General features: G+C 74.6%; 112 protein-coding genes, 2 tRNA genes and 1 pseudogene (2 of these 115 running past the window's edge). 56 read left to right on the forward strand and 59 right to left on the reverse strand.

The annotated features are described in order from the left end of the window. From thrC to DQ244_RS01955, 4 genes are all read left to right on the forward strand, one after another. A protein-coding gene (gene thrC / locus DQ244_RS01940; RefSeq protein WP_199580104.1) for a threonine synthase crosses the window boundary here: on the forward strand, window positions 1–429 show its 3' portion. 873 nt of this gene lie to the left of the window's left edge; only the last 429 of its 1302 coding nucleotides appear in the window; its start codon lies off the left edge, out of view; the stop codon is at window positions 427–429. Between the two features lie 196 nt (window positions 430–625). Then, window positions 626–826 carry a cold-shock protein gene (locus DQ244_RS01945; RefSeq protein ID WP_113809790.1) on the forward strand — a complete coding sequence of 67 codons (201 nt, stop codon included), beginning with the start codon at window positions 626–628 and terminating at the stop codon, window positions 824–826. 282 nt (window positions 827–1108) lie between these two features. Beyond that, on the forward strand, window positions 1109–2743 hold the full coding sequence (gene groL / locus DQ244_RS01950; RefSeq protein WP_113809791.1) for a chaperonin GroEL: 1635 nt from the start codon (window positions 1109–1111) through the stop codon (window positions 2741–2743). Window positions 2744–2944: 201 nt separating this feature from the next. Further along, a complete protein-coding gene (locus tag DQ244_RS01955) occupies window positions 2945–3739 on the forward strand; it encodes a DUF72 domain-containing protein (protein WP_113809792.1) in 795 nt (264 codons plus the stop codon). Between the two features lies 1 nt (window position 3740). Here DQ244_RS01955 and DQ244_RS01960 read toward each other — a convergent pair whose 3' ends face one another. The 3 genes from DQ244_RS01960 to DQ244_RS19265 all read right to left on the reverse strand — a co-directional run bounded on the left by DQ244_RS01960 (window position 3741) and on the right by DQ244_RS19265 (window position 5827). After that, window positions 3741–4370 (reverse strand): hypothetical protein, encoded by a 630-nt coding sequence (locus DQ244_RS01960; RefSeq protein WP_113809793.1) that lies wholly within the window; start codon window positions 4368–4370, stop codon window positions 3741–3743. A 102-nt stretch (window positions 4371–4472) separates the two neighbouring features. Beyond that, complete coding sequence (locus tag DQ244_RS01965) at window positions 4473–5468, reverse strand: Gfo/Idh/MocA family protein (protein WP_113809794.1); 996 nt, start codon at window positions 5466–5468, stop codon at window positions 4473–4475. Beyond that, on the reverse strand, window positions 5465–5827 hold the full coding sequence (locus DQ244_RS19265; protein WP_158544447.1) for a VOC family protein: 363 nt from the start codon (window positions 5825–5827) through the stop codon (window positions 5465–5467). Before DQ244_RS19265 ends, DQ244_RS01965 begins: the two co-directional genes overlap by 4 nt. Window positions 5828–5845: 18 nt before the next feature. On the opposite strand from DQ244_RS19265, the gene DQ244_RS01975 reads away from it, so the two are divergent. Further along, on the forward strand, window positions 5846–6121 hold the full coding sequence (locus DQ244_RS01975) for a DUF4031 domain-containing protein (protein ID WP_113809795.1): 276 nt from the start codon (window positions 5846–5848) through the stop codon (window positions 6119–6121). Here DQ244_RS01975 and DQ244_RS01980 read toward each other — a convergent pair. Further along, window positions 6063–6719: an HD domain-containing protein gene (locus tag DQ244_RS01980; RefSeq protein ID WP_113809796.1), complete on the reverse strand. Its 657-nt coding sequence runs from the start codon at window positions 6717–6719 to the stop codon at window positions 6063–6065. The two genes, DQ244_RS01975 and DQ244_RS01980, sit on opposite strands and share 59 nt — an antisense overlap. Continuing rightward, window positions 6716–7987, reverse strand: coding sequence for an ArgE/DapE family deacylase (locus tag DQ244_RS01985; protein WP_113809797.1), 1272 nt, complete (start codon window positions 7985–7987; stop codon window positions 6716–6718). Before DQ244_RS01985 ends, DQ244_RS01980 begins: the two co-directional genes overlap by 4 nt. A gap of 41 nt (window positions 7988–8028) precedes the next feature. On the opposite strand from DQ244_RS01985, the gene DQ244_RS01990 reads away from it, so the two are divergent. Continuing rightward, window positions 8029–8757 carry a phospholipid scramblase-related protein gene (locus DQ244_RS01990; protein WP_113809798.1) on the forward strand — a complete coding sequence of 243 codons (729 nt, stop codon included), beginning with the start codon at window positions 8029–8031 and terminating at the stop codon, window positions 8755–8757. 318 nt (window positions 8758–9075) lie between these two features. Further along, window positions 9076–10374: an MFS transporter gene (locus DQ244_RS01995; RefSeq protein WP_113809799.1), complete on the forward strand. Its 1299-nt coding sequence runs from the start codon at window positions 9076–9078 to the stop codon at window positions 10372–10374. 60 nt (window positions 10375–10434) lie between these two features. On the opposite strand, the gene DQ244_RS02000 is transcribed toward DQ244_RS01995, so the two are convergent. Continuing rightward, the gene (locus tag DQ244_RS02000) at window positions 10435–10680 is read right to left on the reverse strand and encodes a DUF6458 family protein (protein WP_199580105.1); all 246 of its coding nucleotides are present in this window, start codon (window positions 10678–10680) and stop codon (window positions 10435–10437) included. A 252-nt stretch (window positions 10681–10932) separates the two neighbouring features. Here DQ244_RS02000 and DQ244_RS20035 point away from each other — a divergent pair, with 252 nt between their 5' ends. From DQ244_RS20035 to DQ244_RS02010, 3 genes are all read left to right on the forward strand, one after another. Further along, window positions 10933–11067 carry a hypothetical protein gene (locus DQ244_RS20035; RefSeq protein ID WP_255411578.1) on the forward strand — a complete coding sequence of 45 codons (135 nt, stop codon included), beginning with the start codon at window positions 10933–10935 and terminating at the stop codon, window positions 11065–11067. Between the two features lie 62 nt (window positions 11068–11129). After that, window positions 11130–14114, forward strand: coding sequence for a helix-turn-helix transcriptional regulator (locus tag DQ244_RS20115; RefSeq protein WP_113809800.1), 2985 nt, complete (start codon window positions 11130–11132; stop codon window positions 14112–14114). Between the two features lie 4 nt (window positions 14115–14118). Next, the gene (locus tag DQ244_RS02010) at window positions 14119–14370 is read left to right on the forward strand and encodes a hypothetical protein (protein ID WP_113809801.1); all 252 of its coding nucleotides are present in this window, start codon (window positions 14119–14121) and stop codon (window positions 14368–14370) included. Between the two features lie 8 nt (window positions 14371–14378). Here DQ244_RS02010 and DQ244_RS02015 read toward each other — a convergent pair whose 3' ends face one another. The 4 genes from DQ244_RS02015 to DQ244_RS02030 all read right to left on the reverse strand — a co-directional run bounded on the left by DQ244_RS02015 (window position 14379) and on the right by DQ244_RS02030 (window position 20473). Then, window positions 14379–16157 carry a DEAD/DEAH box helicase gene (locus tag DQ244_RS02015; RefSeq protein ID WP_113810584.1) on the reverse strand — a complete coding sequence of 593 codons (1779 nt, stop codon included), beginning with the start codon at window positions 16155–16157 and terminating at the stop codon, window positions 14379–14381. Between the two features lie 219 nt (window positions 16158–16376). Next, window positions 16377–18167 carry a DUF3592 domain-containing protein gene (locus DQ244_RS02020; RefSeq protein ID WP_113809802.1) on the reverse strand — a complete coding sequence of 597 codons (1791 nt, stop codon included), beginning with the start codon at window positions 18165–18167 and terminating at the stop codon, window positions 16377–16379. A 66-nt stretch (window positions 18168–18233) separates the two neighbouring features. After that, window positions 18234–19919 (reverse strand): DNA repair helicase XPB, encoded by a 1686-nt coding sequence (locus DQ244_RS02025; protein ID WP_113809803.1) that lies wholly within the window; start codon window positions 19917–19919, stop codon window positions 18234–18236. A 98-nt stretch (window positions 19920–20017) separates the two neighbouring features. Beyond that, window positions 20018–20473, reverse strand: a complete 456-nt coding sequence (locus tag DQ244_RS02030; protein WP_199580106.1) for a PaaI family thioesterase — start codon at window positions 20471–20473, stop codon at window positions 20018–20020. A 39-nt stretch (window positions 20474–20512) separates the two neighbouring features. Between DQ244_RS02030 and DQ244_RS02035 the strand changes: the two genes are divergently transcribed. After that, a complete protein-coding gene (locus DQ244_RS02035) occupies window positions 20513–21013 on the forward strand; it encodes a DUF1648 domain-containing protein (RefSeq protein ID WP_113809805.1) in 501 nt (166 codons plus the stop codon). Here the strand turns inward: DQ244_RS02035 and DQ244_RS02040 are convergent. Together DQ244_RS02040 and DQ244_RS02045 are read right to left on the reverse strand one after the other, a co-directional pair. Continuing rightward, on the reverse strand, window positions 20955–21296 hold the full coding sequence (locus tag DQ244_RS02040; protein ID WP_113809806.1) for a DUF1905 domain-containing protein: 342 nt from the start codon (window positions 21294–21296) through the stop codon (window positions 20955–20957). The two genes, DQ244_RS02035 and DQ244_RS02040, sit on opposite strands and share 59 nt — an antisense overlap. A 49-nt stretch (window positions 21297–21345) precedes the next feature. Then, complete coding sequence (locus tag DQ244_RS02045; RefSeq protein WP_113809807.1) at window positions 21346–23601, reverse strand: helicase C-terminal domain-containing protein; 2256 nt, start codon at window positions 23599–23601, stop codon at window positions 21346–21348. 53 nt (window positions 23602–23654) lie between these two features. Here DQ244_RS02045 and DQ244_RS02050 point away from each other — a divergent pair, with 53 nt between their 5' ends. After that, window positions 23655–24167 (forward strand): hypothetical protein, encoded by a 513-nt coding sequence (locus tag DQ244_RS02050; protein ID WP_113809808.1) that lies wholly within the window; start codon window positions 23655–23657, stop codon window positions 24165–24167. A 116-nt stretch (window positions 24168–24283) separates the two neighbouring features. Next, window positions 24284–24511 (forward strand): hypothetical protein, encoded by a 228-nt coding sequence (locus tag DQ244_RS02055; protein WP_113809809.1) that lies wholly within the window; start codon window positions 24284–24286, stop codon window positions 24509–24511. Window positions 24512–24567: 56 nt separating this feature from the next. Here the strand turns inward: DQ244_RS02055 and DQ244_RS02060 are convergent, their stop codons facing one another. Together DQ244_RS02060 and DQ244_RS02065 are read right to left on the reverse strand one after the other, a co-directional pair. Further along, the gene (locus DQ244_RS02060; RefSeq protein WP_113809810.1) at window positions 24568–24897 is read right to left on the reverse strand and encodes a hypothetical protein; all 330 of its coding nucleotides are present in this window, start codon (window positions 24895–24897) and stop codon (window positions 24568–24570) included. Between the two features lie 48 nt (window positions 24898–24945). Continuing rightward, window positions 24946–25713, reverse strand: a complete 768-nt coding sequence (locus DQ244_RS02065; RefSeq protein ID WP_113810585.1) for an endonuclease/exonuclease/phosphatase family protein — start codon at window positions 25711–25713, stop codon at window positions 24946–24948. 78 nt (window positions 25714–25791) lie between these two features. Between DQ244_RS02065 and DQ244_RS02070 the strand changes: the two genes are divergently transcribed. Both DQ244_RS02070 and DQ244_RS19785 read left to right on the forward strand, forming a co-directional pair. After that, window positions 25792–26358: a nucleotidyltransferase family protein gene (locus tag DQ244_RS02070; protein ID WP_113809811.1), complete on the forward strand. Its 567-nt coding sequence runs from the start codon at window positions 25792–25794 to the stop codon at window positions 26356–26358. 189 nt (window positions 26359–26547) lie between these two features. Then, window positions 26548–26730 (forward strand): annotated as a pseudogene (locus DQ244_RS19785) (cold-shock protein); the annotation flags it as partial. 217 nt (window positions 26731–26947) lie between these two features. On the opposite strand, the gene DQ244_RS02080 reads toward DQ244_RS19785, so the two are convergent. Next, the gene (locus tag DQ244_RS02080) at window positions 26948–27397 is read right to left on the reverse strand and encodes a DUF2771 domain-containing protein (RefSeq protein ID WP_233491110.1); all 450 of its coding nucleotides are present in this window, start codon (window positions 27395–27397) and stop codon (window positions 26948–26950) included. Then, window positions 27394–28965, reverse strand: coding sequence for an MFS transporter (locus tag DQ244_RS02085; protein ID WP_113809813.1), 1572 nt, complete (start codon window positions 28963–28965; stop codon window positions 27394–27396). The genes DQ244_RS02080 and DQ244_RS02085 overlap by 4 nt, the downstream gene beginning before the upstream one ends. Window positions 28966–29063: 98 nt before the next feature. Here DQ244_RS02085 and DQ244_RS02090 point away from each other — a divergent pair, with 98 nt between their 5' ends. Next, window positions 29064–29873: a DUF3027 domain-containing protein gene (locus DQ244_RS02090; RefSeq protein ID WP_113809814.1), complete on the forward strand. Its 810-nt coding sequence runs from the start codon at window positions 29064–29066 to the stop codon at window positions 29871–29873. A 13-nt stretch (window positions 29874–29886) separates the two neighbouring features. On the opposite strand, the gene DQ244_RS02095 is transcribed toward DQ244_RS02090, so the two are convergent. After that, window positions 29887–31131: an HNH endonuclease signature motif containing protein gene (locus DQ244_RS02095; protein WP_113809815.1), complete on the reverse strand. Its 1245-nt coding sequence runs from the start codon at window positions 31129–31131 to the stop codon at window positions 29887–29889. A 102-nt stretch (window positions 31132–31233) separates the two neighbouring features. Further along, complete coding sequence (locus DQ244_RS02100) at window positions 31234–31467, reverse strand: DUF2530 domain-containing protein (protein WP_113809816.1); 234 nt, start codon at window positions 31465–31467, stop codon at window positions 31234–31236. 106 nt (window positions 31468–31573) lie between these two features. On the opposite strand from DQ244_RS02100, the gene DQ244_RS02105 reads away from it, so the two are divergent. Genes DQ244_RS02105 through thpR form a run of 5 tightly spaced genes read left to right on the forward strand, consistent with a single transcriptional unit; the run spans window position 31574 to window position 35969 of the window. Next, window positions 31574–33136: an NCS2 family permease gene (locus DQ244_RS02105; protein WP_113809817.1), complete on the forward strand. Its 1563-nt coding sequence runs from the start codon at window positions 31574–31576 to the stop codon at window positions 33134–33136. A 27-nt stretch (window positions 33137–33163) separates the two neighbouring features. Beyond that, window positions 33164–33601, forward strand: coding sequence for a MarR family winged helix-turn-helix transcriptional regulator (locus DQ244_RS02110; protein WP_113810587.1), 438 nt, complete (start codon window positions 33164–33166; stop codon window positions 33599–33601). Then, window positions 33598–34977, forward strand: coding sequence for an MFS transporter (locus DQ244_RS02115; RefSeq protein WP_233491111.1), 1380 nt, complete (start codon window positions 33598–33600; stop codon window positions 34975–34977). Before DQ244_RS02110 ends, DQ244_RS02115 begins: the two co-directional genes overlap by 4 nt. A 51-nt stretch (window positions 34978–35028) precedes the next feature. Next, on the forward strand, window positions 35029–35415 hold the full coding sequence (locus DQ244_RS19525) for a hypothetical protein (protein WP_199580255.1): 387 nt from the start codon (window positions 35029–35031) through the stop codon (window positions 35413–35415). A gap of 11 nt (window positions 35416–35426) precedes the next feature. Beyond that, complete coding sequence (gene thpR / locus DQ244_RS02120) at window positions 35427–35969, forward strand: RNA 2',3'-cyclic phosphodiesterase (protein ID WP_304556776.1); 543 nt, start codon at window positions 35427–35429, stop codon at window positions 35967–35969. 24 nt (window positions 35970–35993) lie between these two features. Here thpR and DQ244_RS02125 read toward each other — a convergent pair whose 3' ends face one another. Beyond that, on the reverse strand, window positions 35994–36962 hold the full coding sequence (locus DQ244_RS02125; RefSeq protein ID WP_113809819.1) for an aldo/keto reductase: 969 nt from the start codon (window positions 36960–36962) through the stop codon (window positions 35994–35996). 28 nt (window positions 36963–36990) lie between these two features. Between DQ244_RS02125 and DQ244_RS02130 the strand changes: the two genes are divergently transcribed. Both DQ244_RS02130 and DQ244_RS02135 read left to right on the forward strand, forming a co-directional pair. Continuing rightward, complete coding sequence (locus DQ244_RS02130; RefSeq protein ID WP_113809820.1) at window positions 36991–37812, forward strand: acyl-CoA thioesterase II; 822 nt, start codon at window positions 36991–36993, stop codon at window positions 37810–37812. Beyond that, the gene (locus tag DQ244_RS02135; protein ID WP_113809821.1) at window positions 37809–39359 is read left to right on the forward strand and encodes an APC family permease; all 1551 of its coding nucleotides are present in this window, start codon (window positions 37809–37811) and stop codon (window positions 39357–39359) included. The genes DQ244_RS02130 and DQ244_RS02135 overlap by 4 nt, the downstream gene beginning before the upstream one ends. 6 nt (window positions 39360–39365) lie before the next feature. On the opposite strand, the gene DQ244_RS02140 is transcribed toward DQ244_RS02135, so the two are convergent. The 5 genes from DQ244_RS02140 to DQ244_RS02160 all read right to left on the reverse strand — a co-directional run bounded on the left by DQ244_RS02140 (window position 39366) and on the right by DQ244_RS02160 (window position 44663). After that, window positions 39366–40073 carry a TetR family transcriptional regulator gene (locus DQ244_RS02140; RefSeq protein WP_199580108.1) on the reverse strand — a complete coding sequence of 236 codons (708 nt, stop codon included), beginning with the start codon at window positions 40071–40073 and terminating at the stop codon, window positions 39366–39368. After that, on the reverse strand, window positions 39989–40762 hold the full coding sequence (locus tag DQ244_RS02145) for an ABC transporter permease (RefSeq protein WP_199580109.1): 774 nt from the start codon (window positions 40760–40762) through the stop codon (window positions 39989–39991). Before DQ244_RS02145 ends, DQ244_RS02140 begins: the two co-directional genes overlap by 85 nt. Next, complete coding sequence (locus DQ244_RS02150) at window positions 40759–41481, reverse strand: ABC transporter ATP-binding protein (protein WP_113809822.1); 723 nt, start codon at window positions 41479–41481, stop codon at window positions 40759–40761. Before DQ244_RS02150 ends, DQ244_RS02145 begins: the two co-directional genes overlap by 4 nt. Before the next feature lie 62 nt (window positions 41482–41543). Next, entirely contained in the window at window positions 41544–42524 is a 981-nt protein-coding gene (locus DQ244_RS02155; RefSeq protein WP_233491113.1) for an NAD(P)/FAD-dependent oxidoreductase, read from the reverse strand. 42 nt (window positions 42525–42566) lie between these two features. Beyond that, a complete protein-coding gene (locus DQ244_RS02160) occupies window positions 42567–44663 on the reverse strand; it encodes a bifunctional diguanylate cyclase/phosphodiesterase (protein WP_113809823.1) in 2097 nt (698 codons plus the stop codon). Between the two features lie 84 nt (window positions 44664–44747). Between DQ244_RS02160 and DQ244_RS02165 the strand changes: the two genes are divergently transcribed. Further along, window positions 44748–45554 (forward strand): RNA methyltransferase, encoded by an 807-nt coding sequence (locus tag DQ244_RS02165; RefSeq protein WP_113809824.1) that lies wholly within the window; start codon window positions 44748–44750, stop codon window positions 45552–45554. Between the two features lies 1 nt (window position 45555). Here the strand turns inward: DQ244_RS02165 and DQ244_RS02170 are convergent, their stop codons facing one another. Beyond that, window positions 45556–46029 carry a general stress protein gene (locus tag DQ244_RS02170; RefSeq protein ID WP_113809825.1) on the reverse strand — a complete coding sequence of 158 codons (474 nt, stop codon included), beginning with the start codon at window positions 46027–46029 and terminating at the stop codon, window positions 45556–45558. Between the two features lie 38 nt (window positions 46030–46067). After that, window positions 46068–46961: a septation protein SepH gene (sepH, locus tag DQ244_RS02175; RefSeq protein ID WP_113809826.1), complete on the reverse strand. Its 894-nt coding sequence runs from the start codon at window positions 46959–46961 to the stop codon at window positions 46068–46070. A gap of 234 nt (window positions 46962–47195) precedes the next feature. Here sepH and DQ244_RS02180 point away from each other — a divergent pair, with 234 nt between their 5' ends. Next, window positions 47196–49124, forward strand: coding sequence for a prolyl oligopeptidase family serine peptidase (locus DQ244_RS02180; protein ID WP_113809827.1), 1929 nt, complete (start codon window positions 47196–47198; stop codon window positions 49122–49124). After that, window positions 49121–50596, forward strand: a complete 1476-nt coding sequence (locus tag DQ244_RS02185) for a circularly permuted type 2 ATP-grasp protein (RefSeq protein WP_113809828.1) — start codon at window positions 49121–49123, stop codon at window positions 50594–50596. The genes DQ244_RS02180 and DQ244_RS02185 overlap by 4 nt, the downstream gene beginning before the upstream one ends. A gap of 7 nt (window positions 50597–50603) precedes the next feature. Here DQ244_RS02185 and DQ244_RS02190 read toward each other — a convergent pair whose 3' ends face one another. From DQ244_RS02190 to DQ244_RS02200, 3 genes are all read right to left on the reverse strand, one after another. Next, window positions 50604–53156 (reverse strand): ATP-binding protein, encoded by a 2553-nt coding sequence (locus tag DQ244_RS02190; protein ID WP_233491114.1) that lies wholly within the window; start codon window positions 53154–53156, stop codon window positions 50604–50606. A gap of 184 nt (window positions 53157–53340) precedes the next feature. Further along, window positions 53341–54453 carry a phosphoserine transaminase gene (serC, locus tag DQ244_RS02195; RefSeq protein ID WP_113809830.1) on the reverse strand — a complete coding sequence of 371 codons (1113 nt, stop codon included), beginning with the start codon at window positions 54451–54453 and terminating at the stop codon, window positions 53341–53343. 99 nt (window positions 54454–54552) lie between these two features. Then, on the reverse strand, window positions 54553–55677 hold the full coding sequence (locus DQ244_RS02200; protein ID WP_113809831.1) for a citrate synthase 2: 1125 nt from the start codon (window positions 55675–55677) through the stop codon (window positions 54553–54555). Between the two features lie 125 nt (window positions 55678–55802). On the opposite strand from DQ244_RS02200, the gene pdxH reads away from it, so the two are divergent. Together pdxH and DQ244_RS02215 are read left to right on the forward strand one after the other, a co-directional pair. After that, window positions 55803–56459, forward strand: a complete 657-nt coding sequence (pdxH, locus tag DQ244_RS02205; protein WP_233491115.1) for a pyridoxamine 5'-phosphate oxidase — start codon at window positions 55803–55805, stop codon at window positions 56457–56459. Between the two features lie 76 nt (window positions 56460–56535). Then, window positions 56536–57882 carry an MFS transporter gene (locus DQ244_RS02215; protein WP_113809832.1) on the forward strand — a complete coding sequence of 449 codons (1347 nt, stop codon included), beginning with the start codon at window positions 56536–56538 and terminating at the stop codon, window positions 57880–57882. 61 nt (window positions 57883–57943) lie between these two features. Here DQ244_RS02215 and DQ244_RS02220 read toward each other — a convergent pair whose 3' ends face one another. Further along, window positions 57944–58612: a UdgX family uracil-DNA binding protein gene (locus tag DQ244_RS02220; protein WP_113809833.1), complete on the reverse strand. Its 669-nt coding sequence runs from the start codon at window positions 58610–58612 to the stop codon at window positions 57944–57946. Between the two features lie 60 nt (window positions 58613–58672). Between DQ244_RS02220 and DQ244_RS02225 the strand changes: the two genes are divergently transcribed. From DQ244_RS02225 to DQ244_RS02255, 7 genes are all read left to right on the forward strand, one after another. Continuing rightward, window positions 58673–59128, forward strand: a complete 456-nt coding sequence (locus tag DQ244_RS02225) for a GNAT family N-acetyltransferase (protein ID WP_233491116.1) — start codon at window positions 58673–58675, stop codon at window positions 59126–59128. Between the two features lie 46 nt (window positions 59129–59174). Beyond that, window positions 59175–60089: an ABC transporter ATP-binding protein gene (locus DQ244_RS02230; protein ID WP_113809835.1), complete on the forward strand. Its 915-nt coding sequence runs from the start codon at window positions 59175–59177 to the stop codon at window positions 60087–60089. Window positions 60090–60199: 110 nt separating this feature from the next. Next, window positions 60200–61351 (forward strand): ABC transporter permease, encoded by a 1152-nt coding sequence (locus DQ244_RS02235; protein ID WP_233491117.1) that lies wholly within the window; start codon window positions 60200–60202, stop codon window positions 61349–61351. Window positions 61352–61383: 32 nt separating this feature from the next. Beyond that, the gene (locus DQ244_RS02240; RefSeq protein WP_113809837.1) at window positions 61384–62364 is read left to right on the forward strand and encodes a TIGR03557 family F420-dependent LLM class oxidoreductase; all 981 of its coding nucleotides are present in this window, start codon (window positions 61384–61386) and stop codon (window positions 62362–62364) included. A gap of 115 nt (window positions 62365–62479) precedes the next feature. Then, window positions 62480–63340, forward strand: a complete 861-nt coding sequence (locus DQ244_RS02245) for a tetratricopeptide repeat protein (RefSeq protein ID WP_113809838.1) — start codon at window positions 62480–62482, stop codon at window positions 63338–63340. Between the two features lie 141 nt (window positions 63341–63481). Then, window positions 63482–66286 carry a phosphoenolpyruvate carboxylase gene (gene ppc / locus DQ244_RS02250; protein WP_113809839.1) on the forward strand — a complete coding sequence of 935 codons (2805 nt, stop codon included), beginning with the start codon at window positions 63482–63484 and terminating at the stop codon, window positions 66284–66286. Next, complete coding sequence (locus DQ244_RS02255; protein ID WP_113809840.1) at window positions 66279–67385, forward strand: inositol monophosphatase family protein; 1107 nt, start codon at window positions 66279–66281, stop codon at window positions 67383–67385. The genes ppc and DQ244_RS02255 overlap by 8 nt, the downstream gene beginning before the upstream one ends. On the opposite strand, the gene DQ244_RS02260 is transcribed toward DQ244_RS02255, so the two are convergent. Continuing rightward, entirely contained in the window at window positions 67382–68782 is a 1401-nt protein-coding gene (locus tag DQ244_RS02260) for an NADP oxidoreductase (protein ID WP_113809841.1), read from the reverse strand. The genes DQ244_RS02255 and DQ244_RS02260 overlap by 4 nt on opposite strands. A gap of 83 nt (window positions 68783–68865) precedes the next feature. On the opposite strand from DQ244_RS02260, the gene DQ244_RS02265 reads away from it, so the two are divergent. Next, on the forward strand, window positions 68866–69174 hold the full coding sequence (locus DQ244_RS02265; protein WP_113809842.1) for a putative quinol monooxygenase: 309 nt from the start codon (window positions 68866–68868) through the stop codon (window positions 69172–69174). Here the strand turns inward: DQ244_RS02265 and DQ244_RS02270 are convergent. Genes DQ244_RS02270 through DQ244_RS02280 form a run of 3 tightly spaced genes read right to left on the reverse strand, consistent with a single transcriptional unit; the run spans window position 69171 to window position 71213 of the window. Then, the gene (locus DQ244_RS02270) at window positions 69171–70004 is read right to left on the reverse strand and encodes a hypothetical protein (RefSeq protein WP_113809843.1); all 834 of its coding nucleotides are present in this window, start codon (window positions 70002–70004) and stop codon (window positions 69171–69173) included. The genes DQ244_RS02265 and DQ244_RS02270 overlap by 4 nt on opposite strands. A 42-nt stretch (window positions 70005–70046) precedes the next feature. Continuing rightward, window positions 70047–70856, reverse strand: coding sequence for an Fpg/Nei family DNA glycosylase (locus DQ244_RS02275; protein ID WP_113809844.1), 810 nt, complete (start codon window positions 70854–70856; stop codon window positions 70047–70049). A gap of 36 nt (window positions 70857–70892) precedes the next feature. Further along, the gene (locus DQ244_RS02280) at window positions 70893–71213 is read right to left on the reverse strand and encodes a GNAT family N-acetyltransferase (RefSeq protein ID WP_113809845.1); all 321 of its coding nucleotides are present in this window, start codon (window positions 71211–71213) and stop codon (window positions 70893–70895) included. 188 nt (window positions 71214–71401) lie between these two features. Here DQ244_RS02280 and DQ244_RS02285 point away from each other — a divergent pair. Together DQ244_RS02285 and DQ244_RS02290 are read left to right on the forward strand one after the other, a co-directional pair. Beyond that, a tRNA-Arg gene (locus tag DQ244_RS02285) sits at window positions 71402–71477 on the forward strand. 130 nt (window positions 71478–71607) lie between these two features. Next, window positions 71608–73071 carry an MFS transporter gene (locus DQ244_RS02290; protein WP_199580110.1) on the forward strand — a complete coding sequence of 488 codons (1464 nt, stop codon included), beginning with the start codon at window positions 71608–71610 and terminating at the stop codon, window positions 73069–73071. A 7-nt stretch (window positions 73072–73078) separates the two neighbouring features. Here the strand turns inward: DQ244_RS02290 and DQ244_RS02295 are convergent, their stop codons facing one another. Beyond that, window positions 73079–73528: a DUF5313 family protein gene (locus DQ244_RS02295; RefSeq protein ID WP_113809847.1), complete on the reverse strand. Its 450-nt coding sequence runs from the start codon at window positions 73526–73528 to the stop codon at window positions 73079–73081. Window positions 73529–73751: 223 nt separating this feature from the next. Here DQ244_RS02295 and DQ244_RS02300 point away from each other — a divergent pair, with 223 nt between their 5' ends. Genes DQ244_RS02300 through DQ244_RS02315 form a run of 4 tightly spaced genes read left to right on the forward strand, consistent with a single transcriptional unit; the run spans window position 73752 to window position 76832 of the window. Next, window positions 73752–75137 (forward strand): hemolysin family protein, encoded by a 1386-nt coding sequence (locus DQ244_RS02300; protein ID WP_113809848.1) that lies wholly within the window; start codon window positions 73752–73754, stop codon window positions 75135–75137. Further along, complete coding sequence (locus DQ244_RS02305) at window positions 75134–76168, forward strand: hemolysin family protein (RefSeq protein WP_113809849.1); 1035 nt, start codon at window positions 75134–75136, stop codon at window positions 76166–76168. The genes DQ244_RS02300 and DQ244_RS02305 overlap by 4 nt, the downstream gene beginning before the upstream one ends. A gap of 47 nt (window positions 76169–76215) precedes the next feature. Next, entirely contained in the window at window positions 76216–76386 is a 171-nt protein-coding gene (locus DQ244_RS02310; protein WP_113809850.1) for a CsbD family protein, read from the forward strand. 23 nt (window positions 76387–76409) lie between these two features. Next, the gene (locus DQ244_RS02315) at window positions 76410–76832 is read left to right on the forward strand and encodes a VOC family protein (protein WP_233491118.1); all 423 of its coding nucleotides are present in this window, start codon (window positions 76410–76412) and stop codon (window positions 76830–76832) included. A 2-nt stretch (window positions 76833–76834) separates the two neighbouring features. On the opposite strand, the gene DQ244_RS02320 is transcribed toward DQ244_RS02315, so the two are convergent. Genes DQ244_RS02320 through DQ244_RS02345 form a run of 6 tightly spaced genes read right to left on the reverse strand, consistent with a single transcriptional unit; the run spans window position 76835 to window position 81428 of the window. Beyond that, window positions 76835–77377 (reverse strand): hypothetical protein, encoded by a 543-nt coding sequence (locus DQ244_RS02320; RefSeq protein WP_147251450.1) that lies wholly within the window; start codon window positions 77375–77377, stop codon window positions 76835–76837. Next, on the reverse strand, window positions 77374–77952 hold the full coding sequence (locus tag DQ244_RS02325) for a hypothetical protein (RefSeq protein ID WP_113809852.1): 579 nt from the start codon (window positions 77950–77952) through the stop codon (window positions 77374–77376). The genes DQ244_RS02320 and DQ244_RS02325 overlap by 4 nt, the downstream gene beginning before the upstream one ends. Continuing rightward, on the reverse strand, window positions 77949–78512 hold the full coding sequence (locus DQ244_RS02330; protein ID WP_113809853.1) for a hypothetical protein: 564 nt from the start codon (window positions 78510–78512) through the stop codon (window positions 77949–77951). The genes DQ244_RS02325 and DQ244_RS02330 overlap by 4 nt, the downstream gene beginning before the upstream one ends. Next, window positions 78509–79708: a hypothetical protein gene (locus tag DQ244_RS02335; protein WP_113809854.1), complete on the reverse strand. Its 1200-nt coding sequence runs from the start codon at window positions 79706–79708 to the stop codon at window positions 78509–78511. The genes DQ244_RS02330 and DQ244_RS02335 overlap by 4 nt, the downstream gene beginning before the upstream one ends. Then, a complete protein-coding gene (locus tag DQ244_RS19270; RefSeq protein ID WP_158544448.1) occupies window positions 79705–81117 on the reverse strand; it encodes a hypothetical protein in 1413 nt (470 codons plus the stop codon). Before DQ244_RS19270 ends, DQ244_RS02335 begins: the two co-directional genes overlap by 4 nt. Window positions 81118–81143: 26 nt before the next feature. Next, on the reverse strand, window positions 81144–81428 hold the full coding sequence (locus tag DQ244_RS02345; protein ID WP_113809855.1) for a hypothetical protein: 285 nt from the start codon (window positions 81426–81428) through the stop codon (window positions 81144–81146). A gap of 135 nt (window positions 81429–81563) precedes the next feature. Between DQ244_RS02345 and DQ244_RS02350 the strand changes: the two genes are divergently transcribed. From DQ244_RS02350 to DQ244_RS02360, 3 genes are read left to right on the forward strand one after another with little or no spacing between them, the layout of a single operon-like run. Continuing rightward, entirely contained in the window at window positions 81564–82421 is an 858-nt protein-coding gene (locus tag DQ244_RS02350; RefSeq protein WP_199580111.1) for an NAD-dependent protein deacetylase, read from the forward strand. After that, window positions 82418–82717, forward strand: a complete 300-nt coding sequence (locus DQ244_RS02355; RefSeq protein ID WP_113809856.1) for a biopolymer transporter Tol — start codon at window positions 82418–82420, stop codon at window positions 82715–82717. The genes DQ244_RS02350 and DQ244_RS02355 overlap by 4 nt, the downstream gene beginning before the upstream one ends. Before the next feature lie 31 nt (window positions 82718–82748). After that, complete coding sequence (locus DQ244_RS02360; protein WP_113809857.1) at window positions 82749–83663, forward strand: MSMEG_6728 family protein; 915 nt, start codon at window positions 82749–82751, stop codon at window positions 83661–83663. Here DQ244_RS02360 and DQ244_RS02365 read toward each other — a convergent pair. Next, window positions 83660–84073 (reverse strand): PaaI family thioesterase, encoded by a 414-nt coding sequence (locus tag DQ244_RS02365; protein ID WP_233491119.1) that lies wholly within the window; start codon window positions 84071–84073, stop codon window positions 83660–83662. The two genes, DQ244_RS02360 and DQ244_RS02365, sit on opposite strands and share 4 nt — an antisense overlap. Next, window positions 84070–84429 carry a VOC family protein gene (locus DQ244_RS02370; protein WP_113809858.1) on the reverse strand — a complete coding sequence of 120 codons (360 nt, stop codon included), beginning with the start codon at window positions 84427–84429 and terminating at the stop codon, window positions 84070–84072. Before DQ244_RS02370 ends, DQ244_RS02365 begins: the two co-directional genes overlap by 4 nt. Window positions 84430–84546: 117 nt before the next feature. Between DQ244_RS02370 and DQ244_RS02375 the strand changes: the two genes are divergently transcribed. Beyond that, complete coding sequence (locus DQ244_RS02375) at window positions 84547–85251, forward strand: YbaK/EbsC family protein (RefSeq protein ID WP_113809859.1); 705 nt, start codon at window positions 84547–84549, stop codon at window positions 85249–85251. Between the two features lie 69 nt (window positions 85252–85320). Here the strand turns inward: DQ244_RS02375 and mscL are convergent, their stop codons facing one another. The 4 genes from mscL to DQ244_RS02395 all read right to left on the reverse strand — a co-directional run bounded on the left by mscL (window position 85321) and on the right by DQ244_RS02395 (window position 87463). Next, on the reverse strand, window positions 85321–85731 hold the full coding sequence (gene mscL / locus DQ244_RS02380) for a large conductance mechanosensitive channel protein MscL (RefSeq protein WP_147251451.1): 411 nt from the start codon (window positions 85729–85731) through the stop codon (window positions 85321–85323). A 41-nt stretch (window positions 85732–85772) separates the two neighbouring features. Continuing rightward, window positions 85773–86396 carry a Flp pilus assembly protein CpaB gene (cpaB, locus tag DQ244_RS02385; RefSeq protein ID WP_113809860.1) on the reverse strand — a complete coding sequence of 208 codons (624 nt, stop codon included), beginning with the start codon at window positions 86394–86396 and terminating at the stop codon, window positions 85773–85775. Between the two features lie 81 nt (window positions 86397–86477). Next, window positions 86478–86810 (reverse strand): FmdB family zinc ribbon protein, encoded by a 333-nt coding sequence (locus DQ244_RS02390; RefSeq protein WP_233491120.1) that lies wholly within the window; start codon window positions 86808–86810, stop codon window positions 86478–86480. Window positions 86811–86953: 143 nt separating this feature from the next. Further along, a complete protein-coding gene (locus DQ244_RS02395; protein ID WP_199580112.1) occupies window positions 86954–87463 on the reverse strand; it encodes a MarR family winged helix-turn-helix transcriptional regulator in 510 nt (169 codons plus the stop codon). Window positions 87464–87559: 96 nt separating this feature from the next. On the opposite strand from DQ244_RS02395, the gene DQ244_RS02400 reads away from it, so the two are divergent. Then, on the forward strand, window positions 87560–88477 hold the full coding sequence (locus DQ244_RS02400) for a dioxygenase (RefSeq protein ID WP_113809863.1): 918 nt from the start codon (window positions 87560–87562) through the stop codon (window positions 88475–88477). Window positions 88478–88510: 33 nt separating this feature from the next. Here the strand turns inward: DQ244_RS02400 and DQ244_RS02405 are convergent, their stop codons facing one another. The 3 genes from DQ244_RS02405 to DQ244_RS02415 form a co-directional block, all read right to left on the reverse strand. Next, window positions 88511–90889, reverse strand: coding sequence for an excinuclease ABC subunit UvrA (locus tag DQ244_RS02405; RefSeq protein WP_113809864.1), 2379 nt, complete (start codon window positions 90887–90889; stop codon window positions 88511–88513). Between the two features lie 69 nt (window positions 90890–90958). Beyond that, the gene (locus DQ244_RS02410) at window positions 90959–92083 is read right to left on the reverse strand and encodes a glycosyltransferase family 87 protein (RefSeq protein WP_158544449.1); all 1125 of its coding nucleotides are present in this window, start codon (window positions 92081–92083) and stop codon (window positions 90959–90961) included. Between the two features lie 224 nt (window positions 92084–92307). Next, the gene (locus DQ244_RS02415) at window positions 92308–93324 is read right to left on the reverse strand and encodes a hypothetical protein (protein WP_113809866.1); all 1017 of its coding nucleotides are present in this window, start codon (window positions 93322–93324) and stop codon (window positions 92308–92310) included. Between the two features lie 164 nt (window positions 93325–93488). Here DQ244_RS02415 and DQ244_RS02420 point away from each other — a divergent pair, with 164 nt between their 5' ends. Then, a complete protein-coding gene (locus tag DQ244_RS02420) occupies window positions 93489–93935 on the forward strand; it encodes a GtrA family protein (RefSeq protein ID WP_147251452.1) in 447 nt (148 codons plus the stop codon). 22 nt (window positions 93936–93957) lie between these two features. Here DQ244_RS02420 and DQ244_RS02425 read toward each other — a convergent pair whose 3' ends face one another. Further along, complete coding sequence (locus tag DQ244_RS02425; protein WP_113809868.1) at window positions 93958–95070, reverse strand: phosphatase PAP2 family protein; 1113 nt, start codon at window positions 95068–95070, stop codon at window positions 93958–93960. Between the two features lie 166 nt (window positions 95071–95236). Here DQ244_RS02425 and DQ244_RS19275 point away from each other — a divergent pair, with 166 nt between their 5' ends. Next, window positions 95237–96661, forward strand: coding sequence for a hypothetical protein (locus DQ244_RS19275; protein ID WP_158544450.1), 1425 nt, complete (start codon window positions 95237–95239; stop codon window positions 96659–96661). A gap of 10 nt (window positions 96662–96671) precedes the next feature. On the opposite strand, the gene DQ244_RS02435 is transcribed toward DQ244_RS19275, so the two are convergent. Beyond that, entirely contained in the window at window positions 96672–98198 is a 1527-nt protein-coding gene (locus DQ244_RS02435) for a hypothetical protein (protein WP_113809869.1), read from the reverse strand. Between the two features lie 46 nt (window positions 98199–98244). On the opposite strand from DQ244_RS02435, the gene DQ244_RS02440 reads away from it, so the two are divergent. Beyond that, on the forward strand, window positions 98245–98616 hold the full coding sequence (locus tag DQ244_RS02440; RefSeq protein ID WP_113809870.1) for a DUF2784 domain-containing protein: 372 nt from the start codon (window positions 98245–98247) through the stop codon (window positions 98614–98616). A 20-nt stretch (window positions 98617–98636) separates the two neighbouring features. Here the strand turns inward: DQ244_RS02440 and DQ244_RS02445 are convergent, their stop codons facing one another. From DQ244_RS02445 to DQ244_RS02455, 3 genes are read right to left on the reverse strand one after another with little or no spacing between them, the layout of a single operon-like run. Beyond that, a complete protein-coding gene (locus tag DQ244_RS02445; protein WP_113809871.1) occupies window positions 98637–100175 on the reverse strand; it encodes a carboxyl transferase domain-containing protein in 1539 nt (512 codons plus the stop codon). Next, on the reverse strand, window positions 100172–101371 hold the full coding sequence (locus DQ244_RS02450; RefSeq protein ID WP_113809872.1) for a CaiB/BaiF CoA-transferase family protein: 1200 nt from the start codon (window positions 101369–101371) through the stop codon (window positions 100172–100174). The genes DQ244_RS02445 and DQ244_RS02450 overlap by 4 nt, the downstream gene beginning before the upstream one ends. Window positions 101372–101385: 14 nt before the next feature. Further along, window positions 101386–102723, reverse strand: coding sequence for an SLC13 family permease (locus tag DQ244_RS02455; RefSeq protein WP_113809873.1), 1338 nt, complete (start codon window positions 102721–102723; stop codon window positions 101386–101388). A 113-nt stretch (window positions 102724–102836) separates the two neighbouring features. On the opposite strand from DQ244_RS02455, the gene galU reads away from it, so the two are divergent. From galU to DQ244_RS02480, 5 genes are all read left to right on the forward strand, one after another. Then, complete coding sequence (gene galU, locus DQ244_RS02460) at window positions 102837–103757, forward strand: UTP--glucose-1-phosphate uridylyltransferase GalU (protein ID WP_113809874.1); 921 nt, start codon at window positions 102837–102839, stop codon at window positions 103755–103757. A 64-nt stretch (window positions 103758–103821) separates the two neighbouring features. After that, window positions 103822–105249, forward strand: coding sequence for a gephyrin-like molybdotransferase Glp (glp, locus tag DQ244_RS02465; RefSeq protein WP_199580113.1), 1428 nt, complete (start codon window positions 103822–103824; stop codon window positions 105247–105249). A gap of 10 nt (window positions 105250–105259) precedes the next feature. Then, window positions 105260–105892, forward strand: coding sequence for a GNAT family N-acetyltransferase (locus DQ244_RS02470; RefSeq protein WP_199580114.1), 633 nt, complete (start codon window positions 105260–105262; stop codon window positions 105890–105892). Between the two features lie 192 nt (window positions 105893–106084). Continuing rightward, window positions 106085–106780, forward strand: a complete 696-nt coding sequence (locus DQ244_RS02475) for a hypothetical protein (protein ID WP_233491121.1) — start codon at window positions 106085–106087, stop codon at window positions 106778–106780. Between the two features lie 66 nt (window positions 106781–106846). Next, window positions 106847–106920 (forward strand) — tRNA-Ala (locus DQ244_RS02480). Between the two features lie 58 nt (window positions 106921–106978). Here the strand turns inward: DQ244_RS02480 and DQ244_RS02485 are convergent. Together DQ244_RS02485 and DQ244_RS02490 are read right to left on the reverse strand one after the other, a co-directional pair. Further along, entirely contained in the window at window positions 106979–107761 is a 783-nt protein-coding gene (locus DQ244_RS02485; protein WP_113809876.1) for an enoyl-CoA hydratase/isomerase family protein, read from the reverse strand. A gap of 55 nt (window positions 107762–107816) precedes the next feature. Then, a complete protein-coding gene (locus tag DQ244_RS02490) occupies window positions 107817–109328 on the reverse strand; it encodes a dolichyl-phosphate-mannose--protein mannosyltransferase (RefSeq protein ID WP_113809877.1) in 1512 nt (503 codons plus the stop codon). Between the two features lie 53 nt (window positions 109329–109381). Between DQ244_RS02490 and rsmI the strand changes: the two genes are divergently transcribed. Further along, window positions 109382–110221 carry a 16S rRNA (cytidine(1402)-2'-O)-methyltransferase gene (rsmI, locus tag DQ244_RS02495; protein ID WP_113809878.1) on the forward strand — a complete coding sequence of 280 codons (840 nt, stop codon included), beginning with the start codon at window positions 109382–109384 and terminating at the stop codon, window positions 110219–110221. Between the two features lie 54 nt (window positions 110222–110275). Here rsmI and DQ244_RS02500 read toward each other — a convergent pair whose 3' ends face one another. Continuing rightward, on the reverse strand, window positions 110276–111163 hold the full coding sequence (locus DQ244_RS02500) for an endonuclease domain-containing protein (protein WP_113809879.1): 888 nt from the start codon (window positions 111161–111163) through the stop codon (window positions 110276–110278). A 132-nt stretch (window positions 111164–111295) separates the two neighbouring features. Next, a protein-coding gene (gene corA / locus DQ244_RS02505) for a magnesium/cobalt transporter CorA (protein WP_113809880.1) crosses the window boundary here: on the reverse strand, window positions 111296–111367 show its final stretch. The gene runs 1050 nt beyond the window's last position; only the last 72 of its 1122 coding nucleotides appear in the window; its start codon lies off the right edge, out of view; its stop codon occupies window positions 111296–111298.

Here is a 111367-nt window from a genome sequence, read left to right on the forward strand (position 1 = left end):
GCCCAGTCCGCCGGCTGCGACCCGATCGCGACCGCCTTCGACAACGGCTGGGACGTCGTCAAGCCGGTGAAGCCCACGGGCATCGCCAAGTCGTTGAACATCGGCAACCCGGCCGACGGCCCGTACGCGCTCGACGCGATCCGGCGCACCGGTGGCTCGGTCGCCCGCGTCGGTGACGACGAGATCGTCCAGGGCATCCGCGACCTGGCGCGCACCACCGGCGTCTTCGCCGAGACCGCCGGCGGCGTGACCGTCGCGGTGCTGCGGAAGCTGGTCGAGGGCGGGCAGCTCGACCCGGCCAAGGAGACCGTCGTCCTCAACACCGGCGAGGGCCTCAAGACCCTCGACCCGCTGGAGCCGGTCGTCGGCCCCACGCACCGGGTCGAGCCGTCGCTGAAGTCCGCGCGGGCCGCCGGCCTGATCGGCTGACGCGCGGCCCGGGCGGGTAGGGCGACACGTCGCCCGATCCGGGTATCGATCCGGCGAAGTTGTGGTTCCACCAGGCCTTTCCTGCTGTACCTTCGCGCGCGGTTCCAGTTCCATGTTCGTGTTCGACGGGCGGAAGAGCTAGGCCCGGTTCCCCGATCCAGAGGAACCGTCCGTACGCACGAACGTGGGAGCACACGTGGCACAGGGCACCGTGAAGTGGTTCAACGCCGAGAAGGGCTTCGGCTTCATCGCCGTCGACGGCGGGCAGGACGTCTTCGTCCACTACTCGGCCATCCAGATGGACGGCTACAAGTCCCTCGACGAGGGGCAGCGGGTCGAGTTCGAGGTCGTCCAGGGCTCGAAGGGCCCGCAGGCCGACGCCGTCCGCGGCGCCTGAGGACCACCCAGCAGTTCACCGGAGGCCCGGTTCCCCGCTCGGGGAGCCGGGCCTCCGCGCGTCCGGGGGCACCCGGCCGGGCGGTGGTGACCACCCCGTTCTTGCACTCGCCGGGGTCGAGTGCCAGACTCGTTTCTGGCACTCGGGGCTCCCGAGTGCCAATCAGGTCGGAACGGTGAGGCACCGGCGCGCGGACGCAAGGGAGTCCGCGTCACCCCGGTGTCGTCCGTCGCGGGCACCACCCCGGCCGTGCAGCGATCAATGCATGGAGGACATCACCACATGGCCAAGATGATCGCCTTCGAGGAAGAGGCGCGCCGCGGCCTCGAGCGGGGCATGAACACCCTCGCCGACGCCGTCAAGGTGACCCTCGGTCCCAAGGGCCGGAACGTCGTGCTGGAGAAGAAGTGGGGCGCCCCCACGATCACCAACGACGGCGTGAGCATCGCCAAGGAGATCGAGCTCGAGGACCCGTGGGAGAAGATCGGGGCCGAGCTCGTCAAGGAGGTCGCGAAGAAGACCGACGACGTCGCGGGTGACGGCACCACCACCGCCACCGTGCTCGCCCAGGCGCTCGTGCGCGAGGGTCTGCGCAACGTCGCCGCCGGCGCCAACCCGATGGCCCTGAAGAAGGGCATCGAGAAGGCCGTCGCCTCGGTCAGCGAGTACCTGCTCTCGACCGCCAAGGACGTCGAGACCAAGGAGCAGATCGCCGCCACCGCCTCGATCTCCGCCGCTGACCCCGCCATCGGTGAGCTCATCGCCGAGGCCATGGACAAGGTCGGCAAGGAAGGTGTCATCACCGTCGAGGAGAGCAACACCTTCGGCCTCGAGCTCGAGCTCACCGAGGGCATGCGCTTCGACAAGGGCTACATCTCGCCCTACTTCGTGACCGACGCCGAGCGCATGGAGGCCGTCCTCGACGACCCGTACGTGCTCGTCGTGAACTCGAAGATCAGCTCGGTCAAGGACCTGCTCCCGCTGCTGGAGAAGGTCATGCAGGGCGGCAAGTCCCTGGCGATCATCGCCGAGGACGTCGAGGGCGAGGCCCTCGCGACCCTGGTCGTGAACAAGATCCGTGGCACCTTCAAGTCCGTCGCCGTCAAGGCCCCGGGCTTCGGTGACCGCCGCAAGGCCATGCTCGGCGACATCGCCATCCTCACCGGTGGCCAGGTCATCAGCGAGGAGGTCGGCCTCAAGCTCGAGAGCGCCGGCGTCGAGCTGCTGGGCCGCGCCCGCAAGGTCGTCGTCACCAAGGACGAGACCACGATCGTCGAGGGCTCCGGCGACGCCGACCAGATCCAGGGTCGCGTCAACCAGATCCGCGCCGAGATCGAGAAGTCGGACTCCGACTACGACCGCGAGAAGCTGCAGGAGCGCCTGGCCAAGCTGGCCGGTGGCGTCGCCGTCATCAAGGCGGGTGCCGCGACCGAGGTCGAGCTCAAGGAGCGCAAGCACCGCATCGAGGACGCGGTGCGCAACGCCAAGGCCGCCGTCGAGGAGGGCATCGTCGCCGGTGGTGGCGTCGCTCTCGCGCAGGCCACGGCCGTCGCGTTCGAGAAGCTCGAGCTCGAGGGTGACGAGGCGACCGGTGCCAACATCGTGCGCGTCGCGCTCGAGGCCCCGCTGAAGCAGATCGCCGTCAACGCCGGCCTCGAGGGCGGCGTCGTGGCGGAGAAGGTCCGCAACTCCGAGACCGGGCACGGCCTCAACGCCGCCACCGGCGAGTACGTGGACCTGGTCGCGGCCGGGATCATCGACCCCGCCAAGGTGACCCGCTCCGCGCTGCAGAACGCCGCCTCCATCGCGGCGCTCTTCCTCACCACCGAGGCCGTCATCGCCGACAAGCCGGAGAAGGCCTCCGCGGCCGCTGCCGGCGGCGGCGACATGGGCGGCATGGGCGGCATGGACTTCTGAGTCCGTCCTACCCGTAGCACCAGCACTGCCCGACAGGGGCGGTCCGCTTCCGAGCGGGCCGCCCCTGTCGGCTTTTCCGGCGCTGACGCGACCTTGCCGGCGTCCTCCCGACGTTGCCGGTCCGATCTCGTCGGCGACGTCGGGAAAGAGCCGGCAGAGCGGGGGTGCGTCAGCGGCGGACGGGCCGGGTAGGCGGACCCGGTGGCCGTGATCATCGGGACCTCGGGATGGCAGTACCGCGACTGGCGCGGCGCCTTCTACCCGCAGAAGCTCCCGCAGCGGCTGTGGCTGGAGCACTACGTCGAGCACTTCGCGACCGTGGAGAGCAACAACGCCTTCTACCGGCTGCCCGAGCGCGAGACGTTCGTCAAGTGGAAGGACCGCACTCCCGACGACTTCCGGTGGGCGGTGAAGGCCAGCCGGTTCCTCACCCACATCAAGCGGCTGCGCGAACCGGAGGAGCCGGTGGCCCGGCTGATGGGTCGCGCGGAGGGGCTGGAGACCAAGCTCGACACGATCCTGCTGCAGCTGCCCCCGACGCTGAAGGCGGACGCCGACCTGCTGCGCGACTGCCTGGCGCAGTTCCCCGGCGGCACGCGCGTGGCGGTCGAGCCGCGGCACGAGTCGTGGTGGACCGACGACATCCGGGCGCTGCTGGAGCGCTACGGCGCCGCGCTGTGCTGGGCCGACCGGGACGAGCAGCCGGTCGCTCCGCTGTGGCGCACCGCCGACTGGGGCTACCTGCGCTTCCACCACGGCTTCGAGCAGTGGGGCTACCGCGCCGAGACGCTGCAGCTGTGGGCCGACCGGATCGCCACCACCTACGGCGACGAGGACGTGCTCGTCTACTTCAACAACGACCCCGGCTGCGCCGCGGTGATCGACGCGGTCCGGTTCGCCGAGGCGGTCCGCCGGGCCGGGGGGACGCCGACCCGCGTGCCCACGGCCGACCAGGCGACCGGTGCCGCCTGGCCGGCCGCGGCGCAGCCCGGGTAGGTCAGTTCTTCTTGCCGGAGCCCTGGCCGGGGTGGCCGGCGGCGTCCTCGGCGGCGTCGGCGGCGTCGTCAGCGGCGTCCTCGGCGGCGTCGCGGGCGGCCTCCTCGGCGTCGCGGGCAGCGCGCTCGGCGTCCCGTGCCGCCTTCTCCTGCTCCCTGGCGGCGTCGCGGGCGGCCTTGTCGGCGTCGTGCTGCTGCTGGCGGGCCAGGTTGGCCTGCAGCGTCGCCTGCGCGTTCTCGTTCGCGTGCTCGAGGGCGTTCTCCAGGCCGTGCTGCTTGCCCTGGTCCGCCGTGCCGTCGTCGTCGGCGGGCTCCTCGGTCACGACGTCCTCGGTGGTGTCGTCCCCGGTCGTGTCCTCGGGGGCGTCGTCGTCGGCGACCTCGTCGACCGGGTCCTCGATCTCGACGACGTCGTCCGCGGGGGTCTCGTCCCCGGACGACGGCAGGTCGAAGGGGGTGACCGTCTCCACGGCGCCGGCCACGGTGTCCTGCACCGGGTCGGGCAGCGCGCCGGCGGCTCCGGCACCCGTCACGCTCGCCGCGGCGATGCCCAGGCCGGCAGCGGCCTTCGCCACGGTGCTCGCACCGGCGATCTTGGCGGCCGCGACGGCCAGCCCCTCGAGAAGTGCCATGGGACGAGTGCTCCTCCGAACGCGTGCCGCGGAGTGCGGCTCCTCCTGTCGTCTTCGGCAGGGAGGGGCGTCGGCTACAGCGGATTCACCCGCCCGGGCTCATCAGAGGACGCCGACCGCCTCGGTGTGCCGCACCCCGAGCTGCTCGGCCGCCTGGCCGAGCACGTCCTGCACCGCGAGGGTGTCGGCCAGCGGCATGACCGCGCTCTCCGTCCGGCCCGCGCGCAGGCACTCGGTGACCTCGATCAGCTCGTGCGCGTACCCGGCGCCGGTCTGCGGCCGGGTGATCTCCTCCGGCTCCGCACCGGTGCGGTGCAGCACGATCGTCCGCGGGTGGTGGAAGCGGGGGAGGACGTCGATCCAGCCCGTCGTCCCGACGACCCGTGCCGCGCCGGGCAGCGCGTACCGCAGCGACGTCGTGAGCGCAGCGTTCCGGCCGTCGTCGTAGCCGAGCAGGATCGCGGCCTCCGCGTCGGCCCCCGAGGGGAACAGCGACCCGGTGGCGACGACGCGGTCCGGCGTCCCCAGGAGCATCTGCGCGAAGGAGACGACGTAGACGCCGAGGTCCAGCAGCGCGCCACCGCCCAGCTCGAGGGCGAAGAGCCGGTCGGCCGGGTCGTACTCGCGGGCGACGCCGAGATCGGCCTGCACCGAGCGCACCTCGCCGATGGCGCCGTCGGCGATCAGCTCCCGCATCGCGACGACGGCGGGCTGGAAGCGGGTCCACATCGCCTCCATCACGAAGGTGCCGGTCTCCCGCGCCAGGTCGACCACCTCGGTCGCCCCGGCGGTCGTCGCGGTGAACGACTTCTCCACCAGCAGCGCCTTGCCGGCCCGCAGCGCGGCCATCGCGATCGCGTGGTGCTGGGGGTGCGGCGTGGCGAGGTAGAGGACGTCGACGTCGGGGTCCTCGACGATCGACGCGTACGAGCCGTGGGCGCGCTCCAGGCCGTGCCGCTCGGCGAAGGCGTCGGCCCGCTGCTGCGACCGCGAGGCGACGGCGACCGGCCGCGCGTCCGGGGTGACGCCGAAGTCCGGCATCACGCTCTCGGCGATGCGTCCCGGCCCGACGATGCCCCAGCGGATCTCCCCAGTCACGCCCCAGACGGTAGCGGTGAGCCGAATCGGAGCAGGTTGCCGTCCGGGTCGATGTGCCAGCCCTCGCGCAGTCCGTAGTCGGTGTCCACCGGTGCGCCGGTCCGGTCGATCGCGGCCCACTCGGCGAAGAGGGCGTCGGCATCGGGCACGTGCAGGTAGGCCCCGCCCGGCGAGAGCGCCGGGTCCATGTGCTCGACGAGCTCGAGATGGATCTCCACGCCCGCGCGCGCGGCGAAGCCGTACCCGTCGTCGTGCCGGCTGACGGCGCACCCGAGCGCCGCGTAGTGGTCGAGGGCGCGCTGCAGGTCGGTGGTGCGGAAGATCGGCGAGATCCGGACCCGCGGGTGCTCGTGCGCCATGGCGGGCAGACTGGCACGGTGGTCGTGCTGATCGACAGTCCCGTGTGGCCGTGGCGGGGGCGGAAGTGGTCGCACCTGGTCAGCGACGTCTCCTACGCGGAGCTGCACGCCTTCGTCGAGACCGAGCTCGGCATCCCGCGCCGGGCGTTCCAGGGCGATCACTACGACGTCCCCGAGGACCTGTACGACATCGCCGTCGCGGCCGGTGCCGAGCCGGTCGGCGCGCGGGAGCTGCTCAGCCGTCTGCGAGCGGCCGGTCTGCGTCGGAAGAAGCGCGCGACCGGAGCAGGCTGAGCTCGGCGGCCAGGTTCGCCCGCGCCCGCGGCTCCCAGTCGGCGACCGCCGGCAGCCGGTAGAGCCGGGGGAGCGCGAGCAGCTGCTCCAGGACGGCGATCCGCCCGGCGGTGAACACCTCGTCGGAGAGATGCCCGTACTCGGCGCGGACGGCAGAGGCGTAGACGGCGTAGGCATCCGGCGGTCCCGCGAGCACCGCCAGATCGGCGTCGCAGAGCACCGCGCCGTTCGCGTCGTCGTCCTCCGGGTCGTGGGTGGCGGTGAGCAGCACCAGGCGCACGACCTCCTCGACCCGGTCGTCGGGCACCAGCCCGCGCAGCCCGGCGCGGGCGCGGGCGGCGCTGACCTCCTCGTTGTCCGAGCGCTGCGGGTCGTAGACGACGTCGTGGTACCAGGCGGCCAGCAGGACGGCGTCGCGGTCGGGAGCGTCGGTGGCCAGCTCCCCGGCCACGCCCAGGACGGCGGCCAGGTGCGCCAGGTCGTGGTACCGGCGGTGCGGCTCGCTCCAGGCGGCGACGAGGGCGGCCCACTCGGTGCGGGAGGTGGGGGAGTCGCCGGCCAGCGCCGCCCAGGCGTCGAAGCCGACCAGCGTGCTCACCGGACCCCGCAGGTGCGCACGGCCAGCAGCGCCAGCGCCCGGGCGGCGGTGACCAGCTCGGCGACCGGCACCCGTTCCAGCGGGCCGTGCGCCAGCTCCAGGTCGCCCGGGCCGTAGTGCAGCGTCGGGATGCCCGCGGCGGAGTAGAGACGCAGGTCCGTGCCCGCGGTGAGCGCCCGCTCCGCCGGATCGGGACCGCCGGCGTCCACCACGGCGGTGCGCACCGCGGGCAGCAGCGGGTGCCCGGCCGGGAGTTCCCCGCTGGCGAAGGCGCCGCCGGTCCAGGTCAGCCGCGCCGGGTGCTCGGACAACCAGGGGTGCCCGGCGCAGAGCTCGGCGAGGCGGGCCTCCAGCGCGGCTCGGGCCACCTCCACCGGCTCGCCGAGCCGCACCCCGTAGCGGCCCTCGGCGACCAGCCGGTCGGGCACCGAGCTCGCCCAGTCGCCGGCCTCCAGCCGGCCGATCGAGAGGCCGTAGGGGAAGGGGGCGTCCCCGAAGCGCGGATCGGCGTCCCGCTGCCGCTCGGCCTCGAACGCCCGCAGGCCCTCGTGCAGGGAGCCGAACAGCTCGATCGCGCTCACCCCGCGGTGGCGCAGCGCGCCGTGCGCGGCCAGGCCCGACACCTCCAGCCGGAAGGTGAGCGCCCCCGCGTGCGCGGTCATCACCGACTGCGCCGTCGGCTCGGGGATGACGCAGACGTCACCGGTGTGCCCCCGGCGCAGGGTGGCCCACGCGCCCAGCCCGCCGTCCTCCTCGCCGACCACCGCGTGCAGCGCCAGCGGCCGGGCCAGTCGCACGCCCGCCGTCCCCAGTGCCCGGACGGCGGTGAGCGCGGCGACGACGCCTGCCTTCATGTCGCAGGTCCCGCGGCCGTGCACCGCGCCGTCGGCGATCCGCGGGACGAACGGGTCGGCGGGCCAGAGCGACCGGTCCCCGGGCGGGACGACGTCGGTGTGGCCGGAGAGCACCAGTGCCGGCGTTCCGTCCTCGGCGCCCGGCACGGTGCCGACGACGCCCCAGGCCTCGGTGCGGTCGACCTCCTGGCCGGGGGCGTCGGCGGCCGTGGCGGCCGCGGCGAGGTCGATGGACCAGCGGTCGACCGCGCAGCCGAGCTCCTCGAGCCGGTCGGCGACCAGGTGCTGGGCCTCGCTCTCGGCCGGCGTGCCGCCCACCGACGGGACGGCGACGAGCTCGCAGAGCCGGGTCACCGCCCACTGCTCGTCGACGGCGGACAGCACCCTCGCCTCGACGGCGGACAGCTCGGCCATGCGCCGGAGTCTGGCACGCGCCGGGCGCTAGCTTGGCGGCCGTGAGCCACCCCCCGCCGCCGCCCGGCTGGTACCCCGATCCGGCCGGGGCCCCGGCCGCCCGCTGGTGGGACGGGCAGGTCTGGACCGAGCACGTGCAGCAGCAGGCCGGCCCGCCGCCGGCCCCCGGCGGCACGTCCCTCTACGACCAGCCGGTGCTCGTCGTCTCGCAGAAGACCAAGCTCGTCGAGCTCACGAACGAGTACGCGGTGTTCGACGGCCAGGGGCGGCAGATCGGCGCGGTCGTCCAGGTGGGCCAGTCGGCGGCGAAGAAGGCGGTGCGGCTGCTCTCCAGCCTCGACCAGTTCCTCACCCACCACCTCGAGGTGCGCGACGCCCGCGGCCCGGTCCTCGTGCTCACCCGCCCGGCCAAGTTCGTGAGGTCGCGGGTCCTCGTGCAGCGACCCGACGGCGCCCCGCTGGGCGAGATCGTGCAGGCCAACGTCTTCGGGAAGATCCGCTTCGACCTGCTGGCCGGCGGCCAGGTGGTGGGCAGCATCCAGGCGGAGAACTGGCGGGCCTGGGACTTCGCCGTCCTGGACGCCGCGGGCACCGAGGTCGCCCGGATCACGAAGACCTGGGAGGGGCTGGTCCGCACGCTGTTCACCACGGCCGACCGCTACGTCGTCCTCGTGCACTTCCGGCTGCCGGAACCGCTGGCGAGCATGGTGATCGCCTCCGCGCTGACCGTGGACACCGCCCTGAAGCAGGACCAGCGCGGTCTCAACTGAGCTCGGAGTGAGCCTCGGCACGACGACAGACCGGTGTCCCGCGGCGTACTGTGGGCCGTGTCCGGGCCGGGTGCATCGTGCCCCCGGGTGCCATTTGGTTATCGCCTTCACGGACTACCGCCCCGACCTCGGTCGGGGGCCTGGAGCCGTGTTGTGCTCTCCGCCGCGAGGCGGCCGTCATCCGGTCCGGACCTCGCTCCTCGCAGAGCCCCCGCCCCTCCGGGCGGGGGCTCTCGCGCGTCCGCCCGCCGAGGTGCCGCTCAGGGGTGACGGGCCTAGCGTGAGGCCGGTCACGACCGCACGACCGAGGGGGGCACCATGGCGGGCGCGGTACGGCACGAGCAGACGGCGGAGGAGGAGCACAAGCTCCCGGTCAAGACGCTGGTCTCCGCCAGCATCGGCAACGCGGTCGAGTGGTTCGACTGGACGGTCTACGCGACCTTCGTCGTCTTCTTCGCGGGGCAGTTCTTCCCCTCGGAGAACGAGGCGCTGGCCCTGATCGGCGCGACGTCGACCTACGCGCTGGCCTTCTTCTTCCGGCCGCTGGGCGGGCTGCTGCTCGGCCGGTTCGCCGACCTCAAGGGCCGCAAGGCCGGGATGCTGCTGACGATCCTGCTGATGGCCGGCGGATCGATGGTCATCGCGCTCCTGCCGACCTACGAGCAGGTCGGCTGGTTCGCACCGATCCTGCTGCTGCTCGCCCGCATCGCGCAGGGCATGTCGCTGGGCGGCGAGGTCTCCAACGCCTCGGCGTACCTCGGCGAGATCGCGCCGCCGGCCCACCGCGGCCGCTACTCGGCGTTCTTCTACATCTCCACGGGCTCCGCGCTGCTGGCAGCCTCGCTGCTGGGCGTGCTGCTGACGACGGTCCTCACCGACGACCAGCTCCAGTCCTACGGCTGGCGGATCGCGTTCTTCATCGGTGGCCTGCTCGGGTTCATCGGCATGTGGTTGCGCCGCTCGCTGGTGGAGACCGAGCAGTTCGAGGAGAACGCGGAGAAGGCGCGGGCCACCAAGAACCCGCTGCTGCAGACGATCAAGCACCACCCCCGGGCCGTCCTCCAGCTCTGCGCGTTCACGCTGCTCTCGACGCTGTCGTACTACACGTTCTTCAGCGCGCTGACGCCGTTCGCGATCAGCTTCCGCGACGCGGACAAGACCGACGTCTTCATCGCGCTGTCGATCGGCACGGCGCTGTTCGTGGCGCTCTGCTACCCGTTCGGCAAGCTCTCCGACCGCATCGGGCGCAAGCCCCAGCTGCTCATCTGGTCGGGGGCGATGGCGGTGCTCATCGTGCCGCTGTCGTTCCTGGTGCAGGACAACCTGGCCTCGCTGATCGTCGTCTTCTGCGTGGGGCTGGGGCTCTACGCCCTGATGGCCTCGATCGCGCCGGCGATCATGAGCGAGCTGTTCCCGACCGAGCTCCGGGCCACCGGCATCGGTGCCTGGTACAACCTCACGGTCGCGGTCTTCGGCGGCACCGCACCGCTGGTCATCACCGCGCTGTCCGACGCCGGTCGCCCGCTCGTGTTCTTCATCTACGTGGCCGTGGCCGCCGCGGTGGCGTTCGGCGTGATCCTCACGCTGAAGGAGACCAAGGGGACCGAGCTCACCTGAGACGACGCAGGGCCCCCGTCGACGCTGACGGGGGCCCTGCGTCGTGCCGAGCGGGTGCGCTCAGTAGGTCTCCTCCGTGGTGCTGCGGCGGACCGGAGCACCGGCGGGGTCGCCGTAGGCGTCCGTGCGGGTCACGCGCCGCTGGCGCGGGCCCCACACGGCCAGCTCGAGCACGATGCCCAGCGCACCGACGATCATGAGGATCCAGCCGACCACCTGGAGGTCGACGCCGCTCACGTCGACGCGCAGGGCGAAGGTCAGGATGGCGCCCAGCGCGAGCAGGACGATGGCAGTTCCGAGCCGCATTGCGAACTCCCTTCCTCGCGGTCCCGCTGCCCGGGGGCACGTCGGACCGGCGGCGGTCGCCGCGGGCCGAACCGTGCCCCGCCGGTCGCGCCGGGAACCTGGCTCAGGGGGCGGTGTCCCCCGAAAGGGGTGCGTCTGAGGCCCCTCAGGGCGACGAGGGCGCCCAGGACTGCCCGGTCGACCGATGCCGGCCCCCACCCCTCAGGCCGAACGTCTCCCTCGTACCCGGCACCACGACGAGAGGGAGCGGTCATGTCGCCCTACCACTACAGCAGCCCCGCGCTCGACGCCGAGCTCACCTACCGGCGCGAGCAGCTGCAGCAGCTCAGCCGGAGCGGCCGCGGCACGCAGCGCCCGCGGATCCGCCTGCGCCGGCGTTCGCGCTGAGCGCACCGGGGCGGGTGTCCGGCGACGCGGGGTCGTCGCAGGTCCGTGCCACGATCCCACCCGTGACGCGATGGGACGAGGGGCCGCTCGTCGGCCGGGCCGAGGAGCTCGGCCGTCTGCTCGCGCACGTCGAGCGGGTGGCTGCCGGGCGGGCGTCGGCAGCACTGCTCGCCGGGGACGCCGGGGTCGGCAAGACCCGGCTGCTCGACGAGCTGAGCCGTCGCGCGACCGAGCGCGGCGTGCGGGTCCTCACCGGGCACTGCGTCGACCTGGGCGACGTCGGCCTGCCTTACCTGCCCTTCGTCGACCTGCTGCGCCCCGTCGGCGCCGACCCCCAGCTGGCGCCGACCGCGGCGGCGGACCCGGCGCTGGCGGCCCTGCTCGCCGGCCGGCCCGTGGCCGCCCCGGCCGTCCAGGTGCTGCCGGAGGGCCGGGACCTGAGCCGGCCGCTGCCGCACCGCGCCGCGCCCCAGCCGGTCGACGACGGTCGCCTCCAGCTGTTCGAGTCCGTGGCGGCGCTGCTCTGCGAGCTGGCGTCGACGGCCCCGCTGCTGCTCGTGCTCGAGGACGTGCACTGGGCCGACCGGTCCAGCCGCGACCTGCTGCGCTACCTCCTGGCCCGGCTGGTCGACGCGCCGGTGGCCGTCGTCGCCTCCTACCGCTCCGACGACCTGCACCGCCGCCACCCGCTGCGCCCGCTGCTGGCCGAGCTGGTGCGTCTGCCCGGTGTCGAGCGCATCGAGGTCGCGCCCCTGCCCGACGCCGCGGTGGGGGAGCTGGTCCGCGGTCTCGCCGGGAGCGTCTCCGATCGGGTCGTCGAGGACGTCGTGGCGCGCGCCGAGGGCAACGCCTTCTACGCCGAGGAGCTGCTCGCCGCCGGCCTGCACGGCGAGGCGCTGCCGCTGGGGCTGACCGACGTCCTGCTGGCCCGGGTCGAGCAGCGCTCCCCGGCCGCGCAGCAGGTGCTGCGCATCGCGGCCGTCGCCGGGCGCCGGGTGCGCCACGAGCTGGTGGCGGCCGTGGGCGAGCTGACCGGCGGCGAGCTGGACGAGGCGCTGACCGAGGTGGTGCACCACCACCTGCTGGTCGTCTCCGAGGACGGGCGCTACCGCTTCCGGCACGCCCTGCTGCGCGAGGCCGTCCTGGCCGACCTGCTGCCGGGCGAGCGGGTGCGGTTGCACGCGGCGATCGCCGCGCACCTGACCGCCGAGCCCGGAGCCGGCACGGCGGCCGAACGGGCGCACCACGCCCGCGAGAGCAACGACCTCCCCGGTGCTCTGAGCGCCTCGCTCGAGGCGGCCGAGGCGGCCTGCTGCGTCGGTGCTCCGGCCGAGCAGCTGCAGCACCTGGAGGGGGCGCTGGCGCTCTGGCCGGCGGTGCCCGACGCCGCCGACCGTGCCGGCCGCGGTCAGGTCGCGCTCCTGCTGGAGACGGCGGCCGCGGCGCGGATGGTGGGGGAGCTGCACCGCGCCGTGGCGCTCCTCCGGGCTGCGCTGGAGCTCCTGGGTCCCGACGGCGACGCCGTGGCCCGGGCGCAGGTGCACTACACGCTCGCGCAGGCCATGGTGCGGGTCGAGGACGTGGCCGGCGCCCACCGCGAGAGCTCGGCGGCGATGGCGCTGGTGGCCGCGCAGCCGCCGTCGAAGGTGCGCACCTGGGCCGCGGCGACGCATGCGCGGATGAGCTACTCGGTCGGCGCGATGGAGGAGGCCGAGGCCGCCGCCGAGGAGGCCCTCGCCGCGGCAGATGCGCTGGGCTTCGACGGCGCCTGGTCCGACATCGCGGTCACGCAGGTGCGGGCACGCCCGGGCGCCGATCCGGTCGAGGTGCGGGCCCGGCTCGCCGAGGCGCTGACCCGGGCGCGCCGGTCGGGGAACGCCGAGGTCGAGATCCGGGTGCTCTACAACCTGGCCACGGTGGCCTTCGAGGCCGGGCGCATCGAGGAGTCGCTGGGCTGGACGCGGCGCGGCACCAGGCGCGCGCACGAGCTGGGGGCCGACTGGTCGTACTACGCGGCGGAGCTGCGGCACCTGCAGGTGACGGCGCTCTACATGACCGGCGACTGGGACGGCAGCCTCGCCGAGGCCGACCTGCTGGCCCGCGTGCCGGAGATGGCCGCCCACGTGCGGGCCGACGGTCTGCTCGTGCTGGTGGGCCGCGGCGATCCCGCCGCGCGGCAGCGGGTCGAGTGGGCGCGGGGCCTCCTCCCGCGACTGCGCGCGCACATCCTGCTCGACCTGGTCACGGCCGCTTCGGAGATCGACCTGGCCGCGTGGGAGGGCGACGCGCAGGCGGCCCTCGACGTCGCGCTCGCCGCCTGCGAACGGCTGCGGCAGGAGTGGGAGGACGACCACCTCGGCGTGCTGCGCCTGGTGGGCACGGCGCTCGCCGCGCTGGCCGACGCCGCGGACGCGGCGCGCCGGGGCGGCGACACGCCGGGTGCGGAGCGGTGGGTGCACGCCGGGGAGGGGCTCGTCGGCACCGCTCGGGAGGCGGTGGAGGTCTACCGGCGCGGCTACGGCGACACGATGGGCGTCGAGGCGACGGCCTGGCAGGCGCGGGTCGCGGCCGAGGCGGCCCGGCTCCGGGGGGAGGCCGCGCCGGAGCTGTGGCGCACGGCGGTCGAGGCGTTCGGCTTCGGGCACGTGTACGAGCAGGCCCGGTCACGGCTGCGGCTGGCCGCGGCGCTGCTGAGCGTCAACGATCGCGCAGGCGCGGCGGAGCAGGCCCGGCTGGCCCACGAGGTCGCCGTCCGGCTGGGGGCGCGGCCGTTGCGGGAGGCCGTGGAGGCGCTGGTGCGGCGGGGCCGGCTGGACGTCGGGGGAGTGCGGGCGGTCGACCCGTCGGCGGTGCTCACCCCGCGCGAGCAGTCGGTGCTGGCTCTCCTGGCGCAGGGGCGCACCAACCGGCAGATCGGCGCGGAGCTCTTCATCAGCGAGAAGACCGCGAGCGTGCACGTGAGCAACATCCTGGCCAAGCTCGGCGCGAACGGCCGCACCGAGGCCGTCGCCATCGCGGCCCAGCGGGGCCTGCTCGTGGAGAGCTGATCCGATGGGCGTCTACGGCTGGTACGACCTCTCGTGGAAGGAACGGCGCACGGTGCTCCGCCTGGCGCGGCGGGGTGAGCGGCATCCCGACCCGCGGATCGCCCGCGTCGCGGAGGAGTGGGCCCGCGAGACGCTCGAGCCGGGCGCCTTCTTGTCGGGCCTCTTCGCTCTGTTCGGGGACGACGGGTTCGGGCAGCGCCGAGGCGCGAAGCGGATCCTCCGAGTATCCGCCGGACGGCGACCGGGGACGCGGTAACGCTCCGCTCAGAGCATCGTGCGGAGGCGCTCCCGGCGGGCACGCAGCACGTCCACCGACGCCGACGCCGACGGCGGCCCGGGTACCGACTGCCGCAGCTGCGTGTGCACGACGGCCTGCGGCTGCGCGGTGCGCGCCGCGACCCGGTTGACCAGCCGGTTGATCTCCCGGCGCAGCTCGGCGGCATCCCGCCACGAGCGGCCGGCGTCGTCCTCGTCGGGGTGGTCCTCGACGACCATGAAGTCGTCGGCGTCCGCCCGGTGGCTCGCGGCGATGCGCAGCCGCAGCTCGTCGTCCCGCTTGGCCAGCAGCTCCGCCGTCTGCGCGGGGGTGAGCAGGCCCGGGATGCCCAGGAACTCCTCGTCCTCCTCGCCGACGACCACCGCCGGTCCGGTGCCCTCGCCGGTGTGCGCGGTCCCGCTGTGCAGCACGTGCGCGAAGCGGGCGTCGGCCTCCAGGGCCTCCCACTGCTTCATCTCGCCCTCCCGCGGCTCGCGCGGGGGCAGGTCGAGCGCCCCGAGCTCCTCGTCGGGCTGCGACTTCGGCGGCGGCATGACGTGGTTGCGCTGCTCCTCCATCGAGGCGGCCAGCGAGAGCAGCGGGCGCACGGCGGGGAGGAACACGGTGGCCGACTCGTGCGGCGACCGGGAGCGGACCACGCGGCCGACGGCCTGGGCGAAGAACAGCGGCGTCCGGTAGGAGGTCATCCAGGCCAGGACGGCGGCGCGCGGGACGTCGACGCCCTCGGAGATCATGCGGACGCAGACGGCGATGCGCGCGGACCCGGTGGCGAAGCGCTCGATCTTCTTCGACGCCTTGGGGTCGTCGGAGAGGATCAGCTCGGCGGCCTTGCCGGTGACCCGGCGGACGATCTTCGCGTAGGCGCGGGCGTCGTCCTGGTCGCTGGCGAGGATCAGGCCGGCGGCGTCGGGCATGCCGCCTTCCTCGCGCAGGTGCGTGATCCGGTCGTCCATCGCGGCGATGACGTGCGGCACCCACTGGCCCTTGGGATCGAGCGCGGTGCGCCAGGCCTGCATCTCGACCGACTTCGTGCCGGCCTCCGACAGCGAGGCGGCGACGACCTCGCCGGCGGAGTTCCGCCAGCGCGAGGTGCCGGTGTAGGCGGCGAAGACGACGGGACGGACGACGTTGTCGGCCAGCGCCTCCTTGTAGCCGTAGGTGTAGTCGGCGCGGCTGACCAGACCACCGGCCTCGCCCTCGAAGGTGTCCTCCTCGTACCGGACGAAGGGGATGCGCTCGTCGGGCTTCGTGCGGAACGGGGTCCCGGTCAGGCAGAGCCGGCGGGCGGCCATGCCGTAGGCCTCCTCGACCGCCTCGCCCCAGGAGAGGCCGTCACCGGCGTGGTGCACCTCGTCCAGGATCACCAGCGACTTGACGGCGGTGGCGCGGGCCGCGTGCAGCATCGGCTTGCCGGCGACCTGCGCGTAGGTGGTCACGTAGCCCTGGGTGCCGGCGCGGACCGGTCCGACGGCGTTGGTCAGGTTCGGGTCGAGCACGATGCCCATCGCGTCGGCGGCCTCGGCCCACTGCAGGCGCAGGTGGTCGGTGGGGGCGACGACGACGACGCGGGCGACCTCGCGGCGGGACAGCAGCCGGGCGGCCAGCGTCAGCGCGAACGTCGTCTTCCCGGCGCCGGGCGTAGCGGTGACGAGGAAGTCCTTGGGGGACTGCTCCTCGTACTGGCCGAGCGCGGCCTGCTGCCATGCGCGGAGCGGACGGCTGGTGGTCTGCGGGCTCGTGGCTTCCGCTCGCAATGCACTCCCCATGACGGGGTCCATCTTCACCGGCGGAGGGGCAACACGCCCAACCGGTCCCCTGCCGCGTGCCCGGGCGGTGACGACGTATAGGAGCCAAGCGCAGGTCGCTGACCTGCGCTTTCCCGCCGTCAAGAGGTGGCGCCTGTGGGGATCCTCATGCCGTGGGGGACCGGCTCGTCACCCCGCCGGTCACGCAGATCCCATCGGCCCCGCGCGCCCGCCGGCAGCTCAGCGGACCGGCTCGCCCGCCTCGCCGTCGTCCCCGTCGGGGCCTGCCGCGAACCGGGCGAAGCTGCCGGCGCTGTCGAGGAGGAGCAGCAGGGACGACGCGTCGGGCAGCGTGGCGGGTCCGGCGGGCAGCAGCGCTCCCCGTCCCGCCACCTCGAGGACCACGAGCTCCCCGTCGGCGAGCCGTCCACGGGCGGTGAGCGCCACCTTCGGCCCGCCGGCGAAGGCCGCCGCCGTGCCCTGCGGGAGCGGCGTCACCAACGGCACGGCGAGGAAGCGGGCAGGGCTGACCACCGGGTCGCAGACGAGCGCGACCGGGTCGCCCTGCGCATCGGCGGTCAGCAGGCCGACGGCGGGGCGAGGGTCCTGGGTGCGGATGCGCTGCACCGCGCGCACCCTGGTCAGCATCTGCCGGCAGCGCAGGCCGGCCCAGGCCGCCGCCAGCAGCACGCCGACGACGCCGGCCGCAGCACCCAGGCCGAGGCTGTCGTCGGAACCCGTCAGGCGGGCCTGTCCCGGATCGTCCACGGCGTACTCGACCGTCACCGTCTCGCCGGCGTCGGGCAACCGGCCCGTCGCCACGTCCGCGAGGTGGACCGATCCGCCGGGAGCCAGGTAGCGCACCTGCACGTCGTCGGGCAACGGGCCCGTCCCCTCGACGGGGTCGGCCTCGGTCACCGTGCCGGTGGCGGTCCCCGTCGTGCCGGTCGCCAGCACGTACCACCGGTACGGCCAGGGAGCGGTGACCGCGAGCACCAGGAGGAGCACGGCGACCGGCGCGAGCAGGCGGAGGCCGACGTGGCGTGGAGCCACCGGGCTGCCTGCGCCCAGGGGCCGGCGGAGCTCCTCCCACCCGTCCTCCGCCACCTGGCGCAGCGCGTGGGGCGCCAGGCGGGCGACGAGGGAGCTCGGCTGCTCGTCGCGGGCCGGCACCAGCTCGTCCTCGGACAGCGCCGGCAGCTCCCGGTCCACCGGGAGGCGGAGCACCGGCTCGGGTGCCTCGTCGGGCCGCAGCCGCCGTCGGCGGTCGCGGACCAGGCGCCAGGCTCCTGGCGCGGCGAACAGCCCACCGAACAGGGGCACCATGATCACGGTCATCTCGGGGTCCACGGCGGCGTCGGTGAACGGCGGCGCCATGGCCCAGACCGCGAGGGCCGACCCGGCCGGTTCGCCGTCGCAGTCGACCTCGGACTCGTGCGTCCGGCCGTCGCGGGTCCAGCTGACGTCGCAGGAGTCGTACTCGGGGTGCACGTCGGTCACGGTCGCGGTGACCGTCTCCCCGCCCAGGACGAGGTAGGTCCAGGTGAGGACCCATGCCGCGGCGAGGGCGATGGTCGCCATCGCCCACCTGCTCCGCTGCCACCGGTCCACCCCGGGGGCCACGGGCGCCGGGGGGCCGTCCGCCTCTGCCAGCAGGGTGACGAGCGTGGCGGCGTCGTCCTGCTGCAGCGCCAGCCGGAGGGCCGTCCGCGGGGGAACGGAGAGGCGCAGCTCGACGTCGTCCCCGAAGCCACCGCGCGGATCGGTGCGGACCGCGAGGAGCCGCGCGCCGGTCAGGTCGACCGCGACGTCATCGCGCCGGTCGTGCCAGGTGGCCTGGGCACCGGAGAACCGCAACCGGCCCGCTCGGAGCGGCGCCGAACCCACCCCCAGCCGAGCGCGGCAGGTGGCCGCGGCGCCCTCGGAGAGCCTGGCCCGCCGCTTCCTGGCCCGGGCCATGCGCACCACCCCGATCCCGAGGCCGAGCACGGCGGCCGCCAGGACGGTGAGCAGCGGGGGCAGCAGATCCACGGCGCGGTTATCGGCACCCGGGGGTGCGGGATCAAGATCGACCCGCAGCACCGTGCGCCGGGACGCTCAGTCGGCGGGCTCGTCCACCCAGTCCGGGCCGTTGACCTCGCCCGGTCCGGCCAGGTCGGCGGCGTCGACGATCGTGTACGCGTAACCCTGCTCGGCGAGGAACCGCTGCCGGTGGGCGGCGTACTCGCTGTCCAGGGTGTCGCGGCTGACCACGGTGTAGAAGTGCGCCTGCCGGCCGTCGGCCTTGGGGCGGAGCACCCGGCCGAGCCGCTGCGCCTCCTCCTGGCGCGACCCGAACGTGCCCGACACCTGCACGGCGACGGCGGCCTCGGGCAGGTCGATGGAGAAGTTCGCGACCTTGGAGACGACGAGCGTCTTGATCTCGCCGGTGCGGAACGCGTCGAACAGCCGCTCGCGCTCCTTGTTCGTCGTCGAGCCCTGGATGACCGGGGCGTCGAGCGCGGCACCGAGCTCCTCGAGCTGGTCGAGGTAGGCCCCGATGACGAGCTTCTGCTCGTCGGGGTGGCGCTCGAGCACGCGGCGGATCACCGGCAGCTTCGAGTGCGCGGTGGCCGCGATCCGGTACCGCTCCTCGGGCTCGGCGACGGCGTAGGTCATGCGCTCCTCGTCGTCGAGCGCGACCCGCACCTCGACGCACTCGGCCGGCGCGATGTAGCCCTGCGCCTCGATGTCCTTCCACGGCGCGTCGTAGCGCTTCGGCCCGATGAGGGAGAAGACGTCGTCCTCCCGGCCGTCCTCGCGCACCAGGGTGGCGGTGAGGCCGAGCCGGCGGCGGGACTGCAGGTCGGCGGTGAGCCGGAAGATCGGCGCGGGCAGCAGGTGCACCTCGTCGTAGACGATCAGGCCCCAGTCCTGCGCGTCGAACAGGTCCAGGTGCCGGTACTCGCCCTTCCGGCGGGTGGTGATCACCTGGTAGGTCGCGATGGTGACCGGGCGGATCTCCTTGCGCTCGCCGGAGTACTCGCCGATCTCGTCCTCGGTCAGCGTGGTGCGGGCGATGAGCTCGCGCTTCCACTGGCGGCCGGAGACGGTGTTGGTGACCAGGATCAACGTGGTCGCCTTGGCCTCGGCCATCGCCGCGGCGCCCACGAGCGTCTTGCCCGCGCCGCAGGGGAGGACGACGACGCCCGAGCCGCCGGCCCAGAAGCCCTCGACGGCCTCCTGCTGGTAGTCGCGCAGCTTCCAGTCCGCCTGCTCCAGGAAGATCGGGTGCGCCTGCCCGTCGACGTAGCCGGCGAGGTCCTCGGCCGGCCAGCCGATCTTCAGCAGCGCCTGCTTGAGCCGGCCGCGCTCCGAGGGGTGGACGACGACCGAGTCGCCGTCGATGCGGGCGCCCAGCATCGGGGCGACCTTCTTCGACCGGACGACCTCCTCCAGCACCGCGCGGTCGGTGCTGGTCAGCACCAGCCCGTGCACCGGGTTGTTGGCCAGGGTGAGCCGGCCGAAGCGGTCCATCGTGTCGGCGACGTCGACCAGCAGCGCGTGCGGTACCGGGTAGCGGGAGTAGCGGACCAGCGCGTCGACGACCTGCTCGGCGTCGTGGCCGGCGGCGCGGGCGTTCCACAGCGCGAGCGGCGTGACCCGGTAGGTGTGCACGTGCTCGGGGGAGCGCTCCAGCTCCGCGAACGGCGCGATCGCCGCGCGGCACTCACGGGCCAGCGGGTGGTCGACCTCGAGGAGCAGGGTCTTGTCCGACTGCACGATCAGGGGGCCGTCGCTCAAGGCGGAGGATCCTTCGTTCGGGGATGACGAGGCGGCAGGGCACGCGCCGGACTGTCCACGGTAACGCCGCGGGACGACGTCCCCTTCCCTCGCGCGGATCAGGTGCGGGGGCGCCAGCGCTTCCAGAGCGCCGTCGCCGCGGCCCGCGGCTTGCCGTCCCAGCGCAGCTGCACGTCCACGGTCATCTGCGCCTCGGAGGCGGCGCTGACCACCGCGAGCAGCGACACGGGCTCGGCCAGCGGCGCCGGCCGCAGGAACCGGACGTCGAGGCCGGCGGTGACGTAGGCCAGGTCGGCCCCGGGGAGGGGCGCGATGCCGCGCACCTCGGCCTCGTGCATCACGGCGGCGGCGCTGTGGCAGTCGAGCAGCGCGGAGATGATCCCGCCGTTGAGGTAGCCCAGGCCGTTGTCGTGCTCCGGCCACGGGGTGAACTGCGCGGTCACGCCGTCGTCCCCGGGGAAGCTGCGCAGCCGCAGGCCGCGCTCGTTGGCCGGCCCGCAGCCGAAGCAGGTGAGCTGCGGGGCGAGCCGTTCCTGGATGCTCGGTGACGTCACGCGGGGCAGCATGCCCGAGCCCGTCGCTAGATTCCGGGCATGACCAGCGCGTCGAGGTGGTTCGCCGGGGCGGTCGCCCTGTTCGCCGCGGCCTGGGGCTGGGCATTCGTCCGGCTCCCGGAGCGCGTGCCGACCCACTTCGGTGCCGGCGGCGAGGCCGATGCGTGGAGCAGCCGGTCCGCCGCGCTCTGGACCTTCGCCGCGCTCGGGCTGGGTACCGCGGCCCTGTTCGCGGGCCTGGTGCGGTTCCTCGAGCGGATCGGCGTCGAGCACCTCACCATCCCGAACCCCGAGCACTGGAAGCAGCCGGAGCACCTCGGCCGGCTGCGACGGCTGCTGGCCGAGGACATGTGGTGGCTCGGGGCGGCGACGCTCGTGCTGCTGGCCGTCGTCCAGGTGCTCGTCGTGCGCGCGGCCGGGATGGACGACCCCGACCTCGGCCCGGAGGGCCCGGTGCTGATCGGCCTCTACGCCGCCGTCGTCATCGCCCGGACCGTGTGGGTGGTCCGCCGCCGGTACGCGGTGCCGGGTCCAGCGTGACGACCAGCTGCACCTGCACCCGGTCCCCGGCCCGGAGCCCCTCGGCGGTCCGCACCGGCTTCTTGACCGGCAGCACGTAGGAGCGGGTCCTCGCCTCCGGGAACAGCGACGTCTGCCACGTCGTGCCCCCGATCGTGGCGGTCACCCGCACCGAGCCGAACCCGGCGCGGGCACCGGCGCCGACCTCGCGGACGTCGTCGGCCAGCTCCGGCGGCAAGGTGACGAAGTGCCACGCCATCGACCCGTCGTGCTCCCACAGGACGGCGGAGAACGTCTCGGTCACGCCGGCACCGTAGGCCGGCCTGCCGACAGGACCAGCCCGCCGGCGGCGCTCAACCGGTGGCGCCGTCCTCCTCGACCAGGGCCACCGAGGTGATCCGGTGCACCGCGAAGGTGCGGTTCTCCCCGCGGCGCTCGTCGTAGCCCTGCAGGAACCCGCCGACGAGCGACACCGGCTGCACCACCCGCTGGCTGCCGCTGCCCTGGGCGTCGACGTAGCCCAGCCACACCGGCACGCCCTCGCGGACGGCCTTCGACAGCAGCTCCAGCGTCGACGCCGTCGTCACCCCGGGGACCTGGCGCACCGCCTCCCCGCGGCGGGCGGCCAGCGCGGCGTCACCGGCGCGCACCTCCCGCACCACGGCGGCCCGCTCGTCGGTGGTCAGCGGACGGGCGGCGGGGGAGGGCTCGGTCCCGATCCGCCGGCCGGCGGCGCGCGGCCGGGCCGGCGGCCGGGTGAGGACGGCGCCGCCCGGGTTCTCCCCGGCCGGCGCGTAACCCGCCTCGCGCAGCACGGTCAGCACCTCGTCGGCACCCAGGCCGCTGACCAGCACCCCGGGCGCGAGCCGGCGCAGCTCGGCGGGAGTGGTCCGCCGGTCGCTGAGCACCTGGGAGAGCAGCCCGTGGTCGTCGGAGCGCACGTAGGACTCGATCGACCCCACCCGCAGCCGGCCGTGCTGCCGGGCGACGTCGTCGACCAGGTAGTCGAGGGCCTGCGGCACCGGCGTGCGCGAGGCCTTGGCGAAGAAGTCGTGCAGGTCCGACGCCGACCAGCCGACGTCCAGCGCCCGGCGCACGCTCGCCTCCGAGACCCGGAACACCGTCGCGCCGCCGGAGGACTCGACGTCGGCGACGACGGACAGGGTGTCGGACAGCTCGGCGACCAGCGGGCCGGGCGCGATCAGGGAGAGGTCGGGCTGGGCGAGCACGTGGTCGACCGGCGCGGGCAGCAGCCCCCGCACGCCGTCGGCGGCGCCGTCCTCCCCGGACGCCAGCAGGCCGCGCCCGCCGGTGGAGAGCGCGCCGGAGACCAGCACGCCGAGCCGGGCCGCCTCGGCCAGCATGTCCGGGACCGGCGCCAGGCGGTCCGCCCGACGGGGGGTGCGCCAGCGCAGCAGCGCGGTGAGCTCGTCGGGCGCGAGGCCGCAGCCGGCGGGCAGCTCGGCGAGCACCGCCAGCGCCGAGCGGCGGATGGCCGGCGCGGTGTGCCGCACCAGGTCGGGGGACAGGGCGTTGGCCGACTTCCCGGCGACGTCCCGCACGCCGACCAGCGAGGGCAGCCGGACGCCGTCCAGCCAGCCGCTCACGAGCACGGCCCAGCGGTCGGCGAGGTCCTGCTCCCGCCAGACGTCGTAGGCGCGGGTGGGCAGCCACTCGTCGCGGTGCGGGCCACCGACGTCGAGCAGCCCGCCGACGAAGGCGAGCTCCATCAGCCAGGCGGCGTCGGGCTCGGTCACCTTGAGCGCCTTCGCCACCCGCTTCTGGTCGCGCACGCCCACGCCGCCGCTGCGCAGCAGCCCGGCGGGCTCCTCCTCGAGCAGCGTCAGCAGCTCCGCGACGCGGCCGACCGACTCCAGGGCGGCGCCCGCGGCCTGCCGGTCCACGACCTCCGGGTCCCGGCGGGCCGGCGCGGGCTCCGGGCGGGTCCGCGGCGGCCCGTAGGGCTGGTCGCCGCGCAGCAGGACGCCGATCTCGCGGGGGAGCTCGACGTTCAGCGCGTCGATCCGGGCGAGCAGGCCGCGCTGCAGCAGCCGCCGCGCGGGGGAGGCCGCGCCGTTGCCCGGGACGTCGGGCAGGTGGCCCACCGGGCGGTCGCCGGCCAACCGCTCCAGCACGCCGCGCTCCTCGGGCGCGAGCTCGCCCAGCGCCGCCGGGAGGTCGGCGGGCAGCTGCAGGCGCAGGTCGAGGGCGCGGCGGCCCAGGCCGGCGGGGTGGCGGACCGAGCGGCGCACCGGGTCCGGGGCGTGCAGGACGTCGTCACCCCACAGCAGCGCCCGGGTGGTCAGGATCTCGACCGCGGCGGTGAGCACCTCGTCGGGCACCTCGGGGAGTGCCGCGACCAGCTCGTCGGGCGCCACGCCGTCGGTGGGGGCGAGCAGCACGACGTCGAGCACCTGGAGGGTCGCGGCGTCGAGCTCGTCGAGCGCGCGGTCCACCGAGACCGGCACCGCCAGGCGGCTGGCCAGGGCGACGACGTCGGAGGGGGCGGGGCGGGCGACGTCGGGCCGGGCCGCCAGCAACGCGCTCAACTGCTCGTCGCTGCGGGTGCGCAACCAGGCGGCGAGCGTCGCAGGGGCTTCCGTGGACATCCGCTCCACGCTACGTCGCCGCACGCGGCGGTGCGGTGCGCCAGCATGGGCGGATGCACCCCGCGAGTGAGAACCCCGCGACCCGCACCGCCCTGGCCGCCCACCAGGTGGGGGCGCTGCGCTGGCTGGGCGGTGGCGTCATCGCCGTCGTCCTCGGGGTCCTGCTCGGGGTGGCCGCCGTGTCGGTGGCCGGTGACGGGGGCGGGCGGCTGCCCGGCGCGGGCGTCGGCGTCCTCGCGCTCGTGCTGGCCGGAGCCGCCGCCGTCGTCGTCGGGGCCGGAGCCCTGCTGCGCACCCGCCGGTGGCGGCAGCGGCTGGCCGGGACGTCCTGGCGGACCGGCACGCTGCGGGTGGCCGGGCCCGCGGTCCTCTCCTTCGAGCCCTCCGGCGGCGAGGACGAGGTGCACCTGCGGCTGCTGAGCACCGCGGTCTGGCGGACCCGGGCGGTGCAGGCGCTGGACGGGGCGACCGTGCAGGCGGCCCCGCTCGGCGGCGCGGAGTGGCTGCTGACCCCCGAGGACGCGGCGACGGTCTACGGCGCGCGCACGGTCCCCCGGCGCGGCTGATCGCGATCCCGTCTCCTCCGCACGGGGCGGTGGCGTGCGGGAGCCGGGACCGACGCGCGAAGATGGACGGCGACAGCGCACCGCTCGGTGCGCACGGCACAGCACACGGAGGCGTCATGGCCAAGCGCAACGAGAAGCACGCGCACCTGGTGGAGCCCACCTGGGGCGAGTCCGAGGACGGCGGCCCGCCGCTGACCGAGCTCTCCGCGTCGGTGGCCGGCCCCCTGTCGCCGTTCGGCCAGGACCACGCCTTCCCGCTGCCGGCAGAGCACCTGCTCTACGCGCACCCCACCGACAAGCCCAACCGCGCCGGTGTGCAGCTGCCGGAGAACCGCAGGCGCTGAGGCGCCCCCTCCGGGGAGCGGTCGTCGGCGGCCCGTCCGCGGCCGCCGACGACGCCTCAGGCGTCGGCCTTCTTGGACGACCCCTCGGGCGCGAGCCGGACGATGAGCTTGGAGAGCAGGCTCCCCACCACGACCCAGATCAGCGCGGCCAGACCGGCGTTGATCGCCTCGGCGATCTTCGGGTCCGACGGCGTGAAGAGGTCCCGGGTGAACCAGCCGAAGGAGTCCCGCCAGCTCGCGGCGAAGGACACGAGGCCGTTCTCCGGGTTGGCCTCGAACAGCACGAACAGCGCGTGGACCACGATCACCCCGGCGATGACGGCGCACGCCACCCGGACGATGGTGGCGACGAGCGACAGGATGCGGGCTGTTCCGCTGGCGGCCATGCGGGAATGATGGCGTGACCGGCGCCACCGCGCGACCCGTCGGAGCACTCAGCCCGCGTCGACCTCGACCACGAGCGCCCGGTGGTCCGACAGCGGCAACCGCACGGCCTCCGCGGGCCCCGCGGCCCGCAGCTTCCCGCGGACCAGCACGTGGTCCAGCTGCCGCGTGGGACGCGGCGCGGGGAAGGTGACCGCCGAGGCGATCGGCTCCAGCCCGCTGTGCCGGGCGGCCGCCTTGCGCTGCATGTTCAGGTCGCCCATGAGCACCAGCGGCTCCGGCGTCCCCTCCAGCGAGCGGACCAGCGTGCGCAGCTGACGGCCGTTCCACCGCGGGACGAACGTCAGGTGGGTGTTGCAGACGGTGAACTGCCCGAACGGCCCGTCCAGCACGGCGGCGACGGCGACCCGCGGCTCGTCGTGGAGCAGGAAGGGCCGGCGGCTGTCCGGCGACCACAGCGGCACCCGCGCGTTCAGCGGGGCCAGGCGCACCACCCGCCAGGAGACGACGGGGTAGCGCGACAGCAGCGAGATCCCGTAGCTCGCCGACCCGGGCTGCTCCTCGCCGGTCGCGGCCATCCAGGTGCCGCCCGGGGTCCCGGAGATCGCCGCGACGAACTGGGAGTGCTCCGCGCCCATCGCCTCGGCCGCGACCGCGGTCAGATCCGCACCCATGGACCGCGGCTGGTCCCGGTCGACCTCCTGCAGGCCCAGCACGTCGGCGTCCAGGCTCTTCACCGCCGCGGCCAGCCGGTCGACGTCGACCCGGCCGTCGTCCAGCGAACGCCCGTGCAGGATGTTGAAGGTCGCGATGCGCACGACCACCCTGTGCCCCGCCGACCACCGGATCTACCCCGCACCGCGCGTGCGGACGGTGCGACCGGGTAGCGAGCCCCCGTGCAGCCCTCTCCCCGTGACCAGGTGCGTGACCTGCTCAAGCGCACCGCCGTGGCGCTCAAGCAGGGCGAGGTGCCCTTCGCGCTCTGCGGCGGGTACGCCGCCTGGGTCCGCGGCGCCCCCGAGCCCGAGCACGACGCCGACTTCCTCGTGCCCGCGGCCGAGGCCGAGCGCGCCGCCAAGGCCCTGGCCGACGCCGGCCTGCAGGTCGTCGACCCGGCGGAGGACTGGCTGCTCAAGGTGGTGCGCGACGACGTGTTCATCGACGTGCTGTGGCGCACCTGCGGCCGACCCACGGAGATCGACCTGGTCGAGCGGGCCGAGGTGCTGCCGGTCCTGTCGGTGCACATGCCGGTGCTCGACCCGACCGACATCCTCGTCACCAAGCTGATGGCCCTGGACGAGCACTACTGCAACTTCTCCCGGATGCTGCCGGTCGCCCGGGCGCTGCGGGAGCAGGTCGACTGGGTCCAGGTGGCGCGCGACGTGGCGACCAACGACTTCGCCGTCGTCTTCCTGCAGCTGCTGGGCCGGCTGGACATCGTGCCGGCCGCGGAGGTCAGCTGAGGACGACGACGCCCGCGGTCAGCGCGGTCGGAGGCGTCCGGGGTGACGGGCGCGGGGTCGGGGTAGGGACGCGCCCGAAAAGGCAGGTCCGGGCGGGAGGCGCAGGCGGTTAACCTGTGCACCGTGCGGTTCCGAGCCGCCGTCGTCACCGGCCGCAGGCCGCGTCATCGAGGAACTGAGGGATCCACCGTGCCCACCGGCAGAGTGAAGTGGTTCAACGCGGAGAAGGGCTTCGGCTTCCTCTCCCGCGAGGACGGGCCCGACGTCTTCGTGCACAAGGACGCGCTCCCGGCCGGCACGGACCTCAAGCCCGGCCAGCGGGTGGAGTTCGGCATCGTCGCCGGCCGCCGGGGCGACCAGGCGCTGCAGGTCCGGCTGCTCGACCCGCTGCCGTCGGTGTCGGCGTCGGTCGCGGCCGCCGGCCGGAAGAAGCCCGACGAGCTGGTCCCGATCATCGAGGACCTGATCAAGCTGCTCGACGACGTCTCCGAGGGGCTGCGCCACGGCCGGCACCCCGAGCGCGGTCACGCCCGCAAGGTCGCCACCGTGCTGCGCGCCGTCGCGGGAGACCTCGAGGGGTAGGGCCGGCTCAGCCGCCGGCGCGGAGGAATCCGACCGGCCAGGCGCCGGTCCACTCGCCGCAGTCGCCGCCCTTGTCCTCGACGACCACGAGGTAGAAGGCCGGCGGGACGACGTCGGAGGAGTTGATCTCGGCGAACGTCTCCGTGCCCTCGGGCACGTCGACCTCGCCGATCACCTCCTGCAGCTGGTCGTCGAACACCTGGACCTGCCAGCCGCGCTCCGCGACGGACTCGGGCACGGTGAGCGAGATGGTCGTGTCGGGGGAGACCTCGACGATCGGCGGCGTGACCTCGTACCGCTGCGGGTCGCCGCCGAGGCAGAACTGGGTGGCGCGGGCGGCGACGTCCTGGCTCCCGGCCTGCGCGCGCACCTCGCCGGGCCCCTCGGGCTCCCCGGCGCAGCCGGCCAGGGAACCGGCGAGACCGAGGGCGAGCAGGACGGGCGCGGGTCTTCTCACGACCACGACGGTCCCACCGGCGCGGTCGGTGGCTCCGCGGACCCCGTCGTCGGCGCGACCGAGCGGCCGCGGTACAGCGTCCAGAGCACCAGCCCGACGGCGACGGCGAGCAGCGCCGCGGCGACGGTGAAGCCCAGCCAGCCGGTCGGGGGGAGTGCGATGCCCAGCGCGCCGCCGACCACCCAGGCCAGCTGCAGCATCGTCTCCGAGCGCGCGAACGCCGAGGCCCGCAGCCGGTCGGGCACCTCGCGCTGGATGATCGCGTCCAGCGAGACCTTGCCGATGGCGTTGGCGACGGCGGAGATGCCGGCGACCAGCACGGCCATCCAGAAGCCGTAGAAGATCGCGGCGAGGACGGTGACGACGGTGGCCGCGGTGGCGGAGTAGAGCACCAGCGTGTCGGGTGCGGCGGAGTGCAGCCGCGAGCCGACCGCGGTGCCGGCGAAGCTGCCGATCCCCGCCGCGGCGGCCAGCGCGCCGAGCGCGAGCGTCGCCTCCCAGCCGTCGGCGAAGGTCGCCTGCACCAGGAACGCCGAGAAGATGGTGAGGAAGCCGCCCAGCCCGCGCAGGGCCGCGTTGGCCCGGAGCGCGAGGACGACGTGCGGGCTCACCTGCCGCCGCTTGCCGGGCACCCGGATCTCGGCGGTGCTGAGGACGTCGGCCGGCTCCTCGCCGGTGGGCACGTCCACGTGCCGCGGCAGCCGGAGGGCGAGCACCCCGCCGGTGACGAACACCGCGGCGGTGGCCCACAGCTCCCAGTCGAAGCCGACGGTCGCGGCGATCCCGGCAGCGAGCGCCCCCGCGACGCCGGCGGTGGCCAGCCCGAAGACCGACAGCCGGGCGTTGGCCGAGGTGAGCGACATCGCGCCGGGCAGGACGCGGGGGACCACCGCCGCGCGCAGCACGTTGTGCGCCTTGGACAGCACCAGCACGCCGAGCGCCGCCGGGTAGAGCCACAGGTCGTCGAAGTGCGCGGCCATCACCAGCGCCAGCGCGGCGCGGCCGAGGTGGCAGGCGGCGATGGCCCACCGGCGACCGCGCTGCAGCCGGTCCAGCGCGGGGCCGATGACCGGGGCGACGACGGCGAAGGGGGCCATCGTCACCAGCAGGTAGAGGGCGACGTTGCCGCGCTGGGCGTCGGTGGTCGCGGCGAAGAACAGCGTGCCGGCCAGCGAGACGGCGATCATCGCGTCGCCGGCCATGTGCAGGGCGTTGACCCAGAGCAGCTGGGTGAGCCCGCTCTCCCCGGCGCCGTCGGCCCGGCTGGCGGCGCGGACCCGACGGGCGGCGGCCACGGTGAGCTGCCGGCTGCGGGCGGCGGCCACGCGGGTGACGGTGACCTTCGGGCCACCCGGCAGCGGAGGCGCGGCGACGGGATCCGGTGTCGGGATCGCCGTGGTGGGCCGGTCGTCGCCCGGCGGCTGGGCGGCCGCCGACGGCATCGGCCGGGTCTGCGGCCGCGGGACGCCGAGCGGCGTCGTGTCCGCCCGCTCGGGTCCAGAGGCCGACCGGCGTCCGCCCAGCCGTGACCGCCGGGGCGCACCGGGCGGACGGCGAGAGGCGGACACGGGTCCATGGTGCCGCACCTGCCTGGGTGGCAGGTCCGGGCGCCGTGTCCCACCGGGAAGGACGCCGATGTCCCGTCGCCACCCCCGCGTCCGCCACAATGGGGGGCGTGTCCGAGTCCCCCGCCGCCGCCAGGCCCGCATCCGCCGTGGACTCCCCGCTGACCGCCGCGGTCGAGCCGGCCCGCGAGGCCGCCGTCGAGACGGCCGGCGACGCCACCCTCGTGGGCGAGCACCTCGGCGCCGCGCCGGAGCCCACCGCCGGTCCCGAGCTGGGCGAGGTGGTCACCCACACGTTCGCCAGCACGCTGCCCGGCTACGTCGGCTGGCACTGGGCGGTCACCCTCGCCCGCGTTCCCGGCGCCGACCGGATCACCGTCGACGAGGTGGTCCTACTACCCGGTGACCAGGCGATCCTGGCGCCGGCCTGGGTGCCGTGGCACGAGCGGCTGCGCCCCGGCGACCTGTCGGTCGGCGACGTGCTGCCCTCCACCGAGGACGACATCCGGCTGGCTCCCGCCTACACGGTGGACGACGACTCGGCCGAGGACCCCGAGGGGCGGGTCGTCGCCTCGGAGCTCGGCCTGGGCCGTGAGCGCGTGATGTCCCGCGACGGCCGGTCCGACGTCGTCGGCCGCTGGACGGCGGGGGAGTTCGGACCGTCCGCGCCCATGGCGCGGCAGGCGCCCGGCCCGTGCGCGACCTGCGGCTTCTACCTCCCGCTGGCGGGGTCGCTGCGTCAGGTGCTGGGGGCGTGCGGCAACGCGTACGCACCCGCCGACGGCCGCGTGGTCACCGCCGACTACGGCTGCGGCGCGCACAGCCAGGCGACGCTGGTCCCCACCGACGACACCGAGGTGGTCAACTCCGCGCGCTACGACACCTCGGACTTCGACGTCCTCACCGACTGACCGCGCCCCCGCGTCAGCCGGCGCGGGTGGTCACCGGTCCGGCGGTGATGCGGGGCAGCACGAGGATCTCTGATCCGTCCGGTCGCCAGGTGTGCCATCGGCCGTCGGGTGTTCGCTCGATCCGGAACCCGTGGTGCACCTTCGTGTGGTGGCGTTCGCAGAGCAGCGCCGCGTTGTCGAGGCAGGTCTCGCCGCCGTCTGCCCAGTGGATGACGTGGTGGACGTCGCACCAGTGGGCGGGGGCATCGCAGCCGGCGAAGATGCAGTGCCCGTCGCGGACCTCGACCGCCCGGCGCAGGTGGTGGGTGAACAGCCGGTGGGAGCGCCCCAGTTCCAGCGGTTGACCTTCCGGACCGACGACGATGCGGGTGACGGTGCCGTCGCAGGACAACCACCGGGCGCGGGCCGCGGAGATGGTGGCGCCGAAGCCGAGCTTCGCGGCACCGGGGCCGGTCTCGGGGTTGATCAGGTCCTCGATGGGGACGGTCACGATCACGTGCGGCTTCTGGCTGCGCAGGACCGGCAGGGTGCCTGCGGCGAGCTGGTTGTCGCAGAGCTGGACGAGGGCGTCGGCCTGCTGCTGGGCGCGGGTACGGGTGTCACCGGCCGGACGAGAGGCCTGGACGATCGACTCCAGCGCCGCCTGGAACTTCTCCCCACCGACCGCATCGAGATCTCCGCGGAAGGACAGGCTGCCGTCGGAGTGCTTCGACAGCGTGAGCGAGCGCCGGTCGGTCGGGTCGGGCTCGGACCCGTCGGGGTCGAGGCGGTCCAGGTAGTGGGCGACGGCCTTGCGCAGTTCGGGGTGGAACCGGGTGCGGGCGACGTCGGTGAGGAGCTGGTCGATCTCGGCGAGGTCCACGCCCTGGTCCTGGGCGGCTGCCACGTTCTCCGGTGCCGCCACCGGCGCGATGGCGGCGACCGCTTCGGCACCGATCGCCCCTGAGGCAAATGCCGACGCCATCGCCGGCAGCGCTTCCAGCGTCCGCCCCGTGGTGACCAGCGTGTTCGCCGCTGACGCCGAGAACCGGGTGTGCCCGCGTAGCCACGCCTTCATCGAGGCCTTGCCATCGACCTCGGCCGCCCCGGCCAGCTCGCACTGCCGCGTCGTCCTCGCCAGTTCGGCCGCCAATCGGTTCGCCGCGACGATCAGCTGCGCCTCCCGCTCCAACAACTGCGGCCCGAACATGCCCTCCAGCCGCTCGGCGGACAGCTCGTCGAGAGCCGCCTCAAGAGCCGCTGGGCTGGTCGAACACATGTACGAATCTTAGCCGACTATCACCGGATCGGCAGCATGAATCCCCAGCTCAGAGGCTTGCCCACAGATGTTCCGGGAGCCGTTGCGCAGCCCCCGGCCGCATCACGTCCGGTCGCGGGAGCGCGAGCGCGACTGGCCCTGCAGCCGCATGATCCACAGGCCCAGCAGGGCGAGCACCAGCGCGGCGACGCAGGTCCAGGTCCACATGCGGTCCACCCGGTCGCCCAGGAACAGCAGGACGACCAGCGCCACCGCCCACACCGCCATCCCGGCGAGGACGACACGGGCGGTGTCGACCTGCAGCGGGGGTGGGGCCTGCTTCCAGGGACCGGGCACAGGGGAACCCTAGATTGCGGGTGGGTCACAGGCGGACCTGACCGCCCGCGGCGTGTGGAAGGCTGTCGCCGCTCGTTGGTCGTCCGCACCGCCCCGGAGAGTCCGCATGCCCCAGAAGTCCAGCAACCCCGGCGGTGCCGGCGCCTCGAGCGCCCCCGTCGCCGACGGCGGCACCCCGGCCGACGTGTCGGCCGGCGTCGCCACCCCGCGCCGCAGCGAGGGGCCGCGGACCAAGCCGAAGAACGGGCTGGACCGGTACTTCGAGATCAGCGCCCGTCGCTCGACGATGAGCCGCGAGCTCCGCGGCGGGGTCACGACCTTCTTCACGATGGCCTACATCGTGGTGCTCAACCCGATCATCCTGACCAGCATCGCGGGCCCCGACGGCACGCCGGGTGCCGACGTCGAGGGCACGGTGCTCCCGTTCGGCTCCATCGCCGCGGTGACGGCCCTGCTCGCCGGCCTGCTGACGATCCTCATGGGCGTGGTCGGCCGCTACCCGTTCGCGCTCGCCACCGGCCTGGGCATCAACGCGCTGGTCGCCGTCTTCGCCGCCACGCAGCTGTCCTGGCCCGAGGTCATGGGCCTCGTCGTCCTCGAGGGCCTGCTGATCACCGTCCTGGTGCTCACCGGCTTCCGCAGGGCCGTGTTCGAGGCGATCCCGGCCCAGCTGAAGACGGCGATCGCCGTCGGCATCGGCTTCTTCCTCGCCATCATCGGGCTGGCCGACGCGGGCGTCATCCGGCCCGGCAACCCGCTGATCAGCTTCGGCGTCGGGGGCCAGCTGGCCGGCTGGCCGATGCTCGTCTTCGTCATCGGCCTGCTGCTCAGCAGCCTGCTGGTCGTCCGCAAGGTCAAGGGCGCCCTGCTCATCGGCATCGTGGCGACGACGGTGGTGGCGATCATCGTCGAGGCGATCGCGGAGGTCGGTCCCCGCTTCGGTCCCGACGGCGAGAACGAGCGCGGCTGGGCGCTGCAGGTGCCCGCTCTGCCCGACGACGTCGTCGGCAGCCCGGACTTCTCGCTGCTGGGCAACTTCTCGCTCTTCGGCGGCTTCGAGCGGATCGGCATCGTCGCCGCCCTGCTCATCGTCTTCTCGATCATGATCGCCGACTTCTTCGACACCGTCGGCACGGTGACCGCCGTCGGCGCCGAGGGCGGCATGCTCGACGAGAAGCGCAACCTGCCGAAGTCCCAGCCGGTCCTGCTGGTCGACTCGCTGGCCGCGGCCGCGGGTGGCGCGGGCAGCATCTCGTCGAACACGACCTACATCGAGAGCACCGCCGGGGTGGCCGACGGCGCCCGCACCGGGCTGGCCAGCGTCGTCACCGGCCTGCTGTTCCTGGTCGCGGTGTTCTTCACCCCGCTGGTCGCCGTCGTCCCCTCCGAGGCGGCCGCTCCTGCGCTGGTCATCGTCGGCGCGCTGATGATCAGCCAGATCAGGCACCTCGCCTGGGACGACATGTCGCTGGTCATCCCGGCCTTCCTGACCATCGCCCTCATGCCGTTCACGTACTCGATCACCAACGGCATCGGCGCCGGTGTCGTCAGCTTCGTGCTGCTGCGCGTGGCGGTCGGACGGCGCCGCGAGATCCACCCGCTGATGTGGGTCGTGGCCGTGATGTTCCTGGTGTACTTCGCGCTGGAGCCGCTGCAGCAGCTCTTCTGACCCGACTACTGAGTTAGGCTAATGATCGTGGGCCGCACGACGCTCGACACGGCCGCGCTCTCGCACGAGCTGCGGCTGGCCGTCATGCGGTTCTCCCGGCGGCTGCGCAACCAGCGGGTGGACACCTCGGTCACGCTCACCCACCTCGCGGCGCTGTCGACGCTCAAGCGGCACGGGCCGATGAGCCCGGGGGAGCTGGCGGCCCACGAGCGTGTGCAGCCGCCGTCGATGACCCGGGTCGTGGTCGCGCTGGAGAGCAAGGGCCTGGTCACGCGCACCCCGCACCCGACCGACGGTCGGCAGGTCGTCATCGAGCTGACGCCCGCGGCCGAGGAGATGCTCTCGGCCGAGGCGCGGGCGCGCGAGGCGTGGCTGGCCGGCCGGCTGCAGGAGCTCACCGCGGAGGAGCGCACCGTGCTGCGCGAGGCCGCCGAGATCATGGACAAGCTGGCCAGTGGTGGGTGACCTGCACGAGCACTGACCAGCAGACGGCGTCCGGGAACGGCATGTTCCGGGCGCTCCGGGTGCGCAACTACCGCCGCTACGCCTCCGCCAACCTGCTCAGCCTGACCGGCACCTGGATGCAGCGCATCGGCCAGGACTGGCTGGTCCTGCAGCTGTCCGACGACAGCGGCATCGCCCTCGGCCTGATCACGGCGCTGCAGTTCGGCCCCTCGCTGCTCCTCAGCATGTACGGCGGCGTGCTGGCCGATCGCTATCCCAAGCGCCGCCTGCTGCTGATCACCCAGGTGCTGATGGGGCTCCTCTCGCTGGTCCTGGGCATCCTGGTGGCCACCGGAGCGGTCGCCCTCTGGCACGTGTTCGTGCTGGCCGGGAGCCTGGGCGCGGTCTCCGCCGTCGACGCGCCCGTGCGCCAGGCGTTCGTCTCGGAGATGGTCGGCCCGGCGCTGCTCGCCAACGCCGTGAGCCTGAACTCGACCATCTTCAACGGGGCGCGGCTGATCGGTCCCTCGCTCGCGGGCCTGCTGATCGCGGCGGCCGGCGGTGACACCGCACCGGCGTTCTTCCTCAACGCGGTGAGCTTCGCCTTCACGATCACCGCCCTGGCCGGGATGCGCGCCGACGAGCTGGAGCCGAGCAAGCCGGTCGCGCGCGGGCGCGGGCAGCTGCGGGAGGGGCTGGCCTACACCTGGGCCCACCCGGATCTGGTGCTCGCGATGACCCTGGCCTTCGTGATCGGCACCTTCGGCTTCAACTACCAGGTCACCATCGCGCTGATGGCCCGCGAGACCTTCGACCTGGGCGCCGAGGCGTTCGGGCTGCTCTCCACGGCCTTCGCCGTCGGCTCGCTGTCCGGAGCGCTGCTCTCCACCCGGCGCAGCGTCCGGCCGCGGCAGCGCTTCCTGGTCGGCTCCGCGGTGGTGTTCGGGCTGCTGACCGTCGTCTCCGGGCTGATGCCCACCTACCTGAGCTTCGCCCTGCTGCTGGTGCCGACCGGCGCGGCCGCGCTCGTGTTCAGCGTGGCCAACAACAGCTTCGTGCAGCTCGGCGTCGACCCGCAGATGCGCGGCCGGGTGATGGCGCTCTACTTCATGTGCTTCATGGGCGGCACCCCGGTCGGGGCCCCGCTCGTGGGGTGGATCTCCGAGCACCTCGGTGCGCCGTGGGGGCTGATCCTCGGCGGGGCGGTCTGCGTCGTCGCCGGGCTCGGTGCGGCCGCGTTCCTCGCCCGGCACCGCCCCGTCGCGCTGCGGCTGCAGCGCTCACCGCTGCGCGTCCGGCTGCGGGTGGGTGCCCGCCGGGACGTGGTGCCGGCACCGGAGCTGCGCGCGGCGCAGGAGCAGATCGCCGGGAAGGCGCCGGGCCAGCAGTCGGTCTGAGCCGCGGGTACCGTCGCCTCCGCCGGTTCCCACACCCGCCCAGGGGGCGCCATGGCCACCGCGCTGGTCGAGCTCGGAGCGCTGCTGGCCGCCTTCGCCGGCATCGTGGCCGGGGCGGGGCCTGCCGCCCGCCGGCTGTCCGCGTGGTCGGCCCGCCGCCGCGCCGTGCGGCACCCCGTGCCCACCAGCCGCCCGCTCGAGGACGTCGCCGCCGACCTGCGCCGGCTCGGGCGCTCGGTGGCGTTCGCCCCCGCCGGGGCACCGATGGCCCGGCGCCGCGCGGTGCAGGCGGCCTACGACGACGTGCTGATCGAGGCCGCCGCGATCCTCGGCGTGCCCACCCGGCTCGCGGTCGTACCCGAGGGGCGCCCCCGCGACGTCGAGCGGCTCCGGGTGGTCGCCGCCCTGCGCGCCGCCGGGCTCCAGGTGCCGGCCTGAGCACCCGCCGGCTGTTCTTCGCGGTCGTCCCGCCCGAGGAGGCGCGGCAGCACCTGGGCGAGGCGCTGACCCCGCTGCGCGACCTGCCCGGCGCTCCGCGGTGGGGCAGGCGGGAGCGCTGGCACCTGACGCTGCTCTTCCTCGCCGAGGTGCCCGAGGAGCTCGTGCCCGAGCTGGTCGCCGCGGCCGGACCGGCCGTGTCCGCGGCACCGCCGATGGTCCTGCGGCTGGCCGGCAGCGGGCGGTTCGGCTCGGCCCGCCGCCCCCAGGTCGCCTGGGCCGGCATCGACGGCGACGTCGCCCCGCTGGACGAGCTGGCCGGCCGGCTGGCCCGGGCCGCGCGGGAGTTCGGGCTGCCGGGGGAGAACCGTGCCTTCCAGCCGCACCTGACCCTCGGCCGCTGGAAGCCCGGGCGCCCCGCCGACGCCACGCTGACCGACCGGCTCGCCGGCTACCGCGGACCCGCGTGGCCGGTGACGGAGGTGCAGCTGCTGGAGAGCCGGCTGGGCGGCAGGGCCCCCTACGAGGTCGTGACCTCCTGGCCCGTCACCTAGGGCCAAAATGGCCATCTTGGCCCCTCACCAGGCGTACTCCACGGGTGCGGGCCGGTAGCCGGGGAAGATCTCGTCGAGCCGGGTCAGCGTGGCGTCGTCCAGCTCGATCTCCAGCGCCCGGAAGCCGCCCTCGAGCTGCTCCATCGTGCGCGGCCCGACGATCGGCGCGGTCACGGCCGGCTGGTGCAGCAGCCAGGCCAGCCCGACGTCGGCCGGCGCGTGCCCGAGCTCCCGGCACAGCGCCTCCCAGGCCTCCAGCGCCGTCCGGTGCTGCTCCACCCGCTTCTGCTGCCGGTCCTCGGTGCGCCGGGTGCCCTCTCCCTTCTCCAGGACGCCGGCGAGCAGGCCGCCGGCCAGCGGGCTCCACGGCAGGATGCCGACGCCGGAGTGCTGCGCGGCGGGGAGCACCTCCAGCTCCACGTGCCGGGTGAGCAGGTTGTAGTGCGACTGCTCGCTGACCAGCCCGGTGAAGTTGCGCCGGGCGGCGACCGCGTTGCCCTCGACGATCTGCCAGGCGGCGTGGTTGGAGGACCCGACGTAGAGCACCTTGCCCTGGGCCACGAGCGTCTCGCAGGCCTGCCAGATCTCGTCCCACGGCGTCTCGAGGTCGACGTGGTGGAACTGGTACAGGTCGATCCAGTCGGTGCCCATGCGGCGCAGCGATCCCTCGCAGGCGCGGACGATGTTGCGGGCCGACAGGAAGGTGTCGTTGGGCCAGTCCGACATCCCGCCGTAGACCTTGGTGGCCAGCACGGTCTTGTCCCGGCGGTCGCCGCCCTGGGCGAACCAGCTGCCGAGGACCTCCTCGGTGCGCCCCTTGCCGGCGTCGAAGCCGTAGACGTTCGCCGTGTCGAAGAAGTTCACGCCGTCGGCCAGCGCCCGGTCCATGATCGCGTGCGAGTCGGCCTCCTCGGTCTTCCAGCCGAAGTTCATGGTCCCCAGGCAGAGCCGGGAGACGGTCAGGCCGCTGCTTCCGAGGTGCGTGTACTCCATGGAATCCCACCCTGGCACCCTGTGCGCCGTGCCGCAGAACGATCAGCAGAGCGCCTTCGACCTCGCCACCGCCGTCCGCCGTGCCGAGGGGCCGGCGCTGCTGGCCGACCTCGACCCCACCTGGGACGTCGGCAACGGCATCCTCAACGGCGGTTACCTGCTCTCGGTGGCCGGACGCGCCGCGGTGCTGGAGAGCCCGCACGAGCACCCGGTCGCGATGTCGGCCAGCTACCTGCGCGCCGGTGCCGGCGGCCCCGCGACGCTCGAGGTGACGCCGGGCCCGGCCGGGCGCACCCTCGCGCACTCGCTGGTCACGCTCGCCGACGACGGCGGCCCGCTCATCACCGTGCAGGCGACGACGGCGACGCTCACCGACGCGGCGTCGGAGTACTCGGTGCCGATGCCCGAGGTGCCCGGCCCGGACGAGTGCCTCGACATGGCGGCCAACGCGCACCTCGCCGCGGTGCCGATCACGCTGCCCGGCATCACCCAGCACGTGCACAGCCGGCTCGACCCGGCGACGGCTATGTGGGCGCTCGGGCAGCCCTCGGAGGAGCCGGTGCTGCGCGCCTGGGTGCGGCTGGCCGACGGGCGCCCGGCGGACCCGGTGTCGCTGCTGCTGTTCGCCGACGTCCTGCCGCCGACCAGCTTCGCCACCGGCAAGATGGGCTGGGCGCCGACGGTGCAGCTGCAGGTGCTCGTGCGGGGGCTGCCCGCGCCGGGCTGGTGCCTGGTCGAGGCCCGGGCGAGCGAGATCGCCGGCGGCTGGACCGACGAGGACTACCGGATCTGGGACTCCACCGGCCGCCTGGTCGCGCAGAGCCGGCAGCTCGCCCGGACCGCCCGATGAGCGCCGGAGTGGTCCCGGACCGTCAGCACGAGGGCGATCCCCTCGCCGGCTTCGGGTACCGCCAGCAGCTGGACCGCAGCCTCGGCCGGTTCGCCAGCTTCGCGGCCGGCGTCAGCTACATCTCGATCCTCACCGGCACGTTCCAGCTCTTCTACTTCGGCTTCGGCGCCGGGGGGCCGGCCTACGTCTGGTCCTGGCCGATGGTCTTCGTCGGCCAGCTCATGGTCGCGCTGTGCTTCGCCGAGCTGGCGGCGCGCTACCCCGTCGCGGGCTCGCTCTACAACTGGACGAAGCGCCTGGGCAACCGCACCACCGCCTGGATGGCCGGCTGGATGATGCTGACGGCGTCGATCGTGACGCTGTCGGCGACCGTGCTGGCCTACCAGATCACGCTGCCGCAGCTCTGGTCCGGCTTCCAGGTCGTCGGCGACGGCACCGGCCCGTACGACTACGCGGTCAACGCCGTGATCCTGGGCAGCGCGCTGATCGTCTTCACCACGCTGGTGAACGTCTTCGGCGTGAAGCTCATGGCGCGGATCAACAGCACCGGCGTGTTCATCGAGCTCGTCGCCGCGGTGCTCATCATCGTGCTGCTCGCGGTCAACGCGAACCGCGGACCCGACGTCGTCCTCGACACGGCGGGTGCGGGGCAGGGCCAGGACCTGGGCTACCTGGGGGCCTTCCTGATCGCGGCCCTGGCGTCGGGCTACGTGATGTACGGGTTCGACACCGCCAGCTCCCTGGGGGAGGAGACCGTCGACGCCCGCAGGACCGCGCCCCGGGCGATCATCCGGGCCATCACCGCCTCGTTCGTCCTCGGTGGCCTGATCCTGCTGTTCGGCCTCATGGCGGCCGAGGACATCCGGGACCCGCAGCTCTCCTCGAGCACCGGCGGGCTGCAGCACGTGCTGCTGCAGGCGGCGGGCAGCGGCATCGGCCGGATCTTCCTGCTGGCGATCGTCGTCGCGATCACCGTCTGCTGCCTGGCGGTGCACACGGCCACGATCCGCATGATGTTCGGGATGGCCCGGGACAACAACCTGCCCGGCTCGTCGCGGCTGGCCAGGGTGCACCCGCGGTTCAAGACCCCCGTCGTGCCCGCCGTCGTCATCGGGCTGTTCTCGATCGGCATCCTGCTGATCAACATCCGGCAGCCGCAGATCTTCACGGTCATCACGAGCATCGCCGTCGTGATGATCTACCTGGCCTACCTGCTGGTCACGGTGCCGATGCTGATCAGCCGGCTCCGCGGCCGCTGGCCCGCACCCGAGGAGAGCGCCGGGCGCGCGCACTTCTCGCTCGGCCGCTGGGGGCTGCCGGTCAACGTGCTGGCGGTGCTCTGGGGCGCCGGGATGGCGATCAACCTCGGCTGGCCGCGGCGGGAGGTCTACAACGCCACCGAGCCCTACCACTGGTACCTGCAGTGGGGCGCGGCCCTCTTCATCGGCGCGATCGCGCTCGTCGGCCTGGCGTACTACCGGCTGCGCCAGCGGCACCGCACCGGCGTCCTGCCCGACCACGCAGCGGCCGTCCCCGCCGAGGCGTGACCGGGGTCAGCCCGCCGACGGCGGCCGGACGTCGCCGGTGAGGTAGCGCTGCACCGTGGGCCCGATGTGCGCGACGAGCCACTCCGGCGTCGCCGTGGCGAGCGGGTCGACCTGCAGCACGTAGCGGCCCATGACCAGGCCGATGAGCTGGGAGGCCACGAGGGCGCCGCGCGCCTCCCGCTCGGGTGCCGGCAGGTCGAGGGTGCCGACGACGCGGCGCAGCACCTGGGTGACCAGGAACTCGCGCAGCAGCTTCGCCGTCCACTCGTTGCCCACGGCCGACCGCACCAGCGCCAGCGCCGCCGGCTGCATCGGGCCGTCCCACACCCGCAGCAGCAACCGCACGACGTTGCGGCCGAGGTCGTCGGGACCCCCGGCCAGCACCTCCGGGAGCAGCTCCGCGGGGTCGGCGGGGGCCTGGATCGCGGCCAGGAACAGCTTGTCCTTGCTGCCGAAGTAGTGGTGGACCAGCGCCGGGTCCACGCCGGCGGCGGTGGCGATCGAGCGGATCGTGGCGCCGTCGAACCCGCGCTCGGCGAACGTCTCGCGGGCAGCGGTCAGGACGGCGTCCCGGGTGTCCGGGCTCCCGGGACGCCGCCCGGTCCGCCGTCGCGGCTGCTCGGCAGTGCTCAGTCGGTCCTCCTCCGCAGGGTCGCCGCCGCCAGCGCGAGGGCGAGCGGGGCGGCGCCGGCGACGACGCCGACGTCGGTCCACATCGTGCCCGTCGCCTCCGCCGAGCGCCCGACCTCCCGCAGGGCGTCGACCGCGTAGGTCAGGGGGAGCGCGTCGCTGATCGCCTGCAGCCAGCCGGCCATCTGCTCGCGCGGCACGAGCAGTCCGCACAGGAAGAACTGCGGCAGCACGATCACCGGCATGAACTGGACGGCCTGGAACTCGCTGCGGGCGAAGGCGCTGGCCAGCAGCCCCAGCGCGACGCCCAGCACCGCGTCGACGACGGCGATGAGCACCACCAGCCAGACCGATCCCGCGACGTCCAGGTCGTACAGCGTGGTGGCCACCGTGACCGTGACGACCGCCTGCAGGGCCGCCGCGAGCCCGAAGGCGAGGCCGTAGCCGAGCAGCAGGTCCAGCCGGGACAGCGGGGTGGTGAGCAGCCGCTCGAGCGTGCCGGAGGTGCGCTCCCGCAGCATCGCGATGCTGGTGACCAGGAACATCACGACGAAGGGGAAGACGCCGAGCATCGTCAGGCCGACCCGGTCGAAGGTGCCGGGCTGACCGGGGACCGCGGGCAGGTCCTCCCACAGCAGGTGCAGCAGCCCCAGCAGCAGGCTCGGCAGCACGAGCAGCATCGCGACGGTGCGGTGGTCGTGCCGGAGCTGGCGCAGCACCCGCACCGCCGTCGTGGTGGTCAGCCGCGGGCTCAGGTGCGTCGTGGTGCTCATCGGACCGCCTCCCGCCCGGACGCGCGGACGACGTTCAGGAACGCCTCCTCGAGGTCGTCGGACCGGCCGTCGGCGCGCAGCTCCGCCGGCGTGGTGTCGGCCAGCAGGGCGCCCTCGCGCAGGAGCAGCAGCCGGTCGCACCGCGCGGCCTCGTCCATCACGTGGCTGGACACGAGCAGCGTCGTCCCGGCGCGGGCCAGGGCGTGGAACCGTTCCCAGAGCTCCACCCGCAGCACCGGGTCCAGTCCCACGGTCGGCTCGTCGAGCACCAGCACCTCCGGCTCGCCGACCAGGGCGCAGGCGAGGGAGGCGCGGCCGCGCTGGCCGCCGGAGAGGTCGCCGACCAGCCGGCCCGCGGCGTCGCCCAGGCCCACGTCGGCGACGGCCGCGTCGGCCTCGCGGGAGCTCCTCCCGTACAAGGCCGCGAAGTAGCGGGCGTTCTCCCGGACGGTGAGGTCGGCGTAGACGCTGGGCGCCTGCGTCACGTAGCCCACGCGGTGCCGCAGACCGGGGGAGCCGGCCGGGGCGCCGAGGACGGTCACCGAGCCCGAGGTCACCCGCTGCACGCCGACGACGGCCCGCATCAGCGTGCTCTTGCCGCTACCGCTCGGTCCCAGGAGCCCCGTCACCTGGCCGGCGGGGACGGTGAAGGTCAGCCCCGGGAGCACCCGGCGCCTCCCGCGATCGACGACGAGATCGGTGACGGCGACGGCGTCCATGACGCGCTCCTCGCAACTCAACGGGCGATGAACTCAACGCTAGGTGAGTTCGTCGCCCGCCGTCAACGGGGTCGTTGGTCCCGGACCGCCTCGGCCAGGGCCCGGCCGAGCGCGGCGCCGGATGCCCAGGCGCTCTCCACCCGCGACGGGGCGTGCCACCCGTCGCCGCACAGGCCGATGCCGTCGACCAGCCCGAACTGCTCCTCGCGCGGCGCCGCTGGCTTGGCGAAGGACCAGCGGTGCACCGCCGTCCATCCGGGGTCGGCGTCGATGCCGAGCACCGACCGGACGGCGTCCACCACCGCGGGGACGGCGGCGTCCGGATCGTCCAGGTGCCGCGCCGCCACCTCGGGCGTCGTGTGGGCCACGAGCACCGGTGCGCCGTCGCCCCGCCGGTCGCCGTCGTCGGCGATCCACTCCAGCACGGGCGAGTCGTGCACGAAGGCACCGTGCAGGTCGGCCGGCCACCGGCGCCCGGACCAGCCGAGGACGACGGCCAGCACCGGGCGCCACTGCTCGGCGGCGGCCTCGCGGGCCAGGGCGCTCGCCGAGTCGAGCAGGCGGGCGGCCTGGGGGCCGGGCATGGCCAGCGCCACCGCGGGCACGGGGATGCCGTCCACGACCGGCCCCGGTGCCACCTCGCGCACGGCGACCGAGGAGGAGACCGGCAGGCCGGTCGCGAGGTCCTCGACGAGGCTGCGCAGCCCGGCGGGTGCTCCGTAGCGCAGCGGGCCGGTGGTCGTCCGCCGGAGACCGTCCGGCCCTGCGACGGCGAAGGTGGCCGTCCAGGGCCGGGCGAGGCCCCGGTCGACCCAGTCGGCGACCACGGCGGCGAAGGGCGTGCCGGCACGGGCGGTGAGGTAGGAGGCGCCGAGGTCGACCGGGCGGTCGTGCATCGAGCGCGAGCTCATCCGGCCGCCGGGCCGGCGTCCCCTGTCGAGCACGCGGACGTCGATGCCGCCCGCGGCCACGGCTCGGGCGCAGGAGATCCCGGCGATGCCGGCCCCCACCACGGTCACGGGGGCGTCCACCGGGTCGGTCACCGCTCGATACTGCGGGCTCGCACCGCTGCGCGCCCGCTCGGGTCAGCGTCCGGCGGCGACCGCTCGCGCGTGCTGCCCGGTGAGCCAGCCGGTGAGCTCGTCGGCTGGCAGCGGGCGGCTGAACAGGTAGCCCTGCGCGACGTCGCACCGCAGGTCGGCGAGCGCTTCGGCCGTGGCCGGGTCCTCGACGCCCTCGGCGACCACCGTGAGGCCCAGCTCCCGCCCGAGGTCGACGACGGAGCGCACGAGTGCGGCGTCGCCGGCCGACCCGGTCATCTCGGCGATGTAGCTGCGGTCGATCTTCAGCTCGTCCACCGGCAGCAGCTTCAGGTGGCCCATCGACGAGTAGCCGGTGCCGAAGTCGTCGATGGACAGCCGCACACCGGCGGCGTGCAGCCGCTCGAGCACGAGCTGGGCGGCCTCCGGCTCGGCGAGCAGGGCGCTCTCGGTCAGCTCCAGCCGCAGGAGCCCGGCCGGCACCCCGTGGTCCGCCAGCCGGCTGAGCACGCGGTCGGGGAGCCCGGGCAGGTGGACCGATCGCGCGGAGAGGTTCACCGCGACCGGGACGACGAGCCCCTGGTCGGCCCACGCGCGGGCCTGGGCCAGCGCGAGGTCCAGCACCCGGTCGGTGAGCGGCTCGATCAGGCCGGTCCGCTCGACGGCGGGCAGGAACTCGGCGGGGGAGAGCAGGCCGCGGTCGGCGTGCACCCAGCGCACCAGTGCCTCGACGCCCACGACCGAGCCGGTCTCCAGCGACACCTGCGGCTGGTAGTGCAGCACGAGGTGCCCCTCGGCCAGCGCGCGGCGGAACTCGGTGAGCAGCACCAGCCGGCTGCGGTCGTGGCCGTCCGCGGCCGGGTCGTAGACCTCGACGCCGCTCTGCCGCTCCTTGGCGGTGTACATGGCGATGTCGGCCCGGCGCAGGAGCGCGTCGATGTCGGTCGGGCCGTCGTCGGACACCGCGACGCCGAGGCTCGCGTCGACGTCGAGCACCAGACCGTCGACCAGGAACGGCTCGCCCAGGGCGGCACGGATCCGCTCGGCCACCGCCCGCGCCCCGGTCGGGCACATCTCGGGCAGCACCAGCAGGAACTCGTCACCACCGAGCCGGGCGACCAGATCGACGTCGCGGACCAGCGGGCGCAGCCGCGGCCCCACCTGGGCGAGCAGGCGGTCGCCGTAGCCGTGGCCGAGCGTGTCGTTGACCTCCTTGAACCGGTCGAGGTCCAGGAGCACCACCGCCACCTGGTCCTCGCCCCGCCGTGCGTCCAGCAGCTCGGTGCCGTGGGCCAGCGCGGCGGCCCGGTTGGGCAGCGAGGTCAGCTCGTCGTGGGTGGCCTGGTGGGTGAGCTGCCGCTGCAGCTCCATGCGCTCGGTGACGTCGCGGGCGGTCAGCAGGACCGCGCCGATCACCGGGTCGGCCCGGCGGTCGGAGCTGGTGACCTCCAGGTACCGCCAGCCGCCGTCGCGGTGCCGGACGCGCAGGACGAGGACCTGCGGCAGCCCGTCGGAGGAGAGGTCGAACCCGGTACCGCCCTCGCCCACGAGCAGCGGCAGGTCGTCGGAGTGGATGAGGTGCTGGGGAGGAGCGCCGAGGAGGTCCTCGGCCGGCCACCCGAGCAGGTCGCGCACCGAGTCCGAGACGAACGAGATCTCCCCGGTGGGGTCGATCAGCAGGATGACGTCACTGGTGGAGTGCACGACCGAGCGGAAGCGGCGTTCCCGGTCGAGTGCGGCGAGCATCGCGTTGAACGCGGACGCCGTGCGGGCCAGGTCGTCGGGAGCGCCGACCGGGAGCGTCAGGTCGGCCCGGGGCAGGGGTGCCGAGGAGCCGGCCGCCAGCGACGAGCCCACGGTCTCGGCCACGTCGGTCAGGCGGGTGGCCAGCAGCCGCAGCCGGGTGCCGATCACCCGGCGGGTGAGCAGCCAGTTGGCGCCGCCCAGCACCAGTCCGGCGCCGAGGCAGGCGATGCGGAACGCAGGCGCGCGGGTGTACTCGGCCGGCACCTGCAGCAGCTCGGCGAAGTACGGGAAGACGGCGCCGACGCACACGCCGAGCGCGGCCATGCCGCAGGCCAGCCTGGTGAAGACGCCCCACCCGGCTCCGACCTCCGGGACCCGCGCCCGCTCTCCTGGCATGGCGGGGGCATCGGCACTCCGGGCCGCGCGCTTGAACGACCGGCCCCCGCCGGAGGGGGAGCGGGGCCCCGGCACAATTCCGGCGTGCCCGTCCCCGTCGTCATCACCGACCCCGCCGACCCGCGGGTCGCCGACTTCCGCGACCTCAAGGCCGGCGACCGGCCGGAGGGGGCGCCGCGGGGGAGCGGGCCGGTGATCGTCGAGGGCGTGTCCGCCGTGGAGCGGCTGCTCGCCTCGCCCTACCGGGTGCGGGCGGTCTTCGGCGTGCCCGGCCGGGTCGCCGCGCTGGACCTGCCCGACGACGTGCCGGCCTACGAGGCGGACAAGTGGGTGCTGTCGGAGGTGATCGGCTTCCGGCTCACCCGGGGCGTGATCGCGTCGGCCGACCGGCGGCCGCCCGTCGAGCTCGACGAGCTGCTGACCGGACCGGATCCCGCGGCACCGCGCCGGCTCGCCGTGCTCGAGGGGCTCAACGACGCGGAGAACCTGGGCTCGATCGCGCGCTCGGCGCTCGCGCTGGGCATCGACGGGCTGCTGCTCGACCCGCGCTGCGCGGACCCGTTCTACCGGCGGTCGGTCCGCGTCTCGATGGGGCACGTCCTGGCGCTGCCCGTCGCCGTCCTGCCCGACTGGCCGGCCGACCTCGGCCGGTTGCACGACGCCGGGTACACGACCGTGGCGCTCACCCCGGCCCCCGACGCGGTCGACCTCGGCGACGTCGACCCGGTCGCCCACCCGCGCACCGCGGTGCTCCTCGGCGCGGAGGGCCCGGGGCTCACCCCCGAGGCCCAGCGGGCGGCCACCGTGCGGGCCCGCATCCCGATGCGGCCCGGGGTGGACTCGCTCGGGGTGGCCGCGGCGGCGGCCGTCGCCTTCGCGACGCTGCGCTAGGTCAGCCGCGCAGGGAGAAGCGGGCGAGGATCGCGCGGGCCTCCTCGGCGTGCGCCGGCTGGCACATCACGTCGTACCGGCTGGCGGTGATGGTGCTGGTGCTCGTGAAGTCGCGCTTGCCCCGCGTAGCGGCGTAGCCCATGCCACCGAACGCCGCCCCGAAGGCCAGACCGATCAGCAGACCGGTGAGCACCGAGCCGAGCCAGTTGCCGCCGTCCTCGGCGAAGATGCCGAGCAGCAGGCCGACGAACAGACCCCACCACGCGCCGCCGGCCGCCCCGGCGGCCAGCGCCCGGCCCATCGTGAGCCGGCCGGTCACCTTCTCGATCATCCGCAGGTCGGTGCCGATGATCGTCACGTGCTCGACGGCGAACTTCTCGTCGGAGAGGTGGTCGACCGCGGCCTGCGCCTGCTCGTAGCTGTCGTAGGACCCGACCTGGACGCCCCCGAGGGGCATCGACACCGAAGCGCTCATACCCGGTCAACTACCGGGGGAGGCGCGCTGTTCCGGGCTCAGCGGTTGCGGCGGACCCCGAAGACGATGTCCTCCCACGCGGGGATCCGGGCGCGGGGGTCCTCGTCGCCGTCCTCACCGGTGCGGCCGAGGACCACGGTGTCGTGCTCCGCGACCTCGTCGAGGAGGGCGGCCATGTCGTCGTCCTCGGGGGAGCCGTCGGGGGCGTGCACGTCGCGGACGTGCTCCTCCTGGTCCGGGTCGACCCGTGCGGGGGCCTCGGGCTCCGGCTCGGGCTCGGGCTCGGGCACCACGGACACCGGGCGGCTGCGGGGCGCCGGCGCCACCTCGGGGACCACCCGCACGAGCCGGGTGCCCTCCGCGAAGTCGGTGGTCGCGGCGTCGATCGGGGTCACCGTGCGGGTGGGGAGGTCGAAGCGCCAGCGGGTGGTGCCGGACTTCTCACCGGCCCGCCACGCGCCGGTGGCGACCCAGCTGCCGTCGTCACCGCGGAAGGCGTCCCACCGGACGGCCTCGATGTCGGTGCCGATCAGCCGCAGCCGTTCGACCATGAACTGCTGCAGGGCGACACCCGGCCCGCCGTCGGAGAGCCGGACACGGGCCTCGCGGGCCTGGTCGGCCACCCGCTCGCGCTCCTGGATCACCGGGTGGGCGAACCGCATGATCCGCTCGACCCGGGCGCCCGAGGAGGCGGCCACCTGCTCGGGGGTCTCGCCCGCGCGGATGCGCTGCTGGATCACCCGCGGGGGGAGCTCGGTGCCGCTGTCGACGTCGATCTGGATCAGCCGGCGGGCGTCGCCCCGGGCGGCCGCGCGGACGCGGTCGTCGATGGGGAGCGCGAACTTCTCGCCGTCGGAGCCGTCCGGGCCGTCCGCCACCAGGACCAGGCTCTGGCCGTCCTCGGAGAGGGCCACGAGGCGCAGCGTGCGCATGGGCGACCTCCTACCAGCCGACGGGGGACCCGGGAGGGAGCCCGGTCCCCGAGGTTATCCGGGCGCGGCGGGCGCCGCCCGCAGGCGACCCGGCGTGGCGCGCTCCGGGACGGAGCCGGGATCCCTCCGGTGGGGGGTGCGGACGAGGTGTTCGCACGCCGATGACAGGCGTGACACATGTTCGCAACGAGCTCCCCGCAGAGTGGGGCTCCGAGCCCGAGCCGAGGAGGCGCGATGGCCAGCCCGGTGACCTCCCGGCGCACGGCCGTGCCCGCAGGGCTCACGACCGGGTCGCCGCGGGGCGCGATGCCGGCACTCGAGGCCCTCGTCCCGCCCGAGACGCTGCCCGCGTCCGTCCGCGCCGCCGTCGCCGCGATCGCCGGGGCCGCCGGTGCCTGGTGCCCGGCGCCGTCCCCGGACGGCGCGCGCATCGCCTACGTCTCCGACCGCTCCGGCTTGCCGAGGCTGGAGCTGGCCGACCTCGACGGCACCGCCGCACCCGCGGTCCTGTCCGAGCCGGGGGAGGAGGTCATCTCCGTCTCCTGGTCGCCCGACGGCGCCTGGCTGACCTACCTGGTGAGCCCGGGCGGGTCCATCTGCGCCGAGCTGCACGCGGTCCGGCCCGACGGGACCGGGCACCGGGTGCTCGCCGGCGCCGATCCGCGGGCCACCGTCTTCGCCGGCGTCTGGGCCGGTCTGCGCCACTACGCCTGCTCGATCGCGCCGGGCTCCGGGCCGGACGCCGACGTCGTGCTCGTCGACGTCGTCAGCGGCGAGCTGCGCACCCTCGCCTCCGGCGGCTTCCTGTCGGTCACGGCCGTCTCGCCCGACCACCGCACCGTGCTCGCCCGCCGGGGCCCGCGGGCCTTCCGGCACGTCGTCGTCATCGACGTCGCCACCGGCCTGCAGCGCCGGGCCGTGCGGCTCGACCAGCCCGGTGGGATCGCGTCGGAGGACGGGCGGTTCTCCGACGACGGCCGATCGGTGTACCTCCGTGCCTCGCTGCCCGGTCCGCCGTTCACCGACCGCGCCGCTCTCGTGGAGGTGCCGGTGGACGCCGACGGCGTGCCCTCGCCCGGCCGCCGGGTCCTCCACCGCCCCGAGGCCGACCTCGACGGCTACGCGGTCCGCTCCGACGGCACGGTCCTCGCGCTGTGGAACGTCGAGGGCACCAGCGAGCTCTGCGTGCACGACCTCGCCGACGGCGGGCTGCTGCGCACCGTGCCGCTCCCGGGCTCGGTGCTGACCGGCTGGGCCCTGCTGCCCGGCCAGGACGCGATCGTCGCCGAGCTCAGCGGCCCGCGGTCCCCCCGGGGGCTGTGGCGGCTCCCGTTCGACGCGCGGCGCGCGCCGGAGCTGCTGAGCTGCACCCCCGGGCGGCCCGACCCCGCGCTGCTGGTGGAGCCCGTGCTGCACGAGTACGTCGCGCCCGACGGCCTGCGCCTCTCCGGGTGGCTGTACACGCCGCCCGGGCGCGGCGGTCCCAACCGCACGGTGGTCAGCTTCCACGGCGGCCCCGAGGGGCAGACGCGCCCCGACTGGTCGCCGATCACCCAGTCCATGGTCGCGGCCGGCCTCACCGTCTTCGCGCCCAACGTGCGCGGATCCGGCGGCTTCGGCCGCGCGTTCATGACCGCGGACGACGGGGCCGCGCGCGAGGCGTCGTTCGACGACGTCCGCACCACCGTCGACGAGCTGGTCACCGCCGGCATCGCGGCGCCCGGCCGGGTCGGCGCGCACGGCTGGTCCTACGGCGGCTACCTGACCCTGGTGGCGTTGACCCGGTGGCCGGAGCTGTTCGCCGCGGGCGCCTCGCTCGCCGGGATGAGCGACCTGCGCACCTTCTTCGCCGGCACCGAGCCGTGGATGGCCGCGGCGTCGGTGACCGAGTACGGCGACCCCGTGACCGACCGGGACCTGCTGGCTTCGATCTCCCCGATGACCACCCTGGACCGGCTCGCTGCACCGGTGCTGCTGGCCCACGGGGACCGCGACACCAACGTGCCGGTCGCCGAGTCGGTGCAGGCGCACCAGGCGCTGCAGGCACGCGGTGCGTGCAGCGATCTGCTGCTCTTCGCCGGTGAGGGGCACGCCATCGTGGGCCGCGAGGCGCTGGTCGACCTGGGCCAGCGGCTGGCCGCCTGGTTCGATCGCTGGCTGTGAGCGGAGAACTCTTCGCCGGTTACCCCCCTGTCCGCACCGACGAGGCCGTCGGTCCGGAGGGCCGGCTGCGCAGCGGGTGGGTGGAGCTGGCGGCTGCCCTGGAGACGGTGGGCCGCGACCGGCTGGTGCTGGCCGCGGACGACCTGGCCGCCCGCCGCCGCGCGCTCGGGGTCAGCGTCTCGCTGTGGGTGGACGGCCGGCAGGAGCTGCGGCCGGTGCCCATGGACCCGGTCCCGCGGCTGGTCGGCGCGTCGACCTGGGCGACCCTGTCGGCCGGGGTGGCCCAGCGGCACCGCGCCCTCGACGCGTTCCTCGCCGACGCCTACCGGCCCGCCGGGCGGCGTCGCGGTGACACCGACCGCGCCGCGGAGATCGTGCGCGCCGGCGTCCTGCCCGACTGGGCCGTGGCGCACAGCCCCGGCCGGGACCCGGACGCCGTCGCCATGGCCTGGCCCGGTCAGCGCCGGGCGGCGGTCGCCGGCACCGACGTCGTCCGCACGCCCGACGGGCGCTGGGTGGTGGCCAAGGACAACCTGCGGGTGCCCTCGGGCATCGGGTACGCGCTGGCCAACCGGGACAGCGCCCGCACGGCCGCACCGGAGCTGTTCCCGCACGTCGGCCGGCCGGTGGTCGACCCGGCGGACGCCGTTCCGCTGCTGGCCGCCGCGCTCGCCGCCGCCGCGCCCCCGGCGTGCTCCGGACCGGCGCGCGTCGCCGTCCTGACCCAGGGGGAGACCGACGGCGCGTGGTTCGAGCACCAGGTGCTCGCCGCGGCCCTCGACGTGCCGCTCGTGCGCGCCGGGGACCTGCACCCCCGGGGCGACGGCGGGCTCGAGGCCGTCATCGACGGCGAGCGGGTGCCCGTCGACGTCCTCTACCGGCGCTTCGACGACTCCTCGCTCGGCGCCTACCGGACCGGTGCCAACCTGCCGCTGGACGTCGCGCTCACCGAGGCGGTGCGGGCCGGCCGCCTGGGCCTGGCCAACGTGCCGGGCAACGGGGTTGCCGACGACGCCGCGGGCTACGCCTGGGTGCCGGCGATGATCCGGTTCTACCTGGGCGAGGAGCCGCTGCTGGACTCCGCGGAGACCTGGGTGCTGGCCGACCCGGCCGCATGGGCCGCGGTGCGCGGCCGCCTCGCCGGTCTCGACGTCGAGGAGGTCGCCGGGTACGGCGGCCGCCGCGTCGTGCACGGGCCGGCCTGCTCGCGCGCCGAGCTCGAGGCGCTCCGGGCGGAGATCACCGCGGCGCCGCACCGCTTCGTCGCGCGCGAGCCGCTGGAGCCCTCGACCGCGCCGACCCTGGTGGACGGCGAGCTGCGTCCGCGGCCGGTCGACCTGCGGATCTTCTCCGTGTCCGGCCCGACGACGACCACGCTGCCCCTGGCGCTGACCCGGGTGGCACCGGACGACGGCCCGGCGCGGCCCGGGGTGCCCGGCGGCGGCAGCAAGGACACCTGGCTGCTGCGCTGAGCCGCGGTCAGGTACCGGAGCGCCGGCGCAGCCGGGGTGAGCTGATCCGCACCAGCGTCCCCTCGGGGCTGGGCGTCGCGGTGACGTCCGCGAAGGCGCTCATGAGGGTCGAGCCCCGGCCTCGATCCATGCTCGGCACCCGTTCGCGCCACTGGCCGTGGTCGCGGACGGTGATCTCCACCAGGTCGTCACCGACCCGGGCGGCGACCTCGATCACCGGCTCCGACGGGTCCTGGGCGTGCTCGACGGCGTTGCTCGCCGCCTCGCAGGCGGCCAGCAGCAGGTCGTAGGCCTGGTCGTCGTCCACGCCGGCCACGTGCAGCAGCGCCCGGAGCCGGCGGCGGACCACCGGGATGGACGCGGGGTCCGACGGCAGCTGCCACTGCGCACGGTGCTCGCCCTCGCCGACGACCGGCGCGACGGCTGCCGCGGGCTTCTCCGGTGCCGGTGCCGGGGCCACGGCCACCGGAGCGGTGGGCGGCACCACCGGGGGAGCGGCGACCGGCGCCGGCTCGGCCGGGGCGGGGGTGCGGCCCGCGGCCCGGTCCAGGGAGATGCGCACCCGCGCGAGCAGCTCGGCGGCCTGGAACGGCTTGGCGAGGTAGTCGTCGGCGCCGGCCTCCAGGCCCTCCACCGAGGCCTCCTGGCCGGCCCGCGCGGTCAGCATGATGACCGGGATGGCCCGGGTGGCCGGGTCCGCGCGCAGGGCGCGCAGCAGCTCGAAGCCGTCGATCCGCGGCATCATCATGTCGGTCAGCACCAGGTCCGGGCGCCGCTCGGCGACCGCCGCGAGCGCCTCCTCGCCGTTGGCCGTCGTCCGCACCGACCAGTGCGGGCCCAGCAGCCGGGCGAGGTAGGCGCGCATGTCGGCGTTGTCGTCGACGACGAGCACGCCCGCTGCGCCGGCGAACTCGCCGTGCGGCCGGGTGGTGTCGTCCTCCCAGCTCGCCGCCTCGCCGCGGGCGGCCTCGGAGGGCGTGGCGCCCGGTGCGGCCGGCTCGGCGTCGGGGGTGCCGTAGGGGAGCGTGATGGTGAACGTGCTGCCCTGGCCGGGTTCGCTGACCACCGCGGCCGTGCCGCCGTGCAGCGCGGCCAGCTCCTGCACCATGGCCAGGCCGATGCCCGAGCCCTCGCGGGTGCGCGCCGCGGCGCCGGTCACCCGGTGGAAGCGTTGGAACAGGTGCGGCAGCTCCGCGGCGATGATGCCGACGCCGGTGTCGGTGACGGCGAGGGCGAACCCGTCGGCGTCCGCGCGCAGGGTGACGTCGATACCGCCGACGAAGGTGTACTTCACCGCGTTGGCCAGCAGGTTGACGACGATCTTCTCCCACATGCGGGGGTCGACGAACGCCGGCTGCGGCAGCGGTGGGCAGTCCACGGTCAGCCGCAACCCGGCGCGCTCGGCGGCGGAGCGGAAGATGCCGGCCAGCTCCGCGGTGAAGGTGGCGACGTCGGTGCGCACGCGGATCGGCGTCGCCCGCCCGGCCTCGATGCTGGCGAAGTCCAGCAGGTCGTTGACCAGGCGCTGCAGCCGCCGTCCGTTGCGCATCGCGAGCGCCAGCTGCTCCCGGGCGTCGCTGCCGACCGGCTGGGCGGGGTCGTCCAGGACGTCGCCGATCGGGCCGAGCAGCAGGGTCAGCGGCGTCCGCAGCTCGTGGCTGACGTCGGAGAAGAACGTGGTCTTCGCGCGGTCCAGCTCCGCCAGCGACTCGGCGCGCAGCCGCTCGGCCTCGAACGCCCGGGCGTTGGCCACGGCGGCGGCGAACTGGCCGGCCATCAGCTCGTGGAAGGTGGAGTACTCGGCGTCCAGGGCGCGGTTCGGCGACTTGCCGGCCACCAGCATGCCGACCGGGTGGGCGTCACGGGCGGCGCGCAGCGGCAGGACGACGGCCTCGGTGACCCGGCCGCCGAACGGGCCGCCGCTCACGCCGAGCAGCTCCACACCGGAGACCAGCGCGCCGGGGTCGCTCACCTCGGCCGGCAGCAGGTCGCCGTCGACGCCGATGGTGGCCGCCCGGCGGTAGGTCCCGTCGGCGGCGGAGAGATACACGGCCGCGAACGGCACGTCCAGCGCGTCACCGGCCAGGGCGGCGCACATCGCCGTCACGATCTGCTGCTCGTCCCCGAGCTGGGCGCCGACGGTGGCCAGGTCGTGCAGCAGCTGCTGGCGGCGGGCGGCCAGCAGCTCACCGGTCACCTCCGTGCAGACGGCGTGCATGCCGGCGACCCGGCCGTCGTCGCCGAAGGCAGGCGCGTGGGAGACCGTGAAGTAGGCCTCCTCCAGGTAACCGGACCGCTCCAGGGGGAGCAGCAACCCCGGCAGCCAGGACGCATCGAGCGTCTCCATGGCCTTCGCGATGGGCGGGCCGAGGGCGTCCCAGCCCTCTGCCAGCGTCTGCCGGATGTCCTGGCCGATGGCCGGGTGCTTGGCGCCGATCAGCGGGGCGTAGGCGTCGTTGTAGAACTGCAGGTACTGGTCGCCCCAGGTCAGGACCATGGGGAACTTCGAGACCAGCACCGTGCGGACGGCGAAGCGGAGGCTCGCCGGCCAGGTGCTCACGGGGCCGACAGGCGTGCTCGCCCAATCGTAGGCGGCCATGATCCGGCCCGCCTCGCCCCCAGCGGCGAACAGGTCGCCACCAGCAGGTCCCGACGGGTCTTCCGGGCCCACGCTCACCTCCTACCGGTTGACTGCACTTGACCACACGAGCCGCGTTCCCGGTCCCGGGACGAGGTCCTGTGCTTCAGAGCCGCTCGACCACGTGGTCGATGCAGGCGGTCAGCGCGCTCACGTCGTCGGGGTCGACCGCGGGGAACATGCCCACGCGCAGCTGGTTGCGGCCCAGCTTGCGGTAGGGCTCGACGTCGACGACGCCGTTGGCGCGCAGAATCGTCGCCAGCGCGGCGGCGTCCACCGAGTCGGCGAAGTCGATCGTGCCGACCACGTAGCTGCGGTGGTCGGGGTCGGCGACGAACGGCGTCGCGTACTCCGACTCCTGCGCCCAGCGGTAGAGCCGGCTCGAGGACTCGCGGCTGCGGGCCACGGCGCCGGAGAGCCCGCCGAGGCCGAGCATCCACTGGATCTGGTCGGCCAGCAGGAAGAGCGTCGCGACGGCCGGGGTGTTGTACGTCTGGTCCTTGGTGGAGTTGTCGACGGCGATCGACAGGTCCAGGAAGCCCGGGATCCAGCGGCCGGACGCCTTGATCTCGGCGACGCGCTCGAGGGCGTCGCCCGACATCAGGGCCACCCACAGACCGCCGTCGGCGGCGAAGGACTTCTGCGGCGCGAAGTAGTAGACGTCGGTCTGCGAGACGTCGACGGGGAGACCACCGGCACCGGAGGTGGCGTCGACGAGCACGAGCGCGTCGTCGGTGCCGGCCGGCCGCGCGATGGGCGCCATGACACCGGTCGAGGTCTCGTTGTGCGCCCAGGCGTAGGCGTCAACCCCGGGGGTCGCGGTGGGCAGCGCCAGCGAGCCGGGCTCCGCGGTCACGACCACCGGGTCGCCGAGGAAGGGGGCCTCCTTGGCGCCGGAGGCGAACTTGGCCGAGAACTCGCCGTAGGTGCCGAAGGCGGCGCGGTCGCGGATCAGGCCGAGCAGGGCGGCGTCCCAGAAGGCCGTCGTCCCGCCGTTGCCGAGCACGACCTCGTATCCGGCGGGCAGGTCGAACAGCTGGGTGAGGCCCTCGCGCACCTGCCGGACGAGGTTCTTCACCGGCGCCTGCCGGTGCGAGGTCCCCATGATCGCGGCGCCGTCGGCCGCCAGCGCCCGCAGCGCCTCGGGGCGCACCTTGGAGGGACCGCACCCGAACCGGCCGTCCGCAGGCAGGAGCTCGGCGGGGATCGTGATGCTCATCCGGGGCGGTGCCTTCCAGGGTGGGGAGGGAGCGGACGGCGGACGCCGACGGCCCGGGTCGCGGTGCGGACCGGGCCGTCGTCGTCGATGGCGGAGCGGCTAGGCCGGCGAGGTCGTGGCCTTGGTCTTGATGGTGTCCCAGCCCTCGACGGCCTCGGGCTTGCGCGAGTCGGGACCGACGTAGCGGGCCGACGGGCGCACGAGGCGGCCGGTCTCCTTCTGCTCGAGGATGTGCGCGCACCAGCCGGCGGTGCGGGCGCAGGTGAACATCGAGGTGAACATGTGGCTCGGGACCTCGGCGAAGTCCAGGACGATGGCCGCCCAGAACTCGACGTTGGTCTCCACCGGCCGGTCGGGACGCCGCTCGCGCAGCTCCTTGAGGGCGGCGTTCTCCAGGGCGAGGGCGGCCTCGAAGCGCGGGGCGCCGAGCTCCTGGGCGGAGCGGCGGAGCACGCGGGCGCGGGGGTCCTCGGCGCGGTAGACCCGGTGGCCGAAGCCCATCAACCGCTCCTTGCGGTCGAGCAGGTCCTTCACGTACTTCTCGGCGTCGCCGGTCTTCTCGACCTCGTCGAGCATGTGCAGCACGCGAGAGGGGGCGCCGCCGTGCAGCGGGCCGGACATGGCCCCGATCGCACCGGACATGGCGGCGGCGACGTCGGCGCCGGTGGAGGCGATGACGCGGGCGGTGAAGGTGGAGGCGTTCATGCCGTGCTCGGCGGCCGACGTCCAGTACGCGTCGACGGCGGCGACGTGGCGGGGGTCGGGCTCGCCGCGCCAGCGGACCATGAAGCGCTCGACGATCGTGGCGGCCTCGTCGACCCGGGACTGCGGCACCGCGGGGGTGCCGATGCCGCGGGCGGACTGGGCGACGTAGGACAGCGCCATGACGGCGGCGCGGGCCAGCTGGTCGCGGGCCTCCTCGGCGGAGATGTCCAGCAGCGGGCGGTAGCCCCAGAAGGGGGCCAGCATCGCCAGGGCCGCCTGGACGTCGACGCGCACGTCGCCGCTGTGCACCGGGATCGGGAACGGCTCGGCCGGCGGGAGGCCCGGGCCGAACTTGCCGTCGACCAGCAGGGCCCAGACGTTGCCGAACGTGACCTTGCCGACCAGGTCCTCGATGTCGACCCCGCGGTAGCGGAGGGAACCGCCGTCCTTGTCCGGTTCGGCGATCTCGGTCTCGAAGGCGATGATGCCTTCCAGGCCGGGTACGAAGTCGTCGGCCATCTCGCATGCTCCTCTGCGCGCGGGACCACGTGCGCGCTGGAGAGCCGCACGATTGCCTGCCGACCCTAGGCGGTCCCCGGCTGCCCGGCACACGGGGGTCCGCGCCGCGGTGTCAGCATGGGCGTGTGCCTGACCTGCCGGACCTCGCCAGCATGCGCCGCGACTACGACGCCGGACGCTTCGCCGAGGAGGACCTCGCGCCCACCTGGCTGGAGCAGTTCGACCGGTGGTTCGGCGACGCGGTGGCCGCGGGGATCCCGGAGCCCAACGCCGTCGTCGTCGCCACGGCCGACGCCGACGGGGCGCCCGACGCCCGCATCGTGCTGATGAAGGGGTACGGCCCCGACGGCCTGGTGTTCGGCACGAGCTACGCGTCGGCCAAGGGCGCCCAGCTCGCGGTGAACCCCCGCGCGGCCCTGGTCTTCCCGTGGCACCCGATGCAGCGGCAGGTGCGGGTGGCCGGCCGGGTCGAGCGGATCGGGGACGCCGCCTCCGACGCCCTGTGGGACCCGCGACCGCGCGGGGCGCAGCTGGCCGCGGCGGCCTCGCTGCAGTCGACCGTCGTCGATTCGCGGGAGGAGCTGGCCGGGCGCGTGCGGCTGCTCGACGAGCAGACCCTCGAGGGCAAGCTGCCCCGGCCGGCCGCGTGGGGCGGTTACCGCGTGGTGCCGGAGCGGGTGGAGTTCTGGCAGGGCGGCGGCGACCGGCTGCACGACCGGCTGCGCTTCGTCCGGGATGACGCGGAGGGCGGCGGCTGGATCGTCCAGCGGCTCGCCCCGTGAGCGAGCAGGAGCGTGAGCATCGCAGCGAGGGACGAGCGAGGAGCGGAGCGGTCCGCGCGAGCGAACCGATGACACCGTGAAGGAGGACCCGGTCGACCCGGTCGACGCGGAGCAGGCGGGTCGCGGGGTCGAGGAGCCGGTCCCGGAGCCGGTGCGGAAGCGCCGCGGCCTGGCCCTGGACACCACGCCGCTGCGGATCCCCGCCTTCCGCCGGCTCTTCGGCGGTGTCGCGGCCACGATGATCGGCCAGCAGATGACGCTGGTCGCCGTCCCGTTCCAGGTCTACGCGCTCACCGGCAACTCGCTCTACGTCGGTCTCACCTCGGTCGTCGCGCTGGTGCCGCTGGTGGTGTTCGGGCTGCTCGGCGGCGCGATCGCCGACGTCATGGACCGCCGGAAGCTGATGCTGGTCACCTCGACCGGGGCCGCGGTCACCAGCGCGCTGCTCGCGCTCCAGGCGCTGCTCCCCGGTGGGGGCGACCTGGTGCTGCTGTGGGTGCTGACCGCCTTCGTGTCCGGGTTCGCGGCGGTCAACCAGCCGGCCCGCAGCGCCGCGATCCCGGCGCTGGTCGGGACCGAGCTGGTGCCGGCGGCGAACGCCCTGGCGATGACGGTGCGGCAGGCGGGCGTGATCGCCGGGCCGCTGCTCGCCGGCGTGCTGATCAGCCAGGGCGAGCTCTTCCTGGCCTACGTCATCGACGCCCTGGGCTTCCTCGCCGCGGCGCTGCTCCTGCGCGGGCTGCCCCCGCTCCCGCCGGGCGGCCGCGTGGTGAAGCTGAAGCTGGGGGCGGCGGTCCGGGGCGTGGGGGAGGGCTTCACCTTCCTGCGCACGCAGCCGGTGCTGCTGATGACCTTCGTCGTCGACATCATCGCGATGCTCTTCGCCTGGCCCAACGCCGTCTTCCCGGAGCTGTCCGAGGGCCGGTTCGCCGGCTCGCCCAACGCCCTGGGCTGGCTGTTCGCCGGGGTCTCGATCGGTGCCCTGGTCATGGGGCTGACGTCGGGCTGGGTGTCGCGGATCGACCGGCAGGGCGCCGCCGTGCTCGGGGCGATCGCCGTGTGGGGCGTCGCGACCATCGGCTTCGGGCTGGCGCAGTCGCTGTGGCTGGCCGTCCTGTTCCTCGCGATCGCGGGCGCCGGCGACATGGTGAGCGCCGTGCTCCGCTCCTCGATGCTGCAGCTCGCCGCCCCCGACGAGATGCGCGGCCGCATGCAGGGCGTGTTCATCGTCGTCGTCGCCGGAGGCCCGCGGCTGGGCGACCTGCGCGCCGGGGCCCTGGCGAGTGCGGCGGGCGTGACCGCCGCGATGGTGTCCGGCGGGGTCGTGGTGGTGCTCGCGATGGTCGCCGTCGCGCTGCTGGTGCCCTCGTTCTGGCTGTTCCGCGCCTCCCGGTCGACCGTGGAGACCCCGCCGGCCCGGTGATGTGCGGTCAGGGCGCGTTCCAGGGCGGGGAGCCCGCCACCGCTGCACATCGCTGCGGTCGTCAGGCGAGGGCGTGCGCGACCACCGCGAGGTCGGCTACCAGCGCGGCGTAGGCGGCGTCGCGGGCCTCGTCGGGCGTGCGCAGGATGGCCGAGGGGTGCGTGGTCGCGAGGATCCACGTCTGGTGCGCGGCGTCCTCGTCGTCGTCCTCGGTGGGTGCGGGTGCGCCCGGCGGCGTCCACGGCATCAGCCGGCCGTGGTCCTGGGTGATCCGGAACGACGGCGCGATGAGCGACTTGGCCGCCGTCGCGCCCAGGGCCACCACGACCTCGGGCTGCAGGAGGGCGAGCTCGGCGTCCAGCCACGGGCGGCAGGCCCGCAGGTGCTCGGGCCGAGGCGTCTGGTGGATGCGCCGCTTGCCCTTCACCGTGTGCGAGAAGTGCTTGACCGAGTTGGTGATGTAGCTGTCCCGCCGCTCGATGCCGGCCTCGGCCAGCGCCTTGTCCAGCAGCCGTCCGGCGGGACCCACGAACGGCTCGCCCTTCCGGTCCTCCTGGTCGCCGGGTTGCTCGCCCACGAGCACGACCCGCGCCGTGCCGGGGCCCTCGCCGAACACGGTCTGGGTCGTGTCCTGCCACAGCTCGCACGCCCGGCAGCCGGCCGCGGCCGCGCGCAGCTCCTCCAGCCCGACCCCGGACGGCGGCTCGGCGATGCCGTTGCGCTCGCTCATGGTCCGATGACACCGCACCGGGCATCCCGGCGCGACACGGCGTCGCTAGCGTGGGCGCCCGTGGCGCGGTCCGACGGGTACGAGTTCGACGACGACCTCGCGCGGGTCGACGTGGACGCGGTGTGGGCGTTCCTGTCCGAGCACGTGTACTGGGGCAGGTGGCGGTCGCGCGCCGACTTCGACCGGCAGCTCGCCGCCTCCTGGCGGGTGGTGGCCTGCTACGAGCAGGGCACGGGTGCGACGGTCGGCTTCGCGCGGGCGGTCTCCGACGGCGTGGGGTTCGCCTACCTCGGCGACGTGTTCGTGCTGCCCGCGCACCGCGGCCGCGGTCTCGGGGTGCGCCTGGTCGAGGAGATGGTCGAGCGGGGACCGGGCGCCGGCTTCCGGTGGCTGCTGCACACCGACGACGCCGGCGGCCTGTACGAGCGCTTCGGCTTCGCGCCCGCGTCGACGGTCATGGAGCGGCGGCACGGCACGGAGCGCGCGGACGGGGAAGCGGTACCGGAGAGTTCGTGAGCACCGCTACGGTTCTCCCGCACGGGGGACGACGGCAGGAGGACAGGTGCTCGAGTTCGACGCGCTGCGCAAGAGCTTCGCGGCGAACCAGGTCCTGGACGGCGTGAGCTTCGCCGTCCGGCCCGGTTCGATGTTCGGGTTCTGCGGCTCGAACGGCGCCGGCAAGACGACGACCATGCGCATCGCCATGGGCCTCGTCCGCCCCGACGAGGGCGAGGTGCGCTGGCAGGGGCGGGCCCTGGACCAGGGCGCGCGGCGCCGCATCGGGTACATGCCGGAGGAACGCGGCCTCTACCCGAAGATGAAGGTCGGCGAGCAGGTCGCCTACTTCGGCCGGCTGCACGGCATGGATGCCGCCGCGGCCTCCCGCGCCTCCGCCGAGTGGGTGGACCGCCTCGGCCTGGGCGAGCGCCGCAACGACCCCGTCGAGAAGCTGTCGCTGGGCAACCAGCAGCGGGTGCAGTTGGCCGCCGCGCTGGTGAGCGGGCCGGAGGTGCTCATCCTCGACGAGCCGTTCTCCGGGCTGGACCCCATCGGCGTCGACTCCCTGGCCGAGGCGCTGCTGGACCAGGCCCGGGCCGGTGTCCCGGTGGTCTTCTCCAGCCACCAGCTCGACCTGGTGGAGCGGCTCTGCGACTCCGTCGGCATCCTCGCCCGCGGCCGCATGGTCGCCACCGGCACCGTGGAGGAGCTGCGCCGGCGCGAGGCCGGCCGGCTGCTCCGCGTGGTCGTCCCCGATGCCGCACCGCAGTGGGCCGCGTCGCTCCCCGGCGTCCGTGTGGTGTCCGAGCAGGCCGGCGACACGGTCCTCGAGCTCGCCGGCGACACCGACGACCAGACCGTCCTCGCCGCCGCGGTGCGCACCGGGCGGGTCACGCACTTCGCCTGGCAGCAGCCGACGCTGGTCGAGCTGTTCCGCGGGGCGGTGGCGGCCCCGGCCTCCCAGGAGGTGGCGGCGTGAGCGGACAGGGGCGTGAGCATCGCAGCGAGGAACGAGCGAGGAGCGGAAAGCCCCGCGGGAGCGAACCGAGGGCGGGGAGCGAGCCGCGGACCCCGGGGAGTGCGGGGCTCGTGCGGCTCGTCGCCGCCCGCGAGATCTCCGCCCGCATCCGGGACAAGAACTTCATCATCAGCTCCGTCGTCATCCTCGTGGTGCTGCTGGGCGCCATGGGCATGCAGGTCGCGCTCGGTTCGGGCGGCGACTCCACCCGGATCGGGCTGGTCGGCGGCAGCGTCGAGCTCGGTGAGGCCCTCGAGGCGCAGGGCGAGGCGCTCGACGTCGACGTCACCGTGGTCGGCATCGATGACGAGTCCGCCGCGCGCACCGCGATCGAGGACGGCGACGTCGACGGCGTGCTCGTGGCCGACGGGGCCGGCGAGCCCGAGCTGCTGGTCGAGCAGTCGCCCGACGGCGCGCTGCAGACGGTCGTGCAGGGCGCGGTGGCGCAGCTGGCGGTGGCCGACCAGCTCGCGGCCGCGGGGATCAGCGCCCTCGACGTGCCCCAGGTCGGGGTGACGGCGCTGGACCCGGACGCCGACCAGGACGGGCAGCGCGTCGGCATGGCGATCATCGGCGTCTCGCTGCTGTACGGCCTGCTGATCCTCTTCGGCCAGTTCGTCGCCCAGGGCGTGGTGGAGGAGAAGTCCAGCCGGGTGGTCGAGCTGCTGCTGGCGACGATGCGGCCGTGGCAGCTGCTGGCCGGGAAGATCATCGGCCTGGGGCTGCTCGGCCTCGCGCAGATCGTGCTGATCGTCGTCATCGGGGTCGCCGGCTCGCTGGCGCTGGACATCATCGACATCCCCGGCGAGCTGATCGGCACCGCCGTCGCCGTCGTCGCCTGGTTCGTGCTGGCCTACGCCTTCTACGCCGCGATCTTCGCCGTCACCGCCTCGCTGGTCAGCCGGCAGGAGGACCTCAACACCGTCGTGATGCCCACGATCATGGTGCTGGTCGTGGCCTTCGTCGTCGGCATCCAGGCCGCGGCGGAGCCGGAGGGGACGCTGGCGGTCATCACCTCCTACGTGCCCGGGCTCTCGCCGATGGTGATGCCGGTGCGGCAGGCCTCGGGCAGCGTGGCGGCCTGGGAGCTCGTGCTCTCGGCCGCGCTGATGGTCGCCGCGGTCGTGCTGGTCGTGCGGCTCGGTGGGCGGGTCTACGCCGGGGCGCTGCTGCGCACCAGCGGCAAGGTGACGATGCGGGAGGCGATGAAGGCCGAGCGCTGATTGGCCCGCCGCCTCCCGGGTAGCGCGGCTGCATGGCGATGCAGCTGGGCTACACGATGATGACCGAGCAGGCCGGGCCGAGGGACCTCGTCGGCCACGTGGTGGGAGCCGAGGAGGTCGGCTTCGACTTCGCGGTGAGCAGTGACCACTACTTCCCGTGGCTGGACGAGATGGGGCACTCGCCGAACGCCTGGGTGACCCTCGGCGCGGTCGCCCAGGCGACCAGCCGGATCCCGCTGATGACCTACGTGACCTGCCCGACCTTCCGCTACCACCCGGCGGTCGTCGCCCAGCAGGCCGCGACGCTGCAGATCCTCTCCGAGGGACGCTTCACCCTCGGGCTGGGCGCGGGGGAGAACCTCAACGAGCACGTGGTCGGGCAGGGCTGGCCGCCGGCGGACGTCCGCCACGAGATGGTCGTCGAGGCCCTGCAGATCATCCGGGAGCTGTTCGACGGCGAGGGCTACACCAACTTCCGGGGCCAGCACTTCGACGTCGAGTCGGCCAAGCTCTGGGACCTGCCGGAGAAGCGGGTGCCGATCGGCTTCGCCGCCGGTGGGAAGCAGGCGGCGAGGATCGCCGGCGAGCTGGCCGACGTCCTCGTGGCGACCGATCCGCTGGCCGAGCTGGTGGAGGGGTTCGAGGCGGCCGGCGGCGCCGGGAAGCCGAAGGTCGCCCAGATGCCGATCAGCTTCGGCACCGACAAGGCCGCCGCCGTCACCCGGGCGCACACCCTCTTCCGCTGGTTCGGCCTCGGCTGGAAGGTCAACGCCGAGCTGCCCGGCACGGCGGCCTTCGACGGGGCCAGCCAGTTCGTCCGCGAGGAGGACGTCGAGGGCTCGATCCCGTGCGGTGACGACGTCGGCGCGGTCATCGACGCGGCGCGCGAGTACGCCGACGCCGGGTTCACGCACCTGGCCCTGGTGCAGATCGGCGGGGACCAGCAGGAGCCCTACCTGGAGTGGACGCGGACGTCGCTGCTGCCCGCCTGGCGGGAGGCGTTCGGGAGCTGATCGGGGCCCCGGGCCAGCTCACCGGGTGACCGATCGGCCCCGGGGCGATCCCTTGGGGTGAGGTGGAGGCGCGGAGGGGCGCGGAACGGGCCTCCGCGCCGCGATCATCGTCGGCATGACCGAGGACCTCGATGCGCGCATGCGGCGGCTGCTGGCCTCCGAGGACGCCGCCGCGCTGATCGACCTCGGCTGCGACCTGGCCGACGCCGGCCGGCAGGGGGACGCCGAGACGTGCTTCCGCCGCGCCTTCGAGCTCGGCGACAGCATGGCGGCCTTCAACCTCGGCAACTCCCTCGCCGCGCAGAACCGGTGGGAGGAGGCGGTCGACGCCTACGAGGTCGCGCTGCGCGGCGGCGAGGCCGACGCCTGGCGCAACCTCGGGCTGGTGCTCGAGGACCTCGGCGACCTCGCCGGCGCCATGCGCGCCTACCGGGGCGCCGCCGCCGCGGGTGACCTGGAGGGCGGCCTGCAGCTGGCCTTCCTGCTCCGCGAGCAGGGCGAGCGCGACCAGGCCATGGCCGTGGCCGAGGAGTTCGCGGCCGCCGGTGACGAGGAGGCGAAGGCCGTCGTCGCCTGCTGGCGCTGGTGCTCGACGCTCGACCCGTCGCTGGAGGAGGACCTGCGCGCCGGCCAGCACCACTTCCCGGCCGCCCGCGCCGACCTCGCCCACCTGCTGCGCGAGACCGGCCGCGCCGTCGAGGCCCGCTCGGTGCTGGAGCGCGGCGCGAAGCTGGGCGAGCAGGTGGCCTGGCTGCCGCTGGGCAACCTCTACCGCGAGGAGCTCGGCGACGAGGAGGCGGCCGAGGAGGCCTACCGCAGCGGGATCGCCGCGGGGGACACCTACTGCCACCAGAACCTGGCGGTGCTCCTGGCCGACCGCGGTGACCTCGAGGGCGCCGTCGAGCAGTTCCGCCTCGGCGCCGAGGCCGGCGACTCCCTCGCCGCCCAGTGCCTGCAGGAGCTCGAGCGCGATTGACGGCGACCGGTGCCGCGGTACCGGCACCGCCGCCGCGCTGCAGCGCGGCGGTCGCCGCGGTAGCGCGGCAGCGAGCCGCGACGATCGTCGACGGCGCGCTCACGACATGAGTCCGTCACGTGCGTCCCCGATACTCGGGCGGTGTCCGAAGCCACAGTCGACGTCGCCGACCTCCGCCACCGCACCGGGGAGGGCTCACCGGACGACCGCGCCGACGACACACCCCTGCGCGAGGACATCCGGCTGCTGGGGCGCGTCCTCGGCGAGGTGATCGGCGAGCAGGCCGGCGCCGACGTGCTGGAGCTGGTCGAGTCCACCCGCGTCGAGGCCTTCCGCATCCGCCGCTCGGAGGTCGACCGGGTGGAGCTGTCCCGGCGCCTGGCCGAGCTGGACGTGCGCGCCGCCAACCACGTGATCCGCGCGTTCAGCCACTTCTCGGTGCTGGCCAACCTGGCCGAGGACATCCACCACGAGCGCCGCCGCCGGCACCACCGCCGCGCCGGCTCCGCGCCCCAGCTGGGCAGCCTGGCCGCCACCTTCGCGCTGCTCGACGAGGCCGACCTGGCCGCCGACGACGTCGCCCGCGAGCTCGCCGGCGCGCTGGTCTGCCCGGTCGTCACCGCGCACCCCACCGAGACCCGCCGCCGGACCGTCTTCCAGGTGCAGCGCCAGATCACCCGGCTGATCCGGCAGCGGGACCGCGCCGGCGACGACGTCGACGAGACGTGGTCCGACCAGCTGTGGCGCTCGGTGCTCACCCTCTGGCAGACGGCGCTGCTGCGGCTGTCCCGGCTGCGGTTGCAGGACGAGATCGACGAGGCGCTGCGCTACTACGAGCTGTCGCTGTTCGAGGTCGTGCCCGCCCTCAACGCCGAGCTCCGGCGGGCGGTGGAGCAGCGCTGGCCCGGGGCCGGTCTGCTGCGCCGGCCGATGCTGCTGCCCGGCTCCTGGATCGGCGGCGACCGCGACGGCAACCCCTTCGTCACCGCCGAGGCGCTGCGCCGGGCCACCAGCCGGCAGGCCGAGACCGCGCTGACCCACCACCTCGCGGAGCTGACCGAGCTGCGCAGCGAGCTGTCGATGTCCGACCGGCTCGTGACGCCGACCCCGCAGCTGTACTCCCTGGCCGACGCCTCGCGCGACGACTCGCCGTTCCGCGCCGACGAGCCCTACCGCCGCGCGCTGACCGGCATCTCCGGCCGGCTGGCGGCCACCGCCCGGCTGGTCCTGGGCTCCGCGCCGGGGGAGGCCGGCACCGGACCGGCGCTGCCGGCCTACGGCAGCCCCGACGAGCTGCGCGCGGACCTCGACGTCGTCGACGCGTCGCTGCGCAGCCACGGCGCCGCCTCCCTGGCCGACGACCGCCTGCTGCGGCTGCGCGAGGCGGTGGAGGTCTTCGGCTTCCACCTGTGCGGCCTGGACCTGCGGCAGAACTCGTCGGTGCACGAGCAGGTGGTCGGCGAGCTGCTGGCGTGGGCCGGCGTCTGCGAGGACTACGCGTCGCTGGACGAGGCGGCCCGGGTCGAGCTGCTGGCGGGGGAGCTTTCGCTGCGCCGTCCGCTGGTCCGCCCCGACGCCGAGCTGTCGGAGGAGGCCCGCACGGAGCTCGACGTGCTGGTCGCCGCCGCCGAGCGGGTCGCGCTGCTCGGGCCCCGGACCATCCCGAACTACGTGATCAGCATGTGCGAGTCGGTGAGCGACGTCCTCGAGGTCGCCGTCCTGCTCAAGGAGGTCGGCCTCCTCGACCCGGCCGGCGACGACGGCCCCACCTGCCCGGTCGGCATCTCGCCGCTGTTCGAGACGATCGACGACCTCAAGGCCGCCGCCCGCACGCTCGGCGCGGTGCTGGACCAGCCGCTGTACCGGGCGCTGCTGGCCAACCGCGGCGACGTGCAGGAGGTCATGCTCGGCTACTCCGACAGCAACAAGGACGGCGGCTACCTCGCCGCCAACTGGGCGCTGTACCGGGCCGAGCTGGACCTGGTGGAGCTGGCCCGCCGCGAGAACGTGCGGCTGCGCCTGTTCCACGGCCGCGGCGGCACCGTCGGCCGGGGTGGGGGCCCCAGCTACGAGGCGATCCGCGCCCAGCCGCCCGGTGCGGTCGCCGGGGCGCTGCGGATCACCGAGCAGGGCGAGGTGATCGCCGCCAAGTACGCCGACCCGGACCTCGCCCGGCGCAACCTGGAGGCGCTGGTCGCGGCCACGCTCGAGTCCACGCTGCTGGACGTCGAGGGGCTCGGGGACGACGCCGACGAGGCCTACGCGCTGCTCGACGAGCTCGCCGCCTGCGCCCAGCGCGCCTACGGGCAGCTGGTGCACGAGACGCCGGGTTTCGTGGAGTGGTTCCGCGCCGCCACCCCCATCGGCGAGCTGGCCGAGCTCAACATCGGCAGCCGGCCGCCCTCGCGCAAGAAGGGGGACTCCATCGCCGACCTGCGGGCGATCCCGTGGGTGTTCAGCTGGTCGCAGACCCGGATCATGCTGCCCGGCTGGTACGGCACCGGATCGGCGCTCGAGGAGTGGGTCGGCGACTCCGAGGAGCGGCTGGAGCGGCTGCGCGACCTGCACCGGCGCTGGCCGTTCTTCCGCACGGTGCTGTCCAACATGGGCATGGTGCTGGCCAAGACCGACCTGGAACTGGCCGCGCGGTACGCCGAGCTGGTGCCCGACGAGGAGCTGCGGGCCCGGGTGTTCGACCAGATCACCGCCGAGCACGAGCGGACCTGCCGGATGACGCTCGCGGTCACCGGCGACGACCAGCTGCTCGCCGACAACCCCTCGCTGGCGCGCTCGATCCGCAACCGCTTCCCCTACCTGGAGCCGCTGCACCACCTGCAGGTCGAGATGCTGCGCCGTCGCCGCGGCGGGGAGGACGACGAGCTGACCAGCCGCAACATCCAGCTGACGATCAACGGGATCGCGACCGCGCTGCGCAACAGTGGCTGAGCGCTGGTTCCTGCGCCGCCGACCGGAGGACGACCCCGACCTGCGGGTGGCGGTGAGCGGCGCCGACGTGCGCGGGGCGGCGATGGCCCTCGGCCTGTCGCCGGCCGCGCTGGCGCCCGCGGTGCACGACCCGCGGCTGCGGGTCCTGGTGGGCGAGGGGCAGGCCGCCCTGGTGCGCCGGCAGTGGCACCCCGAGGGGTTCGCCGAGGCCGTGCTGCTGCGGCGCTCCGCGGTGCCGCTCGAGCACCCGGCGGTGCTCGCGCTGGCCGCCGGCTGGGGCTGCGAGCGGGTGCGGCACGGGAGCACCGACCGGTGGCGCGAGGTCGCCGGGCCAGGACCCGACGCCCCGCTGCCCGACCGGTTCCGCCACCTGGCGGCGCTGGCGGCCAGCCGGGTGGAGATCGCCGTCGGCCTGACCCGCGACAGCGGCGAGGAGCGCACCAAGGACGACGGCAGCCCCCTGCTGGCCGCCGACGAGGCCGCGCACGCGGCGGCGGTCGAGGCGCTGGCAGGCCTCGGCGTGACCGTGCTCAGCGAGGAACGCAGCGACAGCCCCGTCGGCCGCGGCGCGCCGTGGATCGTGCTCGACCCGCTGGACGGCACCGGCAACTTCTCCGCCGGGCTCCCGCCGTGGGCCTTCTCGGCGGCGCTGGTGCACAACGGCGTGCCGGTGGCCGGGCTGGTCGCCGACCTCGCCTCCGGGCGCCGCTGGACCGGGGTCGACGGCGTCGGCGCGGAGCGGGACGGCGTGCCGATCTCGCCGCGGCCGGGCAGCACCGTCGTCGTCCCGAGCGGGCCCTCCGGGCGGACCGTGTCGGTGCCCTCGACCGCACGGCGGGTGCGGGTGACCGGCTGCACCGCCGTCGACCTGTGCCTGGTCGCCGACGGCGCGGCCGCCGCCTGGCACGACCTCGACCGCAGCGGCACGCACGTGCACGACGTCGCCGGTGGGCTGGCGGTGCTGCTGGCGGCCGGGGGCGCGGCGCTCGACCCGGATGGGCGGCCGCTGCACCTGGAGCCGGACACCGAGAAGAAGATCCGCTTCGTCGCGGCGTCGTCGGTCGAGGAGGCCGCGGCGCTGCTCGCCGCGGTGGCCTAGCGCCCGGCCGCCGCCCGGACCGCCGCCAGCAGGGTCTCCCGCTCGTGCAGCGTCGTGCGGGCCCGGCCCCTGGTCGCGCCGAGGGCCTGCTCGGCGGCGTCGATCGCGCGCCAGTCCTCCAGCAGCACCGGCTCCGCACCCCGGGCCTGCAGCGTGCGCACCAGGTCGTCGACCGGCCCGCGCACGCGCAGCGTCCCGTCCCCGGCGTCGGCGAGCAGCCCGGCGACGGTCTCCCGCGCGTCGTGCTTGTTGTGGCCGACGACCCCGGACGGCCCGCGCTTGATCCACCCGGCCACGTACTCGCCGGGTGAGGGGCGGCCGTCGCGCAGCACCCGCCCGGCCTCGTTCGGCACCGTGCCCGACCGCTCGTCCACCGGCAGCCCCGGCAGCGGGGTGCCGAGGTAGCCGACCGACCGCACGACCAGGTCGGCAGGGATCACCTCGAGCTCGCCGGTGCCCATCGCCCTTCCGTCGCCGTCGACGGCGGTGCGCTCCACCTCCACCCCGGTGACCCGGTCCTCGCCCAGCAGCCGCACCGGGCGCCGGTAGAAGCGCAGCCTCAGCCGCGCGTGCCCCGGCTCCGGCCGGTGCTGGGACCACTCGCGCAGCACCGCGAGGTTGCGGGCGACGCCGCGGTCGGCCGCGGCGCGCTCCTCGGCGTCGGCGTCCAGGACCAGCTCGGCGGGGTCGACCAGCACGGTGGCCCGCGCGAGCTCCCCGAGCTCGCGCAGCTCCTGGGTGGTGAAGGTGGCCTGGGCCGGGCCGCGGCGGCCCAGCACGGTGACCTCCTCGACCTCCGTCGCGGCGAGCGCGTCGAGCACGTGCTGCGGCATGTCCGTGGGCTCGAGCTCCTCGGGCGTGCGGGCCAGCACCCGGCCGACGTCCAGCGCCACGTTGCCGACCCCGATCACCACCACCGACCGGACCCCGGCCAGTGCGGCCTCCACGCCGGCCCGGTCGGCGTCGGGGTGCCCGCAGTACCAGGAGACGACGTCGGTGGCGGCGAGGCTGCCGGGCAGGTCCTCGCCCTCGATGCCCAGGTGGCGGTCCAGCGCCGCGCCGTAGGTGTAGACGACGGCGTCGACGTGGTGCCGCAGCTCGTCGAGGGTGATGTCGGTGCCGACCTCGACGTTGCCGACGAACCGCACCAGCGGGTGGTCGAGGCTGCGGTGCAGCGTGTCCCGGATGGCGCGCATCTTCGGGTGGTCGGGGGCGATGCCGTGCCGCACCAGGCCGAACGGCGTGGGCAGCCGGTCGATCAGGTCGACGGCGACGGGGATCTCGCTCTGCCGCGTGAGGGCGTCGGCGGCGAAGATGCCCGCCGGGCCGGCGCCGACGACGGCGACCCGCAGCGGGTGCTCGGCCGACGGGGGAGGGGGAACGCTCTCGTCGGCCACGACTGGCATCCTGACGCGGCCGGGGCCGCTCCACCAGGGTTGGCCGTCCGGATCCGTCCGCACCGTCGCTCCAGGAGGCCCCCGTGTCCGTCGTCGTCGTCGCCACCATCACGCCCCGGCCCGATGCGGTGGACGCCGTCCGGGAGGCGCTGCTGGCCGCCGTCCCGCAGGTCCACGCCGAGCCCGGGTGCGAGCGGTACGCCCTGCACGAGGCCGACGGCGTCTTCGTGATGGTCGAGCGCTGGGAGAGCCGGGAGGCGCTGAAGGTGCACGGCAAAGCCGAGGCGCTGACCACCCTGGGCGCCTCGATCGGCGACAAGCTGGCCGCGCCGCTCGACGTCCGCTACCTGGCGGCGGTTCCGGCGGGCGACCCGGAGAAGGGCGCGATCTAGCCGCAGGCGTGGTCGAGGTCGAGGTCGTCCGGCACGTACTGGGTGAGCTCGACCTCGCCGCGCGGCACCAGGGCCGGCTCGTCGCACAGGGCCACCGCCTGGCGCAGGGTCAGGGCGCCCGCCAGCCAGCTGGGCAGGTCGCCCAGCGGGCTGTTGGCGGGCACCTCGCCGACGATCCGGCCCCACTGGTAGCCGGTCGAGTAGAGGCCGACCTCGCCGTCCCGGTCGGTCAGGTACTCGGTCATCCCCTCGAGGGTGGCCCGGTTGCGGGCGCGGGCCTCGGTGGACCCGGACTGCCAGGTGTTCATGGTCTCGACGTCCAGCCACCACGTGTACCCGGCGGGCCGGCTGTCGAGGCCCGCGGCCCGGGCCGCGGGCCGGAAGAACGACTCGACGCTGGTCCGGGCGCGCTCCCAGCCGTACTGCCAGGAGCAGGCCTTCGAGTTGTCGCCGTCGCAGCGGCCGTAGGGCGTGCTCCCCGCCGAGGGCCAGGTGGTGACCTGGTCGCGCAGCTCGCCGGGGTTGGCGGTGTTCAGGTAGAGCTGCACGGCGGGCTGGCCGGGGACCGTGCCGGACGACCCGTCCGCCCACTCCAGCTGCGCGGCCAGGCACGGGTTGGCGCGGGTGGCCAGCCCACCGTTCACCCCGATGACGGCGAAGGCACCGGGGGTGGGCAGCTCCGTGCCGCACTGCGGGTGCGAGACGTCGTAGCCCACGGTGCTGAGCGGGCCGGAACGCTCGGCAGGAGCCGCCGCGGCGGTCCCGGGGGAGCCGAGCAGCATCGTGACCGAGGCGAGCGCCCCCACGACCCACCGTGATGCCAGTCTCATCGGCGGCGAACGTACACGTGTTTCCTGGGAGCGCGCCGGGGGTCAGACGGCCTGGCAGACCGGGCACCAGTAGAGGTTCCGGCCCACCATGACCTGGGTCTGCACCTCGGTGCCGCACACCCGGCAGGGCAACCCGGTGCGGCGGTAGACGTAGTGCGCGTCGTCCCGCCGGACGGCGCCGGAACGCCGCGAGCGGTCCTCGGGCCGGGTCGTGACGATGCGGCCCATCCGGACGCCCGACCTCATCAGCGTGACCAGGTCCGGCCACATCCGCGCCCACAGCTCGGCGTCGACCTGCCGGCCCGGCCGGAACGGCGACACGGCGTGCCGGAAGAGCAGCTCGGCCCGGTAGACGTTGCCGACGCCGGCCAGCACCGACTGGTCCATGAGCAGCGCGCCGATCGCCGTCCGGCTGCCGCTGATCCGGCGGAGTGCGGGCGTACCGTCGGCGCGGGGGCGCAGCGGGTCGGGTCCGAGCCGGTCGAGGATGCGGTCGACCTCCGGGGTGCTCAGCACCTCGCAGGCGGTGGGACCGCGCAGATCGGTCCAGACGCCCGCGCCGTCGGCACCGTCGGCCTCCCAGCGCATGCGCAGGGCGCCCTTCGCCGGGGGTGGCGTACCGGTCCCCGTCGTGTACGTGCCGTACAGCCCCAGGTGCACGTGCAGGTGGTCACCGCCGAAGCGGGCGAAGAGGTGCTTGCCGTAGGAGAACACCTCGTCCAGCACCCGGCCGTCGAGCAGCGCGGCACCGGCGTCGAACCGGCCCTGGGGGCTGGTGACGTGCACCGGGCGTCCGGCGAACAGCAGGGTCTGGTCCCGCGCCAGGCGGTTCAGGGTGTGGCCCTCGGGCATCCGCGCAGCCTAGGTGGCCGCCTGCGGGGGCGCCGGTCAGCGGTCGGCGGTCTCCAGGCCGAAGTGCTTCCGGTCCGGGGCGGCCACGAGGTCGACGTCGGCCGGATGCTGCTGGATGTAGTGCCGGATGAAGGAGCAGTAGGGGAGCACCGTGAGGCCGCGCTCGCGCGCCGCGGAGAGGACGCCGGCGATCAGGACCTTGCCGAGACCGCGACCGCCCATGCTGGGGTCGATCTCCGTGTGCGGGAGCGTCATCTGGCCGTTGTCCACGTGATAGCTGGCCAGCCCGACCACGCGCTCGTCGACCCGGATCTCGAAGCGCCCCTTCTCGGGGACGTCCACCACCGTCGTGTCCATCGATCCTCGTCCACCCTTCCGTCGATCCCCGGCGCCGTTGCCGGAGGGAGACGTACGCCTGCGAACCGTAACCCCTGGCGATCGGTCCGCGCCGTCACCGGCCCCACGCGTCGGGTGCGCCGGAGCTTCCGCCGCGACGCCCGATAGCCTCTGACCCGTCGGTCCGGCGCGGCAGTCCGCGCGCCGTGGCCCCCGTAGCTCAGGGGATAGAGCATCGGTTTCCTAAACCGTGTGTCGCAGGTTCGAATCCTGCCGGGGGCACCACCCGGAACCGGCCGTCGAAGATGTCCGCCGGGCACCGATGAGCCGGCGTCGCCTGCGCGGTCTGCACTTGCAGACGGCACCCGCGCCGGGCACCCGCCTGAGCGCTCCGGTGCCGACGGAGGAGGACACCGTGGCCGACCGCGCACCCGCGCTCGATCTGCGCTCGGGACCCGAGCGGGTCTTCGCGCACCTGCTGGTGAACAACCTGCTGGTGTCGGTCGTGAACTACACCGTCTGGTTCGCCGTCACCTTCTGGATCTTCCTGGAGACCGGGTCGGTGTTCGCCACCGGCATGATCGCCGGCATCTTCCTGGTGGCGACGGCCGGAACCGGCATCTGGTTCGGCAGCCTGGTCGACCACCACCGCAAGCACGCCGTGATGCAGGGCTCGGCGGTCGCCTCGATCGCGTTCTACTCCGCGGCGTTCGCGGTGTACCTGCTCACCCCGGCAGAGGCGTTCCGGACGGCGGCCAGCGTGCCACTGTGGGTGTTCGTCGTCCTGCTCATGGCCGGTGTGATCGCCGGCAACCCGCGCATGATCGCGCTGCCGACCCTGGTCACGCTGCTCGTCCCCGAGGACCGGCGGGACCGGGCCAACGGGCTCGTCGGGTCCGCGACCGGGCTGTCCATGCTGGTCACGTCGGTGATCAGCGGCCTGCTCGTCGCCTTCGGCGGCATGCCCTCCGTCCTCGCGCTCACCCTGGCCGTCCTGGTGCTGTCGGTCGTCCACCTGGCCGGGGTGCGGGTTCCGGGGGACGTCGGGGCGTCGACCGCGGACGGCACGGACGAGGCGGTGGCGAGATCGGGCGTGGACCTGCGCGGCACGATCCTGCTGGTCCGCGGGGTGCCCGGCCTGCTGCCGCTGATCCTCTTCAGCTGCTTCAACAACTTCCTCGGCGGCGCCTTCATGGCGCTGATGGACCCCTACGGCCTGTCGCTGATGTCCGTGCAGGCCTGGGGTCTGCTGTGGGGCGCGCTCTCCGCGCTGCTGATCGTCGGCGGTCTGCTGGTGGCCCGCGTCGGCCTGGGATCCCGGCCGATCCGGGTGCTGCTGCTGGTCAACCTGGTCATGTGGACCGGCACGATGCTGTTCCCGCTGGCGTCCTCGATCCTCACGCTCACCGTGGCGATGGCGCTGTTCATGACCGTGATGCCCTTCGCCGAGGCGGCCGAGCAGACCGTGCTGCAGCGGGTGGTGCCCTACGAGCGGCAGGGCCGGGTGTTCGGCTTCGCCCAGAGCGTGGAGCAGGCGGCCTCACCGCTGACCGCATTCCTCATGGCTCCGCTCACGCAGTTCGTCGTCATCCCGTTCATGACCGACGGCGCCGGGGCGGGGGGGATCGGCGGGTGGTTCGGCACCGGCCCGGTCCGCGGCATCGCCCTGGTCTTCGTCATCACCGGGTTGATCGGGGTCCTCGCCGTCCTGGGGGCGCTGGCCAGCCCCGCCTACCGGCGGCTGAGCGCGGCCTACGCCGCAGCCCGGGACGACGCCCCCGCGGAGCCGGTCGACGAGATCGTCCCGGGCGCGCCCGCGGTCCACGCCCCCCTCGCGGCGGTGTCGTCCTTACCCGCCGCGGGAGAGCCGTCGGCGTGAGGACGGGTCAGCGGCCGGCGCGCTCGCGGTAGCGGGCGGCGCGCTTGGCCGCGGCGGCCCGGCGGCGCTCGCTGTCCTTGAGGTCGCGCTGCTGGCCGGCCCGATCGCGCACGGCGGTGGCGGTGCCCGGCGGGTAGCCGGCCTTCATCACCCGGGTCTCGGTGGTCTCGGGCATGTAGGCCAGGGAGTAGATGAGCCCGAGGAAGATCCCGCCGCCGACGACGGCCGCGCGCAGTCCGAGCGGGGCCGGCAGGAAGACCATGACCAGCGCGATCGGGACCGCCATCTGCACGAGCATCCGCACCACGTGCCGCAGCCCCCAGGTGCGGGTGGTCGTGTCGAACAGCACCCAGCCGCGGTGCCGCTCGGGCAGCCCGCCGCCCAGGGCGTACCAGAGCCAGCGGTGCGGAGCCGGCCGCACGACCGGGTCCGCGGGCTGCTCGGTTCCGTTCGACATGGGGCTGTGATCTCCTCGTGGACGACCGGGTCGTCTCCCGGCCCAGCGTAGATGCGTCGTCCCGGGTGGTCGCCCGTCCGGGTGGGGCGGAACGCCGGGCGGTGCCGCGTCGTTGAGCCCCGGGGAGCGACCTGCCCCGAACCGCCGCACCGAAGAGAGCCATGAGTCCCTATCACAGTCCCCAGGCCACGCACGTCCCGTTCGTCGAGGCGGTGCGTGGCCGGTGACCGAAGTTCTCTCCCTGCTGCTCGGGGTGCTGGTGGTCCTCGGGATCACCGCGCTGACCGGGTACTTCGTGGCCCAGGAGTTCGCCTACATGGCGGTCGACCGGGCCAGCCTCGGGGCCCGCGCCGAAGCGGGTGACGCAGCGGCCAAGCGCGCGCTGGGCGTCACCCGGCGCACGTCCTTCATGCTGTCCGGCGCCCAGCTGGGCATCACCGTCACCGGGCTGCTGGTCGGCTACGTCGCCGAACCGCTGATCGGGCAGTCGCTGGGTTCCCTGCTGGGCGGGGTCGGCATCCCCACGGCGGTCGGGATCGGCATCGGTGCGGTGCTCGCGCTGCTGTTCTCCACGGTCGTCCAGATGCTGTTCGGCGAGCTCTTCCCGAAGAACCTGGCGATCTCCCGCCCGGAGCCGGTCGCCCGGTGGCTGGCCGTCTCCACCGTGGCCTACCTGAAGGTGTTCGGCTGGCTGGTCTGGGTGTTCGACCAGTCGTCCAACCTGCTGCTCAAGGCGCTGCGGATCGAACCCGTGCACGACGTGGAGCACGCCGCCACCGCCCGCGACCTCGAGCACATCGTCGAGGAGTCCCGGGAGAGCGGTGATTTGCCCGCCGAGCTGTCGATCATGGTCGACCGCATCCTGGACTTCCCGCAGCGCGACGTCGAGCACGCGATGATCCCGCGCCCGCGGGTCGGCACCGTCACCGAGACCGACACCGTCGGGCACCTCCGCGAGCTGATGGCCAGCGGGCACTCCCGCTACCCGGTGATGGAGGCGGGTACCGGCGACGTCGTCGGCGTCGTCCACCTCGCCGACGTGCTGACGACGACGCAGCCCGACAGCGCGAGGGTGACCGCGATCGCCCGCGAACCCCTCGTCGTCTCCACCTTCACCTCGCTGCCCGACGCCCTGTCGCAGCTGACCGAGACCGAGAACCAGTTCGCCTGCGTCCTGGACGAGTACGGCGGCTTCGCCGGGGTGATCACGCTCGAGGACCTCGCCGAGGAGCTGGTCGGCGAGATCACCGACGAGCACGACGCCGACAACCCGGAGTACGAGCCGGTCGAGAACGACGGCGTGTGGGAGATGCCCGGGGACGTGCACGTCGACGAGGTCGAGCGCTCGCTGGGCGTGGACCTGCCGCGCGGGCACTACGAGACGATCGCCGGCCTGGTCATCGCCGCTGCGGGCAGCCTGCCCCCGCCGGGCACCTCGCTGGCCATCGAGCTGCCACCGGACCCGGGCGACCTGGTCCTCGCCGACGAACCCGCCCCGCGCCAGCTGCACGTGCACGTGCTCGCCGTCGAGCGGCACGTGCCCTCCCGGGTGCGCCTCGAGCTGCCCGACCGCATGCCCGCCGACACCGGCGAGGAGGAGGCTCGATGAGCGACAACCCGTGGGTGGTCGTCGCCGCCACCGTCGTGATCGTCGCGCTGTCGGCGTTCTTCGTGGCCGTGGAGTTCGCCGCGCTCGCCGCGAAGCGGCACCGGCTGGAGGAGGCCGCGCCCGATAGCCGCGCCGCCCGGGCCGCGCTGCGCAACTCCGCCGAGCTGACGCTGCTCCTGGCCGGGTCCCAGCTGGGCATCACCGCGGCCACGCTGGCGCTCGGTGCGATCAGCAAGCCGGCGGTGCACCACTGGCTCACCCCGCTGTTCGAGTCGTGGGGTCTGCCGCTGGTCGCCGCCGACGTCGTCGGGTTCGTCCTGGCCCTGCTGGTCGTCACGTTCATCCACCTGGTGGTGGGGGAGATGGCGCCCAAGTCGTGGGCCATCGCCCACCCCGAGCGCTCGGCCACCCTGCTCGCCGTGCCGATGCGCGGCTTCATGCTGCTCTTCCGGCCGCTGCTGCGGATGCTGAACGCCGCGGCCAACCGGCTGGTCCGCGCCGTCGGCGTCGAGCCGGTCGACGAGCTCGCCGTCGGTCACACCCCTCAGGCGCTGCGCCACCTGGTGGAGCACTCGGCCAACGTCGGCGCGCTGGACGCCAGCTTCTCCACGCAGATCGCCGGCGTGCTGGAGCTGGAGCGGCTCACCGTGCGGGACATGGTCGGACCGGCCTCGCGGCCGACGGGCGTGCCCGCGGCGGCGACCGTCGGCGAGGTGCGGGCGCTGACCCAGTCGTCGGGGCACCTGCGCATCCTGCTGGGCGCCGTCGAGGGCGAGGAGATCACCGGCGTCGTGCACGTCCGGGACACCCTCACCGCGGCGGAGTCGGCGCCGGCGGCGCCGTTCGCACGGCCGGTGTTCGCCCTCGAGGCCGGCACCACCGTGCACGCGGCGCTCAAGGCGATGCGGGAGACCCGCAACCATCTCGCCGTGGTCACCGACGCCGGTGCGGTCACGGGCGTCGTCACGCTGTCCGACGTGCTGCGCCGGCTGTTCCCCCAGCCGGCCGATCCGGCCGTTCCGGCGGGCTGACCAGCGGCGATGCATCGGGATCGGGCCTTCGGGGTAGTGCTGCCGCCATGAGCGCCGAGGACAAGATCAGCCACCGGATCGACCAGCTCGCAGGCAAGGGCAAGGAGCTCGCCGGCCGGGCCACCGACAACCCGGACCTCGAGGCCGAGGGCAGGGGCGAGCAGGCGACGAGCAAGCTCAAGCAGGCCGGCGAGAAGGTCAAGGACGCCTTCAAGTAGGAGGGCCGGGACCGCCGCAGGTGGTGACCTCCGAGCAGGGTTACGGGCCCGATCACACGTCGCCGTACGGCTACGGGCTGCACCACGTCATGGTCGCCATCCCGCCGGGCGCCGAGGACCGCTGCCGCGAGTTCTACGTCGGGCTGCTCGGCATGCTCGAGCTGACCAAGCCGCCGGCGCTGGCCGCGCGTGGCGGGCTCTGGGTCCGAGCCGACACCCTCGAGTTGCACCTCGGCGTGGAGCAGGACTTCCGCCCCGCCCGCAAGGCGCACCCGGGCATCCGGGTGCAGGACCTCGACGGGCTGGCCGCGGCGCTGACCGGCGCCGGGGTCGAGGTGAGCTGGGACGAGGACGGCTTCCCCGGTCACCGCCGGTTCTACGCCGCCGACCCGGTGGGCAACCGGCTCGAGTTCATCCAGCGGGACGGCGCCGTCCCGACCTGGTGACGTCAGTCGTCGACCAGCTGCAGGCCGGCGGCTGCCGCGTCGGCCAGGGCGACGAGCTCCTCGCCGTGCTCGACGGCCCCCCACGAGAGGTCGATCCGCAGTCCCGTGCCGCTCCCCAGCGGGACGACGTGCTCCACGGTCTCCGCGATGGTGCCGTCGGCGGCCGCGGTGACCCCGTGCCGCCGGGCGGCGGGGCCGAGCGGCAGGTCCACGCGACCGAGCTCGGGCGGCACGATGTCGGTCGCCGACTCGGCGGCGAGGTCGGCCAGCACCGCTCCGGGGTCCTCGCCGCAGGCGACCTGGTGGACGACGAGCACGCCGGCGATCGCCTGCGGCCGGGTCTCCGGCACCAGCACGGCGAAGGCGAGCGGCTCCAGGGGCTGCAGGTGCTGGGCGATCGTGGCCAGCTGCTCGGCCAGGTCCTCCGGCCGCTCCTTCCCGGCGCAGAGCTCCTCGGCCGTCCGCACCGCCCACTCCCTGAGGTCGCCCTCCAGCGGCACCGGCACCCAGGGGGCGGCGGGGAGCGAGACCTGGACGCGGGTCATGCCGACCACCGGACCGTGTCGGCGACCGCCTCGAACAGCACCGCCAGTGCGTCGGCCACCGCCACCAGCGGGCTGGAGAAGCTGAGCAGCAGCAGGGTTCCCGCCGGGCCCATGAACGTGTAGTCGACGAGCAGCACCTCACGGGTGGGGTCCACGCCCAGCTCGGAGGTGCCCAGGCTGTCCACGCGCTGGCGCCGCACGCAGCGGCCGGAGCCGAGCTCGACCAGTGCGGGGCGGGCCTTCTCGTCGTCCATGTCCCGGGCCACCGCCTCCAGGGACGGGAGGTCGGGCGGCAGGGGGAGGAGGCTGACGACGAGGCTCATCCCGATCGGGACACCGGCCACCGGCTCGAGGCTCACGTACATGTCCACGCCACCGCCCGCCCGTGCGTGCCGCGCCTGGTCGAGCAGGGCCTGGGCGGTCTCCCGGCGGAGCACGGGCTGGTTGTCGATGCCGCGGAACTGGCGCTCCACGGCGCCGTCCACGGCCCGGCGCAGGACGGCGTCGTCGGTCAGCGGCAACCGCCACCAGTCGTCGGGGACGACGAGGCCGAGCTGGGTGGGAACGGTGGTCACCACACCTCCACGAGTGCGTCCCGGGCGATGGCGTCGGCCGTGGCGGCCAGCTCGGCGGCGTCGGGCCGTCCCGCGGGCCACTGCACGCGCAGCACGACCGCCCCGGGGGCGCCGGGCGGCACCACGACGTGCAGCACCTGCTCGGTGAGCCGGTCGAGCTCGTCGCGCGCGGTTCCGCGCAGCCGCACCGCCGGCGCGCCGGTCAGCCGGGTCCGGGTCTCCTCCACGGGCGCGCCGGTGCGTGCCATCGCCCGGCGGGAGGAGGAGGCGAACGCGGCCGGCCCCCGTCGCAGCCAGGAGCGCCGCCGGGTCGGGTAGGTCAGCAGCAAGGCGCGTACCCGCGGCGCCTCGGGGTCCAGGTGGACCAGCGTCTCGACCGAACCGGTGACGTCGTCGAGGTAGGTCAGGTCGACCAGCTCGTCGGCGACGGCCTGGCGCTCGGCCTCGTCGGCGTCGCGGAGCTCGTGGTCGAGGAGCCGGGCGATCCAGGCATCGGGGTCGTCGCGCTCCAGCTCGTACCAGCCGCGAGGCAGCGCCAGCCGGGTGGTGAACGACGTCACCGGGGGGCGTCCAGCACGCGGGCCAGCCCGCGCAGGAGGACCGGTCCCCAGAGGAAGGTGGCGTTGAGCAGCCCCAGCACGAGGGTCGCCCGGGACTCGTAGCCCCAGGCGACGCCGGCGAGCGGGGCGATCGTGACGCCCACGTTCAGCTGGCCGTCGCGGATGACGCCGAGGCCGCCCGGCGGCTCGAAGTTCTGCAGGTACACGCGCTCCGAGCGAGGGCGCAGGAGGATCTCGCCCGCCACCGGGCCCAGGCCCTCGCCGGAGGTCCGTTCCACGGGGATGCCGCGCTGCCGGAAGGCCTCGAGCCGGCCGGCGTCCTCGCCGAACCACTGGTCCCACGGCAGCCGGACCACCTGGCGGCCGAGACCGTCGACGAGGTCGAGCCGCTCGGGCCGGTCCGCGCCGGGTGGGGTGACGACCAGTGCCTTCTGCACCCCGAGCGGGGAGGACGGGCCGTCGACCCGGAACTGGAGGCGGGTGGCGTCGCGGACGACCAGCGTCTCCGCCGGTCCCGCGGGCCCGGTCAGGACGAGGCGGGCGGTCCGGCGGAACAGGCGGGTGGTCGGCACGGAGGGGCGGGGCGTGATCTCGTCCCCCGCCGGCAGGTGGCGTCCGCGCCGACGCCGCAGGAGCTGCTCGACGGCGAGCACGAGGGCGCAGGCGGTCGTCAGGGCGAGGGTGGCGGGGGCCAGGTCCGGCAGCCCCACCAGGGGGGCCAGGACGTAGGAGGTCAGCAGCCACAGCACCGCCGAGACGTACATCGCGATGCTCACCCACCAGGCGGACGACCTGCGGGTGCTCCCGGGCCGCACGTCCACCGGTGCGGTGACCTTCCTGCGCACCACGGGCAGGCCGGCGGCGGCGGCCAGCTCCTGGAGCCCGGTCCACTCGACCGGGTCCTCCAGCCCGCCGCGGCTGCGGTCGGACAGGTCGACCTCGGGGGGTGTCCAGTCGGCGAGGTCGAGCACGGCGACCGGCTGCTGGTCCCGGCCGAGGAACGCGGCGACGCCTGCTCCGCCCTCGGTCGCGGACCAGACCACCGTCTCCACGTCCTCACCGACGCGCAGGACGCGCTGCCCGGCACTGGTGTCGAGCACGACCTCCCCCGCCCGGGCGGTCACGGTCGCGGCGACCGCCCTCGGCTCGCGCCCGCCGCCGCTGCGCAGCCGCACCTCGGTGCCCGCTCGCGTCATGGGGCGGCCGGGGTGCTCGGGATGCTCGACGACGGCACCTCGAAGCCCTCGGGGAGCTGGGACGCCGGCGCGTCGACGTGCGCCGGCGGGGGGTTGTCGCCGGCCACGAGTCCCCACACCTCCCCGCCGTCGCGACGAGCAGCCCACAGGTTCGCACCGACCGCGCCGGCGCTCTGGCCTCCGGTCAGCACCGCCCCCGCAGCCAGCTCGCCGTTCCAGACCTGCTGCCTGATCCCGGTCAGCGCGCGGATCTCGGGCCCGACGTCGACGTAGTTCCCGACCGCCTGCCAGTTCCCGCCCGCGAAGGCGGCGCGCGTCTCGGTCCACCCGGCGGTCCACGTCGTCCGCGGGTGACGCAGCGCGGAGAGCGCGTCGGCCACCACCGCCCGCGGAGCCCTCACGCCCTCCGCCAGGCCGTCGGTGAGGTTGCCGAGGTAGCCCCGGTCCCCGTGCGCCCGCTGGGGCGCGCGCATCCGGCCACCGATGAGCTGGAAGGCGCCGTCCCGGCGCGCCCGGGAGTTGCCGCTCACGAGCGCCCGGGCGCGGGTGAACGCACGGCCACGGGTGGCCATCGCGGTCAGCTTGGCGCCGCTGGCGAGCACCCGGCCGAACCCGAACAGCGCGAGCCCCAGCAGGTCGGACTTGATCTGGTCCAGGCGGTCCTTCCCGCTGAGCTGCAGCCCCACGTTGAGGAGCAGCGAGGCCGCCGTCAGGAGCAGGGTGGCCGCGGCCAGGACTTGACCCACCACGGGCACCCAGCACAGCACGAGCGCCAGGATCCCGGTGATCGCGGCGAGCGCACTGGCGATGTTGGCGAGGCTCTTGACGACGCCGAGGGCGTTGTCCTTCCAGCTGTCGTTCAGCCCGTCGCCGTCGATCGCCTCCTGCAGCAGGCCCGCGGCGCGGTTCGCGGCCGCGTGCTGGTCGTCGTGCGCTCGCTGGACGTCGTTCTTCGCCCGCTGCAGCTCCGAGGAGGCGTGCTCGAGGTCGCGCTGTGCCGCGTTGCGGGCAGCGGTGACGGTCGGGTCCTCGGGCTCCCCGGCGACCGTGGGGGTGTTCCCCAGCCGGTCCAGGCTGCGCTGGGCGGACTCCTCCAGGTCGCGTGCCTGGCGGGCGCGGGACAGGGCGGCGTCGGCGGTGACCTGGGCGGCGTGCTGCTCCGGGTGGTAGCCCTCCAGGGCCTCCGCGGCGGCGGCGTACCGGGTCTGCAGCCGGCCGACCTGCTCCGACAGGTCACGGGTGCGCTCGCGCAGGGCCTCGCCACCCTTGCCCTGGTAGGCGGTGCCGTCGGCGATGCGCCCGAGGTTCGCCGACGCCGTCGCCACCGCCTCGGCGGTGCGGCGGTAGCGCAGGGCCAGGTCGGCGACCCGGTCGGGATCCCCCGGGGTCGGATCGCTGCTCCAATCCACGGGTGACCAGTCGCGAGGCCGGCCCATCACTCGCCCCTCAGGGCAGCGACCAGGTGCTGCTCGATGTCCTCGAAGGCCTTGCCGGCCTCCTCGACGACCTCACCGAGGCCGTCGATGCCGTCGCGGAGGTCGTTGCGGCGGTCGTCCCAGGAGCCCTGCATCTCGTCCAGCGTGTCGGCGAGGCGCCGGTGCCCGACCGCGTCGGAGTAGTCCTCGACGATGTTCTCCGCGTCGCGCAGCTCTCCCGCGAGCAGGCGCAGCGCGGCGCCGGTCTCCCGGAGCTCCTGCGTGTCCAACTTCAGATCGGGCACGACCCCCGCCTCCCCTCACGTCCCGGCAGAGGATATGGGTTCTGGTCGTCTCCTGAACTGCCGGAGGGTCACCTGTGGATCGCCGCCCCCGATCCAGCGGCGGCAGGAGTGGCGCCCGGCAGGGACCATGGACGCGTGACCGTCGCTCCTCCCGCCGTCCCGGGGACCGGTGCCGCGCTCGACGCGCTGGCCGACCTCGTCTCCGACGGCGACGCGCTGGTGCTCTCCGGTGCCGGCCTGTCCACCGACTCGGGCATCCCGGACTACCGCGGGGCCACCGGCAGCCTGCGCCGGCACACCCCGATGACCTACCAGACCTTCACCCGCGACCCGCGCGGCCGGCACCGGTACTGGGCGCGCAGCTTCGTGGGCTGGCGGCAGATGCGCGACGCCCGCCCGAACGCCGGGCACCGCGCCATCGCCTCGCTGCAGGCCGCGGGGCTGCTCGGCGGCGTCATCACCCAGAACGTCGACGGGCTGCACCAGGCCGGCGGCGCCCGCGACGTCCTGGAGCTGCACGGCGGCCTGGACCGCACCGTGTGCCTCGGGTGCGGGGACGTCGCCGGGCGCGCCGAGCTCGACGCGCGGCTGCAGGCGGTCAACCCCGACTTCGGCCCGCGGGTCGAGGAGATCAACCCCGACGGCGACGCGGAGCTCCCCGACGAGGTGCTCGACGGCTTCGTGATGGTCGACTGCCTGGCCTGCGGCGCCGGCCCGCTCAAGCCCGACGTCGTCTTCTTCGGCGAGACGGTGCCCCGCGACCGGGTCGACCTCTGCTTCTCGCTGGTCGAGGGGGCAGGCAGCCTCGTCGTGCTCGGCTCCTCCCTGACCGTCATGAGCGGCTACCGGTTCGTGCTGCGCGCGGCGAAGCTCGGCATCCCGGTCGCGATCGTGAACGTCGGCCCCACGCGCGGCGACGCCAAGGCCGACGTCCGGGTCGACGCCCCGCTGGGCGTCGTCCTGCCTGAGCTGGCCGCGCGCCTGGCGGCATGACCCGCGAGGTCGAGCACACCGAGGACGGCCGCTGGATCGTCGTCGACGGGCGCCGCTGGCGCACCGCCGACCCGGCCCTGCCCGACGACGTCCGGGCCCGGCTGCTGCACCACCTGGGCGTGGCCCGGTCCGGCGTGCGCACCGCCAAGGGGGACGACGACGCCGTGGCCGCCGCCCGCGCCCGGGTGCAGCTGGCCAAGACCGGGCTGGGGGAGCGGGGCCCCGCCTGGTGGGACCAGGACGACGACGAACGGCGGGAGCGCTGGGAGCAGGCGCTGCGGCAGCTCGAAGGTTGACCTCCCGCGGGACAGGGCAGGAACCGCCGCGATGCAGACCTTCGTGCCGGTTCCCGACTTCGTGGAGAGCGCCCGGCTCCTGGACTCCCCGCGACTGGGCAAGCAGCGGGTGGAGACCCTGCAGATCCTGCGGGCGATCGAGCTGCCCGACTACGGCTGGGCCAGCCACCCTGCGGTGCTCATGTGGAAGGGACGCACCCCGGCGCTCGTGGCCTACGGGCTGGCGATGGCCCGGGTGTGGCGCGAGCGCGGGTTCGCCGACAGCACCGAGACGCAGATCGGCGAGTTCGCGCCCGACGTCGTCGACCGGCCGCAGTCGGAGCTGGCCGAGGCGGGGCTGCTGCCCTCCTGGATCGGGAACGAGGAGCTGCACCTCTCGCACCGGTCGAACCTGCTGGCGAAGGACCCGGAGTTCTACCGCGCCCGGTTCACCGAGCTCTTCGGACCGGAGCCCGACGACCTGCCCTACCTCTGGCCCGGCCCGGACGACCTGCCGCCGGCACCCGCGCCCGAGGGCGTGCGGGTGTGGGTGGCCCGGCCGCGCAACCACAACGAGCTGGGCGCCTGCCTCGCGGCCGGCGTGGTGGGGCTCGGCACGCAGTCGGGGATCGACGTCGACGCGCAGGGCATGAACCCGGCGGAGCTGCGGGCCCTGGCCAAGGAGATCTCCGGCCGCCGACCGGCGAAGGACCTGCGCCAGCTCTCCGCGTTCCTCGACGAGGTGCGGCCCGGTGACCCGGTGGCGCTCCCGATCGAGCACGGGGCCGGGCTGCTCCTGGGCGAGGTCGTGGGGGACTACCTGTTCCAGGGGCGGGAGCTGCTGCCGCACCGGCGCTTCGCGCGCTGGGACCGGGTGGTGCCGCGGGCGGCCGCCCGGCCGCCCGCGACGCTCCAGGACCCGCGCGCCCTGTTCCAGGTGGTCCTCGACCCCGCCGTCCTGCGCTAGCCGGGCAGCGGCACGTTCTGCAGCCGCACCTGCCCGCGCGCGACCAGCTTGCCGTCACCCCGGGTGAGCTGGACCTGCCAGAGCTGCTGGGTGCGGCCCTGCTGGACCGGCTCGGCGACGACGTCGACCCGGCCGCTGGTCATGCTGCGGAGGAAGTCGGTGTTGTTGTTGACGCCGACGGCGAACTGGCCGTGGTCCTGCACCGCGAGGCTGGCGCCGATGCTGGCGGCGGACTCGACGACGGAGCAGTAGAGCCCGCCGTGGACCACGCCCCACGGCGTGTGCTGGTCGGGTCCCAGGTCGACGTGCCCGGTGACCCGGGTGCCGGTGGCCTCGCCGACCTGGAACTGCATCGCGGCGACGAACGCGCCGGCGGCCGTGAGGTCGACCGGCGGACGGTCGGCGGTCACGCGTCCCAGACCAGGCAGAACGGGTGGCCCACCGGGTCGGCGTAGACGCGGAAGTCGCCGCCACCACCGGGCAGCGAGCGGGCGCCGAGCGCCAGCACCTTCGGCTCGGCCTCCTCGATGTCGGGGACGCGGATGTCGAGGTGGAACTGCTGCGGCCGGGAGGGGTCCGGCCAGTCCGGAGGCTGCAGGTCCGGCGCCTGCTGGAACGCGAGCCGGTAGCCGGCCCCGGAGACGACGACCCAGTCGTCGCCGGGGCCGCCCTTGCTGATCTCCATGCCGAGCAGCTCGGCGTAGAAGCCGGCCAGGGCGTGCGCGTCGGGCGCGTCGATCACGACGGAGTGGAGTTGACCGATCATGCGCCTCATCCTGACGGGAGGTCCTGCCCGCCGACAGCCGGATACCGGACGGCCTTCGTCGCGATCCGGCCACGGGCCGGGCTGCGGCCGTCCGACGGCGTGCCGCAGGATCGGGGCATGCCCGACCCCGCCGCACCCGCTCTCGGTTCGCTGACCTGGCTGCCGGCCACCGACCGCCCGGACCTGCTCGCGGCCCCGGTGGCCGAGGCGCTGCAGGCCCTGCCCGGCCCGGCGTGGGTGGCCGAGATCGACGACGACCTGGCCGACACCGCCGCCTTCACCGAGGCCTACGGGGTGCCGCTCGCGGCGTCGGCCAACTGCGTGGTGATCGCGGCCCGGCGGGCGGGGGAGACCACCATGGCCGCGTGCCTGGTGCCCGCCACCACCCGCGCCGACGTGAACGGGCTCGTGCGTCGGCACCTCGGCGCGCGCAAGGCGTCGTTCGCCCCGCAGGACGTCGCGGTCGCCGAGTCCGGGATGGCCTACGGCGGCATCACGCCGGTGGGCCTGCCCGCCGGCTGGCCGGTGCTCGTCGACGCCGTCGTGGCGGCCGCCGACCTGGTGGTGATCGGGTCGGGCACGCGCGGCAGCAAGCTCGCGGTGCCCGGCTCGCTGCTCGCGTCGCTCCCGGCCGGCGAGGTGCTCGAGGGGCTCGGTCAGCCGCTGCCCGCCGAGGCGCCCGCGCCGCCGCCGGCGCAGCCGCTGCGGCTGGACCGGGCGGCCGACGACAGCGACGTCGGCTGGGGGGAGCGGCCGGTCGAGGGGTCCGAGACCGACCGGCGCTACCTCGAGGACCGGCCGCCGCACTGGGGCAGCGACTGAAAGGACCCTCCTGCTCCCCACCGCTCGCGGGCTCGCGGCGGGGCCCTGCAGGAGGGCCGTTCCAGCTCGTCAGGGGCCCTGGACGGGGCCGTTCCCGCTCGTTCCGGATTGGGCGCGGAGCAGGTCGCGGATCTCGATCAGGAGCTCGACCTCCGTGGGCGCGACCGGGCCGGGCTCCTCGCCCTGCACCCGCCGCGCGAGCAGGCGGTGCAGGGGCATGACGACGACGAAGTAGAGCACCGCGGCGGTCAGCACGAAGGTGATCAGCTGGCTGAGGAAGGCGCCCCAGGTGAACTCCTGCCCGTTCACCTCGACGACCCCGCCCAGCTCGCCGCCGCCCCCGAGCACCCCGATCAGCGGCGTCAGGAACGAGCTGGCGAACGTGTTCACCAGCGCGGTGAACGCCGAGCCGATGACGACCGCGACGGCGAGGTCGACCACGTTGCCGCGGAAGAGGAAGTCCTTGAATCCCTTGAGCACCCGACCATCCAGCCACATCGGCCGCCGGACCGCGCGACCGGTCAGGGTGGCGGCAGGCTGATGGTGAGGGTGGCTCCCGCCGAGGCGGTCGCCAGCCGGGTGGCGGTGCCCTCGTCGACGGCGAGCAGCAGCAGGCCGGCGCCGGCCTCGTCGTCCCCGGCGTGACCCGGCGCCGCCAGGACCAGGGCGCCGGACGCCACCCGTTCCGTCGCGCCGGTGCCGGTCCCCGTGGCCAGGACGTCGACCCGGTCGCCGGGGCGGACCAGCGCGGTGACGGCGAGGTCGGCGAGCCTGACCGGTGCGGCGACCTGGCCGGTGGGGAGCAGCGTGGTGAGGCCGGCGCCGACCAGTCGCGCGTCGGTCAGCGGCTCGCCTCGGCGGACGGCGGCGGCGAGGACCTGGTGGTGCAGCAGCTCGGTGCGGTCGACGACCCCGGCCGGGACGGCGCCCTCCGGCAGGGGGACGACGGCCAGGTGCTCGGCCGACAGGCGGGTCCCGGCGGGCAGGTCCGACGTGGCCACGACGACCGGGCGGTCGGTGGACGCGGGGTCGGCCGGCGCGGGATCCGGGCGCAGCGCGAGAGCGAGCGCCAGTGCCGCCAGCAGGCCCGCGGCGAGCCGGCGGGCGAGCAGCGCGGGGAACCGGGGTCGGCGCAGGCGGAGCATGCGCCGACCCTCCCCGTCGCGGGGGCTACCCGAGCGGGCGCGGCCGGATCTGTGGAGAGGGCCGGTGGCTGTGGAACGAGGTCAGCCGGCGGCCTTGGCCGCGCTGCCGGTGGACGAGCCCGACGACGAGGACGTCGAGCTGCTGGCCGACGAGCTGTCCTTCGCGGCCGGGGCGGAGGAGCTCTCCTTCGTCGTGGACGAGGAGCTCGGGGTGTCCGAGGAGCTGCTGCTCTTGCGGCTGTCGGTGCGGTAGAAGCCCGACCCCTTGAAGACCACGCCCACCGAGCCGTAGACCTTGCGGACGGCGGCGCCGCACTCGGGGCACTCGCTCACCGGCTCGTCGGTGAAGGACTGCACGACCTCGAACTGGTGCTTGGTGTCGGGGTTGGTGCAGGCGTACTGGTACGTGGGCACTGCGGTGGCTCCCTGGTCGAGCGGAGGAACGCGGGGCTGGCACTCAGCCCCGTCGACTGCCAATGATGCGTCATGGGCGGGGGGTCCGTCACGCACCGGGTCGGGGGAGCGCCCGCACCGGGTGACGCGCCCGTGCCGGGGCATCAGTCCCGTGCGGGCGGCTCCCCGTCGTAGCGCGTGTAGATCTCGGCCATCGCCCCCGTGGGATCGAGCCGGGCGAGGACGGCGTCGCCGATGGCCGCCAGCTGGTCGACCTGCTCGTCGGTGAGCGCGTCGACGACGTGCTCCCGGACGGTGACCGCATGCCCGGGAGCGGCCTCCTGGACCTTCGACCACCCGGCGTCGGTGAGCCGGGCATTGGTCGCCCGCCGGTCCTCCGGGCAGGGGAAGCGCTCGACCAGGTCCCGGCTCTCCAGCCGGCTGACCACGTGCGAGAGCCGCGGGAGGGTGGCGTTCGTGTGCCGGGCCAGCTCGGTCATCCGCAGGGTGCGGTCGGGGGACTCGGACAGGACCGCCAGGACGTAGTACTCGAAGTGCGTGACGTCGGCGTCGCGGCGCAGCTGCGCGTCGAGCACGCCGGGGAGGAGCTCGAGCACGCCGACCAGCCGGACCCATGCGCGCAGCTGCTTCCGGTCGAGCCAGGGTGCGTCCACGGCCCCATCCTCGTCCACGATGGTTGTCCTTACAACTTTCATGGTGCAGACTGGAAGTTGTACCGACAACCATCTGTCACCCGGAGGAGCAGCGTCATGGCGCACGCAGGGATCCAGCCGACCTCGACCGCGCTCGCCGACGCCCGCATCCCGGCCGACCACCCCTTCGCCGCCCACCTCCGGCGGGTGGCGACCCTCGAGGCCGAGCAGCCTCACCAGGCCTGGTCGCCGGGTGACGGCGCCCTGCCGAGCCTCTACCTCTCGCACGGCGGTGGGCCGATGCCCTTCCAGAGCACCGCGTGGCTCGACCCGCTGCACGCCTGGGCGCGGTCGCTGCCGAAGCCGAAGGCCATCCTGGTCGTGTCGGCGCACTGGGAGTCCGCCCCGCTGTCGGTCAGCGCCGACCGGCCCAGCGAGCTGGTCTACGACTTCGGTGGCTTCGACCCGCTGTACCACTCGTTCCGCTACGACACCCCCGACGCCGGCGAGCTCGCGCGTCAGGTGACCGGGCTCATGCCGGCCACCGAGCAGGTGCACCAGCACACCCGCCGCGGGCTGGACCACGGCGCCTGGGTGCCGCTGAAGATCATGTACCCGGCCGCCGACGTGCCGGTGCTCCAGCTGAGCCTGCCCACCGAGGACACCGACGCGCTCCTGGCGCTCGGTGAGCGGCTGCGTCCGCTGCGCGAGGAGGGCGTGCTGGTCGTGGGTTCCGGGCACATGACCCACGGCCTGCCGTTCCTGACCCGCGAGATGTTCACCCGGAACGTGGTGCCCGGCTGGTCGGCGGACTTCGACGCCTGGGCGGCCGACGCCCTCGCCCGTGGCGACGTCGACGAGCTCGCCCGCTTCCGCACCGCCGCCCCCGGCATGCCCTACGCCCACCCCACCGTGGAGCACTTCACCCCGCTTTTCGTGACGCTCGGCGCGGCGACCGATCCCACCGCGCCGGTCGTCACGACCCTCGACGGCTACGGGGTGGGGCTCTCTCGGCGCTCGTTCCAGGCGGCCTGACCGCTGCGCACACGCCCGGCCGGCTGAGCCGGGTCAGCCGCCGACGTACTCCGCGAGGTGCTCGCCGGTCAGGGTGGAGCGGGCGGCGACCAGCTCGGCCGGAGTGCCCTGGAAGACGATCCGGCCGCCGTCGTGGCCGGCCCCGGGACCCACGTCGATGATGCGGTCGGCGTGCGCCATGACCGCCTGGTGGTGCTCGATGACGATCACGGACTTGCCGGAGTCGACCAGCCGGTCGAGCAGGCCCAGCAGGTTCTCCACGTCGGCCAGGTGCAGGCCGGTGGTGGGCTCGTCGAGGACGTAGACCCCGCCCTTGTCCGCCATCCGGGTGGCCAGCTTGATCCGCTGGCGCTCACCGCCCGACAGCGTGGTCAGCGGCTGGCCCAGGGTGAGGTAGCCGAGCCCGACGTCGGCCAGCCGGTCGAGGATCGCGTGCGCGGCCGGGGTGCGTGCCTCGCCGGCGCCGAAGAAGGCCTCGGCCTCGGTCACCGACATCGCGAGCACCTCGGCGATGTTCTTCCCGCCGAGCGTGTACTCCAGGACCGAGGCCTGGAAGCGCCTGCCCTCGCACTCCTCGCAGGGCGACTCGACCGTGGCCATCACGCCCAGCTCGGTGTAGATGACGCCGGCGCCGTTGCAGCTCGGGCACGCGCCCTCGGAGTTGGCGCTGAACAGGGCGGGCTTCACTCCGTTGGCCTTGGCGAACGCCTTGCGGATGGGCTCGAGCAGGCCGGTGTAGGTGGCCGGGTTCGAGCGCCGGGAGCCCTTGATCGCGCCCTGGTCCACGACCACGACGTCCTCCCGCGCGGCGAGGTTGCCGTGGATCAGCGAGCTCTTCCCGGAGCCGGCGACGCCGGTCACGACGGTGAGCACGCCGGTCGGCACGTCGACGTCGACGTCCCTGAGGTTGTTCTGGTTCGCCCCGCGGATCTCCAGGGCGCCGGTGGGCGTGCGCAGGTCCTGCTTCAGCGCCACCCGGTCGCCGAGGTGCCGGCCGGTGAGCGTGTCGCTGCGCCACAGCTCCTCCACGGTGCCCTCGAACACCACCTGGCCGCCGTCGGTGCCGGCGCGCGGCCCGAGGTCGACGACGTGGTCGGCGATGACGATCGTCTCGGGCTTGTGCTCGACCACCAGCACGGTGTTGCCCTTGTCGCGCAACCGGAGCAGGAGGTCGTTCATCCGCTCGATGTCGTGCGGGTGCAGCCCGATGGTGGGCTCGTCGAACACGTAGGTGACGTCGGTCAGCGACGAGCCCAGGTGGCGGATCATCTTCGTGCGCTGCGCCTCGCCGCCGGACAGGGTGCCGGCCGGGCGGTCGAGGGACAGGTAGCCGAGCCCGATCCCGACGAACGAGTCCAGGGTGTGCTGCAGACCGGCGAGCAGCGGTGCGACCGAGGGCTCGTCGAGGTCGCGGAGCCAGGCGGAGAGGTCGCTGATCTGCATCTGGCACAGCTCGGCGATGTTCTTCCCGCGGATCCGCGAGGACCGCGCCTCGGCGGAGAGCCGGGTGCCCTCGCAGTCGGGGCAGGCGGTGAAGGTGACGGCCCGCTCCACGAAGCGGCGGACGTGCGGCTGCATCGCCTCGACGTCCTTGGAGAGCATCGACTTCTGGATCCTGGGGATCAGCCCCTCGTAGGTGAGGTTGATGCCCTCGACCTTGATCTTGGTGGGCTCGGCGTGCAGCAGCGTGTCCAGCTGCTTCTTCGTGTACTGCCCGATGGGGGTGTCCATGGGCAGGCCCGCGCCGGCGAAGAGCCGGCCGTACCAGCCGTCCATGCTGTAGCCCGGCACGGTCAGGGCGCCGTCGGACAGGGACTTCGTGTCGTCGTACAGGGCGGTCAGGTCGATGTCGGTCACCGAGCCCATGCCCTCGCACCGCGGGCACATGCCGCCCTGGTAGACGGCCTCCTTCACCACGTTCTTCTCGACGCGGCCGCCCTTCTCGGTGCTCATGACCCCGCTGGCCTTGCGGGTCGGCACGTTGAAGGCGAAGGCGGTCGGCGGGCCGATGTGCGGGTCGCCGAGCCGGCTGAACAGGATGCGCAGCATCGCGTTCACGTCGGTGGCGGTGCCGACGGTGGACCGCGGGTTGGCGCCCATCCGCTCCTGGTCGACGATGATCGCCGTCGTCAGGCCCTCGAGGACGTCGACCTCGGGCCGCGCGAGCGAGGGCATGAAGCCCTGCAGGAACGCGCTGTAGGTCTCGTTGATCATCCGCTGGGACTCGGCGGCGATCGTGCCGAAGACCAGCGAGCTCTTGCCCGAGCCGGAGACGCCGGTGAACACGGTGAGCCGGCGCTTCGGGATGTCGACGCTGACGTCCTTGAGGTTGTTCTGGCGCGCGCCGACCACCCGGATCAGGTCGTGGCTGTCGGCGGCGTGCGTCGCGTCCTGCTCGGTCGGGGTGCTCATCGCCGGGGGCCTCCGTCGGTGCGTGCCGGTCGCGTTCGCGACCCGCACGGTGTCTACCGCACGGGGGTGTCAGGAGGGAGTGGCGCGGCGCCGTCGGAGGCGGGACCAGCGGAGCGGCGCGGCCGCCGTCGAGCGGTGCGCGGTTCCGGCGCAGGCGCCGAGCAGGAGCAGCCAGCCCGCCAGCGGCAGGAGGCGCAGGAGCGTGTCGGGCAGTCCGGTGAGGCCGTCCACGTGCCAGGCGTCGGTGGTGGCGAACAGGTAGACCCCCGCCCACGCCGGCCAGCTGCGCACCAGGCTGTCGGCCCGGACCGCGGTCACCAGGAGCGGCAGCAGGTAGATGCCGTAGTTGGCCCACGAGAACGACGACGCCAGCATCGTGCCCAGCATCAGCAGCGGCACGACCTCCAGCGGGGCCTGCGGGCCTGACCGCCGCCGCCACGCCACCCAGCACGCGAGGCCGAACGCCGCGATCCGCAGGACCAGGTCCAGCGCCGGCGGCAGCCCGAGCTGGACGGCGGCGCCGTGGAGGGACCGGTTGAAGGGAGCCAGCTCGGGACGGTTGCCCCCTGCCAGCAGCGGAAGGACGTCGCTGACGAACACCCCGCGGTCCGGCACGGTCAGCAGCCCGACGACGGTCAGCACCACCCCGCTGGTGACGGCGGCGACCAGCGCCCGTCCCCGCCCCAGGACGACGAGCGCGACCAGGGCCGGGGCCAGCGTCGGCTTGACCGCGCAGACGGCGCCGAGCAGGACCCGGGCCGCGATGTCCCGGCGAGCCACGAGCAGCGCGATGACTCCGGCCTCGGCGAGCAGGAGGAAGGTGTCGACGTTGCCCTGGTCCAGCAGGCCGACCAGCGGCCGGCTGTGGGCGAGGACCAGCAGCACGCCGGGCAGGACGGGGGACGTCGGGGGGATGCCGACCAGGCGGAGCACCAGCACCGTCGCGGCGACCACGGCGGCCAGCCCGGCCAGGACGACGACGACCACCGCGCTCCGGAACGGCAGCAGACCCAGCGGCGCGACGAGCCAGCCGGCCAGCGGGGGGTAGATGAACTCCAGCCCGGCGTCGTACAGCGGCCCGCCGTCGACCAGGCTGGCACCGCTGCGCCAGAGGATCGCCAGGTCCGAGGCGCTCCCCGTGGAGGAGCGCACCGCGAGGTGCAGCAGCGACCCCGCCGCCAGCGGCCAGAGCACGGCACGGACGAGCCGCGCCCACGCGAGGCGTGCCGGTCCCGGTGCTCCGTCGAGGGCTCCGCGCGGCGCGCGGTCCCCGGTCCCGGCGTCCGCCGCCGGCGACGTGCCCGCTTCCGCGGTCGATACCGACCCCTGCATCGCCACCTCCTCCGGCCCGACGGGCCTCGTCCGGTGCGACGCCAGGCCCGGGAGTGCCCAGAAGCTCCCGCGTGAACCGCCCGTCGTCAGCGGTGGTCCGGAGCGACGGGGAAGACCCACCGCTGCCCGGGCCACTCGGAGACGCACCAGAGCTCCTCGCCGGGCCGGGACCAGGCCAGGTCCTCCGGCCCCGCCGGCAGCACCCCGCGCCTGCGGTGCCACGCGCCCGGGGCGCCGGCGTAGAGGTCGCCCGCGGCCCCCTCGCCGTTGCTCGCCGTGAGGAACCACGAGGAGCCGTGCACGGCCACCCCCTGCATGCGGCGGGGCTGGTCCTCGTGGACCTCGAGCGGAGCGCACCGGCCGTGCCCGTCGACGGCCGGGAGGCCCGTGCGGGGGTCCAGGGGGTAGCGCGCGAGCCGGGGCGGGCGGTCGTCCTTGCGCCGGTACTCCCCGACGACCAGGGTCGGCCGGCCGTCCACCTCCCCGGTGGACAGGAAGGAGTGGCGCAGCCGACGGCGTCCCGCGCGCAGCGGGACCCGGAATGCCGTGAGCTGGGGGAGCACGAGGTCGTCGGACCCGGCGGAGGAGGTGTCGCGCCGCACCGCCATCACGTCCGCGAGGCGGAACACGCGCACGCCGACGAGGGTGTCGGCGACCAGGAGGAGGTCGCCCTGGACGGCGATGCCCCCTGCGTGCACGCGCACGGCACCGTAGGCGAGGCGCCACGGACGCCGGCGCGGCACGACCAGCCGGACGTGCCGGTAGCGGGGCCCCTCCGGGTGCGTGCGGTCGACGACCGAGATCCGGGTGCCCGGGCTGCGCAGCCGCCGGCCGCGCCGGGCGTACCAGCTCACGAGCAGCACGCGGCCGGACCGGGTGCTCGCCACCCCCTGCGGCCACCACGTGGGGTCGTGCCGGTCCCGCTCGTCCCAGGTGAGGCCTTCCCCGGCGGCCTCGCCCGGGACCGGGCACCGAACCGCTGCGCGGTCGAGGTCGCCGAGGACGCCGTCGAGCCCCACCCTCCGCAGCCGCGCGCCCAACCGGTCGACGAGGTGCGTCCGGGACCGGGCGGCCGTCAGGGCGAACGGCGGTGCTGGGGGCATGCGGTGCATCCTCGACCCCGGCCGGGCGCCGCGGACGTCCCAGGGGGCGATCTCCGGGCGGCTGACCTCGACCGATCTCGGTACCATCGGCCGATGCCCTGGGATCCCGCGCTCACCGCACCGCGGCCCACCAGGACCCGGCAGCCGGTGTGAGCCCGCGGACGGTGGCACTGGGAGACCGCGGGCGGGCCCTGGGCCGGGAGGCGTCGGGGTTCATGGCGGCCGGCACGTTCGGCGTCGCCGTCGACGTCGGTCTGTACAACGCCCTGGTCCACCTGGGCGAGCACGGCCTGCTGGACGACCAGCCGCTGCTCGCCAAGACGATCTCCCTCGTCGCCGGCACCAGCGTCGCCTACGTCGGCAACCGGTTCTGGACCTACCGGGACCGGCCCCGGGGCAGCGTCGCGCGGGAGTACTCGCTGTACATGGCGCTCAGCACCGTCGCGCTCGTGATCTCCCTCGCCTGCCTCGCGTTCTCCCGCTACGTCCTCGACCTGCGGAGCCCGTTCGCCGACAACGTGTCGGCGAACGTCATCGGCCTCGCGCTGGGCAGCCTCTTCCGCTTCCTTACCTACCGGCGGTACGTGTTCCCGGAGCAGCCCGCGACCTGATCGGCGGCGGGCGGGCGGCACGTCAGGACGGGGACGGAGCTGCCTCCGGACGGCGGCCGGAGCGCCGTCGCCGCTCGCGCGCCACGGGCACCGCGCTGCCGTCGGGCACCGGCACGGGTGTCCGACGGCGGCGGAACTGCCCCGTGCCCCAGGCGGCGAGCAGGACCGCGACGACCGCGATCGCCAGCCCGGCGACGTCGTCGAGCAGGTAGTGCCAGCCGAAGTAGATGGTCGCGAGGGCGGTCAACGCGAAGAAGGCCCAGAGCGCCGCGCGGATCGCGACCGAGGCGACCACGAACTGCGCGATGAGCGCGGCGGTGAGGATGATCGACGTGTGCAGCGACGCGAAGGCGGCGATGCTGTTGAGCCGATCGGTGCCGTCCGGGTCGCCGAGCACGATCCAGCGGGACGTGAGCAGGCTGTCCTGCAGCCGGGAGACGCCGGTCTCGGGGAGGTCCCAGAACAGGGCCGGCTGGGCGTAGATCGGGCCCATCGACGGCAGGACGTAGTAGCTGGCGGTCCCGAGGGCCCAGTTCAGGCACAGCGCCGTGACGTACCAGGAGGCGTGCCCGGCCCGGCCCTGCAGGACGAGGGCGAGGCCCAGGGAGGCCGGGACGAAGACCAGGAACGCCAGGTAGACCCAGGACAGGACGTGCGCGGCGGCGCCGGTGCCGAGCAGGGCGTGCAGCACCTCGGCGGGCGCGACACCTCCGGTGATCCACCGGTCCGTCCCCGCGAGCTCCGCGTCGACCAGGTCGGGCCGCAGCTGCGGCAGGTAGTTCTTGAGGTTCCGGTACGCGACGTAGGTGACGTAGAAGGCCGCGAGCCCGATCAGGACGGGACGGAGCCGGCGCCAGGGCCAGCGTTCCCGGGCGACGTCGCGGATCTGCGCCGGGATCCCCCGGGGCGAACCGGCGCGGCGCACGGCGCGCGGCAGGATGTCGGCGGCGAGCAGCATCGCCGCGATCAGGGGCAGCCGCACGTAGGTCGGTCCGAGGAACCCGTCCGGGTCGCGCAGCGGCTGGCCCAGGACCAGGGCGCAGACGACCGCCACGACACCCGACACGACGGCCACGGCGACGGCCATGCCGTAGGCAGGGCGCTCGCGAGGGCCACCGGCGGCGACTTCGTCCATGCGCGGCTATCTTCTCTGAATCGTCGGCCAGTACACGTCGTCGTCCGAATCACCATCGGGGCCGCCCGGGACGGAGCGCTGTGTGGGGACGGTCAGCCTACCGGCCGAGGGGATCTCGCCGTCCCACCCGGCACCCCGCGCGTGGCCCGGTCCGGGGTGGGCCGTCGTGGGGCTCGCCGCGGTCGTCCACCTGGCGCTGTGCTGGATCTTCCGGGGCTTCCTGACCGACGACGCGTGGATCTCGGTCCGCTACGCCGAGAACCTCGCCGCGGGCGAGGGCTTCGTGTGGAACCCGGGCGGTCCGCGCGCCGAGGGGTTCAGCAACCCGTTGCTCGTCGCCGTGGAGGCACTGGCGTCGTGGGCCGGCTGGACGGCCACCGGAGCGGCCCGCGTCCTGGGCGTGGCGGGCGGCCTGGGCTGCGTGGTGCTCGTCTACGTCGCCGGCCGCCCCGTGGTGGGGGAGACCGCTGCCCGGATCGCCTCGGTGGTGACCGCCTGCAGCGCGCCCTTCGCCCTGTGGGCGGTCGGCGGGCTGGAGACGCTGCTGGTGGCGCTCGCCGTCACCGCGGGCACGCTCGAGGTCGCCCGCCGGGACGGCGGCAGGGTCCTCCGCGCCGCCCTGGCCTTCGCCGTGCTGCCGTGGCTGCGCCCGGAGGGCCTCGCCGTCGCGGCCGCCGTGGTGGCCCTGGGGGAGGTCCCCGGTCTCCTCCGGGCCGCCACCCGTCGGCGCGCGTGGCGACGGGCCCTGCTGCTCGGGGGCATCCCGCTCGCCTCGCAGCTCGCGCTCGAGGTCGTCCGGCTCCAGGTGTACGGGCACTGGCTGCCCAACTCGGTGCTCTACAAGTCCGGCGCCGGCGACGGGCTCGTCGTGCTCACCAAGTTCCTCGACCAGGCCCTGGTGCCCACGGTGCTGGCGGCGGTCGGCGCGCTGCTGCTCACCGGCAGGGGCCGGCTCCTGGCGGTCCCGCCCCTCGTGTACGGGCTGGGGTCGATCGGCACCCTCGACAGCGCGAACGCCTACAGCCGGTTCTTCATGCCGGTCTGGCCGCTGATCGCGGTGCTGGCGGCGGTCGTCGTCGGCTACGGCGTCACGGCGCTCCGCCGGCGGGGCGGCACCGTGGCCGCCGCCGTGCCGGTCGTCGTCGCCGCGCTGGTGGTGCTGGCGCTCCCGCCCGGTGACGTCCGGAGCGTGCACGCCATGCAGGAGCGCTACACCGACTGCAAGGGCGGTGCTCGGGAGTCGGCCGTCGACTGGCTGCGGACGACGCCCCCGGGCACGTCGTTCGCCGTCTCCGACGCCGGGCTCGTGCCGGCCCGCGCCGGACGGACCGTCGTCGACAACTTCTTCCTGAACGAGCCGCTCATCCAGGAGACCGGCCGGATCCCGTTCCGCGAGCGGGCGGACCTCGTGCACGAGCGCGACCCGGACGTCCTCGTGCTCGTGAGCCGGGAGGCCGGGCGCTTCGTCGGCCTCTACCCGACCGACCAGGCGATCCACGACCACCCGGACGCGCGGGAGTACCGGCTCGCCCACGTGGCATCCGGCCGGGGCGCCTCCTGCGGCTACCACCTCATGCTGTTCCGGCGCTGACCCCGGCCCGTCAGCAGGACGGCGGCGGCGCCAGCTCGCGGGTCAGGTCCACCCGCAGCCACACCCGGTGGCCGCAGACCTCGGCGACGGCCCGGTAGCGCTCGCGCAGCAGGTCCCGCAGCTGCCCGCCCTCGTCGATGCCCCACGCGTCCAGCCCGTTGACCTGGACGACCCACGACGGCGCCGCGGGCCCGCCGAGGGTGGCCCGCAGCCGGTCCTGGTCGGGGTCGACCGTGCGCATCGCCGCGCTCCACAGGTGGGGGTAGGGCGACGGCATGTCCGCGGTCTCCAGGACCGACGGCAGGCCGTAGACCACGAAGCCCGTGTCGTCCGCCGACTTCGAGGCGGCCAGCCACTCGCCGGTGCGCTGGGCGGCCCAGGCCGACGGGACGGTGGCGTGGACGACGCCGGAGACCAGGGTGCCGACGACGGCGGCCCCCGCGACGAGGCGGCAGCAGCGACGCATCCACGCACCCGCGCGGTCCGGCTGCGGAGCCAGCGCACCGACGGCGAGGACGGCGGCCGGGACGAGCTGCAGCAGGTAGGGGGGCCAGTAGGCGCCCCCCGACGCGATCCCTCCGAGCCCGGCCACGAGGAGGAGGGTGATCAGCACCGCCTCGGCCGATCCCCGCCGCGGACCGCGGCGCCCGGTGAGCAGCCACGTGGCCACGACCGGCAGCAAGCCGGTCACGGAGCCCAGGACCAGCAGCAACCCCACCCTCTCCAGGTTGTCGTCGGGACTGGTCGACCAGAGGACGTCGAACGCGATCCCGCGGGAGCCGACGAGCTCGTACCAGGCATCGGCCGGCCGGATCCGGGCAGCCGCCAGCCACAGCCCGACGAGCGCGGCGGGGAGCAGCGCACCGAGGAGGCCGCCGGCTCCGACCTGGCGGGCGCGGGGACGGTCCGCGGCCCGTCCCCACCACCCGGCCAGCACCAGGCCGGCGAGGAGGAGCAGACCCTCCAGCAGGCTCTGCTTCACCAGGGGGGCGGCCGCGGCGGACGCACCGGCGGCGACGGCCCAGCCGAACCGGGACGTCGCCGAGCGGGCGTGCCACGCGGACAGGGCGAGGGCGAACGACGTCATCACCAGCGCGGCGCCGAACAGCTCGCCGTCCGCCTGCTCCGCCGCCAGCGCCGGGGAGCACGCGAACCCCGCGGCGACCACGGCGGCCCACCGGCCACCGGCCGGGCCGCCCAGCAGGGTGCCCGCACGCCAGCCGGCGAGGACGAACCCGAGGACGAAGGGGATGGCGAGCACGCGGATGGCCTGGTCCCACTCGGTGAGCGCCGCGATCCGGAAGAGGAGCACGAGGAGCGGGGGCCGGTCGACGAAGTAGTCGCCGTAGAGGAACTCCCCGCCGGTGTGCCACTGGCGCGCGGTGAGGAGGTAGCCGCCCTCGTCGTTCCGCAGCGGCCTCAGCGCGTAGGTCGCGCGGGCGAGCACCACGAGCCCGCACAGGAGGACGAGGAACCGCCGGGCCGACCTCACCGGCGGCGCGACGGGCTCGAGGGTCCGGACCGCGGGTGAGGCCACGCCACATCTAACCGCGGACGACGCCCCTCGGCCCTATGCTGCCGACGTGGCGAGCGCGCTGGCGTCGGTGGCCGCGACGGCGGTCGTCGTCGTGCACCTGGCCTTCCTGGCCTACATCGTGCTGGGCGGGTTCCTGGGGCTCCGCCGGCTGGCCTGGCTCTGGCCGAGCATCGCCGCGACCGTCTACTCGGCCTACGTGACGCTGGCGAGCTACACGTGCCCGCTCACCACGCTGGAGAAGTGGCTGATCGAGGCCGCCGGCGGGGTGCCCTACGAGGGCAGCTTCATCTCCCACTACCTGCACGACGTCCTCTACCCGGCGCGCTTCGAGCGGGCGGCCTGGGTGGTCGCGATGGCCATCGCCCTCACCTCCTACGTCGTCGTGCTCACCCGCCGGCGGCGGCCCGCCGTCGTCTGACGACCGCCCTCCGGCCGCGCTCAGCGGCCGAGGTGGCGGTACCGGTGCAGCCGCGTGCGGAAGCGCTCGGTGTCGTCGCGGCCCAGCAGCCCGGCGAGCTCCTCGCCGAGCACCCGGCCCAGCCGCAGGCAGAACTCGGTCGGCTCGTCGGCGGCGTCGGGACGCTCGGGCACCACGCGGTCCACGATGCCGGCGCGCCACAGGTCGGTCGCCCGCACGCCCTGGCCCGCGGCCATCTCGTCGGCCCGGTCGACGGTGCGGTGCACGATCGCCGAGGCGCCCTCCGGCGGCAGCGGGCCCAGCCACCCGTTGGCCGCGGCCAGCACCCGGTCGGCCGGCACGAGGGCCAGGGCGCCACCGCCGGTGCCCTGCCCGAGCAGCACCGCCAGCGTCGGGGCCCGGAGCACCACCAGGTCGTGCAGGCAGCGGGCGATCTCGCCGGCGAGCCCGCCCTCCTCGGCCTCGCGGGAGAGCGCGGCGCCGGGGGTGTCGATCAGCGTGACCAGCGGGAGGCGCAGCTGCTCGGCGAGGTGCATCCCGCGCCGGGCCTCGCGCAGCGCCGCCGGGCCCAGCGGCGCCGACATCGACTGCCCGCGCCGGTCCTGGCCCAGCACCACGCACGGCGCCCCGCCGAAGCGGGCCAGCGCCAGCAGCAGGCCCGGGTCCTTCTCACCGGCGCCGGTGCCCGACAGCCCGACGACGTCGGTCGCCGCGGTGCGCAGCAGCCGCCGCACGCCGGGCCGGTCCTCCCGCCGCGACGCGGTCACCACGTCCCAGGCGCTGCGCCCGTCGTCGGGGTCGGTGCCGTCGGCGCCGTCCTCCGCGGTCGGGCGCTCGGCGCCGGCGACGTCGTGGTGCCAGGTCTGCCGCGCGGCCAGCACCCGCAGCGCCCGGTCGGCGACCTCGGCGATCTCCTCGTGCGGGACGACGGCGTCGATCAGGCCCCGCTCGGCCATGTGCTCGGCGGTCTGCACGCCGGCCGGGAACGGCTCGCCGTACAGCGCCTCGAACACCCGCGGGCCGAGGAAGCCGATCGAGGCACCGGGCTCGGCGATGGTCACGTGGCCGAGGGAGCCCCACGACGCGAGCACGCCGCCGAACGTGGGGTTGCGCAGGTAGACCAGGTAGGGGAGCCCGGCCTCCTTGTGCCGGGCGATCGCCGCGGTGATGCCGATCATCTGCAGGAAGGCGACGGTGCCCTCCTGCATGCGGGTGCCGCCCGACACCGGCGCCGCGAGCAGCGGCAGCCCCTCGTCGGTGGCCCGCTCGACCGCGGAGATCAGCCGCTCGGCGGCGGCCACCCCGATGGAGCCGGCGAGGAAGCCGAACTCGCCGGCGACGACGGCGACGCGACGGCCGCGCAGCAGCCCCTCGCCGGTGATGATCGATTCGTCCTGCCGCGTCTTCTCAGCCGCGGCCGCCAGCTCGCGGGCGTAGCTCTCGCCCACCTCGCGCGGCGGGACGGGGGAGTCCCACGACTGCCAGGAGCCCGCGTCCAGCACCAGGTCGCGCAGCCCGCGGGCGTCGAGCCGGGCCGGCCGGTCGGTCGGTGCGCTCACGGGGCGGTGTCCTCCTCGGTCTGGGCGAGCCAGGCGCGGATCGCGTCGCCGTCGGCGCCCAGCACCGGGGGAGCGGCGTGGTCGCGACGGGTGGTCTCGGTCTCGCCGTCCGGACCGGGTGCGAAGAACCGCAGCGGCGGGCCGGGGAGCTGGAGCCGGCCGAGGGTGGCGTGCTCGACGTCGACCAGCAGGCCCTGCGACAGCGTCTGGTCCCAGCCGTAGACCTCGTCGACGGTGCGCACCTTCCCGGCGGGGATCCCGGCGGCGGCGAGCCGGGCGAGCAGGTCCTCCGGGTCGATGGTGGCGAACGCGCCCTCGAGGAGCTCGATGACCTGCTGCCGGTGGTCCACCCGCTCACCGTTGGTGGCCATGCCGGGTGCCTCGGGATCGAAGCCGAACTCCGCGCAGAGCTTGCGCCACAACCCCTCGGACCCGCAGGACAGCTGCACGCTGCCGCCGGAGCAGCGGAACAGGCCGTACGGCGCGATCGAGGGGTGGTGGTTGCCCTGGGCGTGCCCGACCTTCCCGGCCACCGTCCACGCCGTCCCCTGGAACGCGTGCACGCCGACGATGGCGGCCAGCAGCGAGGTGCGCACCACCTGGCCGCGGCCGGTGCGCTCGCGCTCCATCAGCGCGGCGAGCACGCCGTAGGCGCCGTACATGCCGGCCAGCAGGTCCCCGATCGGGACGCCGACCCGCTGCGGGTCCTCGGGGCCCGAGCCGGTGAGCGACATCAGCCCGCCCTCGCCCTGGGCGATCTGGTCGTAGCCGGCGCGGCCGCCCTCGGGGCCGTCGTGGCCGAAGCCGCTGATCGCCAGCGTCACCAGCCGCGGGTTGAGCTCGGCGAGGACGTCGGTGCCGAACCCGAGCCGGGCCAGCGTGCCCGGCCGGAAGTTCTCCATGAGCACGTCGGTGCGGCGCAGCAGCTCGGTGAGCACGCGCTTGTCGGCCTCGTCCTTGAGGTCGAGGGTGATCGACTCCTTGTTCTTGTTCGTCGACAGGAAGTACGTCGACTCGCGATCCGCCCCCTCGGGTTGGACGAACGGCGGGCCCCAGCCGCGGGTGTCGTCACCGCTGCCGGGGTTCTCCACCTTGATCACCCGCGCGCCGAGGTCGCCGAGCATCATCGCGGCGTGCGGTCCGGCGAGCGCGCGCGTCAGGTCCACGACGAGGACGCCGTCGAGAGGTCCGGTCATGGGGTGATCCTCACCTACAGCCAGCCGGGGACGACGAACACCAGCCACGCGAGCAGCGGTCCGATGGTCACGACGATCCCGGCATAGGCCAGGATCTGCTTGTAGAAGCGGTCGCGGTCCACGTCCTGCGCGTTGGCCAGCACCAGGGCGCCGTTCGTGGAGAACGGGCTCACGTCGACGATCGTCGAGGCCACCGACAGGGCCACGACCACACCCACGGCGCCGATCTCCCCGGCGAGCAGGAACGGCACCGCGAGCGAGATGGCGACGCCGATGATCGCCGTCGACGACGCGAACGCCGACACCACGCCGCCGATGTAGGCCAGCAGCAGGGCGATCAGCAGGGGCGCGCCGAGGGCGATGACGGCGTCGCCGACGTAGTCGATCGTGCCCGCCTCCTGCAGCACGAACACGAACGTGAGCACGCCGGCGATCAGCAGGATCGTGCTCCAGCTGATCTGGGTCACCGCCCCCTTGTGCTGCTGCGCCGAGAACAGCGCCAGCACGACCGCCACGGTGATCGAGACGAAGCCGATGTCCAGGTCGAAGGCCAGGGCGAGGACGGCGACGACCGCCAGCCCCACCAGCGTGAGGATCTGCTCGAAGCGCACCGGCTGCGCGACGTCGGGGTGCACGTGCTCGTCGTCGTCCCCGCCGACCGCCGGGCCGGGGGCCGCGCCGTGGCCGCGGACCAGGGTGCCGTGCGCGTGCTCGGTGTGCGGCACGCCCTCGGCGGCGACCTTCCGGCCCATCAACCGGCGACCGCCCAGGACGAAGAACAGGACCAGGGCGATCGCGATGTTGAACCCGAGGCTGCCGAGGAACACCGTCAGCGGGCTGCCCGGCAGCCCCTCCTCGTCGACGATGTCGTTCACCGTCACGCCGTAGACGCTGAGCGGGGAGAACCCGCCGCCCTGCGCGCCGTGGATGACCATCATGCCCATCAGCAGCGGGCTGATCCCGTGCCGGGCGGCGAACGTCAGCGCGATCGGCGCGATGATCGCGACCGCCGCGGGGGAGAGCGCCCCGATGGCGGTGAGCAGCGCGGTCACGAAGAACATGACCCACGGGATCGCCGCCACGTGGCCGCCGACCAGCCGGACGGCGCCGCGCACCAGCAGGTCGACGGTCCCGTTGTTCTGCGCGATGGCGAACAGGTACGTGACGCCGATCAGCGTGAGCACGAGCCCGGCCGGGAACCCGCCCAGGATGTCGTCGGTGGTCAGCCCGACCGACAGGGTGCCGACCACGAAGGCGGCGACGAACGCCAGGGCCCCCATGTTGATCGGGAGGAACGTGGCGATCGCGAAGATCACGACCAGCGCCAGGATGGTGACGATCTCGGGGGACACGATCCCTCCCACTTCATCGGGGGGTGAGGATCCGCCCACTGTGGCAGTGACCGGCGGGTAGCGCCTGCCAGCGCTCGCGCTGCTCACCGGCGCGCGCTGGCTAGGCTGCCCGCATGTCGAACCCGAAGACCCGTCCGGCGCGGAAGGCGGTCATCCCCGTCGCGGGCATGGGTACCCGCTTCCTGCCGGCCACCAAGGCCGTGCCCAAGGAGCTGCTCCCGGTCGTCGACCGACCCGCGCTCCAGTACATCGTCGAGGAGGCCGCGCGCGCCGGCCTGGGCGAGGTGCTCATGGTCACCGGCCGCGGCAAGGCCGCCATCGAGGACTTCTTCGACCGCACCCCCGAGCTCGAGGCCGCCCTGGAGAAGAAGGGCGACGCCGGCCGGCTGGCCGCCGTGCGCGAGTCCACCGACGTCGCGCAGGTGCACTTCGTCCGGCAGGGCGAGGCCCGCGGGCTGGGCCACGCGGTGCTGCAGGCCGCGGCCTTCGTCGGCGACGAGCCCTTCGCCGTCCTGCTCGGCGACGACCTCATCGACGCCCGCGACCACCTGCTGGAGCAGATGCTCGCCGTCCAGGCCGAGCACGGCGGTTCGGTCATCGCGCTGCTCGACGTCGGCATGGAGAACATCGACAAGTACGGCGCCGTCGCGATCGACCCGGGCTCGGAGGGCAGCGACGTCGTCGCCGTCACCGGGCTGGTCGAGAAGCCCCCGGTCGAGGAGGCGCCCAGCAGCCTGGCCATCATCGGCCGCTACGTGCTGGCCCCGGAGGTCTTCGACGTCCTCCGCGAGACCGCGCCCGGCCGCGGCGGCGAGATCCAGCTGACCGACGCGCTGGCCACCCTCGTGGAGCGCGGCGAGCCCGTGCACGGCGTCGTCTTCGACGGCCGCCGCTACGACACCGGCGACAAGCTCGACTACCTCAAGGCCGTCATCCGGCTGGCCGCCGAGCGCGACGATCTCGGCCCGGCGCTGCGCGGCTGGCTGCGCGACTTCGTCACCGAGCTGCCCGCCGAGGGCGCGTCGTCGTCCTGAGCGGCGTCCGGCGGGGCACGATCGCACGGCGGCGCGAGCGCGCCGCAGGACGACGGTGGTGAGGATGTCGGGGCAGAGCGACAGCGGCAACAGCGGCGGCGGGGGGTCCCGGACCCACCGGGACACCGCCCAGGTCGACATGCCCATGGCGCCACCGCAGCGCACCGGGCCCGTGGGGGCGCGCGGCTCGACGCCCGTGCCCCCGAAGCCCGCGCTCACCGGGCCGGTCCCGCTGCCGGCCGACGGGCGCTCCGACGCCTCGCCGATGGTGCGCACCGTGGAGCGGCACCTCGACGAGATCCTCGGCGCGGTGCCGCAGCCGGACCCGATCGAACTCGCCGTCCTCGACGCGCAGGGGCTGCTCTGCGCCGAGGACGTCGTCAGCTCCCGCGCGCTGCCGGCGTTCGACCAGGCGGCGCTGGAGGGCTACGCGGCTCGTGCCGAGGACGTCGCGACCGCCTCGGTGCGCCGGCCGGTCGAGCTGGCGGTCGTGGGGGAGAGCGTGGCCGGGGTCGACGTGCCCGCGGCGATCGGCCCGGGCCTGGCGCTCAAGGTGTCCGCCGGGGCGATGCTGCCGGCCGGCGCCGACGTCGTCGTCCCCGCCGTCTGGACCGATCGGGGCGCTGCCCGCGTGGCGGTGCAGGCCGGTCCGCCGGCCGGGAGCTACGTGCGCCGGACCGGTGACGACGTCGCTCCCGGTGACCCCGCGGTCCAGGTGGGCACGCCGATCGGCCCGGCCCAGATCAGCCTGCTCGCCGCCGTCGGCCGGGAGCGCGTGCTCGTGCGGCCGCGGCCCCGGGTGGTCGTGCTCAGCGCCGGCACCGAGCTGGTCGACGTCAGCGCCACCCCGGCGCCGGGCCAGGTCGTCGACGTGAACAGCTACGCGCTGGCCGCCGCCGCCCGTGACGCCGGGGCCGACGCCTACCGCTCCGGCATCCTGCCCGCGGACCCCCGGCGCCTCGCGGAGGTGCTGGAGAGCCAGCTGCTGCGCAGCGACCTGGTGCTCATCTCGGGCACCGTCGCCAGCGGCGGGTTCGACGTGGTGCAGGAGGCGCTGGCCCAGCTCGGCGAGATGCGCTTCCGGCAGGTCGCCATGCACCCCGGCCCCGCGCAGGGGTTCGGCCAGCTCGGGCGGGACGACATCCCGGTCATCTGCGTGCCGGGAGAGCCGGTCGCGGCGCTGGTCTCCTTCGAGGTGTTCGTCCGCCCCGCGATCCGGCTGATGCTCGGCAAGCGCCAGCTGTTCCGCCGCACGGTGCAGGCGATCTCGGGCCAGCAGCTGCTCTCGCCGCTGGGCTACCGCCAGTACCTGCACGGCACCGTCATGCGGCACCCCGACGGCGGGTACGTCGTCGAGCCCGTGGGCGAGGCCACCGACGCCCTGCTGGCGCGGATGGCACGGGCGAACTGCCTCATCGTGATCGACGAGGACGTCACCGAGGTGGCCGCGGGCGGGCTGGTCACCGTCATGCCGCTGCTGCTCGGCGGCTGACCCCGGGCCCGTGACCGATCCTCTGCTGCACCCCGGCTGGCCCGCCCGGCTGACCTCGGGGCCGGTGGAGCTGCACCCGCTGCGCCGGCGCGACGCCGCGGAGTGGAGCCGGTTGCGGGTGGCCAACGAGAGCTGGCTGAGCCCGTGGGAGCCGACGGCCCCCGTGCCGTGGGTGCCGCGGCACGCCCCGGCCGCCTACCGGGCGATGCGGCGGACCGTCGCGCGCCGGGCCCGCCTCGGTACGTCGCTGCCGTTCGCCGTCCGGGTGGACGGGCGGCTGGCCGGGCAGGTGACGGTGGACAACATCGTGCGGGGCGCGCTGCGCACCGGGTACCTCGGCTACTGGATCGACCGCTCGGTGGCGGGGCGGGGGATCGCGTCGCTGGCCGTGGCGCTCGTCTGCGACCACGCGTTCGGGCCGGTCGGGCTGCACCGGCTGCAGGCCGACATCCGGCCGGAGAACCTGCCCAGCCAGCGGCTGGTCGAGCGGCTGGGCTTCCAGCGCGAGGGGCTGCTGCGCCGCTACCTCGACATCGATGGCGACTGGCGCGACCACCTGGCGTACGCGCTGCTGGCCGAGGACCTGCCCCGCGGCGTGCTGACCCGCTGGCGGGAGATGTCGCCGGGTCGACCCGGCGGCTGATCGACCCGGCGGCATAGCACGCAGGGGAGGGGGGCGCTGCGGTGCTCGGAGGCGACACGCCGTCCGTCGTCACACCGGTCCCACAACTCTCCACGACACGCCCGCGCGCCTCCCGGATCGCACCGTCGTCGCTGCTTAGCCTCGCCTGGCGAGTGACTGATGTGACAGGTGGTGTTCCGAATGGGATCGGGCGTGCTCTTGGCCGCGCTGGTCGTGCTGTGGTTCGTCGTGCTGGTGCCCATGGTGGTGACCCGCGGCGACGCGGAGGGCGGCCGGACGACGGCTGCCGACGCCGGCCGCACGCTGCAGCGGCGGCGGTCGGCGGAGACCGTGCGGCACGCCGAGACGGAGCGGGTCGAGATCGACCGCGACGTCCTGCGCACCACCGGTGAGCTGAAGGTGGACGTGCACGCGCTGCGCCGCCGGGCGCTCGGCGGCCTGGTGCTGGCGACGCTGGCCTCGCTGGCCGGTGCGCTGCTGCTGACCCCGTGGCTGTGGGTGGCCACGCTCGTGGCCGGCCTGGCCACCGTCGGCTACGTGCTGGTGCTGCGGAAGGTGGCCCGCCGCGAGCGGATGGCCGCCCGCCGTGCCGCCCGCGTCGCGGCCCGTGCGGCGATGCAGGCCCGTCCCGCCGCCCGTCCGGCGCCGGCGCCCGTCCAGCGGACCGCCCCGCCGGCCGAGCTGCACGAGACGGTCGCGCAGCAGGGTCTCCCGCACCCGAGCGTGCCCCTGGCGCCGGTGCACGCCCTGCGCCCGGGCCGGGTCGTGGCGGCGCGCACCCCGGCGCCGGCCGGCTGGCAGAACAGCGCGGTGGTCGGGCTGGACGACGACGACATCGGTTTCGCGGACATCGACGAGTACCGCCCCGCCCGCGTCGTCAACGGCTGATGGCCTTCCCGGCGCCGCCCCGGTGGTGGCGCCGGGGAGCGGGACCGATAGACTCTCTTCTCGCAAGGGGCTGTGGCGCAGTCCGGTAGCGCACCTCGTTCGCATCGAGGGGGTCAGGGGTTCAACTCCCCTCAGCTCCACCCAGCACGACGAAGGCCGGACCCGATCGGGTCCGGCCTTCGTCGTTCCCGCGCCCGGTCAGCGGGCGTTGCGGAAGTCCGGCTGCCGCTTCTCCACGAACGCCCGCACGCCCTCCCGGCCCTCCGGGTCGGCCGCCGACTCCGCGATCAGCCGGGCCTCCTCGTCCAGCTGCTCCTCGAACGAGCGGGTGGCCGCGCGCCGCAGCAGCGCCCGGGTGCGCACCATGGCGCGGACCGGCCCGGCCGCGAGGGCGTGCGCCGTCGCGACGGCGACGTCCCGCAGCTCCTCGTCCTCCACCAGGCGGGCGACCAGGCCGGTGAGGTGCGCCTCGGCCGCGGTGAGGGCCTTGTTCGTGAGCACCAGGTCCAGCGCGCGGGGCGCGCCCAGAGCGCGGGCCAGCGCCCAGGACGTGCCGCCGTCGGGGGAGAAGCCCAGCGCCCCGTAGGCCGGGCGGATCTTCGTGGTGCGGCCGCAGACGACGAGATCGCATGCGCCCATCAGCCCGATCGCCGCGCCCGCCACCGCTCCCTGGACCCCGGCGACCACCGGCACCGGGCAGGAGAGCACTCGGCGGACCGCCTCGTGCCAGTCGTGCGCGAGCCGGCCGACGTGCGCGCCGGGGTCCTCGGCGCCGGCGAACGAGTGCACGTCGCCGCCCACGCAGAACCGCGGGCCGTTCGCCAGGATCAGGACCGCCCGGGTCTGCTCCGGACGGGCGGCCAGCGCGCCGGCGAACTCCGCCGCCAGCTGCGGGGTGAGCGCGTTGCCCGTGTCGGGGCGGTCCAGCGTGATCCGCCAGACGTCGCCGTCGGTCTCCGTGAGCACGTGCGGCGCGGTCATCGTCGTCCTCCCGGCAGCAGAACCGTTCGCCGTCACCGTAGGCGGCGGGTGGCGGCTAGAACCAGGACGGGAACCACATGCGGCGCGACCACTCCGCGTTGGACAGCGGCTCCCCGGTGAGCACCGGCCAGAAGAAGACGAACGTCGCGGCCACCACCGCCACGTACAGGCATGCCGCACCCAGGCCGATGCGCCGGCGCAGCCACGACGCGTCCGCCCGCCCGACGACGTCCTGCAGGACGAGCGCGACCGCCACGATGAAGAACGGCAGCGCCGGGGCCATGTAGAAGATGAACATCGTCCGGTCGGTGTTCAGGAACCAGGTGAGCCACCCGGCCCCGATGCCGACGCCCGCCACCAGCGCCGCGGGGTCCCGGCGGGCCACGGTGCGCCAGACCAGCCAGAGCAGCGCCGGGGCGAACGCCAGCCAGAGCGTCGGCGTCCCGACCATGAGGATGTAGCGGATCACCTGCTCGCCGTTCGAGTCGGTGATGCCCTGCGGGTTCCACAGCAGGATGGGTCGGCCGTTGACCAGCCACGACCACGGCCCGGACTCCCACGGGTGCGGGCTGGACAGCCCGTTGTGGAAGCGGAGCCACTCGGCGTGCTGGTGCCACAGCGAGCGCAGCGCGTCGGGGACCCACGGGAAGGCGGTGTCGGGGTTCTGCTGGGCCCAGGCCTTGCCCTGCGACGTCTCGCCCAGGAACCAGCCGGTGAAGCTGGCCAGGTAGGTCAGCACCGGGACGACGGCCAGCGCCCACAGCGCGCCGGGCAGACCGCGGCGGGCCGCCGTCCGGGTGGGGCGGGGGACGCCGGCCTCCCGCCAGGCCGCGCGGTCCCAGAACAGGCTCAGGACCGCGAAGAACGCCAGGAACCAGATCCCGCTCCACTTCACCGCGCAGGCCGCGCCGAGCAGCAGGCCCCCTGCGATCCGCCAGCCGCGCGGGCCGAGCCGGAACCCGTGCGCGCCGACCTGGCTGGACGCGCGGATGCGGGCGCGGACCAGGTCGCGGTCGACCACCAGGCAGGAGACCGCGGCGAGCACGAGCACCTGCAGGAAGATGTCGAGCAGGCCGATCCGCGAGAGCGTGAACTGGAAGCCGTCGGCCAGCATCAGGACCCCGGCGAACAGCCCGACCAGGGTCGAGCCCGTGAGCCGGCGGGTGAGCCGGAACAGCAGGACGACGGCGATCGTCCCCGCGACGGCCGAGGGGAACCGCCAGCCGAACGAGTCCCTGCCGAACACGAGCTCGCCGAGCGCGATGAACCACTTGCCCAGCGGCGGGTGGACGATGAAGGAGTAGCCGCGGTTGTACTCGTGGCCCCAGGTCAGCAGCTGCTCGGCCTGCGGCGGGTAGTACGCCTCGTCGAACAGCAGGCCCTTCGGGTAGCTGATGCCCCACAGGCGGACGACCAGGGCGAGCACGCCGAGGACGGCGGAGATGATCCACGACGTGCGGCGGTCCGCGGGCAGCGGCGGCACGACCTCGAGGCGCCGTCCCGGTGCGCGCAGCCGGCGGCGGGGTGCGGGTGCTGGTTCGACCCGTTCGGGAGCCAGCACCGCCATGCCGTCAGGGTATGTGGACCGGTCGCACGGCCCGTCGTGACAGGCTCGGCGTCGTGAGCGGACGGCTGGTGCTGGGCGGAGCGCCCCTGGGGCAGCCCGGGGACGTCGGCCCCCGGCTGCGCGCGGTGATGGCGACGGCCGACGTGCTGGCCGTGGAGGACACCCGGCGGCTGCACCGGCTCGCCGCCGACCTCGAGGTCACGTTCACCGGCCGGGTGGTCACGTTCCACGAGTCGGTGGAGCAGGCGCGGTTGCCCGGGCTGCTCGACGCGCTGGCCTCGGGCGCGACCGTCCTGCTGCTCACCGACGCGGGCATGCCGTCGGTGTCCGACCCCGGCTACACGCTGGTGCGGGCGGCGATCGAGGCCGGGTTCGACGTCACCTCGGTGCCCGGGCCCTCCGCCGTCACCACGGCGCTGGCGGTGTCGGGGCTGCCGGTCGACCGGTTCTGCTTCGAGGGCTTCCTGCCCCGGCGGTCGGGGGAGCGGCGGTCGACCTTCACGGCGCTGGCCGACGAGCGCCGCACGATGGTGTTCTTCGAGTCGCCGCACCGGCTGGCCGACGCGCTGACCGACGCCGCCGCGGTGCTCGGGGACGACCGGCCGGCCGCCGTGTGCCGCGAGCTGACCAAGACCTACGAGGAGATCCGGCGCGGTGGCCTGGCGGAGCTCGCCGCGTGGGCGGCCGAGGGCGTGAAGGGCGAGATCACCCTGGTGGTGGCGGGGGCCCCGGAGCGGGTGGTGTCGCTGACCGGTGCCGAGCTCGCTGCCGCCGTCGCCGCCGAGGAGGCCGCCGGCGCGACCCGCAAGGACGCCATCCGCGCCGTCGTCACCCGGACCGGGCTGCCCAAGCGCACCGTGTTCGACGCCGTCGTCGCCGCGAAGGGCTCGTAGCCCCCGTCGCGGCACTGTGCGCTGATCGGGGTGGCGGAGCGGCCATCACCCCGATCACCGCACACCGGCGGCGCTGAGGAACGCGGCCAGCCGGACGATCAGCCGCTCCGGGTCGTGGAGGTCCGCGGCCGTCACGAAGAAGACCCGCCAACCCGCTGCGTGCAGCCGGTTGAGCCGTCGGCGGTCGTGGGCGAACTGGCCGGGCTCCGCGTGCCACAGGCCGTCGTACTCCAGAGCGACGCGGTGTCCTGGCCAGGCGAAGTCGACCCGCGCGACGAACCCGCGCTCGTCGCGCACCGTGAACTGGGCGACCGGCGGCGGCAGGGAGCTGCGCGCGACGAGCAACCGGAGGCGGGTCTCCTGGGGCGACCCGGCCAGTCCGTCGGCGAGCGCGCACACGCGGCGGGCACGCGCGGAGCCCGGTCCCCGAGCCGCCTCGGCGAGCCTGCGGACCTCTTCCAGGGCGGCGAGCCGGGCCGCCACCAGCCGATCGACCGCGACGACGCCGTCGTCCAGGTCGAGGGCGGCGGCCAGCCGCACCGCCGTGGCGGCCGGCGACGTGACAGGGACCTCGTGCCGGCGTCCCACCTGCTCCACCGGTAGTGCGGACCGTCGGACGCGGATGCCGCGGACCCGACGGGGGAACCGGTCCGGCGGGACGGTCAGCTCCACCTCGTCGTCGGTGGTTGCCATGTCGACGCCCCACAGCACGGCGGCGCTGCGTCCGGTGACCACCGAGCCCGGGACCACCATCGCAGCGGCGACGCGCGCCAGGAGCAGGTGGGAGACCGGCCGGTCGACGTGGACGTAGACGTCCGAGAACAGCCGGCGCCATGCTGGACCTCGCAGCTGGTCAGGGGTGAGCAGACCGCGCGCGACGGCGACGCTGCCGCGGAACACGCCCAGCCGCAACGACGACGGCACGACGGCGACGGGCGGCACGTGGGCACGGTGCCCGATCGGACCGCCGGCTTGCTGACGTCGTCCACAGCCCGTGTCCGCCGGTGTGCGCGGATCGGGGTGATGGAGTCGCTGTCACCCCGATCAGCGCACAGCCGCGCCGCCGCAAAGCCCTCAGAGCCAGCCGTTGCGCTTGAAGCCGCGGTAGAGGAAGAAGCAGGAGCCGATGATGACCAGCCACACCAT

The organism is Blastococcus sp. TBT05-19 (assembly GCF_003319095.1).
GTDB lineage: Bacteria > Actinomycetota > Actinomycetes > Mycobacteriales > Geodermatophilaceae > Blastococcus.

Coding starts and splice junctions, on each gene's coding strand:
- DQ244_RS02405 (WP_113809864.1), bottom strand. CDS start 90,889: ATGAGCACCCCGACCGAGCAGGACGCGACGCACGCCGCCGACAGCCAC.
- DQ244_RS02295 (WP_113809847.1), bottom strand. CDS start 73,528: ATGTCGAACGGAACCGAGCAGCCCGCGGACCCGGTCGTGCGGCCGGCT.
- DQ244_RS02355 (WP_113809856.1), top strand. CDS start 82,418: ATGACCCGCGAGGTCGAGCACACCGAGGACGGCCGCTGGATCGTCGTC.
- DQ244_RS01960 (WP_113809793.1), bottom strand. CDS start 4,370: ATGGCACTTCTCGAGGGGCTGGCCGTCGCGGCCGCCAAGATCGCCGGT.
- DQ244_RS02310 (WP_113809850.1), top strand. CDS start 76,216: ATGAGCGCCGAGGACAAGATCAGCCACCGGATCGACCAGCTCGCAGGC.
- DQ244_RS02055 (WP_113809809.1), top strand. CDS start 24,284: ATGGCCAAGCGCAACGAGAAGCACGCGCACCTGGTGGAGCCCACCTGG.
- DQ244_RS02135 (WP_113809821.1), top strand. CDS start 37,809: ATGAGCGCCGGAGTGGTCCCGGACCGTCAGCACGAGGGCGATCCCCTC.
- DQ244_RS19265 (WP_158544447.1), bottom strand. CDS start 5,827: ATGGCGCACGAGCACCCGCGGGTCCGGATCTCGCCGATCTTCCGCACC.
- DQ244_RS02010 (WP_113809801.1), top strand. CDS start 14,119: ATGGGCGTCTACGGCTGGTACGACCTCTCGTGGAAGGAACGGCGCACG.
- DQ244_RS01995 (WP_113809799.1), top strand. CDS start 9,076: ATGGCGGGCGCGGTACGGCACGAGCAGACGGCGGAGGAGGAGCACAAG.
- groL (WP_113809791.1), top strand. CDS start 1,109: ATGGCCAAGATGATCGCCTTCGAGGAAGAGGCGCGCCGCGGCCTCGAG.
- DQ244_RS02360 (WP_113809857.1), top strand. CDS start 82,749: ATGCAGACCTTCGTGCCGGTTCCCGACTTCGTGGAGAGCGCCCGGCTC.
- DQ244_RS02200 (WP_113809831.1), bottom strand. CDS start 55,677: ATGGCCGACGACTTCGTACCCGGCCTGGAAGGCATCATCGCCTTCGAG.
- DQ244_RS02280 (WP_113809845.1), bottom strand. CDS start 71,213: ATGGACACGACGGTGGTGGACGTCCCCGAGAAGGGGCGCTTCGAGATC.
- DQ244_RS02220 (WP_113809833.1), bottom strand. CDS start 58,612: ATGAGCGAGCGCAACGGCATCGCCGAGCCGCCGTCCGGGGTCGGGCTG.
- DQ244_RS02105 (WP_113809817.1), top strand. CDS start 31,574: ATGCCCCAGAAGTCCAGCAACCCCGGCGGTGCCGGCGCCTCGAGCGCC.
- DQ244_RS02060 (WP_113809810.1), bottom strand. CDS start 24,897: ATGGCCGCCAGCGGAACAGCCCGCATCCTGTCGCTCGTCGCCACCATC.
- DQ244_RS02320 (WP_147251450.1), bottom strand. CDS start 77,377: ATGACCCGCGTCCAGGTCTCGCTCCCCGCCGCCCCCTGGGTGCCGGTG.
- DQ244_RS02000 (WP_199580105.1), bottom strand. CDS start 10,680: ATGCGGCTCGGAACTGCCATCGTCCTGCTCGCGCTGGGCGCCATCCTG.
- DQ244_RS01985 (WP_113809797.1), bottom strand. CDS start 7,987: ATGGCCGAGCTGTCCGCCGTCGAGGCGAGGGTGCTGTCCGCCGTCGAC.
- DQ244_RS02425 (WP_113809868.1), bottom strand. CDS start 95,070: ATGGACGAAGTCGCCGCCGGTGGCCCTCGCGAGCGCCCTGCCTACGGC.
- DQ244_RS19525 (WP_199580255.1), top strand. CDS start 35,029: ATGGCCACCGCGCTGGTCGAGCTCGGAGCGCTGCTGGCCGCCTTCGCC.
- DQ244_RS02090 (WP_113809814.1), top strand. CDS start 29,064: ATGGGGGGCGTGTCCGAGTCCCCCGCCGCCGCCAGGCCCGCATCCGCC.
- DQ244_RS02490 (WP_113809877.1), bottom strand. CDS start 109,328: ATGGCGGTGCTGGCTCCCGAACGGGTCGAACCAGCACCCGCACCCCGC.
- DQ244_RS02240 (WP_113809837.1), top strand. CDS start 61,384: ATGGCGATGCAGCTGGGCTACACGATGATGACCGAGCAGGCCGGGCCG.
- DQ244_RS02245 (WP_113809838.1), top strand. CDS start 62,480: ATGACCGAGGACCTCGATGCGCGCATGCGGCGGCTGCTGGCCTCCGAG.
- DQ244_RS02125 (WP_113809819.1), bottom strand. CDS start 36,962: ATGGAGTACACGCACCTCGGAAGCAGCGGCCTGACCGTCTCCCGGCTC.
- DQ244_RS02275 (WP_113809844.1), bottom strand. CDS start 70,856: ATGCCCGAGGGCCACACCCTGAACCGCCTGGCGCGGGACCAGACCCTG.
- DQ244_RS02450 (WP_113809872.1), bottom strand. CDS start 101,371: ATGACCGGACCTCTCGACGGCGTCCTCGTCGTGGACCTGACGCGCGCG.
- glp (WP_199580113.1), top strand. CDS start 103,822: ATGTCGGGGCAGAGCGACAGCGGCAACAGCGGCGGCGGGGGGTCCCGG.
- serC (WP_113809830.1), bottom strand. CDS start 54,453: ATGAGCATCACGATCCCCGCCGAGCTCCTGCCTGCGGACGGCCGGTTC.
- DQ244_RS02035 (WP_113809805.1), top strand. CDS start 20,513: ATGACCAGCGCGTCGAGGTGGTTCGCCGGGGCGGTCGCCCTGTTCGCC.
- DQ244_RS02485 (WP_113809876.1), bottom strand. CDS start 107,761: ATGACCGCGCCGCACGTGCTCACGGAGACCGACGGCGACGTCTGGCGG.
- DQ244_RS02145 (WP_199580109.1), bottom strand. CDS start 40,762: ATGAGCACCACGACGCACCTGAGCCCGCGGCTGACCACCACGACGGCG.
- DQ244_RS02045 (WP_113809807.1), bottom strand. CDS start 23,601: ATGTCCACGGAAGCCCCTGCGACGCTCGCCGCCTGGTTGCGCACCCGC.
- DQ244_RS02335 (WP_113809854.1), bottom strand. CDS start 79,708: ATGACGCGAGCGGGCACCGAGGTGCGGCTGCGCAGCGGCGGCGGGCGC.
- DQ244_RS02150 (WP_113809822.1), bottom strand. CDS start 41,481: ATGGACGCCGTCGCCGTCACCGATCTCGTCGTCGATCGCGGGAGGCGC.
- DQ244_RS02400 (WP_113809863.1), top strand. CDS start 87,560: ATGGCGCACGCAGGGATCCAGCCGACCTCGACCGCGCTCGCCGACGCC.
- DQ244_RS02415 (WP_113809866.1), bottom strand. CDS start 93,324: ATGCCCCCAGCACCGCCGTTCGCCCTGACGGCCGCCCGGTCCCGGACG.
- DQ244_RS02375 (WP_113809859.1), top strand. CDS start 84,547: ATGCCCGACCCCGCCGCACCCGCTCTCGGTTCGCTGACCTGGCTGCCG.
- DQ244_RS02370 (WP_113809858.1), bottom strand. CDS start 84,429: ATGATCGGTCAACTCCACTCCGTCGTGATCGACGCGCCCGACGCGCAC.
- DQ244_RS02305 (WP_113809849.1), top strand. CDS start 75,134: ATGAGCGACAACCCGTGGGTGGTCGTCGCCGCCACCGTCGTGATCGTC.
- DQ244_RS02095 (WP_113809815.1), bottom strand. CDS start 31,131: ATGTGTTCGACCAGCCCAGCGGCTCTTGAGGCGGCTCTCGACGAGCTG.
- galU (WP_113809874.1), top strand. CDS start 102,837: ATGTCGAACCCGAAGACCCGTCCGGCGCGGAAGGCGGTCATCCCCGTC.
- DQ244_RS02050 (WP_113809808.1), top strand. CDS start 23,655: ATGCACCCCGCGAGTGAGAACCCCGCGACCCGCACCGCCCTGGCCGCC.
- cpaB (WP_113809860.1), bottom strand. CDS start 86,396: ATGCTCCGCCTGCGCCGACCCCGGTTCCCCGCGCTGCTCGCCCGCCGG.
- DQ244_RS02180 (WP_113809827.1), top strand. CDS start 47,196: ATGGCCAGCCCGGTGACCTCCCGGCGCACGGCCGTGCCCGCAGGGCTC.
- DQ244_RS02270 (WP_113809843.1), bottom strand. CDS start 70,004: ATGAGACTGGCATCACGGTGGGTCGTGGGGGCGCTCGCCTCGGTCACG.
- sepH (WP_113809826.1), bottom strand. CDS start 46,961: ATGCGCACGCTGCGCCTCGTGGCCCTCTCCGAGGACGGCCAGAGCCTG.
- DQ244_RS02160 (WP_113809823.1), bottom strand. CDS start 44,663: ATGCCAGGAGAGCGGGCGCGGGTCCCGGAGGTCGGAGCCGGGTGGGGC.
- DQ244_RS02015 (WP_113810584.1), bottom strand. CDS start 16,157: ATGGGGAGTGCATTGCGAGCGGAAGCCACGAGCCCGCAGACCACCAGC.
- DQ244_RS02170 (WP_113809825.1), bottom strand. CDS start 46,029: ATGAGCGCTTCGGTGTCGATGCCCCTCGGGGGCGTCCAGGTCGGGTCC.
- DQ244_RS20035 (WP_255411578.1), top strand. CDS start 10,933: ATGTCGCCCTACCACTACAGCAGCCCCGCGCTCGACGCCGAGCTCACC.